Annotated in this window: 86 protein-coding genes, 1 tRNA gene and 8 pseudogenes (1 of these 95 cut by a window edge); 45 read left to right on the forward strand and 50 right to left on the reverse strand. The window is 73.6% G+C overall.

What is annotated here, in order from left to right:
- The 6 genes and pseudogenes from ACGFS9_RS10225 to ACGFS9_RS10250 form a co-directional block, all read left to right on the forward strand.
- On the forward strand, positions 1–1,062 hold the 3' portion of the coding sequence (locus ACGFS9_RS10225) for a dihydrolipoamide acetyltransferase family protein (protein WP_393251960.1). It extends 477 nt beyond the left edge of the window; 1,062 of the gene's 1,539 nt are visible here — the last part of the coding sequence; its start codon lies off the left edge, out of view; its stop codon occupies positions 1,060–1,062.
- Between the two features lie 82 nt (positions 1,063–1,144).
- A pseudogene (locus ACGFS9_RS10230) lies at positions 1,145–1,537 on the forward strand (NTP transferase domain-containing protein); the annotation flags it as partial.
- Entirely contained in the window at positions 1,532–2,527 is a 996-nt protein-coding gene (locus ACGFS9_RS10235; RefSeq protein ID WP_393252105.1) for a DUF6457 domain-containing protein, read from the forward strand. The pseudogene ACGFS9_RS10230 and the gene ACGFS9_RS10235, both read left to right, overlap by 6 nt.
- Complete coding sequence (locus ACGFS9_RS10240) at positions 2,524–3,978, forward strand: molybdopterin molybdotransferase MoeA (RefSeq protein WP_393251961.1); 1,455 nt, start codon at positions 2,524–2,526, stop codon at positions 3,976–3,978. The genes ACGFS9_RS10235 and ACGFS9_RS10240 overlap by 4 nt, the downstream gene beginning before the upstream one ends.
- 185 nt (positions 3,979–4,163) lie before the next feature.
- Positions 4,164–5,261 (forward strand): potassium channel family protein, encoded by a 1,098-nt coding sequence (locus ACGFS9_RS10245; RefSeq protein ID WP_393251962.1) that lies wholly within the window; start codon positions 4,164–4,166, stop codon positions 5,259–5,261.
- A gap of 31 nt (positions 5,262–5,292) precedes the next feature.
- On the forward strand, positions 5,293–6,279 hold the full coding sequence (locus ACGFS9_RS10250) for an NAD(P)H-quinone oxidoreductase (RefSeq protein ID WP_393251964.1): 987 nt from the start codon (positions 5,293–5,295) through the stop codon (positions 6,277–6,279).
- Between the two features lie 128 nt (positions 6,280–6,407).
- On the opposite strand, the gene ACGFS9_RS10255 is transcribed toward ACGFS9_RS10250, so the two are convergent.
- The gene (locus ACGFS9_RS10255) at positions 6,408–6,902 is read right to left on the reverse strand and encodes a hypothetical protein (RefSeq protein ID WP_393251965.1); all 495 of its coding nucleotides are present in this window, start codon (positions 6,900–6,902) and stop codon (positions 6,408–6,410) included.
- Between the two features lie 492 nt (positions 6,903–7,394).
- On the opposite strand from ACGFS9_RS10255, the gene ACGFS9_RS10260 reads away from it, so the two are divergent.
- Positions 7,395–7,937, forward strand: a complete 543-nt coding sequence (locus ACGFS9_RS10260) for a bacterial proteasome activator family protein (RefSeq protein ID WP_393251967.1) — start codon at positions 7,395–7,397, stop codon at positions 7,935–7,937.
- Positions 7,938–8,068: 131 nt separating this feature from the next.
- Here ACGFS9_RS10260 and ACGFS9_RS10265 read toward each other — a convergent pair whose 3' ends face one another.
- Complete coding sequence (locus ACGFS9_RS10265; protein WP_393251969.1) at positions 8,069–9,688, reverse strand: protein kinase; 1,620 nt, start codon at positions 9,686–9,688, stop codon at positions 8,069–8,071.
- Positions 9,689–9,990: 302 nt separating this feature from the next.
- Between ACGFS9_RS10265 and ACGFS9_RS10270 the strand changes: the two genes are divergently transcribed.
- The 4 genes from ACGFS9_RS10270 (at position 9,991) to ACGFS9_RS10285 (ending at position 15,888) form a co-directional block, all read left to right on the forward strand.
- Positions 9,991–11,568, forward strand: coding sequence for a protein kinase (locus tag ACGFS9_RS10270; RefSeq protein ID WP_393251970.1), 1,578 nt, complete (start codon positions 9,991–9,993; stop codon positions 11,566–11,568).
- Positions 11,569–12,223: 655 nt separating this feature from the next.
- Positions 12,224–13,429: a pyruvate dehydrogenase (acetyl-transferring) E1 component subunit alpha gene (gene pdhA / locus ACGFS9_RS10275; RefSeq protein WP_393251972.1), complete on the forward strand. Its 1,206-nt coding sequence runs from the start codon at positions 12,224–12,226 to the stop codon at positions 13,427–13,429.
- Between the two features lies 1 nt (position 13,430).
- The gene (locus tag ACGFS9_RS10280; RefSeq protein ID WP_393251974.1) at positions 13,431–14,435 is read left to right on the forward strand and encodes an alpha-ketoacid dehydrogenase subunit beta; all 1,005 of its coding nucleotides are present in this window, start codon (positions 13,431–13,433) and stop codon (positions 14,433–14,435) included.
- A gap of 10 nt (positions 14,436–14,445) precedes the next feature.
- A complete protein-coding gene (locus tag ACGFS9_RS10285) occupies positions 14,446–15,888 on the forward strand; it encodes a dihydrolipoamide acetyltransferase family protein (protein ID WP_393251975.1) in 1,443 nt (480 codons plus the stop codon).
- A 165-nt stretch (positions 15,889–16,053) separates the two neighbouring features.
- Here ACGFS9_RS10285 and ACGFS9_RS10290 read toward each other — a convergent pair whose 3' ends face one another.
- Entirely contained in the window at positions 16,054–16,950 is an 897-nt protein-coding gene (locus ACGFS9_RS10290; RefSeq protein WP_393251977.1) for a D-alanyl-D-alanine carboxypeptidase family protein, read from the reverse strand.
- Positions 16,951–17,148: 198 nt separating this feature from the next.
- Between ACGFS9_RS10290 and ACGFS9_RS10295 the strand changes: the two genes are divergently transcribed.
- Complete coding sequence (locus tag ACGFS9_RS10295; protein ID WP_393251978.1) at positions 17,149–17,823, forward strand: GntR family transcriptional regulator; 675 nt, start codon at positions 17,149–17,151, stop codon at positions 17,821–17,823.
- Positions 17,820–19,118, forward strand: coding sequence for a nitrate/nitrite transporter (locus tag ACGFS9_RS10300; protein WP_393251979.1), 1,299 nt, complete (start codon positions 17,820–17,822; stop codon positions 19,116–19,118). The genes ACGFS9_RS10295 and ACGFS9_RS10300 overlap by 4 nt, the downstream gene beginning before the upstream one ends.
- Before the next feature lie 181 nt (positions 19,119–19,299).
- Here ACGFS9_RS10300 and ACGFS9_RS10305 read toward each other — a convergent pair whose 3' ends face one another.
- Positions 19,300–20,124, reverse strand: a complete 825-nt coding sequence (locus ACGFS9_RS10305; protein WP_393251980.1) for a maleylpyruvate isomerase family mycothiol-dependent enzyme — start codon at positions 20,122–20,124, stop codon at positions 19,300–19,302.
- 154 nt (positions 20,125–20,278) lie between these two features.
- Here ACGFS9_RS10305 and ACGFS9_RS10310 point away from each other — a divergent pair, with 154 nt between their 5' ends.
- Positions 20,279–21,091: a carbon-nitrogen family hydrolase gene (locus ACGFS9_RS10310; RefSeq protein WP_393251981.1), complete on the forward strand. Its 813-nt coding sequence runs from the start codon at positions 20,279–20,281 to the stop codon at positions 21,089–21,091.
- 107 nt (positions 21,092–21,198) lie between these two features.
- On the opposite strand, the gene ACGFS9_RS10315 is transcribed toward ACGFS9_RS10310, so the two are convergent.
- The gene (locus tag ACGFS9_RS10315; RefSeq protein WP_393251983.1) at positions 21,199–21,693 is read right to left on the reverse strand and encodes an LURP-one-related/scramblase family protein; all 495 of its coding nucleotides are present in this window, start codon (positions 21,691–21,693) and stop codon (positions 21,199–21,201) included.
- Between the two features lie 310 nt (positions 21,694–22,003).
- On the opposite strand from ACGFS9_RS10315, the pseudogene ACGFS9_RS10320 reads away from it, so the two are divergent.
- From ACGFS9_RS10320 to ACGFS9_RS10340, 5 genes and pseudogenes are all read left to right on the forward strand, one after another.
- Positions 22,004–22,375: pseudogene (locus ACGFS9_RS10320) on the forward strand (recombinase family protein); the annotation flags it as partial.
- 10 nt (positions 22,376–22,385) lie between these two features.
- A pseudogene (locus tag ACGFS9_RS10325) lies at positions 22,386–22,661 on the forward strand (recombinase family protein); the annotation flags it as partial.
- A 15-nt stretch (positions 22,662–22,676) separates the two neighbouring features.
- On the forward strand, positions 22,677–23,672 hold the full coding sequence (locus ACGFS9_RS10330) for a zinc ribbon domain-containing protein (protein ID WP_393252107.1): 996 nt from the start codon (positions 22,677–22,679) through the stop codon (positions 23,670–23,672).
- Positions 23,673–23,764: 92 nt separating this feature from the next.
- Positions 23,765–24,442 (forward strand): class I SAM-dependent methyltransferase, encoded by a 678-nt coding sequence (locus tag ACGFS9_RS10335; RefSeq protein WP_393252109.1) that lies wholly within the window; start codon positions 23,765–23,767, stop codon positions 24,440–24,442.
- Between the two features lie 90 nt (positions 24,443–24,532).
- Positions 24,533–26,377: an NHL domain-containing thioredoxin family protein gene (locus ACGFS9_RS10340; RefSeq protein ID WP_393251985.1), complete on the forward strand. Its 1,845-nt coding sequence runs from the start codon at positions 24,533–24,535 to the stop codon at positions 26,375–26,377.
- 177 nt (positions 26,378–26,554) lie between these two features.
- Here ACGFS9_RS10340 and ACGFS9_RS10345 read toward each other — a convergent pair whose 3' ends face one another.
- The 3 genes from ACGFS9_RS10345 to ACGFS9_RS10355 all read right to left on the reverse strand — a co-directional run bounded on the left by ACGFS9_RS10345 (position 26,555) and on the right by ACGFS9_RS10355 (position 30,230).
- Entirely contained in the window at positions 26,555–26,800 is a 246-nt protein-coding gene (locus ACGFS9_RS10345; protein ID WP_393251987.1) for a DUF6458 family protein, read from the reverse strand.
- A gap of 161 nt (positions 26,801–26,961) precedes the next feature.
- Positions 26,962–28,257, reverse strand: a complete 1,296-nt coding sequence (locus ACGFS9_RS10350; protein WP_393251988.1) for a M18 family aminopeptidase — start codon at positions 28,255–28,257, stop codon at positions 26,962–26,964.
- A gap of 146 nt (positions 28,258–28,403) precedes the next feature.
- Positions 28,404–30,230 (reverse strand): acyl-CoA dehydrogenase, encoded by a 1,827-nt coding sequence (locus ACGFS9_RS10355; RefSeq protein WP_393251990.1) that lies wholly within the window; start codon positions 30,228–30,230, stop codon positions 28,404–28,406.
- A gap of 146 nt (positions 30,231–30,376) precedes the next feature.
- Between ACGFS9_RS10355 and ACGFS9_RS10360 the strand changes: the two genes are divergently transcribed.
- The 3 genes from ACGFS9_RS10360 to ACGFS9_RS10370 all read left to right on the forward strand — a co-directional run bounded on the left by ACGFS9_RS10360 (position 30,377) and on the right by ACGFS9_RS10370 (position 33,265).
- Entirely contained in the window at positions 30,377–30,868 is a 492-nt protein-coding gene (locus tag ACGFS9_RS10360) for an SseB family protein (protein ID WP_393251991.1), read from the forward strand.
- A gap of 177 nt (positions 30,869–31,045) precedes the next feature.
- Positions 31,046–32,017 (forward strand): pirin family protein, encoded by a 972-nt coding sequence (locus ACGFS9_RS10365; protein ID WP_393251992.1) that lies wholly within the window; start codon positions 31,046–31,048, stop codon positions 32,015–32,017.
- A 174-nt stretch (positions 32,018–32,191) separates the two neighbouring features.
- Positions 32,192–33,265 carry an AI-2E family transporter gene (locus ACGFS9_RS10370; RefSeq protein WP_393251993.1) on the forward strand — a complete coding sequence of 358 codons (1,074 nt, stop codon included), beginning with the start codon at positions 32,192–32,194 and terminating at the stop codon, positions 33,263–33,265.
- On the opposite strand, the gene ACGFS9_RS10375 is transcribed toward ACGFS9_RS10370, so the two are convergent.
- The gene (locus ACGFS9_RS10375; RefSeq protein WP_393251994.1) at positions 33,208–35,571 is read right to left on the reverse strand and encodes a SpoIIE family protein phosphatase; all 2,364 of its coding nucleotides are present in this window, start codon (positions 35,569–35,571) and stop codon (positions 33,208–33,210) included. The two genes, ACGFS9_RS10370 and ACGFS9_RS10375, sit on opposite strands and share 58 nt — an antisense overlap.
- Positions 35,572–35,875: 304 nt before the next feature.
- Between ACGFS9_RS10375 and aspS the strand changes: the two genes are divergently transcribed.
- Positions 35,876–37,639, forward strand: coding sequence for an aspartate--tRNA ligase (gene aspS / locus ACGFS9_RS10380; protein ID WP_393251995.1), 1,764 nt, complete (start codon positions 35,876–35,878; stop codon positions 37,637–37,639).
- A 272-nt stretch (positions 37,640–37,911) separates the two neighbouring features.
- On the opposite strand, the gene ACGFS9_RS10385 is transcribed toward aspS, so the two are convergent.
- The 5 genes from ACGFS9_RS10385 to ACGFS9_RS10405 form a co-directional block, all read right to left on the reverse strand.
- Positions 37,912–38,388, reverse strand: a complete 477-nt coding sequence (locus ACGFS9_RS10385; protein ID WP_393251996.1) for a hypothetical protein — start codon at positions 38,386–38,388, stop codon at positions 37,912–37,914.
- 120 nt (positions 38,389–38,508) lie between these two features.
- Positions 38,509–40,242 carry a methionine--tRNA ligase gene (gene metG, locus ACGFS9_RS10390; protein ID WP_393251997.1) on the reverse strand — a complete coding sequence of 578 codons (1,734 nt, stop codon included), beginning with the start codon at positions 40,240–40,242 and terminating at the stop codon, positions 38,509–38,511.
- A 172-nt stretch (positions 40,243–40,414) separates the two neighbouring features.
- A complete protein-coding gene (locus ACGFS9_RS10395; RefSeq protein ID WP_393251998.1) occupies positions 40,415–42,295 on the reverse strand; it encodes a VWA domain-containing protein in 1,881 nt (626 codons plus the stop codon).
- Positions 42,296–42,455: 160 nt separating this feature from the next.
- Positions 42,456–44,384, reverse strand: a complete 1,929-nt coding sequence (locus ACGFS9_RS10400; RefSeq protein WP_393251999.1) for an FUSC family protein — start codon at positions 44,382–44,384, stop codon at positions 42,456–42,458.
- 142 nt (positions 44,385–44,526) lie between these two features.
- The gene (locus ACGFS9_RS10405; RefSeq protein ID WP_393252001.1) at positions 44,527–45,426 is read right to left on the reverse strand and encodes a hypothetical protein; all 900 of its coding nucleotides are present in this window, start codon (positions 45,424–45,426) and stop codon (positions 44,527–44,529) included.
- A gap of 239 nt (positions 45,427–45,665) precedes the next feature.
- On the opposite strand from ACGFS9_RS10405, the gene ACGFS9_RS10410 reads away from it, so the two are divergent.
- Positions 45,666–46,217 (forward strand): SH3 domain-containing protein, encoded by a 552-nt coding sequence (locus ACGFS9_RS10410; protein ID WP_393252003.1) that lies wholly within the window; start codon positions 45,666–45,668, stop codon positions 46,215–46,217.
- Between the two features lie 202 nt (positions 46,218–46,419).
- Here ACGFS9_RS10410 and ACGFS9_RS10415 read toward each other — a convergent pair whose 3' ends face one another.
- Positions 46,420–46,854, reverse strand: a complete 435-nt coding sequence (locus ACGFS9_RS10415; protein ID WP_393252005.1) for a hypothetical protein — start codon at positions 46,852–46,854, stop codon at positions 46,420–46,422.
- Between the two features lie 414 nt (positions 46,855–47,268).
- On the opposite strand from ACGFS9_RS10415, the gene ACGFS9_RS10420 reads away from it, so the two are divergent.
- The 3 genes from ACGFS9_RS10420 (at position 47,269) to ACGFS9_RS10430 (ending at position 51,106) form a co-directional block, all read left to right on the forward strand.
- Positions 47,269–47,907, forward strand: coding sequence for an NAD(P)-dependent oxidoreductase (locus tag ACGFS9_RS10420; protein WP_393252007.1), 639 nt, complete (start codon positions 47,269–47,271; stop codon positions 47,905–47,907).
- Positions 47,908–47,981: 74 nt separating this feature from the next.
- A complete protein-coding gene (locus tag ACGFS9_RS10425; protein ID WP_393252008.1) occupies positions 47,982–49,175 on the forward strand; it encodes a PP2C family protein-serine/threonine phosphatase in 1,194 nt (397 codons plus the stop codon).
- 119 nt (positions 49,176–49,294) lie between these two features.
- A complete protein-coding gene (locus ACGFS9_RS10430; RefSeq protein WP_393252010.1) occupies positions 49,295–51,106 on the forward strand; it encodes a hypothetical protein in 1,812 nt (603 codons plus the stop codon).
- 224 nt (positions 51,107–51,330) lie between these two features.
- Here the strand turns inward: ACGFS9_RS10430 and ACGFS9_RS10435 are convergent, their stop codons facing one another.
- Together ACGFS9_RS10435 and ACGFS9_RS10440 are read right to left on the reverse strand one after the other, a co-directional pair.
- A complete protein-coding gene (locus tag ACGFS9_RS10435; RefSeq protein ID WP_393252012.1) occupies positions 51,331–52,572 on the reverse strand; it encodes an amidohydrolase in 1,242 nt (413 codons plus the stop codon).
- Positions 52,573–52,694: 122 nt separating this feature from the next.
- Positions 52,695–52,850 (reverse strand): hypothetical protein, encoded by a 156-nt coding sequence (locus ACGFS9_RS10440; RefSeq protein WP_393252014.1) that lies wholly within the window; start codon positions 52,848–52,850, stop codon positions 52,695–52,697.
- A gap of 151 nt (positions 52,851–53,001) precedes the next feature.
- Here ACGFS9_RS10440 and ACGFS9_RS10445 point away from each other — a divergent pair, with 151 nt between their 5' ends.
- On the forward strand, positions 53,002–54,345 hold the full coding sequence (locus ACGFS9_RS10445; protein WP_393252016.1) for a helix-turn-helix domain-containing protein: 1,344 nt from the start codon (positions 53,002–53,004) through the stop codon (positions 54,343–54,345).
- A 584-nt stretch (positions 54,346–54,929) separates the two neighbouring features.
- Here ACGFS9_RS10445 and ACGFS9_RS10450 read toward each other — a convergent pair.
- Both ACGFS9_RS10450 and ACGFS9_RS10455 read right to left on the reverse strand, forming a co-directional pair.
- Positions 54,930–55,205 carry a hypothetical protein gene (locus ACGFS9_RS10450; RefSeq protein ID WP_393252018.1) on the reverse strand — a complete coding sequence of 92 codons (276 nt, stop codon included), beginning with the start codon at positions 55,203–55,205 and terminating at the stop codon, positions 54,930–54,932.
- A gap of 11 nt (positions 55,206–55,216) precedes the next feature.
- Positions 55,217–55,684, reverse strand: a complete 468-nt coding sequence (locus tag ACGFS9_RS10455; RefSeq protein WP_393252019.1) for a MarR family winged helix-turn-helix transcriptional regulator — start codon at positions 55,682–55,684, stop codon at positions 55,217–55,219.
- A gap of 62 nt (positions 55,685–55,746) precedes the next feature.
- On the opposite strand from ACGFS9_RS10455, the gene ACGFS9_RS10460 reads away from it, so the two are divergent.
- Together ACGFS9_RS10460 and ACGFS9_RS10465 are read left to right on the forward strand one after the other, a co-directional pair.
- Positions 55,747–56,571 (forward strand): alpha/beta fold hydrolase, encoded by an 825-nt coding sequence (locus tag ACGFS9_RS10460; protein WP_393252020.1) that lies wholly within the window; start codon positions 55,747–55,749, stop codon positions 56,569–56,571.
- A 369-nt stretch (positions 56,572–56,940) separates the two neighbouring features.
- Complete coding sequence (locus ACGFS9_RS10465) at positions 56,941–57,162, forward strand: hypothetical protein (RefSeq protein WP_393252021.1); 222 nt, start codon at positions 56,941–56,943, stop codon at positions 57,160–57,162.
- 40 nt (positions 57,163–57,202) lie between these two features.
- On the opposite strand, the gene ACGFS9_RS10470 is transcribed toward ACGFS9_RS10465, so the two are convergent.
- Positions 57,203–59,209: a TerD family protein gene (locus tag ACGFS9_RS10470; RefSeq protein WP_393252110.1), complete on the reverse strand. Its 2,007-nt coding sequence runs from the start codon at positions 59,207–59,209 to the stop codon at positions 57,203–57,205.
- 229 nt (positions 59,210–59,438) lie between these two features.
- The gene (locus ACGFS9_RS10475) at positions 59,439–60,281 is read right to left on the reverse strand and encodes a hypothetical protein (RefSeq protein ID WP_393252022.1); all 843 of its coding nucleotides are present in this window, start codon (positions 60,279–60,281) and stop codon (positions 59,439–59,441) included.
- A gap of 258 nt (positions 60,282–60,539) precedes the next feature.
- Between ACGFS9_RS10475 and ACGFS9_RS10480 the strand changes: the two genes are divergently transcribed.
- Together ACGFS9_RS10480 and ACGFS9_RS10485 are read left to right on the forward strand one after the other, a co-directional pair.
- Positions 60,540–60,854: a MerR family transcriptional regulator gene (locus ACGFS9_RS10480; protein ID WP_393252024.1), complete on the forward strand. Its 315-nt coding sequence runs from the start codon at positions 60,540–60,542 to the stop codon at positions 60,852–60,854.
- Positions 60,855–61,170: 316 nt separating this feature from the next.
- Positions 61,171–61,374 (forward strand): cold-shock protein, encoded by a 204-nt coding sequence (locus tag ACGFS9_RS10485; RefSeq protein WP_020871138.1) that lies wholly within the window; start codon positions 61,171–61,173, stop codon positions 61,372–61,374.
- A gap of 261 nt (positions 61,375–61,635) precedes the next feature.
- On the opposite strand, the gene ACGFS9_RS10490 is transcribed toward ACGFS9_RS10485, so the two are convergent.
- The 7 genes from ACGFS9_RS10490 to ACGFS9_RS10520 form a co-directional block, all read right to left on the reverse strand.
- On the reverse strand, positions 61,636–62,055 hold the full coding sequence (locus ACGFS9_RS10490) for an ATP-binding protein (RefSeq protein WP_393252026.1): 420 nt from the start codon (positions 62,053–62,055) through the stop codon (positions 61,636–61,638).
- A 221-nt stretch (positions 62,056–62,276) separates the two neighbouring features.
- The gene (locus tag ACGFS9_RS10495) at positions 62,277–62,726 is read right to left on the reverse strand and encodes a cupin domain-containing protein (RefSeq protein WP_393252027.1); all 450 of its coding nucleotides are present in this window, start codon (positions 62,724–62,726) and stop codon (positions 62,277–62,279) included.
- A gap of 137 nt (positions 62,727–62,863) precedes the next feature.
- The gene (locus ACGFS9_RS10500; RefSeq protein WP_393252029.1) at positions 62,864–63,946 is read right to left on the reverse strand and encodes an ABC transporter ATP-binding protein; all 1,083 of its coding nucleotides are present in this window, start codon (positions 63,944–63,946) and stop codon (positions 62,864–62,866) included.
- A gap of 304 nt (positions 63,947–64,250) precedes the next feature.
- Positions 64,251–65,141, reverse strand: a complete 891-nt coding sequence (gene modB / locus ACGFS9_RS10505; protein WP_393252030.1) for a molybdate ABC transporter permease subunit — start codon at positions 65,139–65,141, stop codon at positions 64,251–64,253.
- Positions 65,142–65,236: 95 nt separating this feature from the next.
- Positions 65,237–66,076 carry a molybdate ABC transporter substrate-binding protein gene (gene modA / locus ACGFS9_RS10510; protein WP_393252032.1) on the reverse strand — a complete coding sequence of 280 codons (840 nt, stop codon included), beginning with the start codon at positions 66,074–66,076 and terminating at the stop codon, positions 65,237–65,239.
- Positions 66,077–66,671: 595 nt separating this feature from the next.
- On the reverse strand, positions 66,672–67,067 hold the full coding sequence (locus ACGFS9_RS10515; protein ID WP_393252033.1) for a molybdopterin-binding protein: 396 nt from the start codon (positions 67,065–67,067) through the stop codon (positions 66,672–66,674).
- Positions 67,068–67,175: 108 nt separating this feature from the next.
- Positions 67,176–68,669, reverse strand: a complete 1,494-nt coding sequence (locus ACGFS9_RS10520; protein ID WP_393252112.1) for a hypothetical protein — start codon at positions 68,667–68,669, stop codon at positions 67,176–67,178.
- A gap of 386 nt (positions 68,670–69,055) precedes the next feature.
- Between ACGFS9_RS10520 and ACGFS9_RS10525 the strand changes: the two are divergent.
- A pseudogene (locus ACGFS9_RS10525) lies at positions 69,056–69,616 on the forward strand (hypothetical protein); the annotation flags it as partial.
- A gap of 612 nt (positions 69,617–70,228) precedes the next feature.
- Positions 70,229–70,888 (forward strand): annotated as a pseudogene (locus tag ACGFS9_RS10530) (molybdopterin-dependent oxidoreductase); the annotation flags it as partial.
- A gap of 430 nt (positions 70,889–71,318) precedes the next feature.
- Here the strand turns inward: ACGFS9_RS10530 and ACGFS9_RS10535 are convergent.
- From ACGFS9_RS10535 to ACGFS9_RS10545, 3 genes and pseudogenes are all read right to left on the reverse strand, one after another.
- Positions 71,319–72,251, reverse strand: a complete 933-nt coding sequence (locus ACGFS9_RS10535) for a class I SAM-dependent methyltransferase (protein ID WP_393252035.1) — start codon at positions 72,249–72,251, stop codon at positions 71,319–71,321.
- 29 nt (positions 72,252–72,280) lie between these two features.
- A complete protein-coding gene (locus ACGFS9_RS10540) occupies positions 72,281–72,961 on the reverse strand; it encodes a DUF2064 domain-containing protein (RefSeq protein ID WP_393252113.1) in 681 nt (226 codons plus the stop codon).
- Between the two features lie 290 nt (positions 72,962–73,251).
- Positions 73,252–73,944: pseudogene (locus tag ACGFS9_RS10545) on the reverse strand (glycosyltransferase family 2 protein); the annotation flags it as partial.
- 180 nt (positions 73,945–74,124) lie between these two features.
- On the opposite strand from ACGFS9_RS10545, the gene ACGFS9_RS10550 reads away from it, so the two are divergent.
- Positions 74,125–75,066: a response regulator transcription factor gene (locus ACGFS9_RS10550; RefSeq protein ID WP_393252115.1), complete on the forward strand. Its 942-nt coding sequence runs from the start codon at positions 74,125–74,127 to the stop codon at positions 75,064–75,066.
- Positions 75,067–75,080: 14 nt separating this feature from the next.
- Complete coding sequence (locus tag ACGFS9_RS10555) at positions 75,081–76,178, forward strand: sensor histidine kinase (RefSeq protein WP_393252116.1); 1,098 nt, start codon at positions 75,081–75,083, stop codon at positions 76,176–76,178.
- A 155-nt stretch (positions 76,179–76,333) separates the two neighbouring features.
- On the opposite strand, the gene ACGFS9_RS10560 is transcribed toward ACGFS9_RS10555, so the two are convergent.
- From ACGFS9_RS10560 to ACGFS9_RS10570, 3 genes are all read right to left on the reverse strand, one after another.
- On the reverse strand, positions 76,334–77,329 hold the full coding sequence (locus ACGFS9_RS10560) for an NAD-dependent epimerase/dehydratase family protein (RefSeq protein WP_393252037.1): 996 nt from the start codon (positions 77,327–77,329) through the stop codon (positions 76,334–76,336).
- Positions 77,330–77,441: 112 nt separating this feature from the next.
- Entirely contained in the window at positions 77,442–77,786 is a 345-nt protein-coding gene (locus tag ACGFS9_RS10565; RefSeq protein ID WP_393252117.1) for a hypothetical protein, read from the reverse strand.
- Between the two features lie 277 nt (positions 77,787–78,063).
- Positions 78,064–78,393 (reverse strand): MerR family transcriptional regulator, encoded by a 330-nt coding sequence (locus ACGFS9_RS10570; protein ID WP_393252038.1) that lies wholly within the window; start codon positions 78,391–78,393, stop codon positions 78,064–78,066.
- Positions 78,394–78,834: 441 nt separating this feature from the next.
- Between ACGFS9_RS10570 and ACGFS9_RS10575 the strand changes: the two are divergent.
- Positions 78,835–79,196, forward strand: a pseudogene (locus ACGFS9_RS10575) (hypothetical protein); the annotation flags it as partial.
- A 161-nt stretch (positions 79,197–79,357) separates the two neighbouring features.
- Here ACGFS9_RS10575 and ACGFS9_RS10580 read toward each other — a convergent pair.
- From ACGFS9_RS10580 to ACGFS9_RS10640, 13 genes and pseudogenes are all read right to left on the reverse strand, one after another.
- Positions 79,358–79,672: an SCO5918 family protein gene (locus ACGFS9_RS10580; RefSeq protein ID WP_393252040.1), complete on the reverse strand. Its 315-nt coding sequence runs from the start codon at positions 79,670–79,672 to the stop codon at positions 79,358–79,360.
- Positions 79,673–79,934: 262 nt separating this feature from the next.
- Complete coding sequence (locus tag ACGFS9_RS10585; RefSeq protein ID WP_393252042.1) at positions 79,935–80,141, reverse strand: CBS domain-containing protein; 207 nt, start codon at positions 80,139–80,141, stop codon at positions 79,935–79,937.
- A gap of 338 nt (positions 80,142–80,479) precedes the next feature.
- Positions 80,480–82,048: a DEAD/DEAH box helicase gene (locus ACGFS9_RS10590; protein WP_393252044.1), complete on the reverse strand. Its 1,569-nt coding sequence runs from the start codon at positions 82,046–82,048 to the stop codon at positions 80,480–80,482.
- A gap of 529 nt (positions 82,049–82,577) precedes the next feature.
- Positions 82,578–82,781: a cold-shock protein gene (locus ACGFS9_RS10595; protein WP_393252045.1), complete on the reverse strand. Its 204-nt coding sequence runs from the start codon at positions 82,779–82,781 to the stop codon at positions 82,578–82,580.
- Between the two features lie 361 nt (positions 82,782–83,142).
- The gene (locus ACGFS9_RS10600) at positions 83,143–83,910 is read right to left on the reverse strand and encodes a polysaccharide deacetylase family protein (protein WP_393252047.1); all 768 of its coding nucleotides are present in this window, start codon (positions 83,908–83,910) and stop codon (positions 83,143–83,145) included.
- Positions 83,911–84,040: 130 nt separating this feature from the next.
- On the reverse strand, positions 84,041–84,433 hold the full coding sequence (locus ACGFS9_RS10605) for a hypothetical protein (RefSeq protein WP_393252048.1): 393 nt from the start codon (positions 84,431–84,433) through the stop codon (positions 84,041–84,043).
- Positions 84,434–84,680: 247 nt separating this feature from the next.
- Positions 84,681–85,058 carry a DUF1330 domain-containing protein gene (locus ACGFS9_RS10610; RefSeq protein ID WP_393252050.1) on the reverse strand — a complete coding sequence of 126 codons (378 nt, stop codon included), beginning with the start codon at positions 85,056–85,058 and terminating at the stop codon, positions 84,681–84,683.
- 195 nt (positions 85,059–85,253) lie between these two features.
- The gene (locus ACGFS9_RS10615) at positions 85,254–85,892 is read right to left on the reverse strand and encodes a hypothetical protein (RefSeq protein WP_393252051.1); all 639 of its coding nucleotides are present in this window, start codon (positions 85,890–85,892) and stop codon (positions 85,254–85,256) included.
- 27 nt (positions 85,893–85,919) lie between these two features.
- Positions 85,920–86,312, reverse strand: a complete 393-nt coding sequence (locus ACGFS9_RS10620) for a hypothetical protein (RefSeq protein ID WP_393252052.1) — start codon at positions 86,310–86,312, stop codon at positions 85,920–85,922.
- A 7-nt stretch (positions 86,313–86,319) separates the two neighbouring features.
- Entirely contained in the window at positions 86,320–86,622 is a 303-nt protein-coding gene (locus ACGFS9_RS10625) for a hypothetical protein (protein WP_393252118.1), read from the reverse strand.
- A 753-nt stretch (positions 86,623–87,375) separates the two neighbouring features.
- Positions 87,376–89,094, reverse strand: coding sequence for a SpoIIE family protein phosphatase (locus tag ACGFS9_RS10630; protein WP_393252054.1), 1,719 nt, complete (start codon positions 89,092–89,094; stop codon positions 87,376–87,378).
- Between the two features lie 572 nt (positions 89,095–89,666).
- Positions 89,667–89,788, reverse strand: a pseudogene (locus ACGFS9_RS10635) (serine hydrolase); the annotation flags it as partial.
- Positions 89,789–89,927: 139 nt separating this feature from the next.
- A tRNA-Gly gene (locus tag ACGFS9_RS10640) sits at positions 89,928–90,001 on the reverse strand.
- A 561-nt stretch (positions 90,002–90,562) separates the two neighbouring features.
- On the opposite strand from ACGFS9_RS10640, the gene dcd reads away from it, so the two are divergent.
- Together dcd and ACGFS9_RS10650 are read left to right on the forward strand one after the other, a co-directional pair.
- A complete protein-coding gene (gene dcd, locus ACGFS9_RS10645) occupies positions 90,563–91,138 on the forward strand; it encodes a dCTP deaminase (RefSeq protein WP_393252055.1) in 576 nt (191 codons plus the stop codon).
- Between the two features lie 10 nt (positions 91,139–91,148).
- The gene (locus ACGFS9_RS10650) at positions 91,149–91,658 is read left to right on the forward strand and encodes a phosphoribosyltransferase (protein ID WP_393252119.1); all 510 of its coding nucleotides are present in this window, start codon (positions 91,149–91,151) and stop codon (positions 91,656–91,658) included.
- 233 nt (positions 91,659–91,891) lie between these two features.
- Here ACGFS9_RS10650 and ACGFS9_RS10655 read toward each other — a convergent pair whose 3' ends face one another.
- The 3 genes from ACGFS9_RS10655 to ACGFS9_RS10665 form a co-directional block, all read right to left on the reverse strand.
- Positions 91,892–92,854 (reverse strand): Yip1 family protein, encoded by a 963-nt coding sequence (locus ACGFS9_RS10655; RefSeq protein ID WP_393252056.1) that lies wholly within the window; start codon positions 92,852–92,854, stop codon positions 91,892–91,894.
- 214 nt (positions 92,855–93,068) lie between these two features.
- Complete coding sequence (locus ACGFS9_RS10660; protein WP_393252057.1) at positions 93,069–94,562, reverse strand: FG-GAP and VCBS repeat-containing protein; 1,494 nt, start codon at positions 94,560–94,562, stop codon at positions 93,069–93,071.
- A 426-nt stretch (positions 94,563–94,988) separates the two neighbouring features.
- Complete coding sequence (locus ACGFS9_RS10665) at positions 94,989–97,295, reverse strand: (Fe-S)-binding protein (protein WP_393252058.1); 2,307 nt, start codon at positions 97,293–97,295, stop codon at positions 94,989–94,991.
- Positions 97,296–97,569: 274 nt separating this feature from the next.
- Here ACGFS9_RS10665 and ACGFS9_RS10670 point away from each other — a divergent pair, with 274 nt between their 5' ends.
- From ACGFS9_RS10670 to ACGFS9_RS10695, 6 genes are all read left to right on the forward strand, one after another.
- Entirely contained in the window at positions 97,570–98,715 is a 1,146-nt protein-coding gene (locus ACGFS9_RS10670; RefSeq protein ID WP_393252059.1) for an MraY family glycosyltransferase, read from the forward strand.
- A gap of 147 nt (positions 98,716–98,862) precedes the next feature.
- Positions 98,863–100,716 carry a molecular chaperone DnaK gene (gene dnaK / locus ACGFS9_RS10675; protein WP_393252060.1) on the forward strand — a complete coding sequence of 618 codons (1,854 nt, stop codon included), beginning with the start codon at positions 98,863–98,865 and terminating at the stop codon, positions 100,714–100,716.
- Positions 100,713–101,372: a nucleotide exchange factor GrpE gene (gene grpE, locus ACGFS9_RS10680; protein ID WP_393252061.1), complete on the forward strand. Its 660-nt coding sequence runs from the start codon at positions 100,713–100,715 to the stop codon at positions 101,370–101,372. Before dnaK ends, grpE begins: the two co-directional genes overlap by 4 nt.
- Positions 101,373–101,405: 33 nt before the next feature.
- Positions 101,406–102,593: a molecular chaperone DnaJ gene (gene dnaJ, locus ACGFS9_RS10685; protein ID WP_393252062.1), complete on the forward strand. Its 1,188-nt coding sequence runs from the start codon at positions 101,406–101,408 to the stop codon at positions 102,591–102,593.
- 7 nt (positions 102,594–102,600) lie between these two features.
- Complete coding sequence (locus tag ACGFS9_RS10690) at positions 102,601–103,056, forward strand: heat shock protein transcriptional repressor HspR (protein WP_393252064.1); 456 nt, start codon at positions 102,601–102,603, stop codon at positions 103,054–103,056.
- Between the two features lie 596 nt (positions 103,057–103,652).
- Positions 103,653–104,780 carry a sugar ABC transporter substrate-binding protein gene (locus ACGFS9_RS10695; RefSeq protein ID WP_393252065.1) on the forward strand — a complete coding sequence of 376 codons (1,128 nt, stop codon included), beginning with the start codon at positions 103,653–103,655 and terminating at the stop codon, positions 104,778–104,780.
- The last annotated feature ends 102 nt before the right edge of the window (positions 104,781–104,882 follow it).

Consider the following 104,882-nt stretch of genomic DNA (forward strand, 5'->3'; position numbering starts at 1 on the left):
GCCGAGGGCGCCCCGGCCGGTTCGCCCGCACCGGTCCGCGGCGAGCCGGGCGGGGCGGTCCGGGGCGACGGTCCCGTGCCCGTCATCTCACCCCTCGTGCGGCGTCTCGCCCGGCAGAACGGCCTGGATCTGCGTGCTCTGGAGGGCTCCGGGCCCGAGGGGCTGATCCTGCGCGCCGACGTCGAGGACGCCCTGCGCGGCGCGCCGGAAGGCCGGCCGGACGCCTCCGCCGCCGGAGCACCGCTCGGCGCGGCCGGTCCGGACGGGCGCACCGCGGCGACGCGCGACCGCTCGGCCGGTCCCGTGTCCTCGCCCGCGGACCTCACCGCGATCGTCCCCGGAGCGGCCGGCGTCTCCCGGGGCGCCACCCCGAGCGGTGTCCGCGTACCCCTGCGGGGCGTGCGCGGTGCGGTCGCCGACAAGCTCTCCCGCAGCCGGCGGGAGATCCCCGACGCGACCTGCTGGGTGGACGCCGACGCGACGGAGCTGATGCGGGCCCGCACCGCGATGAACGCCGCGGGCGGTCCCAAGGTCTCCCTCATCGCGCTGCTGGCCAGGATCTGCACGGCGGCACTGGCCCGGTTCCCCGAGCTGAACGCCACGGTCGACCAGGAGGCCCGCGAGATCGTCCGGCTCGACCGCGTGCACCTGGGCTTCGCGGCCCAGACCGAACGCGGGCTCGTGGTCCCGGTCGTGCGGGACGCGCACGAGCGGGACGCCGAGGGGCTCGGCGCCGAGTTCGCCCGGCTGACCGAGGCGGCTCGCACGGGGACGCTGACGCCCGGCGACCTCACCGGAGGCACCTTCACCCTGAACAACTACGGGGTGTTCGGCGTCGACGGTTCCACGCCGATCATCAACCACCCCGAGGCGGCCATGCTGGGCGTCGGCCGCATCATCCCCAAGCCGTGGGTGCACCAGGGCGAGTTGGCGGCACGCCAGGTCGTCCAGCTCTCGCTCACCTTCGACCACCGGGTCTGCGACGGCGGTACGGCGGGCGGCTTCCTGCGGTACGTGGCGGACTGTGTGGAGCAGCCGGCGGTGCTGCTGCGCACGCTGTAGCGGTTCGGGCCGGGGCGCCGCCGCTCCGCCGCCGGGCGGGGTGCGGGGTGGCGACGATCCTCCGGGCGCCCATACTCGGGGGATGACCGCGAACGTGCCGCAGGGCGCTCCCCGGCGACCCGCCGCCCCCCGGCGGGCCGGTGGTCCGGGCGGCGACGTCGTGTACGACGCCGTCGTGCTCGCCGGGGGCTCCGCGCGGCGGCTCGGCGGCGCGGACAAGCCGGGCGTGCGGGTGGGGGGCCGCGCCCTGCTGGACCGGGTGCTCGACGCCTGCGCCGGGGCTGCCGCGACCGTGGTCGTCGCCGAACCCCGGAGCACCGCACGGCCCGTGACGTGGGCCCGCGAGCACCCGCCGGGCGGCGGACCGCTCGCCGCGCTCGACGCCGGCCTGCGCCGGTGCACGGCTCCCGCCGTCGTCGTGCTGTCGGCCGACCTCCCGTTCCTGGACGACACGGCGGTGCGGCGGCTCCTGGACGCCCTCACCGGGACGACCGGCACTCCGGGGCCGGAGCGGTCACCGGGGCCGGACGGCGCTCCGGTCCCGGACGGTTCAGCGCGGACGACCGGGGGCACCGCCGCCTTCGGGGACTCCGGGACGGCCGACTCCGCCCTCCGGCCGGCCACGCCCGGCTCCGCCGTACCCGCATTCTCGGAGGCCGCCGGTGCGCGGGCCGCCTCCGGTTCTCCTGCCGCCGCCTCCGATCCTCCGGCCCCGCGGCCCGGCGCGGCGTCCCGGTGCGCAACGGCGCCGCAGGGCGATGCCGGAGCCCCGACCCCCCACGGCGGCCGCGCCGACCGCGGGGCCCGCTCCGGCCGGGGACCGCGCGCCGAAGGGGGCCCCGGCTCCTGCGGCGGGGAGCACGGCGCCCCGCGCGCCCCGGGCGTCCGTCCGGACGGCGTCCTCCTCGTCGACCCCGACGGGCGCGAGCAGCCCCTCGTGGCCGTCTACCGGGCGGACGTGCTGCGCCGCGAACTGGCGGCCCTGGAAGCCGCCCACGGCGGGCTCTCCGGTCTGCCGCTGCGACGCCTCGTCGCCGCCCTCGACCTTCTCCGCCTTTCCGACCCCGTCGCGTCCTTCGACTGCGACACCTGGGACGACATCGCCACCGCTCGGGCACGCATCAGGGAGCATGGGCACGTGTTGGATGAATGGATCTCCGCAGTCAAGGACGAGCTGGGCATCGACCTGGACGTCGACACCGGCCTGCTGCTCGACCTGGCCCGCGACGCCGCTCACGGGGTCGCCCGGCCCGCCGCGCCGCTGACCACGTTTCTCGTGGGGTACGCCGCGGCCCGGGCCGGCGGCGGCCCGGAAGCGGTCGCCGAGGCATCCGCGAAGGCCACGGCCCTCGCGCTGCGCTGGGCCGACGAGAGCGGCCCCGAGAGCGGTCCGGACCGGACCGCGGGAAGTGCGGCGAGCGCTCCCGGGGACGACGCGTCCCCCTCGCGGGCGGACGCCGGATGACCGCCGCCCGCTCCACCCGCGAGGGCCGGGACGCCGACGACTTCGACGTCGAGGAGGCCCTCGCCCTGGTCAACGGTCCCGGTCCGCGCGGGGCGCCGGAGCCGGTGAGCGGCTGTGGCACCCCCGCGGAGGAGGCGGGGGGCGGTGACCACCACGCCCCGGCTCCCGGCCGCGGAGCGCGGGACGACGCCGCGACCGAGTACGCGCCCCACCGGGCCACCCCCTGGCCCGAGGCGCGCGTCGTCGCCGAACGGGCCGCCCGGTCCGCGGCCGCCCGCTCCCCCGTCTCCGTCCCGCTCGACGGCGCCCTCGGCCTCGTCCTCGCCGCTCCGCTGACCGCGCTCACCGACCTCCCCTCCTTCGACACCTCGGCCATGGACGGCTGGGCGGTGGCCGGCCCCGGACCCTGGCAGGTGCGGGACGAGGGGGTGCTCGCCGGGAGCGCGGCGCCCGAGCGGCTCACCGACGGCGAGGCCGTCCGCATCGCCACCGGTGCCCGCGTCCCGCGCGACGCGACCGCCGTCCTGCGCAGCGAGCACGGCCGGACCGACGACAAGGGGCGGCTGCACGCCCGGCCGGCGCCGGGGCACGGGACGGCCGGGACGCCGGGTACCCCGGACGTGGCGCACGGCCAGGACATCCGCCCGCGCGGCCAGGAGTGCCGCAGCGGGGACCGGCTGCTGCCGCTCGGCACCCTGGTCACCCCCGCAGTGCTCGGCCTCGCCGCGGCGGCCGGCTACGACACCCTCACCGTGCTGCCCCGGCCGCGCGTGGAGGTGCTCGTCCTCGGCGACGAACTGCTCACCGAAGGGCTGCCGCGGGAGGGGCTCATCCGGGACGCGCTCGGTCCGATGCTGCCCTCGTGGCTCCGGGCGCTGGGAGCCGAGGTCGTCGCGGTGCGCCGGCTCGGTGACGACGCCGGCGCGCTCCGCACCGCGGTCACCGCGACGCGCGCCGACCTGGTGGTCACCACCGGCGGTACCGCGTCCGGTCCCGTCGACCACGTGCACCCGATCCTGCGCGGGCTCGGGGCCGAGTTGCTGGTGGACGGCGTGAAGGTGCGGCCGGGACACCCGATGCTGCTGGCCCGTGTCCCCGGGGGCCGGCTGCTCGTCGGTCTGCCCGGCAACCCGCTGGCCGCCGTGTCGGGCCTGCTGACGCTCGCCGAGCCGCTGCTGCGCGTGCTCGCCGGCCGGACCGCTCCGGAGCCGTTCGCGGTGCCGTGCGGGGAGGCCGTGCAGGGGCATCCGCACGACACCCGGCTCGTTCCGGTCTCGCTGCGTGAGGACCGGGCCGTGCCGCTGCACTACAACGGCCCCGCGATGCTGAGGGGGATCGCGGCCTCCGACGCCCTCGCCGTCGTGCCGCCGGGCGGCGCTCGGGCGGGCCGGGAACTGGAACTCATCGACCTGCCGTGGACGTCCGGGGGGATCGACGGGTGGCCCGGCTGAGCCACCGCCGCTGCGCTCCGGGCGGGCGGTGCACTCCGGACCCCCGCGTGCGTCCCGGTGCGCGCCGGGGCGGCGGCACCCGGTCGCGGCGCGGGGACCATGATGGATGCGGCATGACAGAGGGCGCGGCCACGTCGTGACGGGCGGGGTGGGAGCGGCATGATTCCGAACGGGGTGTGTTTCACGTGAAACTTCCGGGCCATGACGCGATCGCCCGGCAGGCGGACGAGCATCTCGTGACCCATCAGGTGAAGCTGCCGCGCAAGGTGGTCGAGCGTCCGATCCGGCAGGTCGCCAAGCGGCTGGCGATGGCTTTGCTGGTGCTGGTCGCCACCGCGCTGATCGTCTGGTTCGACCGCGACGGCTACACCGACAACTCGGACGGAAGCGTCGACCTGCTCGACTCGTTCTACTACGCGACGGTCACCCTCTCGACCACCGGCTACGGCGACGTCACCCCGACCAGTGACGGCGCCCGGCTCATCAACATCCTGCTCATCACGCCGCTGCGGGTGCTGTTCCTGATCATCCTGGTCGGCACCACGCTGGAGGTCCTCACGGAGCGCACCCGTGAGGAATGGCGCCTGAACCGCTGGAGGGCGGCCTTGAGGGATCACACCGTCGTTATCGGCTTCGGTACCAAGGGCCGGTCGGCCGTCGAGACCGTCTGCGCGACCGGGCTGAAGAAGGAACAGGTCGTGGTCGTCGACCCGAGTCCCGGGGTGGTGGACGCGGCGACCGCCGACGGATACGCCGGGGTGATCGGCGACGCCACGCGCAGCGACGTGCTGATGCGGGCCGAGATCCACCGGGCCCGGCAGGTCATCGTCGCCACCCAGCGCGACGACACCGCCGTGCTGGTGACCCTGACGGCCCGGCAGCTGAACCGCGGGGCGAAGATCGTCGCCGCGGTGCGCGAGGAGGAGAACGCGCCGCTCCTCAAGCAGTCCGGGGCGGACGCGGTCATCACGAGTGCCAGCGCGGCGGGCCGGCTGCTCGGGCTCTCCGTTCTCAGCCCCGCCGCGGGCATGGTGATGGAGGACCTGATCCATCAGGGCAGCGGACTCGACATGGTCGAACGGCCCGTCATAAAGGCCGAGGTGGGCCAGAGCGTCCGGGAGACCGCCGACCTGGTGGTCAGTGTCATCCGCGGACATCGCGTCCTCGGGTACGACGATCCGGACGTCGGGGCGCTCCAGTTGACCGACCGGCTCATCACCATCGCCCGGGTCACGCCGGGCACCCAGGTGACACCCGGCGTCCGGCTCCGCCCGCAGGAGTAGACCCGAGGCGTTCAGGAGTAGCGTCGCCTCCATGTACGCGATCACGATTCCTGAACCTGGTGGGCCCGAGGCGCTGGTGTGGGACGAGGTCCCCGACCCGGTACCCGGCGAGGGCGAAGTGCTGGTCGAGGTGGTGGCCAGCGCCGTCAACCGTGCCGACCTGCTCCAGCGCCAGGGCCTGTACAACCCGCCGCCCGGCGCCTCCGCCTACCCCGGCCTCGAATGTTCGGGCCGCATCGTCGAGGTCGGCAGCGGTGTCGCCGGCTGGGCGGTCGGCGACGAGGTGTGCGCGCTGCTCGGCGGCGGGGGTTACGCCCAGAAGGTCGCCGTTCCCGCCGGGCAACTGCTGCCCGTGCCCAAGGGACTGGACGTCCTCCGGGCGGCGGCGCTTCCCGAGGTGACCTGCACCGTGTGGTCGAACGTCTTCATGGTCGCCCAGCTGCGCCCCGGCGAGACGCTGCTCGTGCACGGAGGTTCCAGCGGTATCGGCACCATGGCCATCCAGCTGGCCAAGGCCGTCGGGGCGAAGGTCGCCGTCACCGCCGGCACGCAGGAGAAGCTCGACTTCTGCGCCGAGCTGGGCGCCGACATCCTGGTCAACTACCGCGAACAGGACTTCGTCGAGGAGGTCGAGCGGGCCACGGGCGGGGCGGGTGCCGACGTCATCCTCGACAACATGGGCGCCAAGTACCTCGAACGGAACGTGCGGTGTCTCGCCGTGAACGGGCGGCTCGCCATCATCGGCATGCAGGGCGGCGTCAAGGGCGAGCTGAACATCGCCACGCTCCTCAACAAGCGCGCTGCCGTCAGCGCGACCTCGTTGCGGGCCCGGCCGCTCAGCGAGAAGACGGCCATCGTGGCAGCCGTGCGCGAGCACGTGTGGCCGCTGATCGACGGCGGTCACGTCCGTCCCGTCGTCGACCGGGAGCTGCCGATGAGCGAGGCGGCCGCGGCGCACCGGGTGCTGGAGGAGAGCGGCCACATCGGCAAGGTCCTGCTGGTGGCACCGCAGGGCTGAGCGGGGCCCGGTCGCGGGTGTGCCGCCCTCGCCCGCGGCACGCCCCGGCCCGCACGGACGCGCGGCGAGGGAGGGGAGGGCCGACGCGGACGGACGCGCACCGTCGCGGCCCGGCCGGAGGTCCGTCCTCAGCCGCGGCGCAGACGCAGGCCCAGGAAGGCGAGTCCGAGTCCGAGGCCGAGCAGGATCAGCCCGCCGCCCAGCGGCAGGACCTGGAGGACCGGGCGGGTCTCCTGCTCCGGGCCCACGACGTTCTGCTGCACGGGTGCCGCGTCGTCCCGGGAGGTCCGGGGGGCGTCCCCCACCTGGGTGAGCCCCGCGCCGATGTCGGTGCCGATGTCCGTTCCGGGGTCCGCGCCGGGGTCCGATTCCGCCGGGTTCGAGGCGTCCTCGTCCGCGCGTCCCGGGCGCGTGCGGCCCTCGCCCGGGAGGCTGCCGGCGCGTGAGGCGTCGGGCGTCGGCACGGCCCGTTCGGGCTCGGGGACGGCGGGGCCGGCCCGACCGGCGAGACCGGTGAGGGTGCCGCGGGGCGGCGGGGCCGCGCCCGCGCCGGAGCAGGCGCCGCCGAGCAGCGCTGCGACGAGGAGCCCGGCCGTGGGCAGCGTACGGAGCCATGGAGTCACGCCGGTGACCCCCTCCCGGTGCGGTTCGCCAAGACGGGTGCCGTGATCGACGGAACCAGCCTCACACGCCGGGCCGGTCCCGGCATCCGGACGGGCGCGGCCTCTCCGCGCCCGCCGCGGACCGGGTGCGCGAGGCGTTCCCCGGCACCGTCCGCCACCGCGCCCACGCCATCGCGTCGGGCGCCCGCGGACCGCCGGGGCGCCCGTCGCGTCGGCGCCCCGCACCGCCCGCCGGCCGCCCCGCACCCGCGCCCGCACGCGCCGAGGCGACCCCGTGCGACGGGTCCCCGCGGCGCGTGCGGAGGACTCCGGTGTCCGGTGCGCGGGGCGGCCACCGGCCGACGGCGCGGAGCACGCGCGACGGTCCCGCGTCCGCCCCCGTCCGCGGGCCGCGCGCGCCTGCCGCCGCCCGCACCGGCCCGTACCTGGCGGATCTCCCGGGGGGAGGGGGCGCCACCGTGAGGGGGTGCGGGGGTGCGAGAGAATGGCCGTATGGAGATGCCGAGGAACGACAGGTCGCCGGAGAACCCTCAGATCCTGGTGGTCGGCCAGGACGGTATGGCGCTCGGTGGCACCGGGGACGAGGACTCCCGCGAGATCCCGGTCACGGAGATGGTGGAGCAGCCCGCCAAGGTGATGCGCATCGGCAGCATGATCAAGCAGCTGCTGGAGGAGGTGCGCGCGGCTCCTCTGGACGAGGCGAGCCGGGCCCGGCTCAAGGAGATCCACGCCAGCTCGGTGAAGGAGCTGGAGGACGGTCTGGCCCCGGAGCTCGTCGAGGAACTGGAGCGGCTCTCGCTGCCCTTCGCCGACGAGGCGACCCCCAGTGACGCGGAACTGCGGATCGCGCAGGCCCAGTTGGTGGGCTGGCTGGAGGGGCTCTTCCACGGGATCCAGACGACGCTGTTCGCCCAGCAGATGGCGGCGCGGGCGCAGCTGGAGCAGATGCGCCGCGCGCTCCCCCCGGGTGTCGGCGGCGCGGAGGGCGACGAGGACCCGCGCACCGGCGGTCGTTCGGGCGGGCCGTACCTGTGACCCCGGCGTACCCGTGACCACGAGGATCGCCGGGACGGGACACCGCTCGGCGATCCGCTCCACGTCGCCCCGGACGGGCCCGGCACCCGAGTGCCGGGCCCTTCAGCGTGGGGGAGCGGGCGGGACCGGGCTCAGGACGGGTCGCCCGAGGACACCTTGAGTTCGATCTCCGGCATCTTCTTGGGGTCCACGTCCGTGTTCGCGGAGGGGAACTGATCCATGATCGTGTCCTCGCCGTAGGTGTTCTCGTCGACGCGGGTCACCTTCATCTGCCAGCCCGCCGCCTGGAAGCAGGACTTCACCGAGGTGAGGTTCTTGAACTGGAAGTCCGGGACCTGGATCTTGTCCGGGTCGTTGTAGGACTCCTGCGGGTCCGTGCACTTGTCGGTGTCGATGGTCTTCGAGGTGTCCGGCCCCTTGTGGCCGCTCACCACGGACGGCGAGGCGCTGGTGGGGTCGCCGCCGCCCTTGGCGTCGTCGCCGCTTCCGCCGCCCAGGGTCAGGGCGGCGACCAGTCCGCCGATCGCGACGAGCGAGACGACGATCGCTCCGACCACCACCGCCCTGTTGCCCTTGCCGCCCCCGGAACCGCTCGGGACGGCGGTCGGATGCTGCGGCGCGAGGTTGTAGGGCGGCGGGGTCGAGGGGCCGGCCTGCGGACCGTAGGAGGCGGTCTGCTGCGCGGGCTGGTAGCCGCCCTGCTGCGGGTAGCCGTAGCCGGCGGCGGGGGTGCCGTACGGGCCGGGCTGGTACGGGGCCTGCACCGGGCCCGGCGCCGGGGTGCCCTGCTCGACGGGCGGGAAGACGGCGGACGCGACGCCCGCGCCGCTCGGCGTCTGGGCGCCGGGCACGATGCTCGGCGGGGCCGCCTGGAAGGACTGGGCGACCCGCAGGCACTCGTCGCGCATGGCCTCGGCGCTCGGGAAGCGCTCGTTCGGGTTCTTCTTCAGGGCGCGGGCGACCAGCGCGTCCACCCCCGGGGGCAGCGAGCGGTTCACCGAGGAGGGCGCGACCGGCTCCTCCTGGACGTGCGCGTAGGCGATCGCCAGCGGGGAGTCCGCCTCGAACGGCAGCCGCCCGGTGACGAGCTGGAACAGCATGATGCCGACCGAGTACAGGTCGGACCGGGCGTCCACGCCGCGGCCGAGGGCCTGCTCGGGGGAGAGGTACTGCGGGGTGCCGACGACCATGCCGGTCTGCGTCATGGAGGTGACGCCCGACTGCATGGCGCGGGCGATGCCGAAGTCCATGACCTTGACGACGTTGCGCTTGGTCATCATCACGTTGCCCGGCTTGATGTCCCGGTGGACCAGGCCCATCTCGTGGCTGATCTCCAGCGCCGCCAGCACGTCCGAGGTGATCTTCAGGGCCTTGTCGGCGGGCATCGCGCCGTGCCGGCGGATGTCCTCCTCCAGCACCGAGCCGAGCGGCTTGCCCTCGATGTACTCCATGACGATGTAGGGCGTCGTCATGCCGGACAGCTCGTCCTCGCCGGTGTCGAAGACCGAGACGATGTTCGTGTGGGTGAGCTTGGCCACCGACTGCGCCTCGCGGCGGAAGCGCTCGCGGAAGGCCTGCTCGCGGCCCAGTTCGGTGTGCAGCGTCTTGATCGCGACCTGCCGGTCGAGCACCGAGTCGTACGCGAGGTGCACCGAGGCCATGCCGCCCTCGCCGAGCAGATCGCGCAGCTGGTAGCGGCCACCGGCGACCGAGCGACCCGCGTACCGGCCCTGTGCGCCGTCCTGGCTCATTTTCTGCGTCCCCCGCGGCCGTGATCGATTGGCTTATTCCGGGCCAAGTCTGCCCGAGGGCAACGACACGTCAAGCGCGGTGCCCGTTCCGTGACCGTCTGCGAAAGAAGCGTCGCGGAAGCGTTACAGGTGCTGTGCGGCCGGTACACGGAACGTGCACGCCCGGACCCGGCGCGGATCGCACGGCCCGTCCGTCTCGCTTTCATCTCGGACCGGCGCCCTGCCCGGAGCCTGTAGCGTGGCCCGACGGAGACCGTAACAACCACCGCGCAGACCGCGGGCAGAAACGACGGCGAGGACCGATGGCACAGCAGCAGCGCGCTCAGGGCCCGTCCGACCCCGAGGCGACTGGCGGCGGTATGTCAGATGCGCCGGAGTTGTGGGGCAACGGCGGGCTGGTCGGCGACGGCCGGTACCGGCTGACACGCAGACTCGGCCGGGGCGGCATGGCCGAGGTGTTCGCGGCCGAGGACGTGCGGCTGGGGCGGACCGTCGCGGTCAAGCTGCTCCGGTCCGACCTGGCCGAGGACCCGGTGGCCAAGGTGCGCTTCACGCGCGAGGCCCAGTCGGTCGCCGGACTCAACCACCACGCGGTGGTCGCCGTGTACGACTCGGGCGAGGACGTGGTCGGCCACGGCGTCGTCCCGTACATCGTGATGGAGATCGTCGAAGGTCACACCATCCGCGACCTGCTGATCAACGCCGAGGCCCCGGGGCCCGAGCAGGCGCTGATCATCGTGTCCGGCGTCCTGGAGGCGCTGGCGTACTCGCACCAGCACGGCATCGTGCACCGCGACATCAAGCCGGCGAACGTCATCATCACCGAGACCGGCGCGGTCAAGGTGATGGACTTCGGCATCGCCCGCGCCCTGCACAGCGCGCAGTCGACGATGACGCAGACCGGCATGGTCATGGGCACCCCGCAGTACCTCTCCCCCGAGCAGGCGCTCGGCAAGGCCGTCGACCACCGTTCCGACCTGTACGCGACCGGCTGCCTGCTCTACGAGCTCCTCGCGCTGCGGCCCCCCTTCACCGGTGAGACGCCGCTCTCGGTGGTCTACCAGCACGTCCAGGACACCCCGGTGCCCCCGTCGCAGGTCTCGGACGCGGCGCCACCGGAGCTCGACGGCCTCGTCATGCGCGCCCTCGCCAAGGAGCCGGACGACCGCTTCCAGACCGCCGAGGAGATGCGCGGCCTCGTCCAGTACGGGCTCCAGATGCTGTACGACCAGGGCGGCCACACCGGCACCTGGAACACCGGCCCGGTCGCGCTGCACGACGGACCGGGCACCCCCGCGGCCGGGTTCGCCGGGACGGCCGCCATGCCGCACCCCGGTGACTCCGGAACCACGCAGATCCCGGCGCCGATGATCCCTCCGTACGGCGGCGGTGACGACGGCGGATTCGAGGGGCACGGCAACAAGGGCGGCGGTCGCGGCAGGCTGTGGATCCTCGCCGTGTTCGCGGTCATCGCGATCGCCGCGGGCGTCGCGCTGGCGCTCAACAACACCGGCGGCGGTGGCGGCGGCGGGACCGGCACGTCCGAGAAGCCGACCAGCACGCACTCCACCAAGGACGACGAGTCCGAGCAGACGCCCAGCGACGACACGACCGACCGGTCCACGAAGGACAGCTCGGGAGGCGACGCGACGGGCGGCACCGGGGACACCCCGGACTACACGCCGTCGTACACGCCCTCCGCGAGCGAGTCGGCCGACCAGCCGACGGACCAGCCGACCGACAAGCCGACCACGAAGCCGACGCCTTCGACGGAGGAGCCGACGGGCCAGCCGGATTCCCCCACGCCGACCCCGCCCGCCTCGCCCGATCCCACGGACGGCGGCGGCGCGACCGGGGACCTCGGGGACGCCCTCGGATAGCTCCCGGCCGGTCCCGTCACCTCCCCACGCGCGCGGGGAGCCCTTCCCGGGCTCCCCGCGCGCGTGCGTGTCCGGCCCGCGGACCCCGTACGCCGGGCCGGGCCGGGCGGCCGACGTCCTGGCCGGGCGCGTCGGCGCGCTCGTCGACCGGGGCGGACACCGGGGCGCGGACGTCGGCGAGGCGGCCTCGACACGGCCGTCGAATCGAGCGGAAAAGAGCCGATTCATCCGCTTTCCGGCACACTGACGGTGTCACGCACGATCATGGCCATTGCCCTCGGGTGAACTCTTCCCGAGCCCGGGGTGGCCGGGATAACGTGCCGGTGTTCCGGCCCCCTGCAAGGCTGTGACCAGTGCCGTGACCAGCGACTGTTCCCCACCGACTCGGTTTACTAGGAAATCCACGTTTCCAACTACTTGGATTTCCCAGCAAAATCGCAGGTCAGAAGGGTTTAACAGAAGGGTCGAGCACTGGGTAACGTGACTCGTGCAGGGCGCTCGCCGGGGCACCTGTCACGCCTGTTCCCGGCCGAGTGGCACCCACCCCGTGCACGGGTGCCGGAACAGGTGAGCCGCTCTCCCGAACCCGAAAAGCGGGCGAGGGAGATCCCAGCCTTCCGGCAATCCCGGGGGCCGGACCGACGGAGGAGCACACGTGACCGTGGAGAGCACTGCCGCGCGAAAGCCGCGACGCAGCGCCGGTACGAAGAGCGCCGCGAGCAAGAGCGCTGCGAGCAAGCGCGCCGGGGCCGCCGGGAAGTCCCCCGGGGCCAAGCCCGGCGAGCCGGAGCTCGTCCAGCTGCTGACCCCCGAGGGTGAGCGCGTGCCGGACGCCACGTACGACAAGTACGTCGCCGACATCACTCCCGAGGAGCTGCGCGGCCTGTACCGGGACATGGTCCTGAGCCGCCGCTTCGACGCGGAGGCCACCTCCCTGCAGCGTCAGGGCGAGCTGGGCCTGTGGGCCTCGATGCTCGGCCAGGAGGCCGCCCAGATCGGTTCGGGCCGCGCCACCCGCGACGACGACTACGTCTTCCCCACCTACCGCGAGCACGGCGTCGCCTGGTGCCGCGGGGTGGACCCGACGAACCTGCTCGGCATGTTCCGCGGCGTGAACAACGGCGGCTGGGACCCGAACGGCAACAACTTCCACCTCTACACGATCGTCATCGGCTCGCAGACCCTGCACGCCACCGGCTACGCCATGGGCGTCGCCAAGGACGGCGCGGACTCGGCCGTGATCGCGTACTTCGGCGACGGAGCCTCCAGCCAGGGCGACGTCCTGGAGGCGTTCAACTTCGGCGCCGTCTACAACGCGCCGGTCGTGTTCTTCTGCCAGAACAACCAGTGGGCGATCTCCGAGCCCACCGAGCGGCAGATGCGGGTGCCGCTGTACCAGCGCGCCCAGGGCTTCGGCTTCCCCGGCGTGCGCGTGGACGGCAACGACGTGCTCGCCAGTCTCGCCGTGACCCGCTGGGCGCTGGAGCGGGCCCGCTCGGGCGAGGGCCCCACCCTCGTCGAGGCGTTCACCTACCGCATGGGCGCGCACACCACCTCCGACGACCCGACGAAGTACCGGGCCGACGAGGAGCGCGAGGCGTGGGAGGCGAAGGACCCGATCCTGCGCCTGCGCACCTACCTGGAGGCCCAGAACCACGCGGACGAGGCGTTCTTCGCGGAACTGGAGACGGAGAGCGAGACGTTGGGCAAGCGGGTGCGCGACGCCGTACGGGCCATGCCCGACCCGGACAACCTCGCCATTTTCGAGAACGTGTACGCGGACGGGCACGCGCTCGTCGACGAGGAGCGAGCCCAGTTCGCCGCCTACCAGGCGTCGTTCGTGGACGAGGGGGGTAAGTGACATGGCCGCGGAAAAGGTTGCGCTCGCCAAGGCGATCAACGAGTCGTTGCGCCGGGCCATGGAGGCCGACCCCAAGGTCCTGATCATGGGCGAGGACGTCGGCAAGCTCGGCGGCGTCTTCCGTGTCACCGACGGACTCCAGAAGGACTTCGGCGAGGACCGGGTCATCGACACCCCGCTCGCCGAGTCGGGCATCGTCGGCACCGCGATCGGCCTGGCCCTGCGCGGGTACCGCCCGGTCGTGGAGATCCAGTTCGACGGCTTCGTCTTCCCGGCCTACGACCAGATCGTCACCCAGCTGGCGAAGATGCACGCCCGCGCGCTGGGCAAGATCAAGCTTCCCGTCGTCGTCCGCATCCCGTACGGCGGCGGCATCGGCGCCGTCGAGCACCACTCGGAGTCCCCCGAGGCGCTGTTCGCGCACGTCGCCGGCCTCAAGGTCGTCTCGCCGTCGAACGCGTCGGACGCCTTCTGGATGATGCAGCAGGCCATCCAGAGCGACGACCCGGTGATCTTCTTCGAGCCGAAGCGGCGCTACTGGGACAAGGGCGAGGTGACCTGGTCCACCGGGGGCTCCTCCGCCGCCGACGCCATCCCCGCCCCGCTGCACCGGGCACGCGTGGTGCGCGAGGGAGGGGACCTGACCCTCGTGGCGTACGGCCCGATGGTGAAGGTCTGCCTGGAGGCCGCCGCGGCGGCCCAGGAGGAGGGCCGGTCGATCGAGGTCGTGGACCTGCGGTCGATGTCCCCCATCGACTTCGATTCCGTCCAGGCCTCGGTCGAGAAGACCCGCCGCCTGGTCGTGGTGCACGAGGCCCCGGTGTTCCTCGGCACGGGCGCGGAGATCGCGGCCCGCATCACCGAGCGGTGCTTCTACCACCTGGAGGCGCCCGTCCTGCGGGTCGGCGGCTATCACGCCCCGTACCCGCCGGCCCGCCTGGAGGAGGAGTACCTTCCGGGCCTGGACCGGGTGCTCGACGCCGTCGACCGCTCGCTTGCGTACTGAGGAGAGGGTCGTGACGACGATGACCGAGAACGCGTCGGGACTCCGCGAGTTCAAGATGCCCGACGTGGGCGAAGGGCTCACCGAGGCGGAGATCCTCAAGTGGTACGTACAGCCCGGTGACACCGTCACCGACGGGCAGGCGGTCTGCGAGGTCGAGACCGCCAAGGCCGCGGTCGAGCTGCCGATCCCCTTCGACGGCGTGGTGCAGGCCCTGCACTTCCCCGAGGGCACGACGGTGGACGTCGGGCAGGTGATCATCGCGGTGGACGTCTCCGGCGGAGCCGCGAGTCCCGCGCCCGAGGCGCCCGCGGCCGAGCCCGTGGCCGCCCCGGCCGGGGAGCCCGCCGCCGAGGAGGCCAGGCCCGAGGGCCGCAAGCCGGTCCTCGTGGGCTACGGCGTGGCGGAGTCCTCCACCAAGCGCCGCGCCCGCAAGGGCGCCGAGGTGCCCGCCCAGCACGGTGAGGCGCGCCAGGCGGCGTCCGCGCTCCAGGCCGAGCTGAACGGCAGCCCGGCCGCGCCCGCGCCGCGCCCGCTCGCCAAGCCCCCGGTCCGCAAGCTGGCCAAGGACCTCGGGGTCGACCTGGCGACGGTCACCCCGTCGGGCCCGGACGGCATCATCACCCGGGAGGACGTGCACGCGGCGGTGGCCCCGGCGCAGGCACCGGCTCCGGCCGCCGCACCGGCGCCGCAGGCTCCCGAGGAGGCGCCGGCCCCTGTCCGGGCCGCGGCTCCGGCGACGTCGTACGACGGCGCGCGGGAGACCCGCGTCCCGGTCAAGGGCGTCCGCAGGGCGACGGCCGCCGCGATGGTCGGCTCCGCCTTCACCGCGCCGCACGTGACCGAGTTCGTGACGCTCGACGTGACCCGCACGATGCGGCTGGTCGAGGAGCTCAAGCAGGACAAGGAGATGCAGGGGCTGCGGGTGAACCCGCTGCTGATCATCGCCAAGGCCCTGCTGGTCGCCATCAAGCGCAACCCGGAGGTCAACGCGTCCTGGGACGAGGCGAACCAGGAGATCGTGCACAAGCACTACGTGAACCTGGGCATCGCCGCCGCCACACCCCGCGGTCTGATCGTGCCGAACATCAAGGACGCGCACGACAAGACCCTGCCGCAGCTGGCCGAGGAGCTGGGTGCCCTGGTGGCGACGGCGCGCGAGGGCAAGACCTCCCCCGCCGCGATGCAGGGCGGCACCGTGACCATCACGAACGTCGGCGTCTTCGGCGTCGACACGGGCACGCCGATCCTGAACCCGGGTGAGTCCGCGATCCTCGCGGTGGGCGCGATCAAGCTCCAGCCGTGGGTGCACAAGGGCAAGGTGAAGCCCCGTCAGGTCACCACGCTGGCCCTGTCCTTCGACCACCGCCTGGTCGACGGGGAGCTGGGGTCGAAGGTGCTGGCGGACACGGCGGCGATCCTGGAGCAGCCCAAGCGGCTGATCACCTGGGCCTGAGCCCGCCCCACCCGCGGCGCCGGCAGGAGCCGGGGCGCGGCCCGGAGACGGGGCGCGGCCCGGAGACGGGGCGCGCCCCTCGCGGGCCGGACTCGAGGGGCCTGCCGCGCCATCGCGCGGCAGGCCCCTCGTCCCGTGCGGGGCTCGTCCGCCCCACGCGCGCGACTACTTGGCGAAGGCGTAGCCCATGAGCTTCTTCGCGTCCGACTCGCGGGCCGGGATGGACGTCGAGGCGAGGACCGTGCCGATGACGGTCTTGCCGCTGCGGGTGGCGGCGAAGACGAGGCAGTACTTCGCCTCCGGGCCGGAGCCGGTCTTCACGCCGATGGTGCCGCTGTAGCTGCCGAGCAGGCCGTTGGTGTTGGTCCACGGCGCCATCGAGCGGGTGGTGCCGGTCTTCGTGACGGTCTTCGCCGCGTACGACTTGGTCTTGACGATCGACCGGAACATGGAGTTCTTCATCGCGCTGGAGGCGATCTTCGTCAGGTCGCGCGGCGTCGAGTAGTTGGAGCCCTTGCCGATGCCGTCGAACGAGTCGAAGTGCGTGTTCGTCAGGCGCAGGCTCGACGCGGCGGAGTTCATCTTGCCGATGAACGACTTCACGCGGGCGGAACGGGTGCTGCCCGAACCGAACTTGTCGGCCAGCGCGTACGCGGCATCGCACCCGGACGGCAGCATCAGCCCGTACAGGAGCTGGCGGACGGTGACCTTGTCGCCGACGATCAGGTGCGCCTGGGAGGCGTTGTTGGCGACCACGTAGTCGCTGTAGGCCTTCTGGATGGTGACCTTGGCGTCCAGGTTCAGGTTCGGCTGGGCCAGCACCACCTTGGCCGTCATGATCTTGGTCGTGGACCCGGTGGAACGCCGGGTGTCCGCGGCCTTGGTGTAGAGGGTGGAGCCGGTGCCGTTGTTCATCACGTAGCCGCCCTTGGCGGCGATCGTGGGGGTGGCGACGGCGCCGGCGGGTGCGGCGCCGAAGGCTCCGGCGGCCAGGACGGCGCCGGTGGTGACGGTCACAGCGGCGGCCCTGCGGAAACGCGTGCCCTTAATGCCGGTAATCAAAATGAACGCTCCGAATGCGCGAAATGCCCCTGGGAGAACGGCACATGACGGTGCCGTCTGGTGTCCGACTCCTCAGAACGCCAAAGGGATGTACGGCGAAACGGTGAACGACGTGTGATCTGCGTCACGCGACCCCGGCCGGAGTCCGCATGCCGGAACGACCCGCCCATGCGTACGTGTTGTATCTAAGATGTGCGCATGCCTTCAGCCCCACCGGCCCCGACGCGGCGGCCCGCGAAGCAGCCGCCCGCCGCCGACCGCGTCTACGCCCACGTCAAGCAAGGCGTCCTGGACCGCCGCTACGAGGGCGGAACCCTCCTCACCGAGGGCGAACTCGCCGACGCCGTGGGGGTCTCGCGCACCCCGGTCCGCGAGGCCCTGCTCCGCCTGGAGGCCGAGGGACTGATCCGGCTCTACCCGAAGAAGGGCGCACTCGTCCTGCCCGTCTCCGCCCAGGAGATCGCGGACGTGGTCGAGACCCGCCGGCTCGTCGAGGGGCACGCCGTCCGCAAGGCCGTACCGGCCTCACCGCGGCTCATCGCCCGCCTGGAGGACCTGCTCGCCCGGCAGAAGGAGCAGGCCGCCGCCGGAGACCTGGCCGCCGCCGCGGTCACCGACCGCTGCTTCCACGCCGAGATCGTCCGCAGCGGCGGCAACGAGATCCTCTCCCGGCTCTACGACCAGCTCCGCGACCGCCAGTTGAGGATGGGCGTCGCGGTGATGCACGCCCACCCCGACCGGATCACCAAGACCCTCACCGAGCACGAGCAGATCCTCGACGCGCTGCGTGCCGGAGACGCCGAGGCGGTCGTCGGCCTCATCCACGCCCACGTCAGCTGGTTCTCCGACCTGGCCCACGGCGAGGTCCGATGAGCGCCCCGGCCGCGCTCCCCGGCGATCCGCCCGGCGGCCGGCGCGCCGTCGCCGTCTGGGGCATCGGCGTCGCGGTCTACTTCGTCGCCGTCATCTTCCGCACCTCCCTCGGTGTGGCCGGACTGGACGCCGCCGACCGCTTCCACGTGGGCGCCTCCGCCCTGTCCACCTTCTCCATCCTCCAACTCCTCGTCTACGCGGGCATGCAGATACCGGTCGGGCTCCTCGTCGACCGGCTCGGCACCAAGCGGGTGCTGACCTTCGGCGTCCTGCTGTTCACGGCCGGGCAACTCGGCTTCGCCTTCTCCTCCTCGTACGGCGCGGCCCTCGCCTCGCGCGCGCTGCTCGGCTGCGGCGACGCGATGACGTTCATCAGCGTCCTGCGCCTGGGCAGCCGCTGGTTCCCCGCCCGGCGCGGGCCGCTGGTCGCCCAGCTCGCGGGCCTCGCCGGCATGGCGGGCAACCTCGTCTCCACCCTCGTGATCGCCCGCCTGCTGCACGGGCTCGGCTGGACCGCGGCCTTCGCCGGCAGCGCCGCCGCCGGCGTCGTCGTCCTCGTCCTGCTGCTGCTCTTCCTCAGGGACCACCCCGAAGGGCACGAGCCCGAGCCCTTCCCGCACCGCGGCGCCGCCTACGTGCGCCGGCAGATCGCCGCGTCCTGGCGGGAACCGGGCACCCGGCTCGGCATGTGGGTGCACTTCACCACGCAGTTCCCCGCGATGGTCTTCCTGCTGCTGTGGGGGCTGCCCTTCCTCGTCGAGGCGCAGGGCCTCGGCCGGGCCGCGGCCGGCGAACTGCTCACCCTCGTCGTCCTGTCCAACATGGTGGTCGGCCTGGTCTACGGGCAGATCGTCGCCCGGCACCACCAGGCACGGCTCCCGCTGGCCCTCGGCACCGTCGCCGCGACCGCGGCCGTCTGGGCGACCGTGCTGGCCTACCCGGGCGAGCACGCGCCGCGGTGGACGCTGGTCGTCCTGTGCGCCGTCCTCGGCGCCTGCGGACCGGCCTCGATGCTCGGCTTCGACTTCGCCCGTCCCGCGAACCCGCCGGAGCGTCAGGGCACCGCCTCCGGGATCACCAACATGGGCGGTTTCGTCGCGTCGATGACGACGCTGCTGGCCGTCGGCGTCCTGCTCGACGCCACCGGCGACAACTACCGCGTCGCCTTCTGCGCGGTGTTCGTCCTCCAGGCACTCGGCCTCGGCCAGATCCTGCGGCTGCGCGGGCAGGCGGCCCGCCGCGAGCGGGAACGGCTGGTGGCGAGCCGGGTGGAGACGGTGCACGTGCCCGTGTGACCGGCACACGCCGGCGGGCGCCGTGCCACCACCCGGTACGGGCCCGCCCGGCCACCGGCCCCGCCCGCTCCCCGGGAGGGCCCCGGCCGCGGCCACCCGCCCGGTCGGGCGGTCGCGCACCGTGCCGACGCGCCGCACGGCCCCGGCCGCCGGCCCCGCCCGCGGCGGCCCGCCGCGGCGGCTACGGCGTGACGGTGAAGTGGCGCAGGATGGCCGCCGTCAGCTCCGGGTCGCCCTCGGTCTTGATGCGGTCGGCCACGGCGTCGGCGCTCACCCGGCCGCAGGCCAGCCGGACGTAGGTCTCCCAGTCCAGCGACAGGCTGGCGGCGGGACCGAGGGAGGGCGCACCGTCTATCGAACCGCGCCCGTCGGCGTCGATCCGCACGGTGCGGAGGAACTCCACCGGCCCGTGCACGTCGAACACGACCGCGGAGTTCGCCGGGGCCCCCGCGTCCTTCGCGACGACCTTCGGCAGCGCGGCCAGCAGGTCGTCCCGCACGATCAGCGAACCCGGCGAGTCGAGGTTCCCCGGCCGCCCCAGGGTGAACCGCAGGTCCTGCTCGTGCACCCACACGTCGAACGCGCGGTTGCGCATGGCCTGTTCGAGGGTGATCTCGGTGCCGAGCGGACCGCGCACCTTGGCGTCGGGCTGCCGCGTCTCGTTGCGCAGCTGCCGGTTGCGGCGGATGACCGTGTACTCCAGCTCCGAGGTCATCTCCGGCGCCGTGTGGTGTCGGCGCACGTCGACCTGCATCTCCATGTACCGCTGGTGCTCGTTCGACACGTGGTACAGGTCGCGGGGGAGCGTGTGGATCGGCCGGGGATCGCCGAGCATCTCGCAGTCCAGCCCGATGACGTGCGAGACGACGTCGCGGACCGACCATCCCGGGCACGGGGTCCGCCGGTTCCACTCACTCTCCGCAAGCGGCTGCACCAGCTCGGATATCGCTTCGATCGAGTGGGTCCAGGCGTCGGCGTAGGACTGAAGGCTGGGATGCAGACTCACGGAACGGGACCCCTCGGGCGGTTGGACGCGGGCAGTGCACAGGCAGCGGGTGTCTTGGGACGCTAAGTTACGCTGCTGTGTGGCACCCCGGCAGTGCTTTCGTGTGACGATCGTAGGCCCGTATCGACGGCTCGAATGCCAGGACGGTGGTAGTGTGCGCGCCTCGCTCCTCCAGATCGACGTAAACGACGACGAATCGGTCGCCGCCCGACGGCACCGCGTCGCGGACCTGGTACGAGATCAGGCCGGAGTCGACCTCGTCGTCCTCCCCGAACTCTGGACCACCGGCGCCTTCGCCTACGAGGAGTTCACGAGCGCAGCCGAACCGCTCGACGGCCCCACCCACGAGGCGATGGCCAAGGCGGCGAGCGACGCCGGCGTCTGGCTGCACGCCGGCTCCATCCCCGAGCGGGCCCCCTCGGACGGCCCTTCCGCCGAGGCACCCCTCTACAACACCTCCCTCGTCTACGCCCCCTCCGGCGAACGCGTCGCCGCGTACCGCAAGATCCACCGCTTCGGCTTCGACCAGGGCGAGGCCACCCTCATGAGCGCCGGGCGCGACCTGGTGACGGCCCGGCTCCCGCAGACCGTCCTCGGTGTCGCGACCTGCTACGACCTGCGCTTCCCCGAACTCTTCCGCGGCCTGATCGACGCCGGGGCCGAGACCCTGGTCGTCCCCGCCGGCTGGCCCGAGCGCCGCCGCGCCCACTGGACCCTGCTCGCCCGGGCCCGCGCGGTCGAGAACCAGGCGTACGTCCTCGCCTGTGGAACGGCCGGTACGCACGCGGGCGTTCCCCAGGCCGGCCACTCCCTCGTCGTCGACCCCTGGGGCGAGGTGCTCGCCGAGGCGGGCCCGGGCGAGGAGGTCCTCACCGCGGAGTTCGACCCCGCCCGGGTCGCGACGGTCCGCGAGCAGTTCCCGGTCCTCAGGGACCGGGTGCCGGGCCTGTCGGGACCCCGCCGCTGACGGCGGCGCGGCGGACACCGGCGCCGGGGCGTCCGGCGCCCCGGCCCGCGCCGACGCCCCCGCGGGGGCCGGGTGGCACGGCATCCGCCGTCCGGGCCGCGGGGCGGTCAGTCGTCGCCCCGCTCCTTCTCCGCCAGGTGGATCACGCACACCGCCACCGCGATCAGCAGGGCCTGGTCGGCGTCCTCCCGGACGATGTCCACGCCGTAGGTGTCCCGCAGGTGCAGCCAGCGGCGCGAGATCTGGGCGAGCAGCTCGTCGCCGTAGTCGATGGCGAACTCGCGGTCGAGGATCTTGCCGCTGACGTCGAGCTCGGTGCCGTCCACCAGGGAGACCCGGTAGTGGTTGCGGAGCAGGGAGAGCCGCTTGCGCTTGATGGTCGCCAGCGGTTCGCCGTCCCGCTCGATGATCATCGTGTCGCGCAGCGCGAGCATCTTCTGGTGGATGTCGATCAGGACGCGCCCGCGGGTGTCCTTCAGCTCGAAGGTGTCCCGCAGCCGCATCGCCTTGCCGTCCACGAGGAAGACCTTGTTGCCGTGGTCGTCCTCGATCCAGTAGTCGTCACCGAAGCCGAGCAGCCGGTCCCGCACGAGGTATCTCATGCCCTCACCGGTTCCCCGCCGGCCGCCCGGCAACGCCGCCGGTAGGCCGACGGGCTGAGTCGGACGGGTGCGCGCGGGCGCGGGGAGGGCGGATGCCGGGGCCGCGGGCGGGCGGCGGGGCGCGCGGACGCCGGAGGGCGGGGGCCCGACCGGTTGCCGGCGCCGGGTGGCACCCTTGATCCATGAACGACTCCGCCCCGACGCCCCCGCCCCGCCGCCGTGCCCGTGTCCGTGCCCCCGAGCTGATCGGCAAGGGGGGCTGGCTGAACAACGGCGGCAAAGAGCTGACCCTCGCCGACCTGCGAGGTACTTGCGCCTTTCCCTGGACCGGGAGGGCAAGGCAGCGATCGACCGCCAGGAAGCCGACTGCCGCGCATGGGCGGAGCGCAACGGACTGACCGTCCGCAAGGTCCACATCGACCGTGGACGTTCCGGCTACAAGAACGTCAGCCGCAAGGGGTTCGATGCGGCGATCACAGCAGCCACGGCCGGCGTCGTGGGCGTTCTGATCGTCTGGAAGCTCGACCGTCTGTCCCGCAAGGGCATCGGCGAGGTCGGCAAGGCGCTGGACGACATAGGACGGGTCGGCGGACGGCTGGTCTCCGTCATGGACGGCCTCGACACGAGGAACGACAGCGCCCGGGTTACCATCGCGATGCTGGCGGAACTGGCGCGCAACGAGTCGCGCAACCTTGGGATGCGCGTCGGCAACGCCAAGCGGTACCTACGCCAGCGGGGCCAGGGGATCGGCGGACAGCCGCCTTACGGGCTGCTGCTGGTGGACCCGGAGGCGAAGAAGCTCGTCCACGAACCCCGAGACCGCCGTCTACGCCCGCCTGATCGCCGACGAGGCGCTGTCCGGGAAGGCCCTGGTCCACATCGCCCGGCTGCTGAACGAGCACGGGGTGGAGTCCGCTCGTGGAGGCGAGTGGAACTCGTCCAGCGTCATGCAACTCCTCCGCTCACCGGCCTTCGCCGGTCTCATGCCGCAGACCGAGTATGAGGAGCAGCCGGACGGGACGCGGAAGTACATGAACAGGGTCTCCCCCTACCGGGACCCGGAGACGCTGGAGACCGTGAGCATCGGCGAGGGCATCATCACGCTCGGGGAGCGCGAACTCATCCTCCGCCAGCTCGAAGCGCGCACGTTCCCCCTGGCGGGGAAGCGGCACGGTCACAAGCAGGGGAAGTCTCTGCTCACCGGGATAGCGCGTTGTGGGCTCTGCGGGGCCCGGATGAGCAAGGCCGGCACGTCGTACCAGTGCTCCAGCCACCGGATGGGGCGAGGATGCTCCGGCGTATCGGCTCGGGTGGAGAGTATCGACGACTACGTGACCCGGGCGTTTCTCTCCTGCCTGCCATCCCTGGAGCCCCAAAACCCGCTGCTCGCCGTGATCGCCGACCGCTGGGTGCAGAGGGAGGACCCGGAGGTCTTCGCGAAGAGGGACGCGATCGAGGCGGAGATCGCGGACGAGGGGGCCCGCCTGGCGGACCTGGAGGAGGCCAGGTACGTCCGCGGCGAGTTCACCGGCGCAGACGCGATCGACCGGTACAACCGGCTCGCAGGACGACTTCGTACCCGGATCGAGGGACTGCGCGCAGATCTACTGCGGATGCCGACTCCTTCCGTGGACATCTCTCCTCTCCTGGATGCGGGTCTGCTTCGTGAAGCTTGGGAAGCCGATGATGCGGCCGGAAGACGTGGACGCCTTGGCCTCGCAATCGATCGAGTGGAAGTCCGGCGAGGCAGGGTGGGCGTGAGGTTCGACGGTGACGAGCGCTGCCGGATCGTCTGGGCGACGAGAGACGACCGCAACAACGGCCACGACCCCGCCGAGGGCCGGGCCGCGATGCGTCGGACGGCCGAGGTGATCCGATCGGCCGGCTTCGACGTGGACCCGGAGTTCTGGCCGATCAACGGCGCAGCCGACTGCACCCAGAGCTACGCGGGCTGCTCCGACAGCCCCGTTGCCAAATAGCTCCGACTCAAGCGGAGCGACTGACCCACGAGAGCTTCAGCCGCCCGGTATCGTGCCGGGCGGCTGTCGCCGTGAACGAGAACGGACAGGTAGTGACTGACGCTCGCAGCACCGCATGGGACACCTACTCGCAGAGCAAGCCTCAGCGGCGGAAGACCAACGCCAAGGGCGAGACCACATGGTTCAACTGGACCCAGTACCCGGACCACGGCCCCAGGGCCTACGTGCTCAACCTCAACCCGGGAGACCGCGTGCTCGATCTCGGGTGCGGGTCTGGAGGGAACGCCGCTCATCTCGCAACGCTCGGCATGAAGTCCGTCGGGATCGACCTCTCCGCCAAGCAACTCGACAAGGCACGCGAGCGGTGGCCGGGCGTGGACGGGATGGAACTCCACCAGGCCGACGCGCTCACCTATCTCGGAGACACGTTCACGATCTTCGATGCGGTCTACAGCGTGTTCGGCGCTGCCTGGTTCACCGACCCCGGTCTTCTGCTGCCGATGGTTCATGCGAACCTCAAGCCGGGTGGCGTCTTCGCCTTCTCCCAGCGTCCCCCGGTTGAAGGGTGCTACGGCTGCCAGGCGTCATACATCCCGCGCGGGCCCGAAGAAGACCCCGCTGTCGTCAAGCGGTGGGACTACGAACCCGATGTGTGGGCGCTGATTCTCAAGGAACACGGCTTCGTGGACGTGTCAGCGTCCGTGCTTGCCCCACCCGCCGGGAGTCGGCGCACAGGAACCCTGTTCGTCCGGGGCGTCCAAGGAGGCTAGTCCGTGGTGGAGCGGATCCCGTAGCTGCGCAGGACAACGGCGTCGTACGGTCGTGATCCGGTGTTCATGGGCCAATGGCAAGCTTGAAGGATGAACGATGCTGCCCCGGCGCCCACCCCCGCGCCCGCACCCCGCAAGCGTGCCCGTGTCCGCGCCCCCGAGCTGATCGGCAAGGGCGGTTGGATCAACACCGGCGGGAAGGACCTGAAGCTCGCCGACTTCCGAGGTCGCACATTGATCCTCGATTTTTGGACCTTCTGCTGCATCAACTGCCTTCACGTCCTGGACGAGCTGCGGGAACTGGAGGAGAAGCACCGCGACACCGTGGTGATCGTCGGGGTGCACTCGCCGAAGTTCGTGCACGAGGCGGAGCACCAGGCCGTCGTCGACGCGGTGGAGCGGTACGGGGTGGAGCACCCGGTGCTCGACGACCCCGAGCTGGCGACCTGGAAGCAGTACGCCGTGCGCGCCTGGCCGACGCTGGTGGTCGTCGACCCCGAGGGATACGTCGTCGCGCAGCACGCCGGTGAGGGGCACGCCCACGCGATCGAGCGGCTGGTGGAGGAGCTGGAGGCGGAGCACGGGGCGAAGGGCACGCTGCGCCGGGGCGACGGGCCGTACGTGGCCCCCGAGCCCGAGCCGACCACGCTGCGCTTCCCCGGCAAGGCGCTGGCCCTGCCGAGCGGGAACCTGCTGGTCAGCGACACCACCCGGCATCAGCTGGTGGAGCTGGCCGAGGACGGCGAGACCGTCGTGCGGCGCATCGGGTCCGGCGTCCGGGGTTTCGTGGACGGGCCGGCACCGGCGGCCGGGTTCAGCGAACCGCAGGGGCTCGCGCTGCTCGACGAGGGCACGGTCGTCGTCGCGGACACGGTGAACCACGCGCTGCGCCGGGTCGATCTCGCCTCCGGCGAGGTCGGCACGCTAGCGGGCACCGGCCGCCAGTGGTGGCAGGGTTCGCCGACCGCCGGACCGGCCCGTGAGGTCGACCTGTCCTCACCGTGGGACGTCGCCGTCTTCGCCGGCCGGGTGTGGATCGCCATGGCGGGCGTGCACCAGTTGTGGACGTACGACCCGGCGGCGCGGACGGTCGAGGTCGCCGCCGGCACGACCAACGAGGGGCTGGTGGACGGGCCGGGGCCCGAGGCGTGGTTCGCGCAGCCCTCCGGGCTCGCCGCGGCCGGGGACCGCCTCTGGCTCGCGGACGCGGAGACGTCGGCGCTGCGCTGGGTCGATCCGGACGGCGCGGTGCACACCGCCGTGGGCACGGGGCTGTTCGACTTCGGGCACCGCGACGGTGCCGCGGAGCAGGCGCTGCTCCAGCATCCGCTGGGCGTGACCGCGCTGCCGGACGGTTCGGTGGCGGTCTGCGACACCTACAACCACGCGCTGCGCCGGTACGACCCGGCGACGGGTGAGGTGACGACGCTGGCGACGGATCTGCGGGAGCCGAGCGACGCCGTGCTCGTCGGCGGCGACATCGTGGTGGTGGAGTCCGCCCGGCACCGGCTGACCCGGCTGCGGCTCCCCGAGGAGGCGGTGCGGGTGGAGTCGGTCGCCCACCGCACGCGGCGTGCGGCGACCGAGGTCGCTCCGGGCGCCCTGCGGCTGGACGTCGTCTTCCAGGCTCCGGCCGGCCAGAAGCTGGACACCCGCTACGGGCCGTCCACCCGGCTGCTCGTCTCCGCGACGCCGCCGGAGCTGCTGCTCGCGGGGGAGGGCGCGGGCACGGACCTCGCGCGGTCGGTCGAGCTGAATCCGGCCGTCGAGGAGGGGGTGCTGCACGTCTCGGCGATGGCCGCGTCCTGTGACGACGACCCGGCGAACGAGTACCCGGCCTGCCATGTCCACCAGCAGGACTGGGGTGTGCCGGTCCGCCTCGTCGAGGGCGGAGCGGACCGGCTGCCCCTGGTGCTCGCGGGGATGGACGACTGAGGGGGACGGTCCGCGGGGCGTCGGGCCGCGGGTGCGCGGCCCGGGTGCGTCCGCCGGAGCTGCGGCGTCCGGGCCGGCTGCCTCCCGGCGCCCGGTGCCTCGCACCGCGCGTCGGGAATCGTCCGTCCCGGGCCGCCCGTCCCGAGCCGACCGCCCCGAACCCTCGGGACGGGCCGGTCAGACGCCGTAGCCGTCGTGGTAGCCGTCGCGGTGGTGGTGGCGCTCCTCCACCACGGTGGTGGTCGGTTCCATGACCACGCGGCGGCGACGGATGACGCTGCTGAAGGTCGCCACTCCGATCAAGCCGACGATCATGAGGATCACGCCGACGACGTGGAGGTCGACCCCCGCCATGTGCCAGTCGGTCGCGAACGTGAGGATCGCACCTGCGGCGATCAGGATGATGCATCCGCCCAAGCCCATGGGTGTCAGCTCCTTGAAGTAGCAACTCAAAGTGGTGAGGGGCGACTTCCGGGTACCCGGGACCCGACGAGCCATGCGGAGGGGAGCGCTCGTGTCACAGGCGGCCCACCCCGTACGCGGGGTGGGCCGCCTGTGACGGTTCGTCAGAGAGGCGCTGCGGCCTAGCCCTCCAGGAACGCCACCAGCGCGTTCGCCAGGAGGAACGGGTCGTCGGCGCCGCAGAGTTCGCGGACGCTGTGCATGGAGAGGATGGCCACGCCGATGTCGACCGTCCTGATGCCGTGCCGGGCGGCCGTGATGGGGCCGATCGTCGTGCCGCACGGCATGGCGTTGTTGGAGACGAAGGACTGGAAGGGGACGCCGGCCTTCTCGCAGGCGGCGGCGAAGACGGCGCGGCCCGAACCGTCGGTGGCGTAGCGGTTGTTGACGTTCACCTTGAGGATGGGGCCGCCGTTGGCGCGCGGGTGGTGCGTGGGGTCGTGCCGCTCGGCGTAGTTCGGGTGCACGGCGTGGCCGGTGTCGGAGGACAGGCAGACGGTTCCGGCGAAGGCGCGTGCGCGGTCCTCCCAGGAGCCGCCCCGGGCGAAGACCGAACGTTCCAGCACGCCGCCGAGCAGCGGGCCGTCGGCGCCGGTGTCGCTCTGCGAGCCGTTCTCCTCGTGGTCGAAGGCGGCGAGGACGGGGATGTACGACAGGTTCGTGTCGGCGGCGGCGACGGCGGCCAGCGCGGCGGTGCCGACGTGCACGGACAGCAGGTTGTCCATCCGGGGGCCGGCGAGGAGCTCCTCGTCACGGCCCAGGTAGGCGGGCGGCTCGACGGAGTGCGTCATCAGGTCCCAGCCGGAGACCTCGCCGGCGGTCAGTCCGGCCTCCTCCTCCAGGAAGGCGATCAGGTCGCCCTCGCGGGGGTCGCCGAGGCCCCAGACCGGCTGGAGGTGGCGCTGCTTGTCGAGCTTGAGGCCCTCGGTGCTCACCGACCGGTCGAGGTGGATGGCGAGCTGCGGCACGCGCAGCAGGGGGCGGTCGACGTTGATCAGGCGGGTGGAGCCGTCGCGCAGGGTGAGGCGCCCGGCGAGGCCCAGGTCGCGGTCGAGCCAGGAGTTGAGCAGCGGGCCGCCGTAGATCTCGACGGCCACCTGCCGCCAGCCCTGTGCGCCGGTGTCGGGCAGCGGCTTGACGCGCAGGTTGGGGGAGTCGGTGTGTGCGCCCACGATCCGGAACGGGGTGTGGGCCTCGGCGCCCTCCGGCACGTACCAGGCGACGATGGCGCCGCCGCGCAGCACGTACTTGCCGCCGCTGCCGGCGTCCCACGCGTCGGTCTCGGCGACCTGGCGGAAGCCGGCCTTCTCCAGCCGCTCGGCGGCGGTCGCCACGGCGTGGTACGGGGTCGGGCCGGCCGCGAGGAAGGACATGAGGTCGTCGGTGTGGCCGCGGTCGAAGCGGGAGGGTGCACTCATGGGGTTCACCTTAACGACGCACCAGGGCCCGCTCCCGGGGATGGGAGCGGGCCCTCGTAAGGGGGATGTGAAGGGCGGACACCGTGGGGCACCCGACCGGACGGACGGGGTCCGGTTCCGGGCCGCGGGCGCGGGACCCGGTCGGGTCAGAAGGCCGCCTCGTCCAGGTCCATCAGGTCCAGGTCGACGCCCTCGGCGAGCTTGCGCGCGCCGGTGACGCCCGGCAGGACGTTGGCGGCGAAGAACTTCGCCGCGGCGATCTTGCCGGTGTAGAAGGCCCGGTCCTTGGCGGCGGCCGTCTCCAGCTTCTCCGCGGCGACGGCGGCACCGCGCAGCAGCAGGTAGCCGACGACGACGTCGCCGGAGGCGAGCAGCAGGCGGGTGGTGTTGAGGCCCACCTTGTAGATGTTCTTGACGTCCTGCTCGGTGGCGGCGAGGTCGGTCAGCATCAGGCCGACGATGGCCTCCAGCTCGACGGCCGCCTTGGCGAGCTGCTCACGGGCGGCGGAGAGGTCCTCGCCGCCGGTGCCGAGGGCCAGGAACTTCTTGATGTCCTCGGCGAGGGAGTTCAGTGCGGCACCCTGGTTGCGGACGATCTTCCGGAAGAAGTAGTCCTGGCCCTGGATCGCGGTGGTGCCCTCGTAGAGAGTGTCGATCTTGGCGTCGCGGATGTACTGCTCGATCGGGTACTCCTGCAGGAAGCCGGAGCCGCCGAACGTCTGGAGCGACTGGGCGAGCTGCTCGTAGCCCTTCTCCGAGCCGTAGCCCTTCACGATCGGCAGGAGCAGGTCGTTGAGGGCCTCCAGGGCGGCGGTGTCCTCGCCGGCGGCCTCCTTGACCTGGATCTCGTCCTGGATCGCGGCGGTGTGCAGCACCAGGGCGCGCATGCCCTCGGCGTAGGCCTTCTGCGTCATGAGCGAGCGGCGCACGTCGGGGTGGTGCGTGATGGTGACCTTGGGCGCGGTCTTGTCCATGAAGTTCGCCAGGTCGGGGCCCTGGACGCGCTCCTTGGCGTACTCCAGCGCGTTCAGGTAGCCCGTCGACAGGGTGGAGATGGCCTTCGTGCCGACCATCATGCGGGCGAACTCGATGATGCGGAACATCTGGCGGATGCCGTCGTGCTTGTCGCCGATCAGCCAGCCCTTGGCGGGGTGTCGGTCGCCGAAGGTCATCTCGCAGGTGTTCGAGGCCTTGAGGCCCATCTTGTGCTCGACGTTCGTCGCGTACACGCCGTTGCGCTCGCCCAGCTCGCCGGTCTCGAAGTCGAACTCGTACTTCGGGACGAGGAACAGGGACAGGCCCTTGGTGCCGGGGCCGGCGCCCTCGGGGCGGGCGAGGACGTAGTGGAGGATGTTCTCCGACATGTCGTGCTCGCCCGAGGTGATGAAGCGCTTCACGCCCTCGATGTGCCAGGAGCCGTCGTCCTGCTGGACGGCCTTGGTGCGGCCGGCGCCGACGTCGGAGCCCGCGTCGGGCTCGGTGAGGACCATGGTGGAGCCCCACTGCTTGTCGACGGCGACCTTCGCGATGTGCTTCTGGACCGCGTTGCCCTCCTCGAAGAGGATGCCGGCGAACGCCGGGCCCGAGGAGTACATCCAGACGGCCGGGTTGGCGCCGAGCACCAGCTCCGCGTAGGCCCAGATCAGGGAGCGGGGGGCGGTGGTTCCGCCGATCTCCTCGGGCAGGCCCAGGCGCCAGTACTCGGACTCCATGAACGCCTGGTAGGACTTCCGGAAGGAGGCCGGGACCGGCGCGGTGTTGGTGTCGGGGTCGAAGACGGGAGGGTTGCGGTCGGCGTCCGCGAAGGACTCGGCCAGCTCGTTCTCCGAGAGGCGCGTCAGCTCCTCCAGGATGCTCTTGGCGGTGTCCGTGTCCATCTCCGCGAACGGGCCGGTGCCGTACAGCTTGTCGCGCCCGAGCACCTCGAAGAGGTTGAACTCGATGTCGCGGAGATTCGACTTGTAGTGCCCCATGGCGACGGCTCCGTTAAGGGATCGGCGAGGGGTCTGGACTCCTCGCGCAGAGATTCACGTACCAGCAAGTAGCTACGATGATGCTACCCGTCAGTAATAAGAAGCAACCCCGGATGGGCCATATGTGGCCCACTACTCTTTGACCCATGTACGGCTACGAGCAGAGCGCGGGCGCCCAGCAGGGCTACGTCCCGCCGCAGCAGCAGATGCCCGGGCAGATGCCGGGCGGGCAGATGCCCGGCGGGTACGGCCAGCAGCCGCCGCTCTACCCCGAGCCGTCGCCGCCGTCCCTCGCGGACGCGGTCCGCGCGTTCACCACGGGCTCCCTGGCCGCGGAGGACTTCCAGCAGGTCTTCGCGACCTCCAAGGTGTACTGCCCGCGCGGCGACAACCCCGGGTTCCTGGCCCTGCACAACACCCAGCAGCCGGTCATCCCGATGTTCACCTCGCTCAAGGAGCTGCGCCGCTACGCCGGCAAGGAGTCCAAGTACTTCGTGATCACCGGCGCCGAGGTCATCGACCTGCTCCCCACGGGCTACGGCTTCGTGATCGACATGGAGGGGGAGCACCGCATGGTCTTCGACGCGAAGGCCGTGGAGCAGATGGTCGACTTCGCGATGCGCCGCATGTACGGCTGACGCGCCGGCCCGCGCCGGGGGTCTCCCCCGGCGCCGGCCCGGCGGCCGGCGCCCCGCACGGCCGGCGCACCTCTCACCCAGGCGAACGCCCGGAGGGAATGCCCTCCGGGCGTTCGTCGTTACGGGTGGCAGAAAGTTCAACGCTCAACTAAACTCGAAGCACAAGGAGGTACCGACATGCCTGCAGTGACCGTCGAGAACCCGCTGGCCCTGCCCCGTGTGGCCGCGCCGGCCGACGCCGTGAACCGTCCCGTGCTGGCCGTGACGACCGCACCCAGCGGCTTCGAGGGCGAGGGATTCCCGGTCCGCCGCGCGTTCGCCGGGATCAACTACCGCCACCTCGACCCGTTCATCATGATGGACCAGATGGGCGAGGTGGAGTACGCGCCGGGCGAGCCCAAGGGGACCCCGTGGCACCCCCACCGCGGCTTCGAGACCGTGACCTACATCATCGACGGCGTCTTCGACCACCAGGACTCCAACGGCGGCGGCGGCACGATCACCAACGGCGACACCCAGTGGATGACGGCGGGCTCCGGCCTGCTGCACATCGAGGCGCCGCCGGAGTCGCTGGTCCTGTCCGGCGGGCTCTTCCACGGCCTCCAGCTGTGGGTGAACCTCCCGGCCAAGGACAAGATGATGGCGCCGCGCTACCAGGACATCCGCGGCGGGACGGTGCAGCTGCTCAGCACGCCGGACGGCGGCGCGCTGCTGCGGGTGATCGCGGGCGAGCTGGACGGCCACCAGGGTCCGGGCATCACGCACACGCCGATCACCATGGTCCACGCCACCGTCCGGCCGGGCGCCGAGCTCACCCTTCCGTGGCGCGAGGACTTCAACGGCCTCGCCTACGTCCTCGCCGGACGCGGCAGCGTGGGCGCGGACCGGCGGCCGGTCCACACCGGCCAGACCGCCGTCTTCGGCGCGGGCTCCGCGCTGACCGTCCGCGCGGACGAGCGGCAGGACTCCAACACTCCGGACCTGGAGGTCGTGCTGCTGGGCGGGCAGCCCATCCGGGAGCCGATGGCGCACTACGGCCCGTTCGTCATGAACACCCGCGCCGAGCTCCAGCAGGCCTTCGAGGACTTCCAGAAGGGCCGCCTCGGAACGGTCCCCGCGGTGCACGGTATGACGGAGGGCGGCCTCTGAGCCGGGCGGCCACCGCCCGCACGCGCGGCCCGTCGGGCCGGGCCGCGCGCCCGCCGCGACGCACGACGGCCGCGCCCCGCCCGCCCGGCGGACGGGGCGCGGCCCGGGTCCGGCTCCTCCCTCGTTCGGCCGTCCCGGGGCGCCGCGCGGGCTGACGCATGGTCAGGTGGAGGGGTGCAGCTACTCCCCGAAGGCGCCCGGCGGTTGGCGGCCTGGTGCGTCGTGATCCTGCTGGCGGCCGGGGTCGGCTGGGTCGGCGTCCTGCTGTGCGGGGAGTTCCGCACGGCGGTGGTGCCCGTGCTGCTCGCCCTGCTCGGGACCGCCCTGCTCGGACCGCTGTACCGGCGCCTGCTGAGGATGCGGGTCAACCCGTCGCTGGCCGCCGCGCTCACCTGCGTCGCGGTCGCCGTCGTGGTCGGGGGCGCCGTCTACATCGTCGTGGCGGCGCTGATCCACACCGGCGCCGACATCGTCGACTCGCTGCGCCAGGCGGCCCGGTCCGTCGCCGAGCACTTCGGCGCCGCGGGCACCTCGCTCGACGACCTCGCCGCCAACTCCAAGGACCTGCTGGCCAAGTTCGGCGGCACGGCCGCCGCCAACGTCATCAGCGGGGTCAGCGTCGTCGGCGAGACCCTCGCCATGGCCGTCCTCGCCCTGCTCCTCGTCTTCTTCTTCCTGCGCGACTCGGACCGGGTGGCGGGGACCCTGCGCACGCTGGCGCCCCGCGGAACGGCCGACGTGGTCGAGGCGATGGCCCGGCGCGCCTTCGGCGCCGTCGAGGGGTTCATGCGCGGCACGACCCTGATCGCGCTCATCGACGCCGTGTGCATCACGGTCGGGCTGCTCGTCCTGCGGGTCCCGGGCGCGGTGGGGCTCGGGGCGCTCGTCTTCGTCGGAGCCTTCCTGCCCTACCTCGGCGCCTTCATCTCCGGAGCGGTGGCGGTGCTGGTCGCGCTCGCGGACCGGGGCTTCGTCATCGCGCTGTGGGCGCTCGGGGTCGTGCTCGCCGTGCAGGTCCTGGAGGGACACGTCCTCCAGCCGATGATCCAGAGCCGGACGGTGCAGATGCATCCGGCGGTGGTGCTGCTGGCCATCACCGCGGGCGCGTCCGTCGCCGGCATCCTGGGCATGCTGCTCGCCGTGCCGCTGACGGCCGCCGTCTTCGGGGTCGTGCACGAACTCCGCTCGCTCTACGGGCCGCAGGCGCCGGGGGCACCCGGTGTACCGGGGCCCCCGGAGGAGCCCTGACCGGCGGGCGCGCCGGGCGGGCCGGCCTGCGCCCTCCCGGCGCCGGCCGGGTCCCCGGGGCCGGCGACGCCGTCTGCGTCGGCCGCGTCGCCGAACATCTCCAGGGCCTCCATCATGGCCGCGTCCCGGGACGCCTCGTCCGCGCCGGACGCGGGGGACGGCTCCTCCGAGAACTCGAACCAGATGCTCTTCCCCTCGCCCCGCGGATCCACCCCCCAGGCGTCCGCGAGCATCTCCATCAGGACCAGTCCGCGTCCGGAGGACGCCAGCTCGCCCGGGTCACGCCGGTGCGGCAGGTCGTCGCTGCCGTCGGTGACCGCGATCCGCAGCCGCCGCTTGCCCGGTTCGCCGGTCACCTCCGCGACGAGCAGCGCGTCGGCGTCGGTGTGCACGAGCACGTTGGTGAGCATCTCGGAGACGAGCAGCACCGCCGAGTCGAGCTGGTCCGCCGAGGCCCAGTCGTGCAGCAGCTCCCGCACCTGACGGCGGGCGTCGGCGATCCGCTCGGGTTCGGCCTGCGCCACGGTGAGCATCGTGCGGCGCACGGTCGGCCGCACGGCGGGTGCCGCGCCTCCGAACCCGCGCTCCGCCTCCCGCGACAGCAGCAGCACGGCGATGTCGTCCTCGCGGCGGTCGGCGAGCGGGCCGGTGGTGTGGTGCGACGAGGGGCCGTGGACGGCCTGAACGAGGGCGTCGGCGAGGGCTTCCATGTCCCCGTCGTGGGACTCCAGCGTCCCGCGTATCCGGCGCCAGCCCGTGTCCAGGTCGTGGCCGCCGGTCTCGATGAGCCCGTCGGTGCAGACCAGCATGGTCTCGCCCGGTTCCAGGACGAGCCGGGTGGTCGGGTAGTCGGCGTCGGGATCGATCCCGAGCGGCAGTCCTCCCGCGGTGGACCGCATCAGCACCGTTCCGTCCGCCATGCGTATGGCGGGCTCGGGGTGCCCGGCGCGGGCGATGTCGAGTGCTCCGGTCTCCGGGTCGACCTCCACGTACAGGCAGGTCGCGAAGCGCAGGTCGCCGGGGCCGCCCGAACCGTCGCGGTCCCCGGCCCCGCCGCTCGACCCGTAGGTGGCCGAGTCCGTGACCCCGGACAGGAACCGGGAGGCGCGGGACAGCACCGCGTCCGGGCGGTGCCCCTCGGACGCGTAGGCCCGCAGGGCGATGCGCAGCTGTCCCATCAGGCCGGCCGCGCGCACGTCGTGGCCCTGGACGTCGCCGATCACCAGCGCGAAGCGGCCGGTCGGCAACGGGATCACGTCGTACCAGTCGCCGCCGACCTGGAGGCCGCCACCGGTCGGCACGTAGCGCGCGGCGACGCTCATGCCCGGCATCCGCGGTCCCAGCGTCGGCATCATCGAGCGCTGGAGCCCGTCGGTCAGTTCCCGCTCGGTCTCGGCCGTGCCGGCCCGGGAGAGGGCCTGCGCGAGCATGCGGGCCACGGTGGTGAGGACCGAGCGTTCGTCGGGCGTGAAGGAGACCGGATACGTGAAGGCGGCCATCCAGGCGCCCATGGTGCTGCCCGCGACCGTGAGGGGCAGGAAGGCCCAGGACTGCCGCCCGAAGTGCTGCGCGAGGGGCCAGGAGGCCGGGTAGCGCTCCTTGTACGCCTCGGGGGAGGAGAGGTAGACGGCTCGGCCGTTGCGGACGACCTCGGCGGCGGGATAGTCCGTGGCCAGCGACATGTGCGAGAAGGGGCCCTCGTCGCCCGGCTGGTGCCCGTGGTGGCCGATGATCGTCAGCCGGTCGCCCTCGGCGCCGAACACGGCGAGCCCGTCCGGCGAGAAGCCGGGCATCGACAGCCCCGCCGCCACCCGCAGCACCTCGGAGGTCGAGCGGGCCTCGGCCAGCGCCCGCCCCGCGTCCAGCAGGAACGCCTCACGCGAGCGCCGCCAGTCCCCGGTGACCGGGGTGCGCGCGGCGGCGCCCGGCGGCTGCTCGCTGACCTCCTGGAGCGTGCCGATCAGCTCGTAGTGCCCCGTCTCGGGGTCGACCGTGGGCCGGGAGCGGCTGCGCACGGTGCGCACCACCCGTCCGCGCCCGTCCATGATGCGCATGCGGGCCTCGGCGAGCGTGCCCTCGGCCACCGCGAGCTGGACCACGCCGTCCATCTCGTTCCAGTCGACGGGGTGCACGTGGGAGCGGACGCCCGCTTCGGTGAGGGTCGTCCGCTCCGCGGGCAGTCCCATGAGCCGGGCTGCCTCCGCGTCGAAGGTGACGAGGCCCGCGGCGTTGTCCCAGCGCCACAGGCCGGTCGCCAGAGAGGCCAGGACGTCCCCCACGGCGGGCAGGGGCTCACCAGTGCGCATGGGCCCACTGTAGGAACAGGTGATCGGTGCCTGCCACCGAAGGCGCCCGGGGCCGGGAGGTGCGGGGGCCGGACGCCCGGCGCTCGGGGCGGTCCCGGGCGCCCGCGGGAACGGTCCGCGAAGGAGCGCGGGCGGCGCCGAGGAACTGCCGTCGACGGGTACGGCCGCCGTCCGCCGGCGATCACGGGCGGGGCCGGGAGCGCGGGGCGGCAAAAGGATGGGGAGGCGACCGTGGGCTGCCCGGTACCCTGGGGGTGTTTCACGTGAAACGAGCCCCCAATCCGCGAAGACTGGATGATCGACGATGCATCGGTACAGGTCCCACACCTGCGGCGAGCTCCGCGCCTCTGACGTCGGCAGCGACGTCCGGCTGAGCGGCTGGCTGCACAATCGCCGAGACCTGGGTGGCATCCTCTTCGTCGATCTGCGCGACCACTACGGCATCACGCAGCTCGTGGCCCGCCCCGGCACCCCCGCCTACGAGGCCCTCGACACGGTCTCCAAGGAGTCGACCGTCCGGATCGACGGCACGGTCGTCTCGCGCGGCACGGAGAACGTGAACCCGGAGCTGCCCACCGGCGAGATCGAGGTCGAGGTCGGCGAGGTGGAGCTGCTCGGCGCCGCCCAGCCGCTGCCCTTCACGATCAACGCCGAGGACGGCGTGAACGAGGAGCGGCGCCTGGAGTACCGCTTCCTCGACCTGCGCCGTGAGCGGATGCACCGCAACATCCTGCTGCGGACGGCCGTGATCTCCGCCATCCGCCACAAGATGACGGCGCTGGGCTTCAACGAGATGGCGACGCCGATCCTCAGCGCCACCTCTCCCGAGGGCGCGCGCGACTTCGTGGTCCCCTCCCGGCTGAACCCGGGCCGGTTCTACGCGCTCCCGCAGGCGCCGCAGCAGTTCAAGCAGCTGCTGATGATCTCCGGCTTCGACCGGTACTTCCAGATCGCGCCCTGCTTCCGCGACGAGGACGCCCGCGCGGACCGCTCGCCGGGCGAGTTCTACCAGCTCGACGTCGAGATGTCCTTCGTCGAGCAGGAGGACGTCTTCCAGCCCATCGAGAAGCTCATGACGGAGCTGTTCGAGGAGTTCGGCGGTGGCCGTCACGTCACCTCGCCGTTCCCGCGCATCCCGTTCCGCGAGGCGATGCTGAAGTACGGCTCCGACAAGCCGGACCTGCGCGCCCGTCTGGAGCTGGTGGACATCACCGACGTCTTCGAGGGCTCCGAGTTCAAGGCGTTCGCCGGCAAGCACGTGCGGGCCCTGCCGGTGCCGGACGTCGCCGGTCAGACCCGGAAGTTCTTCGACGGCCTCGGCGACTACGCGGTCGAGCAGGGCGCGAAGGGCCTGGCCTGGGTGCGGGTCGGCGAGGACGGTGCGCTGTCCGGCCCGATCGCCAAGTTCCTCACCGAGGCGAACGTCGCCGAGCTGACCAAGCGACTGTCGCTGGCGCCCGGTCACGCGGTGTTCTTCGGCGCGGGCGAGTTCGACGAGGTCTCGAAGATCATGGGTGCGGTGCGGGTCGAGGCCGCCAAGCGCTCCGGCGCCTTCGAGGAGAACGTCTTCCGGTTCTGCTGGATCGTCGACTTCCCGATGTACGAGAAGGACGAGGACACCGGGAAGATCGACTTCTCGCACAACCCGTTCTCGATGCCGCAGGGCGGTCTGGAGGCCCTGGAGACGCAGGACCCGCTGGACATCCTCGGCTGGCAGTACGACATCGTCTGCAACGGCGTCGAGCTGTCCTCCGGCGCGATCCGGAACCACGAGCCCGACATCATGCTGAAGGCCTTCGAGATCGCGGGCTACGACCGCGACACCGTCGAGGAGCAGTTCGCCGGCATGCTGCGCGCCTTCCGCTTCGGCGCCCCGCCGCACGGCGGGATCGCCCCGGGCGTCGACCGCATCGTGATGCTGCTGGCGGACGAGCCGAACATCCGCGAGACGATCGCCTTCCCGCTGAACGGCAACGCCCAGGACCTGATGATGGGCGCCCCGACCGAGCTGGACGAGACCCGTCTGCGCGAACTGCACCTCACCGTGCGCAAGCCGCAGCCCAAGTAGGCCCAGCACAGCGGGAGCACGGCCCCCCGGCCGGACCCGCACGCCGAAGTGGCCCGGAACCGACGACGGTTCCGGGCCACTTTCGCGCGCCGCGGAGGACCGCCGCCCGCACCCGTGCCGCAGCCGGGCGGCCGCGGGGACGGCGCCCGGAGACCCGCGGCGCCCCCCGCGGCGACGGGGACACCGGCCCGGCATCGGCCCCGTCCGACACGGACGGTCCCCGGACCCGGCACGCGGGACGCGGCGGCACGGCGTCCCGGCCTCGGGCCGGCTCAGGTGTCGTACGTGCCGTTCCACGGCGCGGAGAAGCCGAGGCGGTCGGGGTAGAGCTCCGCCCAGGGTTCGCCCTCGTCGACGCCGGTCAGGAGGCCGAACAGCACGCCGTCGGCGGTGAGGCTGAAGGGGCGGATCGCGATGTCCGTGTACGAGCGCCGGGGCAGGCTGCGCAGCAGCTTGGCCAGATGGACGCGGGCGCGGGAGAGCACGGAGGTCTCGCCGTCCGGGTTGCTCTGCTGCTCGGCCCAGGTGCCGGCGCACCAGATCTCCGAGTCGCGGTAGCGGCCCTCGGCGTCGAACGTGTGGAGCACGGTGTAGAGCCGTTTGTGCACTTCCCAGCCGTCGTCGGGACGGAACCCTTCGGGGAAGGCGTACGTGATCGACGCCAGGAACTGACCCTCCGCGTACCGCCCGATGGTCTCGGTGCGGTGCTTCGGTTCGTAGGCGATCGGAATGACCTCGGGGACTGCCATGGCGGAAACCATACGTGTGATCGGGGTCATGCCAGAAGTCAGGGCCGCCCCGTGGACCGCGGGCACCCGAAGGGCCCGGAACCGCCGTGCGGTGCCGGGCCCGTGGCCTGATCGTCGTGCCTAGGCGGGGCCGCCGCCGAAGCGCTCCCGGTACGCCTCCAGGTCCTCGTCCGTGATCTTCGCGAAGAGCACCGGGGGGACCGTGAAGGGGGTGCCGGCGGGCACCGAGGACAGGGCGCGGGCCTCGTCCGGCGTCACCCACGTCGCCGTGTCGTCGGCCAGGTCGAAGGCGGCGCGCAGAGCGCGGGCGGACGCGGGGATGAACGGCTCGGAGACCACCGCGTACAGGTGGATCAGGTTCATCGCCGTGCGCAGCGTCAGGGCCGCGCCCTCCGGGTCGGTCTTGATCTCCAGCCAGGGCGCCTTCTCCTCCAGGTAGGAGTTGCCCGCCGACCACAGCGCGCGCAGCGCGGCGGCGGCCTTGCGGAACTGGAGGGCCTCCATCTGGGTCTCGTACTCGGCCAGCAGGCCGGCGATCTCCTCGCCCAGCCTCACCTCGGCGTCACCGGCCGGCGCGCCCGCCGGGACCTCGTCGCCGAACCGCTTCCTGGAGAAGGACAGCACGCGGTTGACGAAGTTGCCGAGGGTGTCGGCCAGGTCCTTGTTCACGGTGGCCGTGAAGTGCTCCCAGGTGAACGACGCGTCGTCCGACTCGGGGGCGTTGGCGATGAGGAAGTAGCGCCAGTAGTCGGCCGGCAGGATCTCCAGGGCGTGGTCGGTGAAGACGCCGCGCTTCTGCGACGTGGAGAACTTCCCGCCGTAGTAGGTCAGCCAGTTGAACGCCTTGACGTAGTCGACCTTCTTCCACGGCTCCCGCACGCCCAGTTCGGTGGCCGGGAACATGACGGTGTGGAAGGGCACGTTGTCCTTCGCCATGAACTGCGTGTACCGGACCGGGTTCTCGCCGGTGTCCGCCTCGAACCACCAGGACTTCCAGTCGCGGTCCCCGGCGTCCTGCCCGGGCTGCTCGGCCCACTCCTTCGTCGCGCCGATGTACTCGACCGGGGCGTCGAACCAGACGTAGAAGACCTTGCCCTCGGCGGCCAGCTCGGGCCAGGTGTCGGCCGGGACGGGGACGCCCCAGTCCAGGTCGCGGGTGATCGCCCGGTCGTGCAGGCCCTCGGTCAGCCACTTGCGGGCGATGGAGGAGGCGAGCTGCGGCCACTCCGCCTCGTGCCGGGCCACCCACTCCTCGACCTCGTGCTGGAGCTTCGACTGGAGCAGGAAGAGGTGCTTGGTCTCGCGGACCTCCAGGTCCGTCGAGCCGGAGATCGCCGACCGCGGTTCGATCAGGTCCGTGGGGTCGAGGACGCGGGTGCAGTTCTCGCACTGGTCGCCGCGGGCCTTGTCGTAGCCGCAGTGCGGGCAGGTGCCCTCCACGTAGCGGTCAGGCAGGAAGCGGCCGTCGGTCGGCGAGTACACCTGGCGGATCGCGCGCTCCTCGATGAAGCCGTTCTCGTTCAGGCGGCGGGCGAAGTGCTGGGTGATCTCGCGGTTCTGCGGGCTGGAGCTGCGGCCGAAGTAGTCGAAGGCCAGCTCGAAGCCGTCGTACACCGCCTTCTGCGCGTCGTGCGCCTGCGCGCAGAACACGTCGACGGCCAGCCCCCGCTCCTTGGCCGCCAGTTCGGCGGGGGTGCCGTGCTCGTCCGTCGCGCAGATGTAGAGGACCTCGTGACCGCGCTGGCGCAGGTACCGGGCGTACACGTCCGCCGGGAGCATGGACCCCACCATGTTGCCCAGGTGCTTGATCCCGTTGATGTACGGAAGGGCGCTGGTGATGAGGTGTCGAGCCATCGCGGGCTGCTCCCAGGTCGCTGCGTGGGGTGACGGCCGCCTCGGTTCCCAGGTCGGCGTGTCGTCATCGGTGAACCTTGAAATCGTAGCCGACACGCAGGGGCCGCCCGCTTCCCGTTCTGCAGGGTGGGAAGGGGCGGCCGGTGACGCGGTGCCGGGGCGGCGGTGTGCGCTAGGGGCGCCAGTTCTCCAGCACGCCCTCGTAGACCTCGGCGTCGGTCAGTTCGCGCGGGGCCGGGCCTGCGTGGAAGAAGGCCGTGTTCCCGGACTTCAGCCGGCGGAGGTAGTCGAACGTCCTGTTCTCCGGCTCGCCGAAGGCGATGAAGGAGAAGAACACGTCCGGGTGGTCCTTGGCCGCGCTCGCGAGGGCCTGGGTGGCCGGGGTCTTGGCGTCGGGCGCCCCGTCCACCTGGAAAAGCACCAGGGCCGGGACCTCGGTGTCCGCCTTCCGGTGGTGCGCGACGACCTCCTCGACCGCCACGTGGTAGCTCGTGCGGCCCATCCGGCCGAGGCCGGCGTGCAGGTCGTCGACCGTGTTCTCGAACGCCCCGAGCGTGAGGGTGCCGGTGCCGTCCAGTTCGGTGGAGAAGAAGACGACGTGGACGGACGCCGCCGGGTCCAGGTGGGCGGCGAGGGCGAGGGCCTGCTCGCCGAGCGCCTGGGCGGAGCCGTCCTTGTAGTAGGCGCGCATCGACGAGGAGCGGTCGAGCACGAGGTAGACGCGGGCGCGGGTGCCGGTCAGGCCCCGCTTCTTCAAGACCGCGCCCGCCTCCTTGTACGCCGTCACCAGCGCCGGGGCCTTCGACCGCACCGTGGCCGGGGAGACCGCGGGGGTCGCCGCGGGGGCTGCCGCGGCGTCCGGCGCGGCCTCGGCGGCGGTGACCGCGGTCTCCGCCTCCGCCGGCTCCGTCACGGGAGCGGGCTCGGGCTCGACCACGGTGGCCGGTTCGACGGCGGCCCGGGGCTCGGTCACCGCGACCGGCTCGGCGTCCTCCTCCGGCCCGGCGGCGAGGCCGGGCTCGACCACCGCGACGGGGCCCGCCTCCGCCACGACGATGTTCTCGGCCTCGACCACCGTGGCGACCTCGGCGACGGGCCCGGCCTCGTCGGCGGTCTCCGCACCGGCCTCGGCGGCCTCAGCGGACGCGGTGTGCGTCGCGGCTCCGGGAGCGGCGGACTCCGCCCGCGCCCCCTCGGGCTCGGCTGCCGCCTCGGCGGGCTCCGTCTCCGGGGTGGGGGCCGTCTCGGGCTCGGCCGGTTCGACGGCCTGCTCCGTGTCGGTGGCGGGGGCCATCTCGGGCTCGGCGGCGGGGGCGGCGGCCGTCTCGGGCTCGGTCGGTTCCACTGCCCGCTCCGTGTCGGTGGCGGGAGCCGCGGCGAGCTGGTCCCCGGCAGCGGGGCTCGCCTCGGGCTCGGCTGCCGCCTCGGCGGGCTCCGTCTCCGGGGTGGGGGCCGTCTCGGGCTCGGCCGGTTCGACGGCCTGCTCCGTGCCGGCGGCGGGGGCCACCTCGGCCTCGGCCTCGGTCGGTTCGACGGCCTGCTCCGTGTCGGCGGAGGGGGCCACCTCGGCCTCGGCCTCGGCAGCGGGGACCGTCTCGGGCTCGGCGGGGGCGGGGGTCCCCTCGGGCTCGGCCGCCGGCTCCGCTGCGGGCTCGGCCTCGGCGGGCTCTGCCGCCGCGGGTTCCGCCGCCGCGGTGGGCTCCGTCGTCCGTTCGGCGGTCGGGGCCTTCGGTGTGGCCGGTTCCGGGGTTGACGAGGACTCCGCCTCGGGGGAGGGCGTCTGCTGGGGGACGGTCACGTTGTCGAAGGCCGCCGACACCAGGTCGTCGACGACGGAGGGCTCCGGCTCGCCGGCCGGGGCCGGGATCCTCGGCTCGGCGTCGGGACGGCGGGTGGCGTCCGGTTCGGCCCGCGGTGCGTCGGCCGGAGCCGGTTCGGCCTCCTGAGCAGGAGCCGGAACCGTCGGCGTCGCCTCTCGCGAGGTCTCCGCGTCGGCGTCACGCCCCTTGCGTGAGCGGCCGAACGCATTCCGCAGGAGAGTGAGAATGCCCATGTGCGCAACCCTTCGCGTGAGTTGGTGCCCGTCGAACCCTGGCCAGGACGGACACGTAAGGTTAGCGGCCACGGAAGGTGATCTTCGGCAGGGGCGGCACCCTGGTCAGGGGGCCCGTCAACACCCTTATCGGACGACCCCGTTCACCGTGCGCCGGTCCTCAGTGAGGCGAGGCGATGGTGCGGGCCGCCGCGACCTCCTGGCGCACCGGTTCGAGGACGCTGCCCGCCGGGCCGGTCAGTTCCGTGCGGACGGCGACCAGTACGTCCGTTTCGCGCAGTCGGTCCGACAGGTCCCGCAACTGGCGCGCGACGGCGCCGATCTCCGCGGCGGACGGCTCGGCCGCTCCCCCGCGGACCCGGACGCGGGCCGCGGTCGTCGCGTCCACGATCCGCTCGACGGCGACCACGAGCGGCATCCAGGCCGCGGCCCGGCGGCCGTTGGGCGGCGGTTCGGTCAGGGCCCGCTGGAACTCCGTGCGGATGGACGACAGGTCGCGGTACAGCCGGCGCCGGAGGCGGGCGCGGGCCGCCGGGTCGGCGCGGTCGCCGAAGGCCAGCTCGACGTAGGCGGACGTGTCGGCGACCGCGTCCGCGAGCCGGTCGCCGACCCGGGCGTGCCAGCTCTCCGGCCACAGCAGGTACCCCGCCACCAGGGCGATCGCGCAGCCGACGAGGGAGTCGACGAGGCGGGGGACGACGAGGCCGGCGCCCTGGTGGTTCAGGACGTCGGACAGCAGGAGGATCACCGGGGTGATGGCGGCCGTCTGGTAGCCGTAGCCGCGCGGGGTCAGCGCCGGGATGAGCGGCGCGAGCAGCAGGATCACGGCGACGTCCGCCCAGCCGCGCGGCACCGCGGTCAGGACCGCCGCGGCGACGACGAGCCCGGCGACGGTGCCGAGTGCGCGCAGCAGCGCCCGGGAGAACACCGAGCCGAAGTCGGGCTTCATGACGAAGGTGATGGTGAGCGCGACCCAGTAGGAGCGCGGCACGGTGACGGTGGAGACCAGCACCTGGGCGAGACCGATGCACAGGGCGAGCCGGATGCCGTAGCGCCAGGAGGCGGCCGACAGCAGGACGCCCCGGGTGGCGCGCGCGGTGCGGACCCGCAGGGAGGCGGGCCGGCCGAGCCGGTCGTCGAGGGGGGCCGGGGAGCGGTCGGCGACGACGCCGGCCGCGTGCCGCACGGCGTGGTCGACGGCGCGTGAGGTCTCGTCGACGGGAACGGGAAGCCGCAGGTCGACGGGGGTGGCGGAGCCGCTCTCGACGGCCTCGGCGAGCCGGTGCACGGCTGCCGGGACCGCCGCGGGCAGCGGTCTGCCCCGCTGGTGGGCGGCGGGGGCGCACTCGACGACGGGGGTCACGGCGTTGAGCTGGGCGAGCAGTCGGACCAGGTCGGGGCTGCGGCCGTGGTGGAAGACGCGCCGGGCGAGGACCGCGTCGTAGGACGCGTTGAGCGACCGGGTGACGGTCAGCCGGAGGTCCTCGTAGGCGCCGGTGCCGCTCGCGGCGAGCAGGTCGCCGACCGTGCGGTAGGTGTCGGCGACGGCGGCCCGCTCCGGCACCCCCGACCGCAGCGGCCAGGCCAGCAGCGCCAGCAGGAGGACCAGGAGCCCGCCGCCGGACATCAGGACGGGGGCGAGCCACCACGGGCCGGGCAGCGGGAGACCCGCCCCGATCACGCAGTTGAGCAGAAGCAGCAGCCCGCCCACGGAGGCGACGGCCCCGATCGAGGACATCATCCCGGAGACGAGGGCGACCCCGGTCACGGCGGCCACGGCGACCCAGCCCCGGCCGAAGACCAGGGCCCCGATCGTGACGCCGACCGCGCCGAACAGCTGCGGCACGGCGATGTTGAAGATCCGCATGCGGTACGCGTCGGCCGTGTCGCCGATGACCCCGGAGAGCGCCCCCATGGAGGCGAGGGCGCCGTACGCGGGCCGTCCGCAGGCGAGGCCGACGGCGAGCGGCAGCGCCATGGCGACGGCGGCCCGGACGACGGCGGCCCGGTTGACGGGCGAGCGCTGCGGGGTGAGGTTCCTGACCAGCCAGTCGGGCGGGGTGAGGCCGATGGGGAACACGCGGGACATGTCCCAAGTATGAAGGTCGGCGCGGCTCGCCCGGATCGTCCGGTGCCGCTCGTGCGGACCGGTCACGGCGGTGGCGGCGCCGCGGCCCCGGCCGGTGCGCCGGGCGCCGATCGTGACGCCGGCCCCGCCGGGCGGTTCCGGGTCAGGCGCCGACCCGGGTGGACCGGTCCGCAGCGGCCTGACCGGGAGCGTCGGCCGCTCGCCGGTGGCGGGTGTAGGCGCCGGCGAGCGCGGCGGTCAGAGCCACCGTCAGACCGGCGGCCAGGAGCAGCCAGGAGACGAACCGCAGGGTCTCGGTGAGGGCGTCGTACACCGCGCCCGCGGCCGTGCGGGACACCCCGTCCGGCAGGCCGGCGAGCGTCAGCCCGCGGCCCACGGCGACCGCCGCGGCGAGCAGCGCGGCGCCCAGCGCGGTGCCGATGCCCGTCGCGAGGACCGCCCTGCGGCGGCGGACGGCGAGGACGACGCCGACGGCCGCGAAGGCGACCGCCGCCACGGGCAGCCAGAATCCGGCGACTTCGAGCACGTGGAACCCCTTCCGGAGCCGGGCCAGGTCCGCGGCGCCCAGCACGGTGACCTCGGTGTGCTCGACGGGGATGCGGTCGGCGAGCGGCATGTGGTCGGCGGCGAGCCGGCGTTTGACCCGCTCGGTGACGGGCGCGAGGTCCACCGTCACCGCACCGGCGCGGTCGTCGCGCAGCGCCCGCATCACCGCGTCGTGGGCGGCCATGTTGGCGGTCTCCCAGGCGGTCCGGTACGCCTCGGTCTCGGTGAACGACAGGACGGCGTCCCGGACGTAGTGGTTCACCGGGCCCTGGAGCCTCGGACGGACGTGCACCTCGCGCAGGATGCCGTCGCTGACCCCGGCGGCCACCGCGTCCCGGACGTCGGCGTCCGCGGCGAGCGGGGCGACGGTGGCCTCGTACCGGTCGGAGTCGCCGAGTCCGTACGTCGCCCACGTCGACAGCGCGCCGAGGGGCGCGAGGAGGCAGGCGAGGGCGATCAGCACCGCCGACAGGACGCTCCGGACACGAGGGGACACCCCTCCAGGCAATGCCGCGGCGGCCCCGCGGGCGAGTGGGATGACTGCAAATGGACGCGGACGACAAGCCGAACGGGGGCGGGGAGCGCCCCGCGTCCCACGGGGGCCGCCGGCGGGGCGCCCGCGGCACCGCTCGGCCCAGGGGCCCCATGGCCTCCGTCCGTTCGGGTGGAGGGCTCACTCGAACGGGTGTTACCTGGGTCTGGGGGATCTCGGGTTCCGGGCAGAAGGAGGCCGATATGCGCACCACCCCGGCCCTGCGGACGGCCGTCGCGGCCCTGATCGGCGGCGGTGTCCTCACCGTCGCCGCCGCCGGCACCTCTCTCGCGGCGGCGCCGTCGTCGCCCTCCCACGGCTCGGACCGGCCCGTCCTGGGCACCGTCGTCTCGCGCGGTGAACTGAACGTCCGGCTCCAGCCCAGCACGGCCTCGCCGGTCGTCGGGGCGCTCGCTCCGGGCAGCTCGGACCGCGTCCGGTGCGAGGTGAGCGGTCAGCGCGTCCTCGGCGACGCGCGGTGGTACTGGCTGACCGGCGCGCACGCCTGGGCCAGCGCCGCCTTCGTCGACACCGGCGGGCACCCGGTGCCGAGCTGCGCGGACCCGTGCCCCGGTGAGAAGGACGGCGTGTGGCACAACGCCCACTGGGACCACGACGGCCGGGACCCCGGCCAGGACCCCGGCTGGAGCCGGGACGACTCGGGTTCCTGGACGTTCAGCGTCTCCGCTTCGTGGACCTGGACGGTGTCCGTCTCCTCCGCGGATTCCTGGGACTGGGTCCCGGGCGGCGGCTGACGGCGGGCGCGGACCGGACGCCGGGCGGTGACCGGCGGACGAGGTGGGTGAGGGAGCACGGGCAGGCCCCGGCCGCCGGCCGGGGCCTCCCCGTCATTTCGCCGCCGTGCCTCCCTGGCGGGTGCGCTCGCCGTACCTCGATCGGGGTGCGCTCGCCGTGCCGAGTGAGGGGGGAGGGGCGCACCGCCGTGTCTCCGGTCCGTCAGCGCGGCCGTCCCTGCGCGTCCTCGTGCGTGTAGTAGTGGTAGAAGGTCCCGACGAACACGCCCGCGAAGACCCCCAGCGACATGAACACGCACAGCAGGACGGACGCGCCGCTCTGGCTGACGAGGAAGCCGAGGGCGCAGCCCGCGAACGCGGCCCAGGCCAGTGCGTGCAGCGCGGGGTGCGTCTTCCTCGTCAGCGTGAGCACCGCGAAGAAGGCGGCGGCGAAGACGATCGCGGACACGAAGCCGAACAGCACGTTCCAGCCCGTGATCGGGCCGGCGTCCCGGTTGGTGTTGGCGGCCCAGAAGCCGTACACGAGACCGGTGGCGACGGGCACCGCCCACCTGCCGACGGCGTGCGCGCGGGGCCCGAAGACCTCGATCGGTTCGGAGGTGCGCGGTGTCCCTGACACGGGTGCTGCGTGCGCCATGGGAGGACTCCTCTCTGCTGGCCCCCGCCTTCCAGGGCACACCCCGCCCGTGCCCCCGGCAACTCGGGGCGCGCGGCCCGTCGGGCGGGCGTCGCCCGGGCGCTTCCGCGCGCCCCGGGAGCCCCGCACGGCGCCCCACGCGAGGTGCCCCGCGGGCCGTACCGGGAAGCCGCTCGCGGCCCCCGTCCACGGCCCCGTCCACGGCCCCGTCCACGGCCCCGTCCACGGCCCCGTCGCCGGACCCCCGGCGGGGAGCGCCGCGCGGGGTCCGGCGACGGGTCCGCGGGACGCCGACCGGAGTACCGAGGGTGGTGCCGGCCCGTCCCGCGCGCCCGGGTCCCGTGGAACGCGCCGTGCTCCTTCCGGGCGCACGCCGACATGCGGTGATCATGGCCGCGTGCTTCGCTGAGGTCCATGAAGCTCGTACTCTTCGGCGCCACCGGCATGGTCGGCAGCCGTATCGCCACGGAGGCGTCGGCACGCGGACACCAGGTCGTCGCGGTGAGCCGGTCCGGCCAGTCGCCGGTGCCCGGCATCGCCTCGACGGCGGCCGACGCCGCGGACCCGGCGAAGGTCGCCGAGCTGGTGGCCGGCGCGGACGCGGTCGCGTCGGCGTGCGTGCCGCCGCGGGACGGCTCCGACCCGCGCGAACCCTTCCTCACCCTCAACCGGTCCCTCGTGGACGGGGTCCGGGCGGCCGGGGTGCGGCGGCTGGTGATCGTCGGCGGCGCCGGCACGCTGGAGGTCGCGCCGGGCCAGGCGGCGTGCGAGCAGGCCGACTTCCCCGACGCCTACCTGCCCGAGGCACTCGCCCACCGCGACACCCTCGCCTTCTACCGGAGCGACGTCGACGACCTCGACTGGACCTATGTCTCGCCCGCGGCGGAGATCGCCCCCGGCGAGCGCACCGGTGAGTTCCGGATCGGCGGCGACCGCATGCTGTTCGACGCCGAGGGCAACAGCCGGATCAGCGCCGAGGACTACGCGATGGCGTTCGTCGACCAGCTGGAGATGCCCGTCCACCCGCACGCCCGGATGTCGGTGGCGTACTGAGCGAGCCGGGAGGCGGCGTCCGGAGGAGTCCGGGGCGGCGCCTTTCGTCCCGGACGAAAGGGCGGTGGCGCACCATGGCCGCCCGCACAGCGCTGCTCGACCGGCTCCCGCGCGCCGGCCGCGGGGACGTCGTCCGACGGCAGACGCCGCTGCTGCTGTTCGGGCGCAGCGTCGCCTGGATGCCGCCGCTGCTGCTGCTCATCGGCATCGCCCTGCTCGACGCGAACACCTCCGGGCGGTTCCGGATCATCTCCTGGGTCGCCCTGGTGCCCGCGATCGCCGCCGCGCTCTGCGGGGTCGGGGGCACGGCGGCGCTGGCCGTGCTGTCGCTGCTCACCTACGTCGCCATCGACCGCTCGTGGCCGCACCAGTACCGCACGGGCCTGCCCGACTTCATCCTCGTGCTGGCGGGCGGCCTGCTCGCGGTCCTCGCCTGCACGGTGCGGGTCCGCGGCGAGCGGCGCATGCTGCACATGCGGGACGTCGCCGAGACGACCCGGCGCACGGTGCTGCGGCCCCTGGTCCCGGGATGGGGCGGCCTGGACCACGCGGCCGTCTATCTCACCGCCGACAGCGAGGCACGGGTCGGCGGGGACTTCTACGACATCCAGCCGGGACCGCACGGCACCCGGCTGCTGCTCGGCGACGTGCAGGGCAAGGGACTCGGCGCGGTGGAGGCGGCCGCCGCGCTGCTCGGCACGTTCCGGGAGACGGGCTACCACGATCCGCTCCTGGGGACGGTCGCCGGGCGGCTGGAGGTCCGGATGCTGCGGCACGTCCGCTACCGCGCGGCGCTCGGCGGTGACGAGGGCGACCGGTTCGCGACCGGTGTCCTCGTCGGCTTCCCCGTCGACGCGCTGCCCACCGTCGAGGTCGTCAACTTCGGTCACGACCCGCCTCTGGTGGTCGGCCCCGCGGGCGTGCGGAGCCTGCCGCCGGGCGGCGGGCTGCCCCTCGGCATGGGCGAGTTGGCGGCAGGCCCGCCGCCGGTGCTGCGGGTCCCGCTCGCCGTCGGCGAGACGCTGCTGCTGGTCACCGACGGGGTGACCGAGGCCCGCGACCCGGCCGGCGCGTTCTTCCCGCTGCGCGACGCCGTCGCCGAGGCGCTGGCCCGGGACGCGGCTCTCGCCGATCCGGCGGTCCTCGTCCGTTTCGTCCGCGACGCGACATTGCGCCACGCGGCGGGCCGTCTCACCGACGACACGACGATCTTCGCCGTGCGGCGAAGGCCGGGCGGTGCCGCGGCGGGCCCCGACGCCGTCGTTTGAGACCGGCGCGGGCGTCCGGTACGGGCCGCAGGAGGGCGGGAGTTCGGGGTCGGCGCGTCCCTTCCGCGCAGGCGCAGCGGTTACGGTGCTGACGTACGTGATCGATGGGGAGGAAACCGATGCCCGGAACCGTGCTGCTCCTCGCGGCCTCGCCGGTGGGCAAGGGATGCCTGGTGGACGCCGCGTCCGTGCTCCCCGTCCTCGCGGCCGTCGCCCCGGCGGTGCTGTCGGGCACCGAGACCGCGAACGTGGTGGAACTGGCCGACCCGCTGGATCCGCAGGCGGTGCTGACCCGGCTGCGGGCGGCGGCGACGGCGCCGGGGCCGCTCACGATGTTCGTGACCGGGCAGCTCCACCTGGACCGGCGGCAGCGGCTCCCGCATCTCGCCCTGGCCCGCACGACCCCGGCGACGGTCCGCTACACCGCCTTCCCCTGGCACTGGATCACCGAGGAACTCCGGTTGCGCCCACCGGGTCTGACCAGTGTCGTCGTCGATCTGCACGCGGACGCCGAGGCGTGGGACCTGCTGTCGGGCCGCCCCCTCGGCGCCGGCCCGGCGACCGCCCTGTACGGCAGGGTGGCTCCCCCGCCCCCGCGCCGCACGCTGGCCCGGCCCTCGTACATGAAGGCCGTCGCCACGCTGCTGCGCAGCGGGTACCGGCCGCCGCCGGCCGCACTGCACGCGCAGGCCCTCGCGCGCACCGAGGCCGAGGAGGCGGGCCGTCCGGGACCGGCGGACCTGGTCTACGGGTCCGGGCCGTACGGCCCGGCGGGAGCGGCCGGTCCGGGTGCGGGGACGACTGTCCCCGCACCCGGACCGGAGCCCCGCACGGCGTCCGGACCGGCGTCGGTCCCCGGTGGCGACCCCGCTCCCGCGGGGGCCGCCACCCCCGCGTCGGCGGCGGTCGCGGAGGCCGGGCCGCCCGCGTTCCCGCCCACCCCCGGCGGGACCTGGGCCGGCCGGCCCTGGCCTCCCGCACCGGAGTTCGCCCCTGCGGAGAGCGCCGGCACGGCCGGCTCTCCGCCCGTGCCCCCGTACGCCACGGGCCGGCCCGCGGCGAGCGCCGCCGGGCAGGGCGACGCGGCGCCCGGGCCGACACGGCCCGCCCCGCCGGAGGAGGGCCGTCCCGACCCGGCCGCCCCGCTCACCGCGGGGGAGCCCGCTGGGGACCCGCTCACCGCGGGGGAGCCCGCTGGGGACCCGCTCACCGCGGGGGAGCCCGCTGGGGACCCGCTCACCGCGGGGGAGCCCGCCGGGGACCCGCTCACCGCGGGGGACAGTCCGACCGCCGCGGGCCCGCTCGTCGCCGGGCCGCCGTCGCACGGGGAAGGTTCTGCGGCGCCCCCGGACCAACCGCCCGTCGCGGAGGGGCCGGTGCCTCTCGGCGCCGAGCCGCCCGTGACCGCGCCGCCGCCGCGCGCTGTGCCACCCGGTGGACCCGTCACCGCCGCGGAGCCTTCGGGCCGTGTCCCCGCTCCGGCGCCCGCACTGCGGGGTTCGGCCCGCCTCGATCCGCACGAGACGATCACCACGGCCGTGCGGGCGGGCCGGCACGGCGAGGCGCTGGCGCTGGCCGGGGCCCGGGAGGAGGAGGCGGCCAGGGTCCACGGGCCGGCGTCCGAGCAGGTGCTGCACTGGATGGAGGTGCGGGCCGACCTCGCGATGTTCGCGGGCGACCCGGAGCGCAGCTGCCGTACCTGGCTGGCCGTCGCGGCGGCCCGGCTGGACGCGGGCCAGAGTCCGGACGCGCCGGAGGTGGAGTCGGCCGTGGACCGCGCCCACCACCAGTGGGGCAGGGTCGACGCGCCGGCGCCGGCGCGCGAACTCGGCGCGGAGCTGGCCGCCTTGAGGCTCAGGGTCCCCGGACGCCGGGAGGGCGCGCTGGACCATGTCCGGCGACAGCTGCGGCAGTTGCAGACGCAGAGCTGACCCGGCGCGGGCCCCGGAAGGAGCCGGCCCGGTACGGTCCCCCCGGTGCTGCCCGGTGCTGCCCGGTGCTGCCCGGTGCTGCCCGGTGCTGCCCGGTGCTGCCCGGTGCTGCCCGGTGCTGCCCGGTGCTGCCCGGTGCTGCTCGGTGCTGCTCGGTGCTGCCCGTCCGCGGGGGCCGCCGGGGCGGGCCGGGCCGCGCGGTGATCGGTGCGCCGCCGCCGGGCTCAGGTGGTCAGGGCGGTGAGGGCTCCCGAGACCAGGGTCCGGACGCCCGGCGCGACCGTGGAGAGGTCGGGGGCGAAGTGCGGACTGTGGTTGCCGGGCACGGACTCCAGCCGGGTCATCAGGTCGTCGCCGCCGGGGGCCGCGTTCCACACGTCCAGCGGGGTGCCGGTCACGAACCAGTAGGAGTAGGGGAGTCCGCCCGCCGCGAGCCGGGAGAAGTCCTCGCTGCCCATCGCCGGGCCCGGGTCGAGGACGGTTCCGGCGCCGAAGACCTCGCCGTGCACGGCGGCGATCCGCCGGTCGGTCTCGATGTCGTTCACCGTGACCGGGAAGTCGTTCCCGACGGTGACCTCGGGCTCGCGCGGGCAGCCGGCCGCCGCGCACTCGCCCGCCGCCACACGGCGTACGGCGGCGATCATCCGCCGGCGCACCTCCGGTGACTGGGTCCGCAGGTTGAGGGCGATCCGGGCCTCGGACGGGATGATGTTGTGCCGGGTGCCCGCCTCGATCCGCCCGACCGTCAGCACGGCGGACTCGCGGGCCGCGACCTCCCGGCTGACGACGGTCTGGAGCCGGGTCACCAGGTAGGCGGCCGTCACCACCGGGTCGACGGTCGACTCGGGACGCGAGCCGTGGCCGCCCCGCCCGTGCACCACGATGTCGATGTCGGTCGAGGCGGACATGACCAGCCCCGGGGAGTGCGCGTAGAGGCCGACGGGGCCCGGCGCCACGTGCTGGCCCAGCAGCACGTCCGGCCGCGGGAAGCGCTCGTGGAGTCCGTCCGCGACCATGCGGGCCGCGCCCTCGCCGGTCTCCTCGGCGGGCTGTCCGACCAGGACGAGCGTGCCGGACCAGGCGACGCGGCCGGCGGCGAGCGCCGCGGCGGCCCCGGTCAGCCAGGTGACGTGCAGGTCGTGCCCGCAGGCGTGCATGACCCCCTCGGTCGCGGAGGAGTACGGCAGTCCGGTCGCCTCGGCCACGGGCAGCGCGTCCATGTCGGCGCGCAGCAGGACGGTGGGCCCGTCCCCGTTGCGCAGCACGCCCACCACGCCCGTGCCGCCCACGCCCTCGGTCGTCTCGTACCCGCCGGCCCGCAGCCGCTGCGCGAGGGCGGCGGCCGTACGGTGCTCGTGCAGCGAGAGTTCGGGATGCCGGTGCAGGTCCCGGTAGAAGTCCTCCAGGTCCGGGACCGGGAGGTCGGAGGTGAGATCCAGAGCGGTACGGGCTGCGGCTGAGGTCACCGGGCCAGCGTAGGCCGCGGAGGGCGGCGTCGGCAGGGTGCGGCGGGCGCGGTCCGCGCGGGAGAGGGCGCGCGGACCGCGGGCCGGCGGGCGCACCGTCCGGCGGGGCCGGCGCGGGCCGGTCAGCGCCCGGCGGCCGGTGCCTCCTGTCCGGCGGGGTGCGCCCCGGGAACGGCGGCCCTGGCCGGGCCGACGTTCGCCACCGTCACCAGCGCGGCGACCGCGAGGAGCGCGGCGAGAAAACCTCTGGAGTAGCGCGCGGAAATACGTCGGAGCACGGCGACCTCGCAACAACAGCGGCGTATTAAGCAGGCTTAATCCGTCGCTTAACGTAGAGGCTCCCGACCTCACCTCGCAAGGGGGCCAAGGGAGTTGGACGATAGTCAAAAGCCGGACCGACGTAACTCGGCTTAATGGCATGCTTAAGTCATGGCGGAGCGGGACGGCCCGGAGATCATCGGGCGCAGGGTGCATCAGCTGCGGAACGAACGCGGTCTGACGCAGAGACAGCTGGCCGAGCCCGCCTACACCCCCGCGTACATCTCGACGCTGGAGGCGGGTCGCGTGCGGGCCTCCGAGCCGGCGTTGCGGCACATCGCCGACCGGCTGGGGATCGCCTACGAGGAGCTGGCCACGGGGCGCCCCGCCCACCTCGCCACCGACCTGCGGCTGCGGCTGACCGACGCCCAGCGCACGCTCGCGACCGGCGATGCCGAGGCCGCGGCCGACGCGTACGCCGCACTGCTGGCGGAGGCGGTCGCGCACGGCCTGGCGGCCGAGGAGGCGGCGGCGCTGCTCGGGCTCGGCGAATGCGCCCTGGACACCGGGGACCTGGAGACCGCGCGGCTGCGCTTCGAGGAGTCGGAGCGGCGGATCGGCGACGCCCCGCTGCCGCAGCGGGTGCCGGCCGTGCGCGGCCGGGCGACCTCCCACTACCTCGCCGGCGAACTCCGCTACGCCTGCTACCTGTTCGAGTCCACCCTCGACGAGCTGAACCGGACGGGCCTGCACGATCCGGAGGCCCTGCTCCTGCTCTACACGGGCGTCATCGCGCCCTACATGGACATGGGCGCGCACGCGCGGGCCGCGCAGGCGGCGGAGTTCGCGCTCGCGCTCGCGCCGCAGGTCGGCGACCCGGCGCTGGTGGCCCGCATGCACCGGTCGGTGGCGCGGACGATGATCGCCGAGGGGCGGATCGCCGAGGCGGACGTGTCCCTCGGCAAGGCCGCCGAACTCTACCGGCAGCTCCAGATCCGCACCGAACTCGCCAACTGCCACTGGATGCGCGGCTACCTCTACGCGCAGAACGGCGAACTGGAGCGCGCGGAAGCCGAGTTGCGCGAGGCGCAGGCGATGCTCTCGGCCAGGCGTGCCGCGCTCTACACCAGTCAGGTCGCGGTGGAACTGGCGGACGTGCTGCACCGCTCGGGTAAGTCCGAGGAGGCGGCCCGGCTGCTGCACCAGGTGCTCGGCGACCTGAGCTCCGAGCGGGGCGCCATCCACTCGGCCGCGGCGCACCGGCTGCTCGGCATCATCGCTGAGGACGCCCGGGACACCGACGCGGCGGAGGAACACTACGTCCGGGCGATGAGTCTGCTGGAACGCGCCGGCGCCGCGGGTGACCTCGCCGACCTGTGCCGGCTCCTGGGCGACCTGCTGCGCCGCACCGGCCGGGTGGAGGCGGCCCTGGACGCCTACCGGACGGGCCTGGGCCACCGGACCGCCCCCGGCACGACGACCCTGGGCCCGGCCCCGGCCCAGCCGCCGCTCTGAGACCCACGAGCCGCGGCCGTCCGACCTCGGTGGCCAGGTCCGGCGTCCCCCGCCCGACGTGCAGCGTCCGGCGTTCCGCGTCCGGCGTTCGGCGTGCGGTGCCGAGGTCCGTGGACCCGCGCGGTGGGCTGACGCCGAGGGTCACGCGAGCGGCGTCCGGCGTTCCGCCTGTCGGGCCGAGCCGTGCGGAGCCGCCGTGGTCCGCCGTTGCGGGTCAGGTGGGCGGCGTCCGTCGGGCCGTGTCCGATGGCCCGCGTGTTGAGCCGAGTTCGTGGGCACGCGCGGTGGGCTGACTGTGTCGGTCGCGCGGGCGGCGTGCGACGTGCCGTGTCCGATTGTCCCGCGTGTGGAGCCGAGTTCGTGGGCACGCGCGGTGGGCTGACTGTGTCGGTCGCGCGGGCGGCGTGCGACGTGCCGTGTCCGATTGTCCCGCGTGTGGAGCCGAGTTCGTGGGCACGCGCGGTGGGCTGACTGTGTCGGTCGCGCGGGCGGCGTTCGACGTGCCGCGTCCGAATGGCCCGCGCGTCGAGCCGAGTTCGGTGGGGGCGCGCCGAGGCCGCGTGCAGGTGGGGCGACGCCGCGGGTCACTCCATCCGTTCCACGGCCTCCTTCGCCTCCAGCAGGCTCGCTCCCGTGACCTGCCGGTACACCTTGATCGCCTCGATCTTCCTGCCCTCGCGCAGCAGCGCGCCGACCTGCGGCTGCCAGGACTGCTCCTCCTGGATGCCGAGGTGGCCGAGCACCAGGTCGAGTTGCCGCTCCACGCGGGCGATCTTCCGCTGGGTGCGTTCGATCCGGACCTGGAGTCCGGAGAGGCACGCGAGCAGCAGGGCGGCGGCGAAAAGAACCCATATCTCCATGGTCACGGATCTTAGGGCGCGTCGTCCGGTGAGCCCACACGGCGCAACAGGGCCAGCAGCACGGCCCGTTCGGATGCGGTCAGCGGACCGAACGACGCGTCGAGGACCTCGCGGGTGACGGTGCGGCCCGCGGCCAGCACGCGTTCGCCGGCCTCCGTCAACCGGTGTTCGATCCGCCTGCCGCGGCCGGGGCGGCGCTCCACGAGGTGCCGGGCGGCGAGCCGGGACGCCAGGGTGCCGAACGACTGGTCGCCCTGGAAGGTGGCCGTCGCCAACTCGTGCGCCGAGGCGCCCGGGGCCCGGGAGATCGCCCGCAGCGCGTCCCACTGCGCGAGCGTCGTGCCGACCTCGGCGAGCCGGGTGTCGAGCGCGCGGTGGTGCCGGTACTGCGCCTCCTTCACGGCGCGGCCCAGTTCTTCGACGTCGGCGGAGGGGGGCGCGGCGCCCGCGGCTTCCTCCCGCTCGTGGTTCGCGGTCATGACCGCATTCTAGGGCGCATCTATGCTTGCGTATATACGAATACGTAGATAGCGTGCGGGGTATGACGTCACCCGAGATCCCCGCCCTCACCCGCACCGTCCGGCAGCACCCCGACCTCGCGCTGACCCTCACCGAGACCGGCCCGGCCGGGGGCCCGCTCGCGCTCGTCCTGCACGGCGGCGGCGGACCCGGAACTGTCCAGGGCGTCGCCGCGCACCTGGCCGTCCGGCACGGCATGCGCGCCGTCGTTCCCACCCACCCCGGCTGGAGCGGGACCCCGCGTCCCGACCGGTTCACCCGCATCGACGACCTGGCCCTCGCCTACCTGCGGCTGCTCGGCGAGGAGGAGGGCCGCGAGGTCCTCGTCGTCGGTTCCTCGCTCGGCGGCTGGATCGGCGCGGAGATGGCCGTCCGCGACGACGGCGCCCGCATCCGCTCCCTGGTGCTGATCGACGCCGTCGGCGTGGCCGTCCCGGGCGAGCCGGTACGCGACGTCCTGGGCCTCCGGCCGGACGAACTCGCCGCCTACTCGTTCCACGACCCGGCCCGCTTCGCGGTGGACCCCGGCACACTCACCGAGGACCGGATCGCCGCCCGGCGGGCCGACATGGCGACGATGCGCGTCCTCGCCGGCGAGCCGTACATGCACGACCCGACGCTGCTCGACCGACTCGACCGCGTGTCGATCCCGACGCTCGTGCTGTGGGGCGAGAGCGATCGCGTCGTGACACCGGCGTACGGGAGGGCCTATGCCGCCGCCTTCGCGCGGGCCCGGTTCGAGACGATCCCCGAGGCCGGCCACCTGCCGCAGATCGAGCGGCCGGCCGAGACGTTCGCCGCGCTCGACACCCATCTCGCCTCGCTCACCCCCACGCCCACACCCTGACCTTGACCTACGGCTCTGTGACCCCCCTCACCCGTGACTCCTCTCGGGCCCGTGACCCCTCTCGGGCTCACGCCCCGCCCCCTCGGGCCCGGTGCCGTCGGCCGGGTCCCGCCGCCCCGGACGCGCGGCCGGAAATCCGCGGTCCGGGCGGGAGGGGGCCCCGCCGGGTGGCCGCGCCGCCCGCCGGGGAGATCACGCGACCGCGCTCCGGCGGCTGACCTCCGGTAACGCGGAGCCGCACCCGCCGCGCCGACCCCACGGCCGCCCCGGCCGGCGTCCTCGCCGAGTGGGCGGCGACACCGAGTCGGAGCGGGATCGAGACCATCAAGCCCTACCGCGCGGCGGAATAGGGCCCATACTGGCAACACGATGACGAAACCCTCCGCGCCCCGGCGCCACCTGCCCACCAGCCCCTTCGCCGCCCCGGTCGTGCCCGTGGCCAAGGAGTTCAGCCTCGGAGACCGTGTTTCCCACGACCAGTACGGCCTGGGCACGATCGTCGGCGTCGAAGAGGGCATCGCGATGCTCGTCGACTTCGGCTCCCGCCAGGTCCGCGTCCTGAGCCCCTACACCCGGATGGACCGGCTCTGACGCCCGCCCGCTGACACCACCGCGTCCCGGCCCCGCCGGTTCAGCCCGCGGCGGCCCGCACCTCCGGCTGCCGGGGGCGCGGTGCGCGGCGGTCGAGATGGACGACGACGTGCGTGTGGAAGCGGTCGACGGAGTCGTCGACACTCCGGATGAACCCGGACTCGGCGTTGCCACGGGTGTTCCCCATGCCCCGGAAGAGTGACAGCCGGAAACCGGTGATCTGCGCGCCGTTCCTCGGCAGGATGTCCGCCGGCTCGGGCCGCAGGCGCTCCAGCGTCCCACGCGGCCCGCCCTGTTCTCCGGCCACCAGGGTCTCCACATGGAGATCGGCCGGAGCCTCGTCGAGCTGCCGCACGAGCCGCTTGGCCCAGGTGAGGGGATAACCCTGCTCCGGTGCCGGGATCTCGACGGACGTCCGCAGCTTGCCCGTCCGCAGGTCGGCGCAGAGGGCGAGGACACCCGGTGTTCCCTCGATGCGCAGTTCGGCGTCGAGTCGGCCGTCGAGGCACAGCCGGTCCGCGAGCGCGGCACGCCGGGCCCGCGGATCCGATCCGCGTCGGGCCCGCTGGACGGGAAGCACCTTCTGGCCGAGTTCACCGCCGAGCCGCAGACACACCTGGCGCACGAGCCGTTCCCAGCTCTCCACGACGTCCACGGCGCGCGAGTCGCCCTGGCACAGCGTCTCCTCGTCGATCCCCTTGCGTACCGGCACCCAGGCCGGGCCCATGTTCTGGAAGCCGTGGCACCCGGAGTTCTCGTGCTGGAGGTAGTGCAGCAGTTCGTGCAGCAGCCAGGCGTGCGCGGCGTTGGCGACGCCCTCGTGACGGATCAGCATCTGCGCCTGGTGGGCCACCTCGGCCCAGGACAGGTGCCAGATCGCCACCTTGTTCTTGCGCCGTCCGTCGGTCTTGACGTCCACGAGCGGGCTGCCTTCGAGCTCCACGTCGTTGGTGAGCGTGATCACGGCCTCGTACCCGCGCCGGGCCGCGATGTCGACGTACGCCTGTACCTGATCCCGCTTCAGCGGATTGCCGTTCGTCTTCGTCTCCACGAGGGCGGTCCACAGCTTTCCCGCCCGCTCGACACGGATGACGCCGTCCGGCCGTCGCGGGGAGTCGCCGTGGGGGAGCGTGACTTCGGTGAAGGTCTCCATACGGCCGGCCGGTGCCCCGAAACCGGCCGTGAGTCGTCGACCGAACTCCGGTACCTGAGCCATCACGGAGAGCAGGACCGACGTCGCCCGGGTCTCCCGCTCGCGGTCGCTCTTCAGGGCCGCGGCGGGGAAGAGCCTGGCCGTGCGCCACGCGTCGTTCTCGGCCAGGGACTTCTTCGCCACCTTGGGCAGGGTGACCTTCTTCTTCGCCGTCCGCGGACGGGGTTCGGCCGGGGGCGGGACGGGTGCCGGGCGCTCCGCCGCGGCCCCGACCATCGCGGCCCCGACCACCGCCTCCTCGACCACCGCCTCCTCGACCGACGCCGTCTCGGCGGGGGCCTCCGGTTCGCCGTCCGCGGCGTCGTCGATGTCGACGCCGAAATCGGTGGCCAGTCCGGCGAGACCGGTCCCGTACCCCTGGCCGATCGCGCGGAACTTCCAGTCGCCGGACCGGCGGTAGAACTCTCCGAAGAGCAACGCGCCGACCGGTCCGGCGTCCGCGATGGCGAAGCGCAGCAGTCCGTCGCCTGAAGCGTCCGCGACGTGCACGCGCAGATCGTCGAGCTCCCCGAATCCGGCACCCTCGTCGCGGCTGGCGGCGACGACGATCCGCTCGACGTCCGCCGGGATGGCGGTCAGGTCGAAGGTGATGCGGTCCTCGTTCCCGTCGGCCGTCGGCGCCTTGCCGAGCAGTTGCACGCTGCCGTCGGGGGCGACGGGGTGGTTGTAGAAGTAGAAGTCCGCGTCGCTGCGTACCTTGCCGTCGGCGGCGAGCAGCAGCACGGACACGTCCGCGTCCCCCTCGCCCGTCGGACTGCTCCAGCCCAGGCTCACCATCACCGAGCCGACGTCCGTGCCCAACGACGTCAGACCGATGTTGGCACCCTTGATCATCTCGTGCACGAGGCCCCCCAGATGCACGGCCGCGCGGGCGTGCCGCGGCGGCCCGTTTCCTTGCCATGTGTGACGCGCCCCACACCCTGCGCATCGCTGGGCACCCTATCCCCCGACGTCGGGGAGGGGCACGCGATCGACTCGATTGCCCCTCGTCCGCCGGGACACACCGTCACGGCACGCGGAGGGCGCCGCGCACGCACACCTCCCCCCGCCACAGCTCCCCGCCTCACCCCTGCGTGGGCTGGGGGGACTTTCCGTTCAGGACGTCCTTCAGGCGGTCGGCGCCCGCCTCCGCGGCCTGGGTGGTGGAGTCGTGCTCGGTGCCGGAGAGGCCGCCGTTGGTGAGGGAGAGGGCGCTGTCGCCGACGCGGACCGCGGCGAAGTCGAGCGTCAAGGTGTCGGGGTTGCCGTCGAGCTCGCCGGTCATCTTGATCTGGAGGCCCTTCCTGGCGTCACCCGCGTCGTCCAGGTCCGTGTGGATGACCTGGACCGTCTGCCGGCCGCCCTTGGTGCTGACGGCGGTGAACTGGTCGCACTTGTCGGGCAGCGAGTCGAGCCACGTGAACCGCTCGTCCAACGCCTGCTTGCCGTAGGCGGCGACCTGGTAGCGCATCTGCGCCTCGTTGTCGCTGTCGTCGAAGCCGGTGACGGCGCTCTCGCCCTGCGGCTTGCCCAGCAGGTCCTCGGCGTACAGGCCGTCCAGCAGCTTCTGGCAGTCGGCCGCGTCGTCCTTGTGGGTGACGAACTGGGAGGCGTCGACCGTGCTCTTCAGCAGCGCGTCCCGCCAGGTCGCCGCTCCCTCGGAGTCGGTCCACTGCGATGGCAGGTCCTCGTTGGTGATCAGGGCGGTGCGGGCCTCGTCCTTGGTCAGCTCGCGGACGGCCGGGGAGGAGGACGCGGCGCGCGGCTCGTCCGCCACGGGCGACGCGGAGACGGGGGAGGCCGAGGACGCGGGGGACGCCGAGCGGTCCGCGCGGGCCGGATCGTCGCCGCCGCCGGCGCAGGCTGCCGTCGACAGCAGCATCCCCGCGGCGAGGGCGGACGCGAGGACACAGGACGGACGGTTCATGCGGAGCCTCCCGAGGACGGTCCCGAGATCGGGCGTGTGTCCTCCCACGCCACCACCGGCTCCGGTCCCCCACCAGCGCACCGGGCCGTCCGGGTGAGCGGACCCCCGGGGGGCCGTCCCCGCCCGCCGGCGATCCCCGCCGGACCGCTTCCGTCCTCCTCGGGCCCCGCCGGCCGTGCCCGGACCCCGGCGGATGCCGGTCGCCGGCGGCCCGGATCTGCCAGAGTGGACGTGATGCACGCGCTCCAGGGAAGCACCATGGACCCTTCCGACCGGTTCGACGACGACGAGTACCCCGCCTACACGATGGGTCGTGCCGCCGAGCTGATCGGCGCCACCCCGGCCTTCCTGCGGGCCGTCGGGGAGGCCGGGCTGATCACCCCGCTGCGGTCCGACGGCGGGCACCGGCGGTACTCCCGCACCCAGCTGCGCGTCGCGGCACGCGCCCGCGACCTCGTGGACCAGGGCACGCCGGTCGAGGCCGCCTGCCGCATCGTCTCGCTGGAGGACAGCCTCGACGAGGCCCTGCGGATCAACGCGGAACTGCGGGGCGCCGGGCGGTTCGGCCCGTAGGGCGTCCGGGGAGTCGGGGCCGGGCCGGTGGGCGCCGGGCGGCGGCCGGGGCGGTTTCGGGACCGATTGCACCCGCGCCGCGAATATCTGTATCGGCCGGTGCAGAATTTGGTCGGCGACCCCGCGAGGTTTTGATATTCCCCCCGTGGGGGTGAGATAGTGCGCGCCCTTCGCCGCTCGTACCGTGCTAGTGTCGATTTCAGTTGCAGTTGTGGTTCCCAGAGTTTTTCCGGTGCATTCCGGTTGGGGCAATCATTGCGGCGACGCAGGTCCACACAGTGTGGGCCTTCGAGCTTTGCCCCGAAGGAGATTTGACATGGCTACTGGCACCGTGAAGTGGTTCAACGCGGAAAAGGGCTTCGGCTTCATCGAGCAGGACGGCGGCGGCGCCGACGTCTTCGCCCACTACTCGAACATCGCCACCTCCGGCTTCCGTGAGCTCCAGGAAGGCCAGAAGGTGACCTTCGACGTCACGCAGGGCCAGAAGGGCCCGCAGGCGGAGAACATCGTCCCCGCCTAGTCGAGGACGCCGGATGGCCGGTTCCGCACCTCCGGGTGCGGAACCGGCCATCCGTTTTTTTGCGCCCCGGCGATCCCGCGCGCCGTTCGCGTCGCCCCGGCGCTCCGGTCCGCCTCTCCCGTTCGGCACGTGAAATTCGGGTGTCTTTTCCGGGAACCGTGCGCGGAATCCCGCTGCGTTTTTCCGGTGGGCCCGAGGGCGCCGCGACGGCGGGTCGGGCCGGCGCCGGTCGGTGCCTCCCCGCCGGTTCCGCCCCGGGCGTCACACGGCGAGGACCGCCCGGACGGTCTTTCCGCCGAGACCGGTGGCGACGACCTCCAGGCTGTGGGCGAGCTGCTCGACCATGGCCAGCCCCCGGCCGCTCTCCGACTCGGTGTCCAGGACGCCGACCCTCGGCTGTCCGGGGCTGTCGTCGTGGACCTCGACCGTCAGCAGCCCGTGCCCGAGCTGGAGCCGCAGCCGGCAGCCGCTCCGTGCGTGCCGCACGGCGTTCGCGACGAGTTCGGAGGCGATCAGGGTCGCGTCGTCCACCTGGTCGGCGGTCGGCGACGCGAGCGACGGTCGTGGCCGGGTCAGGAACGCCGTCGTCAGCTTGCGGGCCCTGCCCGCCGAGACGGCCGTACGCGGCAGGGCGTACTCGACATGGGCGGTCGGCCTGACGGTGCGCGGCTGCGCACGCATGACTGACACCTCTCTTCCCCCTCCCAGGACATCCGGCGCCCGTCCGACGACTCCTTCCGTCGGCCGAGTCCCCGCGCCGAACGGTGCGCGGCCGGTCCTGCCCCCGGGTGATGCCCCTCCGGAACGCTCCGCAACCAGGGACGTACGTCACAAAGGCGTCCCCGGCGGTCCGCGCCGTCCGGCGACAGGTGCCCGCCTCCCCGGGTCCCGCACCCCGGCGCTCAGGTCAGGAGCCGGAAGTCCTCGTAGGCGAAGCCCGGTGCCACCACGCAGCTGACCAGCACCTCCTCGTCGCCGGCGGGGCGGGCCGACTGCCAGACCCCGCCGGGGACGAGGAGTTGGGGATGCTCGCCCGCCTCGACGCGGGGACCGAGTCGGTGGACCGCCGCGGCCGGTTCCGGGGTGCGGCCGTCGCCGCCGAGCAGCAGGTCGAGGGGGCCGCCCCGGTGCCAGAACCACAGTTCGTCGGAGCGGACGGTGTGCCAGGCGGAGGTGTCCGCCGGGGTGAGGAGGAAGAGGATCGCCGAGGCCGCGGCGCGCGGCCCGGGGTACCCCTCGGGTCGGAACGACCGCGGCGCGCGCCACGTCTCGACGAACCAGCCGCCCTCCGGGTGCGGGCGCATGTCCAGGGCGGCGGCCAGGTCGGGGATTTCCGGTTCGGTAGACGTCACCCCCTGCGTGTATCACGGGCGCCCAGGGGGTTCAACGACTCCCCGGTGGGGCGGGGGTGGAGTCGCGGGCGGCGGGGTCCCTCCGGCGCCGCCGCCCCGGAGGCACCGGGTCCCGCCGCCCGGTCCCGTCGCGGTGCTCAGGCGGGATAGGCGTGGGTCTGGGTCGCCTTGACGGTGGCCCAGGCGGATGCGCCCGGCCGCAGGTCGAGTTCGGCCGCGGCGACCGTCGTCAGGTCGGCGGCGAGCGGGAGTTCACCGGCGAGGTCCACCCGGATCTGGTCCCCGTGGGTCTCCAGTCCGCGGACCTCGCACCGCCACACGTTGCGCGCGCTGGAGCCGGTGGGCCGGTCGCGGTGGAGGGTGACGGCGCCCGGCGGGAAGGCGACGAAGACCGGACCCCGCAGGTCCTCGGTCGTGGTGATCTCCGGGCCGGTGTCCAGGCGCACGGTGTGTCCGTCGGCGCGGCCCCGGTAGAGGTTGAGGCCGACGAGCTGGGCGATGTAGTCGGTCCGCGGCCGGCGGGCGATCTCCGCGGGGCCGCCCTGCTGCACGACCTGCCCGTCCTCGACGACGACGAGCCGGTCGGCCAGCACCATCGCGTCCAGCGGATCGTGCGTCACGAGCACCGCCACGGCCTCGAACTCGGACAGGTGCCGGCGCAGTTGGGCGCGCACCTCCAGACGGGTGCGGGCGTCCAGCGCGGCGAGCGGCTCGTCCAGCAGCAGCAGCCGGGGCCGGGTGGCGAGTGCCCGCGCGACGGCGACGCGCTGGGCCTGGCCGCCGGACAGCCGGCCCGGCTTCGTCCCCGCGTGACCGGCCAGGCCCATGCGGTCCAGCCAGGCACCGGCCACGGCGCGCGCCTCCGCCTTCGCCACGCCCCGGCAGCGCGGCCCGAAGGCGACGTTGTCGAGGGCGGTGAGGTGCGGGAAGAGCAGGTAGTCCTGGAAGACGACGCCGACCGGGCGGTGCTCGGGGGCCGTGCGGTCCAGCAGCGCGCCGTCGAGCCGCAGCCTTCCTCCCTCGTCGAGCGGGGTGAGTCCGGCGAGGGCGCGCAGGGCCGTGGTCTTGCCCGCACCGTTCGGGCCGAGGAGGGCGACGACCTCGCCGGGGGCCGCGCTCAGCTCGACGTCGAGGCGGAACGCGCCGCGCCGGACGATCAGACGGGCGTCCAGCCCGGCGTCGGGCGCCGCGGCCGGAGCGGCAGCGGAGGTCTCGGTCATCGCACGGTCCTCCTCGTCCCCTTCGCGCCGGTCTCGCCGGTCTCGCCGGTCTCGCCGATCTCGCCGAACACGTCGATCACGTCCGTCCGCTGTCTCGTCCGGCTTGCCCGCCTGGTCCGCCTCGTCCGCCTCGCCTGACGGGTCCTTCGCGCCGGTGCCGCGCCGGACGTCCGTCCGCCGCCGGTCGCGAGGCCCCGATCCCCGCGCCGTGCCCGCGACCGCCCGCGACCGCCCGCGGCGGCCCGCAGGCGCCGCACGGCCGCCGCCCCGGTCGCGGTGACCGCCCGGACCACGAGCACGCCGCTCACGAGGCCGTCAGCCAGCGGTCGCGCAGTCCGGCGAGCACGGCGATCGACACGGCCAGCAGGACCAGGCTCAGCGCGATCGCCGCGTCCGGGTCGCTCTGCAGGGCCAGGTACACGGCCAGCGGCATGGTCTGCGTGCGGCCCGGAAAGTTCCCCGCGAAGGTGATCGTCGCCCCGAACTCGCCGAGCGCCCGGGCCCACGCGAGGACGGCGCCGGCGGCGATGCCCGGGGCGATCAACGGCAGGGTGACCCGGCGGAACGCGGTGAAGCGGGACGCGCCGAGGGTCGTGGCCGCCTCCTCGTAGCGGGGGTCGGCGGCGCGCAGGGTGCCCTCCACGCTGATCACGAGGAAGGGCATCGCCACGAACGCCTCGGCCACGACGACGCCGGCCGTGGTGAAGGGCAGCGTGACGCCGAACCAGGAGTCGAGGTACCGGCCCACGACGCCGTTGCGTCCGAGGGCCATCAGCAGGGCCACCCCGCCCACCACCGGGGGCAGCACGAGCGGCAGGGTGACCAGCGCCCGGACGAGGCCGCGTCCGCGGAAGCGGGTGCGGGCCAGCAGCCAGGCGAGCGGCACACCGAGCAGCAGGCTCACCGCGGTCGCCGCCGTCGCCGAGACCAGGGACAGCCGGAGCGCCTGCCACACCTCGGGTTTGGCGAGCTGCTCCGGGAGGCTGCGCCAGGGCGCCCGGACGACCAGCGCGAGCAGCGGCAGCAGCAGGAACGCGAGCCCGGCCAGGGCGGGCAGCAGCAGGGGCAGCGGTGCCCCGTTCCGGAGTCGGCCGCCCGCCCCGGTCCGCCGCCGCACCCGTCCGCGCCGCGGCCCCCCGGTCAGGGGGTCGGCCGGCGCGGCGGAGGGGTCGGGCGTGGGCACGGGATCACTCATGTCCTCAGGAGAAGGGCTGGGGGTCACGGCGGCAAGGCGCCGTGCCGGGGGCTCCCGGGTTGCGGCCGGGAGCCGGGGCGGGCGGAGCCCGCGGGTCAGGACGCGGGCTCCAGGAATCCGGCCGCCGTCAGCACCTTCTGGCCGGCCGGGGACCGCACCAGGGCGATGAACGCCTTGGCGGCCGCCGTGTTGGGCGCGTCCTTGAGCAGGGCGATCGGGTAGTCGTTGACGGCGCCCGCGGCCTCGGGGAACTCCACGCCCTCCACCTTGTCGCCCGCGGCCTTCACGTCGGTCTGGTAGACGACCGCCGCGTCGGCCTCCTTCAGCTCGACCTTGGTCAGGGCGCTCTTGACGTCCTGCTCGTAGGAGACGGGGGTCAGCTTCAGGTGGCTCGCGTCCAGCGCCTTCCGGGCCGCGGAGCCGCACGGCACCGTCTCGTCGCAGAGCACGACCTTCAGGTCCGGCGCGGTGAGGTCCTTCAGGGAGGCGACCTTGCCGGGGTTGCCGGGCAGCGTGGCGATCTCCAGCCGGTTGCGCACGAAGGTGGTGGGGGCGGTCGCCGTCTCGTTCCTGCCGGTCACGACGTCCATCGTCGTGGGGCTGGCCGCCGCGAACACGTCCGCCGGCGCGCCGCCCGTGATGCTCGCGGCGAGGGTGTCGCTGCCGCCGAAGTTGAACGTGACCTTCGTGCCCGGGTGCTCCCGCTCGAACTCCTTGCCGAGGGCCGTGAAGCTCTCCGTCAGCGAGGCCGCGGCGAACACGGTCACCGTGCCGCCGAGCTTCGCCGAGGAATCGCCCGAGGACGCGCCAGGCGCGGAGGGGGAGTCGCCGGAGGACGAGCAGGCGGTGAGGGCCAGCAGGGCGGCGGCACCGATGCCGGCCGCCTGAAGGGCCGGGCCGGTGCGGCGGGTCCGGCGCGCGGGTCGGGTCGTCACGGTCTGCTCCCTCGGAGGACGGAACGCTGAGGCTCGCCTGAAGTCTCCGTCGGGATCTTCAGGCCGGAGTCGTGTTCGGCACACGCCGATCATACTGGCGCAGATGCCAGGGAAAAGTCTGTTGTCGCATTGCATAAGCAGTCGACAGGGATTCGGGTGTGCGCATGTGCGTTTCCACGAGGCGGGCGTGGGTGGGTGGGAGAGCGCGACGGCGAGGACACCGCCGCGGTGCGGGCGGCGGTGGGTGACGGGAGCGGTCCCGAGGAGGTGAGGGCCGTCGTCCGCCGCGCCCGGTCGCCCGGAGACCCCCGGGAACGGCGGACGCACGGGCGTGGAGTCCAGGGAACGGCCGGACGCACGTGCAGGGAGGCGGGAGCGTGCGGGAGCGGCGGGACGCCCGGACGTGGAGGCGCGGGAGGGTGGGGCGTGCGGACACGGAGCCTCGGGAACGGGGCGGGACGCACCGGCACCGAACGGCTCGACCGCACGGCCCGCGGGGGTGGTCCCGCAGGACCTGACGGGCGACCGCCGGGGCACCCGACTGCCGTCAGGGTGCTGCCCCGTACCGGCTCCCGCCCGGGGCAGGGGGGCGGGGTCAGGTCCGGTCGATGTGCACGTTCGTCGACTTGACGCGGGCGGTGGCCTCCACGCCGACCTCCAGGCCCAGCTCCTCGACGGCCTCGCGGGTCAGCAGGGACACCATCCGGTGCGGTCCCGCCTGGATCTCCACCTGGGCCGCGACGTCGCCGAGTTTCACGGCGGTGACGATGCCGGGGAAGGCGTTGCGCACGGACGTGTGGGAGGGGACGCCGTCCTCGCCGCCGGTCCTGGCGAGCTCCACCGAGAAGGCGGCCAGGTCGCGGCCGTCGATGAGCCGCCGGCCGCCCTCGTCGCGGTGGGTGGGCACCCGCCCGGCATCCGCCCAGCGCCGGGCCGTGTCGGGGCTCACCCCGAGGAGCCGGGCGGCCTGGCCGATGGTGTACGACTGCATACGCGCGACCATAGGCAGCCGGTCGACACCGCCGCAAGCCGGTCGGGACCGGCCCCGCGGCCCGCCCCGCCGGGGCCCCCGCCGCCTTCGGGCCGGGGCCCCGCGAGGTCACCAGCCGGTCAGCAGCAGGTGGTTGAGGAGCAGGGCCAGGGTCGCCTGGACGACCAGCCAGGCGCGGGGCCGGGGGAGGAACGCGCACGCGGGGAGCATCCACAGGACGAACGGCAGCCAGATGCGTTCGGTCTCCGCCTTGCTCATGCCGGAGAGGTCGGCGACGAGGAGCGCGATCAGCGCGGCGACGACCAGGACGGCGAGCCGCGGGGCGCCGCCCGTGTCCGCTCCGGGGCCGCCGTCGCCGTCGGTTCCGGTTCCGCCGGCCGGCGCGGGGCCGTCGGGGGCCGCCGGAGCCGGGGTGGTGGTGGCCTCGGCGGAGCGGCCGGTGCCGGACCGGCGGGGGGCGGGTTCGGAGGGCCGGGCGGCCGCCGCGGTCAGGCGCAGGGTGGTCAGTCCCGCCCGGCGCAGGCCCGCGACGGTGGCCGGGCCCGCGATCAGCACCGTGCAGGCGAGGTTCGCCCACACCCAGTAGCCGTAGGGGCGGATGCCGCCCGCCCCTTCGTAGTAACGGGTGACCAGCAGGTTGTACGCCTCCCACCAGTTGAAGCCGACCAGGGAGAACACCAGCGGCACGACGGTGAGTCCGGCCAGGACGAACGGCATCGGGCGCAGCCGGGGACGCGTCCCGAGCAGCACCGCCGCCGCCGCGATCACCGCGAACAGCGTCAGCCCGTACGAGAGGTAGGCGGTCAGCCCGAAGAGGAGCCCGGAGGCGAGGCCGGCCGTCCGCGGGCGGTGCCCGGTGACGGCGAGGGCGAGCAGGGCGATCGCCCAGGCGGCGACCGCGGCGAAGTAGCCGTCGGCGGACGTGCCCATCCAGACGGCCGCCGGGGCGAGCACCAGGAAGGGCGCCGCCCGCCGGGCGAGCGCCTCGCCCGCCAGCGCGCGGACCGCGACGAGTACCGCCAGCGCGCCGGTGGCGCCCACGGTCACGCACCAGACGCCCGCCCACGCCCCGCCGCTCAGACCGATGCGGTCGAGGAACACGAAGGTGAGCGTGGCGGCCGGCGGGTGGCCGGCGATGTGCGCGGGCCAGTGGTCCGGCGAGTGGATCAGGATGTGGTGGGTGAAGTCCCGCAGGGCCGCGGGGATGTCGTGGAAGCGGTTCACCGGCGAGATGACCTGGAGGTACTCGTAGCGGGCGGTGAGGCGGCCGGCCACGCCGCGCTGCCAGCCGTCGATCAGCGCGAGCGAGAACGTCCACGCCGTCGCCGTGCCCCACGCGGCGGGCAGCAGCCACCGCCAGGGGAGCCGTGCGGCGAGCGGCGGTCCGTAGGCGACGACGGCGACGGCCAGGGCGATCGCCGCGGCGGTTCCCGGTCCGAGATGGGGCCCCCACCGCCCGTAGAGCGGAGCCGCGCTGACGAACAGCGTGCCGTCGCTGTGCTCGATGACGTAGCCGACGACCGCCGCGGTCGCGACGAGCAGGGCCGCGCCGACGGCGACGGCGAGATCGCCGCGGAGCCCGCCCGTCCGCTCGCCGAGCAGCGCGTCGGTCAGTTCCCCGGAGCGGGCGCGGGCCCGGACCCGGGAGGCGACCGCGGCCTGCAGCCGTGAGGGGCCGCGGGAACGGCCGGGGCCGGGGGGCGCGGGTGGCGGTCCGGCGGCGTCCGGGGCGGCGCGGTCCTCGCCGGGAGCCGCGGACGCGGGCGGGGCGGGGGAGGGCGCCGGGGGCGGGACGCGGGAGGCGGCCTGGGGGCGGTCGTCGAGCAGATCGCGGGGAGGATCGCCGGGCAGGTCGCGGGAGAGATCGCGGTTCACCCTGGCACGCTAGGCCGGTCGGCCCCCGACAGGACCGCGACAGGGGTGGACGTCAGAGTTTCGTCATGGTTTGAGTACCCGTTCGGGGGGTCGTCGCGGCCTACGGTCGGGACATGCCACGGTCTCCCTCCTCACCCGCGTTCTGGCGCAGCCCGCTGCGTGGTCCCTGGTTCACCTCCGTCCTCGGCGTGGTGCTGCTCGTCGGCATCACGGTGATGTTCGTGACCGGACTGCTCTCGTACGCGGCGTACAACCCGAACCTCGCGCCGGTGAACGACAAGACCCCCGACAAGGGGATCCTCGGCTTCTACCTGTTCTCCTGGCCGACCCACCCGGTGTGGCTGTACCGCCTCACCCAAGGGGTGCACGTCACGCTCGGCATCACGCTGATCCCGGTGCTGCTGGCGAAGCTGTGGTCGGTCGTCCCCAAGCTGTTCGCGCTGCCCCCGGCCCGCTCGCTCGCGCACGCCCTGGAGCGGCTCTCGCTGCTCCTGCTCGTCGGCGGCGCCCTCTTCGAGTTCGTCACCGGCGTCCTCAACATCCAGCTCGACTACATCTTCCCCGGCTCCTTCTACACGCTGCACTTCTACGGCGCCTGGGTGTTCATCGCGGCCTTCGTGACCCACGCGGTGCTGCGCGTGCCGACGGCTCTGCGCAACCTGCGGGGGATGCGGGGGCGCGGCCCGTGGCCGGGGAGCCCGGACGCGCCGGACGGGCCGGACGCCCGGGACGCGCAGGCCGTGCCGGACCCCTCCGGCGCCGCGGCGGGCCGCCCCGGCCCGGCGCCGGGCGGACCCGGTGGCTCCGCGGCTCCGGGCGGCTCCGGGGTCCGGGGCGAGCCCGGTGCGGGGGACGCCGGGGGAGGCCGGGACACCGACGGCCCGGGTGCCGTCCCGGGCCGTCCGGCGCCGGCCGCCGGGCCGGGCCCGGAGGCCGCCCGGCCCGGCCCGGCGGCCGGCGCCCCCGGTGGATCAGCACCCCCGGACGCCGGCGCACCGGGGCGTGCGGCTCCCGCGCCCGGACCGCAGCGGGCCGAGCCCGGCGGCGCGGGTGAGGAGTCCGGTGCCGCGGCGGCCGGGTCCGGGCCCGGGGACGCCGAGTCCGGTGCCGCGGCGGCCGGGTCCCGCGCCGGTGTCCGGGACGGTGGGACCGCGGACGGTGCCGACGGGAGCGGTGCCGCCACGGGGCCGGCGCACGGGCCGGCCCGCCCGTCCGGCGGCCGGGACCGGGCACCGGACGGCACGGACGCGCCGCGGCTGCCCGCCGGCGGCGCACCCGCCCGTCCCGAGGACGAGCTGATCTCCCCCGACCCGCTGCCCCCCACCGTCTCCCGGCGGGGCGCCCTCGCGTTCGTCGGCGGCGGGTCCCTGCTGCTGGCCGCCACCACGGTGGGCCACAGCTTCGACGCCCCGGTGCGCGAGACCGCCCTGCTCGCCCCGCACGGCGGCCCGGAACCGGGCACGGGGCCCGGTGCCTTCCAGATCAACAAGACGGCCGCGTCGCGGGGCATCCGGCCCGCCGAGACCACCGAGGAGGCGTGGCGCCTGGTCGTCACCGGCAACGGCCGGACCGTCCGGCTGAGCCGCGCCCGGCTGCTGCAACTGCCGCAGCACGGGGCCGAGCTGCCCATCGCCTGCGTCGAGGGCTGGTCGACCTCCGACCAGGCGTGGCGGGGCGTGCGGCTGCGGGATCTCGCCGGGCTCGTCGGCTACGAGGGCGACGCCGCGCCGGACGTGATGGTGGAGTCGTTGCAGCGGGCCGGGGCCTTCCGCGTGGCGGCGCTGCGCCGCAACCAGGTCCGCGACCCGCTCTCGCTGCTCGCCCTCACCGTCAACGGCGCGGACCTGACCCCCGACCACGGCTTCCCGGCGCGGATCATCGTCCCCGCCGCGCCCGGGGTGCTGAACACCAAGTGGGTCACCCGGCTGACGTTCGGGGCCCTGTGATGACACGAGGGAGGCCCGACGTGGGAGACGAGGACGACAAGCGCGGCGGCGCGGTGCGACGGCGCGCGGGCGCCTTGCGGGAGCGCGTCGGGGGGCTGGGCCCGCGCGGCCGTCCGGCCTCCGTCGGGGAGCTGGTCGGCAGTCCCTTCCAGCTCCTGATGCTGGCCTTCACCTTCGCGCTCGCCGCCTACGCCGCGGTGCGGCTGCTCCAGGGCGACTGGTTCAAGGTGGCGCTGTGGTTCGTCGGCGCGGCCGTGCTGCACGACGTGGTCTTCGTGCCGCTGTACGCGGGCGCGGACCGGGCCGCGTCGGAGACCCTGAAGGCGACGGGCCACCGGAACCGGACGATGTACGTCCGCGTTCCGGCGGCCTTCTCCGGGCTGCTGCTGCTGATCTGGTACCCGCTCATCAGCGGCCAGGTGGCCGACCACTACCGGTCGGCCACCGCCCTGCCCGGCGACAGCTTCCTGGCCCACTGGCTGCTGATCACCGCGGCGCTGTTCGCCGGGTCCGCGCTGCTGCTCCTCCTGCGCACCGTCCGGCCGTCCCGGCCGGGACCGTTGCGCAGCACCACGAAGGAGCGCCCGCCGGCCTCCCACTGAGCGTCGGTGAGCCACCCGGCGCGTGCCGCGTGGCGCAGCAGGGCGGGGGTGCCGACACGGGCCCAGGGGAAGGCGGCCCGGTCGGCGGACGGGCCGCCGTCCCGCGGGTCGGCGCCCCCGCCCGCGGCGGACTCCGCCGCACCGCCCGCGCCGTGCGCCCCCGCGTCGGGGTGCGCGGCGCTGACGATGCTGACGTCCACGCGCTCGTCGACGTCGGCGCCGGCCACCGTCTCGGCGATCAGCAGCCCGCCCGGGGCGAGCAGTTCGGCGGTGCGCCGCAGCAGGGCGGCCGGGTCGCCGCCGATGCCGATGTTGCCGTCGACGAGCAGGGCGGTGCCCCACCGCCCCTCGGCGGGCAGCGGCTCGAAGACCGACCGGTGCAGGGCCTGGCCGCCGAGCCGCAGGGTCCGGGCGACGGCGGCCTCGCTGACGTCGATGCCGAGTGCCGGCCGTCCGCGCGCGGCCAGTTCCGCGACGAGCCGGCCCGGTCCGCAGCCCACGTCGAGCACGGTGCCCTCGCAGTACGCCAGCAGCTGGAGGTCCACGGCGTCGGCGCGGGCGCACCAGCGCTCCACCTCCAGCGGCAGCAGCCATCCGTCGGTGCGGCGCAGGAACAGCGGCCCGCGTTCGGCGCCGAGCGCGTCGGCGTAGGGGTCGGCGGCCCAGGACCGGGCGGCCCGCCCGCCGCTCCCGGCGGACCGGGGCGGCTCCGGGGCCGGGCTCGGCTCCGGGGCGGGGCGCGGCCCGAGGGTGTCGGTCACGCCGGGCGGGGTCGTCCCGCGGGCGGCGCTCACCGGGCGGCGCCCTGTGCGGCGGCCGCCGGTACCGGGCTCTCGGCCTGCGCCGGCACCGGTTGGGTGGCGGGCGCCCGCAGCGGGCCGCGCAGCCGGGCCAGTTCCGCGGCGAAGAGGCCGTCCGGCGCCGCCGCCGCGGCGGCGCTCGCGTCGGGCGCGGTGTCCACGTCGCGCAGCCGGGGCAGCTCCCGTACCCGCAGCCCGGCCTCGACCAGCCGGGCCCGCTGCACGGCACCGGTGGTGTCCGTGGACATCGGCACGCCCAGCAGCAGGCCGGGATCGGGGTCGGCCAGTCCGAGCGCCCAGAAGCCGCCGTCGTCGGCCGGCCCGAAGTACGCGTCACAGTCCGCGAAGTCGACGGTGAGCAGCGCGGGTGTCACCTGCGGGGTGTCCATGCCGACCAGCAGCGCGGGCCCGTCGCATCCGGCGAAGGCCGCCGCGAGCCGCTCGTCCAGGGTGCCGGCGCACTGCGGTACGACGTCGAAGCCGTCCGGCAGCCAGTCGCCGGGCGTGCCGTCGAGGACCAGCACCCGCCGCCGTGCGGGCGTCGCCGCCACGGCGCGCAGGGTGTCCGCGAGGGCCGCCTCGGCGAGGGCCGCCGCCTCTTGGGGGGAGAACGCCGGGGTGAGCCGGGTCTTCACCCGGCCGGGCCGCGGCTCCTTGGCGATGACGAGCAGGGTGACGGCCTCGGGACCCTCCGGGCCCTCGGGGCGCGCGGGGCCGGTGCGGCCTGCGGTGGATGCGGGGCTCACTGGACGGATCCTCCTCGGGGTGTCGCGGACGCCGGCGCGGACGGGCGGGCGGGCGCCGGTGGGGGAGCGGTGGCCGATGCGTGGGCCGGGGCCGGGTCCGGGGCCTCGGCGTCGGGCACGGCCTGGGAGGGCACCCCGGCGGACCGCGCGGGGGCGCCGCACGTCGTCCCGGGCGCCGCGCCGGCCTGTGCGGCGACGGGGGACGCGGGGAGTTCGGCCGGGACGGGCACCGGGGGCTCGGCCAGCACGCGGCTCATGTCCCGGACCGCCTGCCAGGTGCCGCGCCAGGTCCCGGTGACCTTGGAGGCGCCGGTGCGCGGCAGGTAGGGCACGTCGTGCTCGGTGACGCGCCAGCCGGCGTCGGAGGCGCGGACGACCATCTGGAGCGGGTAGCCGCTGCGCCGGTCGGTGAGCCCGAGGCCGAGCAGCGCCTCGCGCCGGGCGGCGCGCAGCGGCCCGAGGTCGTGCAGCCGCAGTCCGGTGCGGCGCCGGAGCATCCGCGCCAGCGCGATGTTGCCGGCGCGCGCGTGCGGGGGCCAGGCGCCGCGTTCCCGGGGCCGCCGTCTGCCGAGCACCAGGTCGGCGTCGCCGGCCAGGACCTCGGCGACGAAGGGCTGGAGCAGGGCGGGGTCGAGCGAGCCGTCGCAGTCGCAGAAGCAGACGATGTCCGCGGTGGCCGCGGTCAGGCCGGCGTGGCAGGCGGCGCCGAATCCGCGGCGCTCCTCCCGCACGACGGTCGCGCCCAGGTCGCGGGCCAGCTCGGCGGAGCCGTCCGTGGAGCCGTTGTCCACCACCAGCGCCCGCCAGCCGGGCGGAATGCGGGACAGCACCCAGGGCAGGGCGCCGGCCTCGTCGAGGCACGGCAGAACCACGTCGACGTCCGGGTTCGGTACGGAGAAGGTCGTCACGGCCTCACCCTACGAACGCGAAAGGGATATACCGGACTTCGGGACCTTACGAAACACGGACGTCGGCTGCGGGGAGCCACGCCGGGCCCGCCCGGGTGGGACGCTGGAGACATGCATCAGCCGCACGAATCCCCAGGTACCGGCGCCGGAGAGGGTCAGGACCCCGGCGCCGGTCCGGACCTGCGCGCGACCTCGGGAGCCGCCGCGAGGAAGGACTCCGCTCCCGGCGTGGCGCCCCCGCGTGTCCTGGTCGTCGACGACGATCCGACCGTGTCCGAGGTCGTCTCCGGCTACCTCGACCGTGCCGGCTACGTCGTGGACCGGGCGGCGGACGGTCCCGCCGCACTGGCCCGCGCCGCCGCGCACCGGCCCGACCTGGTGGTGCTCGACCTGATGCTTCCCGGCATGGACGGCCTGGAGGTGTGCCGCCGGCTGCGCGCACAGGGGCCCGTGCCGGTCATCATGCTCACCGCGCGCGGCGACGAGGACGACCGCATCCTCGGTCTGGAGGTCGGCGCCGACGACTACGTGACCAAGCCCTTCAGCCCCCGCGAACTCGTCCTGCGCGTCGAGTCGGTGCTGCGCAGGGCCCGCCCCGCCGCCGCCGCGCTCCCGCTGCACGCCGCCGGGCTGACCATCGACCCGACGGCCCGCCGCGCCGCGAAGAACGGAGTCGAACTCTCCCTCACCCTGCGGGAGTTCGACCTCCTGGCCTTCTTCCTCAAGCACCCCGGCCGGGCGTACGCGCGCGAGGACCTGATGCGGGAGGTGTGGGGGTGGGACTTCGGCGACCTGTCGACGGTCACCGTCCACGTCCGCCGGCTGCGCGGCAAGGTCGAGGACGACCCGGCGCGCCCCCGGCTGATCCAGACGGTCTGGGGAGTCGGCTACCGCTTCGACGAGACCGGGGGCGACGCGCCCGCGCTCGCCGACCGCGCCGGGGCGAGCGGCCCCGCACACCCGGAGCGGGCGGATCGCGCGCACCCCGAGGACCGGGCGCCCGGCAGCGGCTCCGGGACCGGCCGGCCGACCCCGGGGCCGGGCGACGGGCGGGGCGGTCCGCCGGCCCCGCCCGGCGGCGCCGGCTCCTCCACCGCACACCGGGAAGGGGCCCGCTCGTGACCGCGATACTCGCCATGGCCCTGTACGCCTTCCTGGGCGCCGCCGCGGCCGGTCTGGCCGGCGCGGGCGTCCTCTGGCTGATCCGGCGCCGCTCGCTGACCGCCTCGCTCGCGGTGGTGGCCGCGGTGGCCGTCTGCGCGATGCTCGCGGGCACGCTGGTCGTGGCGTGGGCGATGTTCCTGTCCTCGCACGACCTGTACGTGGTCACCACGGTCGTCGCGATGGCGGCCGTGGTCTCCCTCGCCACCGCCCTGCTGCTCGGCCGCTGGGTCGTGGCGCGCAGCAGGGCGCTGACGCTGGCCGCCCGTTCCTTCGGCGAGGGCGGCGACTTCGCCGCGCCCGCCGGTCCGGCGACCGCCGAACTGTCCGCTCTCAGCCGGGAACTGGCCGCGACCAGCCGCAAACTGGCGGAGTCCCGGGACCGTGAGCGGGCGCTGGAGACCTCGCGGCGCGAGCTCGTGGCCTGGATCTCGCACGACCTGCGCACCCCGCTGGCGGGGCTGCGGGCGATGTCGGAGGCGCTGGAGGACGGGGTGGCGGCGGACCCGGACCGCTATCTGCGCCAGATGCGCACGGAGGTCGAGCGCCTCAACGCCATGGTCGGCGACCTCTTCGAGCTGTCCCGTATCCACGCGGGCGCCCTCGCCCTGTCGCCCTCCCGCGTCTCCGTGTACGACCTGGTCGGCGACGCCCTCGCGGGCGCGGACCCGCTGGCCCGCGAGCACGGCGTCCGGCTGGTCGGCGACCGCGTCGACCAGGTGCCGATCGAGGTGGACGGCAAGGAGATGAGCCGTGTCCTCGGCAACCTCCTGGTCAACGCGATCCGCCGGACACCCGCGGACGGCACCGTCGCGGTCACCGCGGAACGCTCCGACACGGGCGTCGTGCTGTCCGTCACCGACGGCTGCGGCGGCATCCCGGAGGAGGATCTGCCGCGCGTCTTCGACACCGGCTGGCGCGGCACCCACGCCCGCACGCCCCCCGCGGGGGCGGGACTCGGACTCGCCATCGTCCGCGGCATCGTCGAGGCCCACAGCGGGCGGGCCGCCGTCCACAACGTCCCCGGCGGCTGCCGCTTCGAGGTCACCCTCCCCATGGCGGCCGGACTCTGACCCGCCTCCGCCCGGTCCGCCACCATCGGCTGGGCTGGGCTGGGCTGGGCTGGGCTGGGCAGAGCAGGAGCGGGGCGGGGGAGAGGCAGGAGCCCGGACCGGAGGGAGGGCGGACCGCCGGTCCGCCCTCCCTCCGCCTGCCGGTGCCCGTGCGGTCACTCCCCCCGCAGCCTCGCCCCGGCGAACTCCCGCATCCCCTCGGTGAATCCGACCTCGGCCTTCCAGCCGAGCTCGGCGCGCAGCCGGGCCGAGTCGGCGGTGATGTGGCGGACGTCGCCGAGCCGGTACTCGCCGGTCACCACCGGCTCGGGGCCCCCGTAGGCGGCGGCCAGGGCCTCGGCCATCTCGCCGACGGTGCGCGGCTCGCCGCTGCCGGTGTTGTAGACGGCGAGCGCGCCGGGGGCCGAACCCGCCTCCAGGGCGGCCACGTTGGCGGCGGCCACATCGCCCACGTGGACGAAGTCCCGCCGCTGCCCGCCGTCCTCGAAGACGCGGGGCGCCTCGCCGCGGGCGAGCGCGGACCGGAAGAAGGAGGCGACACCGGCGTACGGGGTGTCGCGGGGCATGCCGGGTCCGTACACGTTGTGGTAGCGCAACGACACCGCGGAACCGTCCGTCGAACGCGCCCACGCGGAGGCCAGGTGCTCCTGCGCCAGCTTGGTCGTCGCGTACACGTTGCGCGGGTCGGCGGGCGCGTCCTCCCCCACCAGGCCCGGTGACAACTCCTCGCCGCAGCGCGGGCAGCGCGGCTCGAACCGCCCGGCGTCCAGATCGGCGACGGCCCGCGGCCCCGGGCGCACCACGCCGTGCCACTCGCACGCGTACCGTCCCTCGCCGTACACGACCATCGATCCGGCGAGCACCAGGCGCCGCACGCCCGCGTCCGCCATCGCGGCGAGCAGCACGGCCGTGCCGAGGTCGTTGCGCGACACGTACTCCACCGCGTCGCCGAACCCCTTGCCGAGGCCCACCATCGCGGCCTGGTGGCAGACCGCGTCGACGCCCGCGAGAGCGCCCGCGACCGCGTCGGCGTCCCGTACGTCGCGCCCGTCCAGCAGGTCGAACACGACGGGCTCGTGCCCGCGCGCCCGCAGCGCCTCGACGACATGACCTCCGATGAACCCGGCTCCGCCGGTTACCAGTACACGCATGTCCTGAACGCTAGGACCGCCACCCCCTTCCGCGGTGGCACCGCGCCCGACACGTCACCGCTCCGTAAGTTCTCCGGGTGAGGCGGGCGCCCGGGCCGCGGCCCGGGCGGGCTCACATGCGCAGCAACCGCTGGGTGATCTCCCGGTACTCGCGCAGCGCCTGGCGCAGTTCGTCGCCCTGGGTCCGCGGATCACGGTCGCGCCAGTGGGCGTGCAGGGCGGCGCGGCGTTCCGTGAGGGCGGCCATGAGGTGGGCCGCCGCCTCGTCGAACGCCGTCTCGGCCTCCGCGAGCGCCTCGCGCGGGGTGTGCGGGAAGGTGTTGAGGGCGTGGTTGAGCCGCTGGGCGAGTGCGTCCCGCTCGTCGGGCCCGAGCAGCGGCTCGGGTCCCGCCGTGCGGCGCCCGGCCGACCCGGGCCGGCGGTCCGGGGGCTGCTGGGCGCGGGTCTGGTCGTACATCATCGTGGGCCACTTCCTGGACGTCGTACCGGCCGGGCGCGTGGGCGCGGTCGGTGGGTACGGTCGAGGGCCCGCCCGTGCGGGCGGCCGTCGCGACGACGGGCACCGGAGGCGTCACTTCGCGACCGCCGCGGCGGTCGCGGCGGTGACCACGGCTGTCACGGTCGTCGGAGCGGCATGGGCCGGCTGTGCACCGGGCTCACAGTCAACGCCGGGTGCCCGCCGCTGTCAACGCGGCGTCCGGGCGGCGCGTTCGGTCCTGGCGGGACCCGATCAGTCAGTCCGTGGCGGCCTCGGCCGCGCGCCGGTACTCGGCGTTGATGCGCTGGGCCTCCTCCAACTGGTCCTCCAGGATGACGATGCGGCAGGCGGCCTCGATCGGGGTCCCCTTGTCGACCAGTTCCCGCGCGCGGGCGGCGATCCGCAGCTGGTACCGGGAGTAGCGCCGGTGGCCGCCCTCGGAGCGGAGCGGGGTGATCAGGCGGGCCTCGCCGATCGCCCGCAGGAAGCCCGGCGTGGTGCCGAGCATCTCGGCGGCCCTGCCCATCGTGTATGCGGGGTAGTCGTCGTCGTCGAGACGACCACCCAGTGGAGTGTCCGCTGTCATTTCACCTCGTCGTGGCACGCGTCGAGGGGCCCCGATGCCGTACGGCACCAGGGCCCCGAAGGAAATTGAACACCATCTGCCGGCTCTACTGCGGAGCCGACCGTCTGTTTCCGCTACCGGGCCCTCGCGTCGGGCGGGTGAGCGGGGATCGCGATTGCGTGACCGGGGACCACCTTCCAATCCTGGTCTTGCGGTACCCGCGCCCTCGTCGTGCTCGGGCGGGGCGATCCTGATGGCGTCTGCTTGCGCAGTCCTTCCTCTGGACGGTTCGGGTGCCGAGCCCGCCACCGGCGTGGCCCGACGTTGTCTGAGACAAACCCTAATCACGCCATGCGGTGATGTCTACCATTGCCACGACAGATTTTTGTCGGCGGGAAAGGGAGAAAGGGTGGCGCGCGCGGGGGTGGGGCGCGGGCGGGGCGCTGCATGGAATCGGTTCCCCTGGCGAAACCCGACGCGCTTCTCGTTGACCTCTCCGCTTCGGTGGAGTCCGAGGGAGCACGCACAGGTCGTTGACGGTGGTCGTCGGCGGCGCCGTCAACACCGGCCGGCCGGCCCCGGAGGGGGTGTGGCGGGAGCGGGTGCCGGAGGTTCTCGGGGCCTCGGGCCGCCTCGCCCCGTTCGCCGCGGTCGTCGCGACCGGCCGGACGGCGGACGGCCCCGCGGCGGCCCCCACCCATCCGCACGTCCACCTTGCCCGCATCCTTCAGGGCAGGGTGGGCATCCCCGACACCGGAGGCATGTACCGCGTCGCGATCGAGGACGTGAGCGCCTGGACGGCTGGCGACTTCAGCTCCTCCGACCAGGGAGCGTCCCGCGGACTCCGGCCGCGCCGGGGTGATCGGTCCGCCCGTGCCCGGCGTGCCGCGAGGCCCCGCCGACGTCTGTCCGCGGGGCCTCGGGAAGTGCCGTGCGTCGAGCCGGCCGCTTCCCCGAGGGGGCCGGCCGGCGGTGTGGAGCGGGCTCAGGGCGCGAGCGGAACCGGGCTCCCGAGGAGGGCGGACGCGGCCTGCAACGGGCTGAGGGGCCGCGGCGCGGCGGCGGGCTCCGGGGTGCGGCAGGTGAAGCCGAGACGGGTCATCGCGCGGGTGACCTCACCGCTGGTGAAGTCGCGGCGGTCCTGCCGCGTGATGACCTCGCCCACCTGCTTGACGGGGTAGTGGCAGCGGCCGATGATCACGGATTCACCCGTGACGGGTTCGGGCTTGACGCCCTTCATCGAGTCGAGCACGCCGCTCTTGCTGAGGTCGAACGGGAAGCGGGCGATGACACAGCGCATGGTGCCTCACAGAGGTCTGAGGGGAGAGGTACGGAGGACGCGGAGGGACGAGCGGGGACCGGAGCCGCCCCCGGCCGGCCGGGGCAGGTGTGGACCCGGTGGCGCGCGGAGGCCCGTCCCCGGAAACGGCTCGGCGCCGGCCCCCCGGTCGCCGGGGACCGGAGCCGCCCGGGCCTCGCGAGGGCATTGCCCCGGGGGCGCCGGGAGAGCGGACGGCCACGGGCGCGTGCGGGCCCGTGGCCGGAGCCGGCGTGCGGCATGCTCAGCCGGAGAGGGCGAGGGAGCCCGGCGCGGAGCGGCGGTCGAGGACGTCCCGCACACGGAGGCGGTCGCTGTAGCGGGAGCCGCCCCGGACGAGTGCGAGCTGCGCCGCGGTGACCTCACCGACGCACTCGTCGTCCTCGTCGCAGATCGGCAGGCGCGTGACACCGGCCCCCGCCATGACGGACAACGCCACCTCCACGGTCATGTCCGTTCCGACCCGCGGCCCGCGGGAGTCCGCCTCCCGGCCGGCGAGCGCGACGCGACCGGCGGATACGGCACGTTCCGCGCTGCCGGAACGGGACGTGAAGAGACCGGAGCCCGCGGGACACGACGGCGACCGCCGGTCCGGGTGCCGGGAAGGAAGCGGAACGATCGTCGAAGCTGTCAAAGGTGCCTCCTGCGGCGGGAACGCGGCGTGGTCGCGGCGGGGTGAGCGAGGAGTGGAGGAGGGTGACGACGCGCGGCCCGGCGGCATCGCGGCGGGGAGGGCGGCGGCCCCGGACACACGGCGCCGGGCGCGCCGGGCCCGGCCCGGACCCGGCCTCAGTGCTCGGCCGCGAGAGGGGTACCGCGCTCGGCGCGGGCGGGCGCGCCCGCCCCGGCCGGGCGGCGGGCGCCGGCACCGGCGGGCCTGCCACCACCCTGCCCCGGGCGCCCGCGGCGCCCGCGGGCGGAGCCGACGGACCCGCGCCGGGGGCGCTCGGACACCGGTGCGCGAATGACGACCGGCACGCCCGAAGGCGTCTGGGCCCCGGTGATCCGGGTCAACTCCGCGTCGCCGGAACGGACCTGGCTGGTCTGCGGCGAGATGCCGGCGGCGGCCATCAGGCGGCTCATCTCGCGGCGCTGGTTCGGGGTCACCAGCGTCACCACGCTGCCCGACTCCCCGGCGCGGGCGGTGCGGCCGCCGCGGTGCAGGTAGTCCTTGGGGTCGCTCGGCGGGTCGACGTTGACCACCAGGTCGAGCCGGTCGACGTGGATGCCGCGCGCGGCCACGTTGGTCGCCACGAGCACCGTCACGTGTCCGGTCTTGAACTGCGCGAGAGTCCGGGTCCGCTGCGGCTGCGACTTGCCGCCGTGCAGGGCGGCGGCGCGGACGCCGCTGCTCAGCAGGTGCTCGGTCAACCGGTCCACCGCGTGCTTGGTGTCCAGGAACATCAGCACCCGGCCGTCCCGCGCCGCGATCTCCGTGGTCGTACGGTGCTTGTCGGCGCCCTGGACGTGCAGAACGTGGTGCTCCATCGTCGTGACGGCGCCCGCGGAGGGGTCGACCGAGTGCACCACCGGGTCGCTCAGGTAGCGGCGGACCAGCAGGTCGACGTTGCGGTCCAGGGTCGCGGAGAAGAGCATCCGCTGCCCGCCCGGGCGTACGTGGTCGAGCAGTTCGGTGACCTGCGGCATGAAGCCCATGTCGGCCATCTGGTCGGCCTCGTCGAGGACGGTGATGTCGACCTGGCCGAGTCCGCAGTCACCGCGCTCCACGAGGTCCTTCAGGCGGCCGGGTGTGGCGACGACCACCTCGGCGCCGCCCCGCAGCGCACCGGCCTGCCGGCCGATCGACATGCCGCCGACCACGGTGGTCAGCCGCAGTCGCAGCGAACGGGCGTACGGGGTGAGCGCGTCGGTGACCTGCTGGGCCAGTTCGCGGGTCGGGACCAGGACCAGGGCGAGCGGCTGTCGGGGCTCGGCGCGCCGGCCGGCGGTTCGGCTCAGCAGCGCGAGTCCGAAGGCCAGCGTCTTGCCCGAGCCGGTGCGGCCCCGGCCGAGGACGTCCCGCCCGGCGAGGGAGTTGGGCAGCGTCGCGCCCTGGATCGGGAAGGGGACGCTGACTCCCTCGTGGCCGAGCGCCTTGAGCAGCGGTGCCGGGAGGTCGAGGTCGGCGAACGCCTCCACCGCGGGCAGGGCGGGGGTCACCGTCACCGGCGGGGCGAACTCGCCCTGCGGGGAGGACTTCCTGCGTCCGTACCCCGCCGACCGGCCCGAGCCGGCGTAACCGCCCGAGCCGGAGCGGCCCGAGGGCGCGGATGCGAAACGGCTGCCGCCGGTCCTCCTGGGACCGCCGCCTTCGGAGCGGGTGCGGGCGGAGCGGTCGTTCGTGCGCGTGCGGTTCATGCGGAACCTTCCTTGAACGGGCGCGTTTCAAGGAATTCCCGCAGCGAGGAAACAGCGCAGAGAATCGCGAGAACGAGCCGAATGAAATACGGGGCCGTTGGAAATCGGACCGGTCGGGGTCCGCGGCGGTGGAGGAAAACGGTGGAGCGTGGGACCGGAATGGTGATCCGGCAGCCGGAGTCGGGGTTCCCGAGCGGCTGAGGCCCGAGTGGTCCAAACCCGCGGAGCGGCCGGTGAGAACGAGACCGGAGCCGGGGTCGAGAAGGGAAGAAGCGGATCGGTGGGGAAGCGGCGACGGGCGTCGGCTCTCCGGGGGACGAGTCGGTCCCGATCACGCCCCTCCTGCCGGGCCCGCGGGCCGCGTCGTCGTGCCGGTGCCGGCCGACCGCCCCCGGTGGGAGGCTCGCGGACCTCTCGGTCCGCCCGCGGGCCGCGGCGGTGCCGGAACCCGCGGCGCGTCCCCGGGAAAGCGGCGAGCCGGGGCCCGCACCCCAAGGTGCGGGCCCCGGCTGCGCTGTGCGCGAGGGTGTCAGGCGGGAACGATGTTCTCCGCCGTCGGGCCCTTCTGGCCCTGAGCGATGTCGAAGGAGACCTTCTGGCCCTCCTGCAGCTCACGGAAGCCCTGGGCGGCGATGTTGGAGTAGTGGGCGAAGACGTCGGCGCCGCCGCCGTCCTGCTCGATGAAGCCGAAGCCCTTTTCCGCGTTGAACCACTTCACGGTGCCATTGGTCATGTCAATTCTCCTTCGGGACGGTGCTCGGATTCCGCGGTGCGCGGAGTCCGCGTCGCCGTGATGATTACCCCGCCGGAAAAGACCGGAGACACAGAAGAAATTCACCTCGAAACGAGGGTGAACGCTCACAAGTTTTGGGAACCACAACTGCAACTGTTGTCGACAGTAGCACGGTGCGATCGCGACCGTGCCGCGAAATATTCTGATCCGTGCGGCGATCGAGGAATACTGGCCGCGCCCGCCGTCGATTTCTCACGCGGCGGTCACAGATATGGGCGGACTGGGGTCGCAGCATTTCTCCGGCCGCGGTCGGGCGGCGGGCCGGACGGGCCGGACGGGCCGGCACCCGACCCCGCCGGGTTCAGCGCACGGGGAACCCGAAGGAGCGGCCCTCTTCCTTCAGCCAGGGCAGGACGCGGCGCAGCGCCGCGACGGTCTGGGAGCGGTCGCCGCCCGCGTCGTGGAAGAGGAGTGTCGGCCCGTTGGGCAGCTCGCGCCGGACGGTGGCGACGATGGCGTCCGTGCCCGGCCGCTCGAAGTCCTTGGTGTCCACGTTCCAGCCGAGCGGGCGCATCCCCCGCGAGGCGGCGAGTTCGCGGCTGTCGGGGGTGAACGCGCCGCCGGGGGCCCGGTAGTAGAGCGGTCGGACGCCCCCGGACGCCTTGGTGATCATGCGCTCGGCGTCGAGGATCTGCCGGGACCGGTAGGCCGGGGACTTCCGGTCCATGGTCGTGTCGTGCGACACCGTGTGGTCGCAGAGCCGGTGCCCGGCCGCCACCACCTTCTTCACGAGGTCCGGGTGGGCCTCGGCCTGCGTTCCCACCATGCAGAAGGTCGCCTTCACCCCGTACTCCCGCAGGACGTCGAGTACTTGGGGGGTCCAGACGGGGTCGGGACCGTCGTCGATGGTGATGTTCACTCCGCGCGCCCCCTGGTCCGAGGCGTGCGCGATGGACACCGCGACGGCCTCGACCGCACCGCCGGGCCGGGCGGACGCAGCGGCCGGCCGGCCGCCCGCGGAGTCCGCCTGCGCGGTCCACACCGAGGCCCCGACGGCGAGCACCGTCACCCCGAGGGCCGCCCCGACGACCTTGCCGTACCAGCCCCGCGCCCCGCCGTGCCGCGCCATGTCCGCCCCGCCCTCGCCCGATGTCCCGTCGTTCCCCGGCCACTTGGCAGGACGACGGATGCGCGGCCGGGGCTCCGCCCGTTACCGAGCACGGACGATTCCGGGGGAGTTCGCGGACACTTCGCTTCGGTCAGGTGCAGCTCTCGCCCACCCGCACCACGTCGAGGACCACGGGGAAATCGGTGATCTGCCGGTTCGGGCCCGGCCGGGAGGCGCAGATCTTCCACGACGCCGGGTCGTCCACCGGACGCTTCTGCCCGCTCGCGTCGCGGTAGGACACCTCGATGGCGGAGCCCATCTGCTCGGCCGCGCGTCCCGCGTTGCCGCCGATGAGGTCGGGCATGGTGGCGGCCACCGGCAGGGCGTCGGCCGGACTGCTCGCCCCGGCGGAGTCCGGCCCGGCCGGCGAGGAGCTCGGCGCGGTGCCCGGCGAGGCGTCCGCTCCCGACGAGGCCGAGCAGGCGGTGGCCGCGGCCAGGAACACCGCGGCGAGGACGGCTCGGAGAGGACGCCCGACGGTCATGCGCTTTCCCCCGGATGTGACGACGGATGACGGCTGTTCCCCCAGTGAACCCGATGATCGTCTCCGCCGACAGCACGGTCGGGGAACGGTCGGGACACCCGCCCGTGACGCGCACCCGCCGGCCCGCCACCGCACGGCTCACAGGCGCGACGCCCGCCCGAACCGCCTGCCCGAACGGCCCGTCGGGACCGCCGTCCGGACCGCCCGCCCGGACCGTCCGTTCGCTCACCGCCGTTCGGCCTCCCGGTCAGGCCCCGCCGTGCCGTGCCCAGGGGGCGGTCGGCTGGAGGACCGCCTCGGACAGGGCCTTGCTCCGCAGCGCCGTGATGCTCTGGTACTCGGGATCGGCGACCATGCGGCCGAACGCCTCCCGGCTGGGATAGCGGACCAGCAGTACCGCGTCCCACGCCTGCCCGTCCTCGGCGACGAGCGGTGTGCCGCCGTCACCGGCGTACAGCAACTCGCCCCCGTACCGCTGGAGGAAGGGCGCGGCCCGCCGGGAGTACTCCTGGTAGACGGCGCGGCCCTCGGGCGCGAACCGCAGCAGGTTGAGCATCACGACGGGCTCGTCCGGTGCGTGCACGCGCAGCGCCGCGAGCGCGGCCCCGGTGGGATCGACGGCCATGGAGGTCTCCCGCCTTTCGAGGGTCCGGCACGAGCGGCGGAACCGGTCGGACCGCCGTGCGCCGGTGGACGAGAGCAGGCTAGGCGAACGGGCCGCCCGTGCATACCATCTGGTCGGTACGAGGTGTGGAGGTGTCCGGCGGGGCCGCCCGGCCGACCGGTGGGCGGTGCGCGAGGTCCCGACCGGTCGCGGCCGTCACGCGTCGCGCCGGGCGGCCCAGCTCTTGAGAGGTCTGGCCGCTGTGCCGTTGTTGCCGAGATGGTAGACGCTGATGCCCCGCCCCGAGAAGGTGAGCGCCTCGAACGGCTCGGCTTCGATGGAGGCCAGGTCGGCCAGAGTGGCCAGGCCCACGGTGACATGAGCGAGGTAGTTCCCCCCGCTGTGATCGGGGACGCAGGTCTCGATGTAGGCGAGCGTGGCGGCATTGATGTCCGGCTCGGCGTCGGTGCGCACGGAGGCGTCGGCGGTGCCGCCGCTGCCCACGTAGGGCTTCAGGCCGTCGATGAGGCGGCCCTGGAAGTCGAGGACCTCCGGGCCCGGTTGGACGACGACCGCTGCCAGTCCGATCGAGGGCTGCACCTCCATGTGGGCGATGCCGCGGGCGGTCAATTTCAGGGTCGACAGGTCCACGGAGGCGATCAGGTCCTCGATCAGGTCGTCGGTGCGGGGCCACCAGGCGCCGCAGAGGGGGCCGGGCGGGAAGGTCGGCGGCGCAGGGCGAGCAGGGCAGGGCGCGGTGGCGTGCGTACCGGGCGTCTGGGGGCGCGGTCGCCGGCCCTCGGCGGTGGGCCGTGCGGGTTCATGGTCGCGTTCCTGTCCTTGGGCGGCAGTCACACGACTGCCGGTGCTGCTGGGCCGGCGTCAGCCAGGCTCGTCGGTGTGGGCGCGTCGCGCCTGGGTGTGGCTGGTGGCCAGCCAGGGCGCCTGGGCGAAGGGCTCTTCGCCGACATGCCCGGTGTCGACGGTGAGATGGAGCAGGGTGCCCTGCCCGTCGGGGCCCGCGGGGTAGCTGCGGGGCTCGTCGCAGCGGAGGTACCGGCGCAGCAGCAGCGCCACTCGTTGGGCGATGTCGGGGCTGGCGGCGATGATGCGGACCTCCGCGAGGTCGCCCAAGGAGAGATCACCATCGGCGGTCTCGTACGCCGGCGGATCTTCGCTTGTGTCGTGGATGCTGCCGGTGCCGGCACCGGTGCCTTGGCTGCGGCCACGGCGGAGCGGCGCGGGCATGGACGTGACCTCTGTTCTGTCGGTCATTTCGGCCTCAACGTCCCGCGGTGTTCCGCTGGTTGTTCGTCGTCCGCTCCCGGTGGTGGCGCGGCCGGAAGTGCCCCCGCCCGCCGTCGCGATGGTCGCGACGCTCGTGACCGGCGGAGGGGGTGGAGTGCGATGCCAGCGGCGCGGTGGTGCCGGCGGCTCGCTCGGCGGCGGCTGGAGGACCGGGCAGGAAGCGGCTGTAGGAACGCAAGGCGATCCTTTCGCTGTGTGCGGAGTTGAGCCGGTGGATCACGTACGCTCCCGCGGCGATGAGCACGAGGAGCGCGGCGATGGTCAGGGGGATGTCCATGGCGGTCACGACCTGACGATCGGTCGAACGCGAGAAGAGCTTGGGGGAAGCGGGCCCCCGTCCCTCGGGCGCGTGGTGGCGCATGGGTGCCGGCGGTGCCGTTCGTGCTCGTGGTGCCGGTGGTGAAGAGCTGCACTACGGCCCTGCGCGGGTCGGGCTCCGGCCACGCGTGGGCGGTGGAGAAGGAATCGAAGGCCGGGGCCATCGTGCTGACCTGTCTCCGGAAGCTCCTGCGCTGCGCGATGCTTCCGGCGAAGTGTCTCGCCGAAGACGAGACCAGCGCGGAAGCCGGTGTGCGACATGCCCTCGGTACCTCCACCGTACTCCCGTGTGTCCTCAGCTGTCGGGAAGCGGAAGGAACCGCCGTACCCGCCGCGGCGTTCTCGTCCACCGCCGGTCCCGAAGGGGAGCGGCCGCGGGAGTACGGTTGAAGACACCGTGGGCGTCGCGCGCCGACTTCGACACCGGTGCCGCTCTCGGCGACCGACGAAGCCGGGCAGGGTCCGTCCGTGCCCGAGCAGGGCTTGCCTCATGACCAGGACCATGCCTGGAACCTCGCCCGGCGCCTGCAGAAACGGCTGCTCACCGACCACGGTGCCGCCGTCGCCGTCACGCTGGTGAAGCGCTCCGACCACATGACTGTCGAGGCGCTGCGGTCCTGGGGATGGCGGTACATCGAAGGCGACACACCTCGGACGGCCCCTCGGCCCGTTCCGCATCCTGGTCCTCGAGACCTGAGCACCACGCCAGCGGTCACGGCAACGGCAGGCGCAGGGCCAGGAGGGCGACGTCGTCGGTGCTGCCGGGCGGCATGAGGGCGGGCAGCTGGTCGCACAGCGTGTCCAGCGGTTCGTGGGCGAGCGCGAGGGCGTGGTGGCGCAGATGGGCGAGGCCGGTGTCCAGGTCGCTGCCGGGGATCTCGATCAGGCCGTCGGTGTAGAGCAGGAGAGTGGAACCCGGTGGAAGGGACTGCGCGGCGCTCGGCCTGCTGTCGCCGGTGCCCGGAGGGGTGCCGAGGAGGAGTCCCTGTCCCGCTTCGAGGTACTTCGCCTGCCCGTCCCGGGTCAGCAGGAGGGGCGGCGGGTGCCCCGCGCTGGTCCACCGCAGCGTCCACGGACCGGTGTGCGGGTCGCCTTCGAGCAGGGCGAGGACGAGGGTGGCCAGGGGGACGGTGGTGATGGCGGGCATGGCGTCGTCGAGGCGATCGACGACGGCGTCGGGCGGGCCGCTGTGGTCCCAGACCAGCGAGCGCAGGATGCCGTGCAGTTGCGCCATGCCGGCCGCCGCGGTCAGGTCGTGGCCCACGACGTCGCCGATGACCAGCGCGAGCGTGCCGTCCTTCCGCTCGAACGCGTCATACCAGTCGCCACCGACCTGGGAGCCGGCCGGAGCGGGCTGGTAGCGGGCGGCCAGCCGCAGGCGGCCGGGCTGGGGGAGTGGGGCGAGCAGGTTGCGCTGCATGGCCTCGGCGACGGCGCGCTGGCGGCCGAAGCGGCGGGCGTTGTCGACGACCAGCCCGACCCGGCGGCCGATGTCGCTCACGACGGTCAGATCGTCGGGGTCGAAGGGGTGTGCCGGGTCCGTGCGCACCAGTGTCAGGGCGCCGGTGACCTGCCGCCCGGAGCCCAGCGGCACCGTGACGGCGGACGCCGCGCCCACGGCCCGCAGGAAGCCGCTGTGGACGCCGGCCAGGGCAGAGGAGACCGGTGCGGCCACGTCCGCCTCGCGCTGCAGAACGGGGTCAGCGCCGTTCAGCACCTGGACCAGAGGGGAGCTGGACTCGTCCCCGGCCTCCGGAAGGCGCTCGCGCCAGTCCTCCTGCGCGGCGTCCCGGCCCTCGGGGCCCGTCACCGCCACGCGGTGGACCTGACCGGAACCGACCCGGAGGTCCACCGCCGCCCAGTCGGCGAGGCGGGGAACCAGCAGGCGGCCCAGCCGGGCGAGAGCCTCATCGGTCTCCAGAGTCTGACCGAGTACGTCGGTGATCTCCGCGACCAGAGTCAGCCGCTCGGTGAGGTCCTCCAGAGCACGTGTGTACGCCGCACGCTCCCGACGCGCGCTGCGGTCGCCGGCGGCGTCGGTCAACAGCACGGCCATGCCCATGAAGGCGCCGTCGTCCCGCAGGGGAGAAGCGGACCAGGAGATCGCGATCAGGCGACCGTCCCCGCGCAGACAGATGTGGCCCTCCCCGCGTGCCTCGGCCTTCTCCGCCACGGCCCGCAGCAGCGAGCACCGCTCCCGCGGGACCCTGCCGCCGTCCGCCTCCCGGTGCAGCAGGTCGTGTGCGTCCTCCCCGAGCATCGCCGCAGCGGAGCGGCCCAGCAGCCGCTCGGCGGCCGGGTTGACCGCCAGAAACCGTCCAGCGGGGTCCACCACGATCAGGGCCGTGCCCAGCTGCCCGACGACCTGCCGCCAGAAACCCGGCTCGGCCGCCGACCACCGCCGCCCCTCATCTCCGACACCCTCCACCACGCCGCCTCTCCAGTCATGGAAACCCTCCGCGGGCGCGTCGGCAGACCGAGACACCGGTCGATCGACGGTTCCCCGACTTGGCTCGATCAACGCCGCGACCTTGCCTCAGACCCATGGTGTACGACGCGTACGGATAGTGGTCGTCGCCGAGCCGGTCGACGGCGTACGGCTGTCTTCGGCGCACGCCCCGCTCCGGAGTGGGCGGTACCGGTCCGCGCGGCACGCGCGCCGGTGTGGGGCCGGCGCGGCGGCGCCCGGCCCTGTCATAGGAAGGTTGTGGGTTGCCTACCGGTGGGCCTTCGACCCCTGCCTTGCAAGTCCTCGGCGGTGCGGCTCCCGCACGGTCACCAGTAGTGACGTCGTCCGGCCACAGAGCTCCAGAAGTCGCCGAGTCTGCCCACCGTTTCGCCGCCCGCCCGGGGCTCCCCGGATCACGCGTGTCACGTGGGCTGCGACGGTTGTAGAGGCCGCCGGACAAAACAATGACGGGCCTGACCAATGATCGGCCGGGCCCGTCAAGCATTCACTGAAAGCTGTCGGGGCTCCCTCAGTGGATTTCGCCGACGGTCGCGTCAGGCGAAGGCGAGAGTGCGAAAGGCGTTGCGGACGTCGGTCAGGGCTGGCGGTCGCGGGTGGAGTAGGGCTTGTTGGTCAGCAGTACCGCCCAGCGCCCCTGCTGCGGGGAGATCCACATTTCGGGGCACCGCGGGCTAGTGCCGGATCCGTCGGACGAGGTCAGCTCTGCGTCTCCCCAAGGGCCGCGAAGGGCACGTCACCCTCAAATCGGACGAGACAACAAACAACCCCCGGGTCAATGACCTGGGGGTTCACAGTGGAGCGGGTGACGAGAATCGAACTCGCACTCTCAGCTTGGGAAGCTGATGTTCTACCACTAAACTACACCCGCGCGCGGCGCCGGTTGAACCGGTGCCGAATGCTCGCTCACTCTACCCCATGCCCGGCCCCCGGCGTCGAAGCCGCGGGGGGCGTCCGTGTCGGCCGGGGTGGACGGGGCTGCGGGCGGCCGGAGTTGGGGCGTACGGTGGGGGCCGTGGAGAGGGTCCGGGGCGGACCGGAGTGCCGCCTGGAGGGCCGTCCCTTTGATCCCGTAACGTGGCATTCGTTGCCAGGGCATCAGCCTGGCACAGCTCTTGGGGAAGGGACTCTGGGACTTGATGGAGCGCACCGTCGTCCGTTGTGCCGAGGGGCACGTGTTCAGTACCGCTTCGTTCCCGATGCAGCAGGCCGAGCGGCTCGGCCCCGGGCGGCTGGTCCGGTGTCCGCGCTGCGCCCGGCTCCGCAGCGTCGTGCCGGTGGCCTTGGAGAAGCATTGACGCGGTGAGCGTGTGACGCGGCCGGCCCGGTGTCGTGACGATCCGGGACCGGGGCGTCACGGGACCGGTGTCGCGGGGTGCGGAGGACCGTCCACGATTGTGGTGGCTCCGTACCCCTTGCGTATCCTCGGGGCGTGCTTCTCTCAGACAAGGACATCCGGGCCGAGATCGACGCCGGGCGGGTCCGGATCGATCCCTATGACGCCTCCATGGTGCAGCCGTCGAGCATCGACGTGCGCCTCGACCGCTACTTCCGGGTGTTCGAGAACCACCGCTACCCCCACATCGACCCGTCGGTCGAGCAGACGGACCTCACGCGGCTCGTCGAGCCGGAGGGGGACGAGCCGTTCATCCTGCATCCCGGGGAGTTCGTCCTCGCCAGCACCTACGAGGTCATCACGCTCCCCGACGACCTCGCCTCGCGCCTCGAGGGCAAGAGCTCGCTCGGCCGGCTGGGGCTGGTCACCCACTCCACCGCCGGGTTCATCGACCCCGGGTTCTCCGGGCACGTCACCCTGGAGCTGTCGAACCTCGCGACGCTGCCGATCAAGCTCTGGCCGGGCATGAAGATCGGGCAGCTGTGCATGTTCCGGCTCAGCTCGCCGGCCGAGTTCCCCTACGGCAGCGACCGCTACGGGTCGCGCTACCAGGGCCAGCGCGGACCGACGGCCTCCCGCTCCTTCCTCAACTTCCACCGGACGCGGGTGTGAGCCGGTGACCCTGTCCCCGGAGCGCGAGAACCTCTCCTACGAGGCGTTCGGCGTCGCCGTGCGCGAACTCGCGCAGACCATCGCGGACGACGGGTACGAGCCCGACGTCGTGCTGTCGATCGCCCGCGGCGGCGTCTTCGTCGCGGGCGGGCTCGCCTACGCCCTCGACTGCAAGAACATCCACCTGGTGAACGTCGAGTTCTACACGGGGGTGGGGACGACCCTGGAGATGCCGGTGATGCTCGCCCCGGTCCCCGACGCGATCGACTTCTCCGACAAGAAGGTCCTGATCACCGACGACGTCGCCGACACCGGCAAGACGCTCGAGCTCGTGCGCGACTTCTGCCTCGACACCGTCGCGGAGGTCCGCAGCGCCGTGATCTACGAGAAGCCCCAGTCGCTCGTGAAGTGCGAGTACGTCTGGAAGCGGACCGACCGGTGGATCAACTTCCCGTGGAGCGTCCTGCCCGTGGTGCGCCCGTCGGGCGAGCCGGCCGTGCCGTCCCCCGAGGCGCTGTAGCGGGTCGCCGCCGGGAAGCGGCGGTTCGGCTCGTCGGCGTCGGCGGTCACACCGGCGCGGGCGGCGGACGGCGAGGTCGCGGTCGTGCGGCGCGCCGTGGCGAACGGCCGGACCGGTGGCGAGGGCCGCGGGCCCGCACCCGGGCCGTCCGGTCCGGGCCCGGGTACCGGTGAGGGCTCACGGCCGTGTGGCCGTGAGCCCCTTCCGTGGTCCCGCCGGGGTGGGCTCCCGCGTCAGAACGTGCCCAGCTTGATGATCGACAGGATCGCGACGAGCTGGATGGACGACGCGGCCAGCGCCTTCGGCCAGGGCAGGTCGTGGGACCTGGCGACCATCAGGGTCAGCAGCGCGCCCGCCGCGACCCAGGTCGCCCAGCCGAGCAGCTGCACGAACGAGGCGTCGCCGCCGAGGAACATGGCCACCAGCAGGCGCGGCGTGTCCGTGACGGACATGATCAGCATGGAGAGGCCGACGGTGGGCTGCCAGGCGCCGTCGCCGCCGAGCTGGCGGGCCAGGGTGTGGGTGACCACGCCCAGCACGAACGTGCTCAGCACGATGGCGACGGCGGTCGTCAGGACGATCGGGATGGCGTTCGAGAGGGTCGCGCTGATGGCGTCCTCGCGGGCGCCGTCGAAGCCGAAGACCGCCAGCAGGCCGTAGACGAACGTCACGATCAGGGCCGGGCCCCACATCGCGTGGTCGCGCATCTGGAAGAAGGTCCGGTTCGGGGCGGTCACGATGCCCCGGAGCAGGTCCTTCCAGTGCAGCCGGGGACCGGCCGGCGGAGCCGACGCCTGCCCGGCGCGGTAGGTCCCGCCCTGGTTGTAGGGGTCCTCGTCGATGGAGAACGCCTGCGTGTGTCCCGGGCTGTTCGCCGCGTACGGGTCCGGGCCCTGCTGCGGGTGGCCGTCACCGAAGTACTCCGGTTCGCCGTGTCCGCCGCCCGCCCCGGGCCAGCCGCCCTGGGCGTTGCCGCCGTACTGCTGACCGCCGTACCGGGGACCGCCCTGCCCGCCGTCGTACGGCGGCTGCGCGGGCTGCCCCCCGTACTGCGGCTGCGTCGGCGCGTTCGGATGGCCGTACGGCGGCCGGCCGCCTCCCTGGGGGCCCTGCTGTCCGTACGACGGTCGTTGTTGCGGTCGCGTCTGCGCGGCACGGTTGTCCCGGCCGCCGCGTCCGATCCTGAATCCAGCCACGTTATCGAACGTACCTGGTCCCGGAGAGTGACGTGCGGGCCCGGCGTATCGGGCGGGGCTTTGCTGCCGAGCTGTGACATCCCCTAGGGGGCCGCCCGGCCGCCTCTCGGGGGCGGGGAGAAGGGGCTCCGGGTGCTGCCGTGGCGGCGGGTGCCCGCGCGGGGCCCCGCCGCCGGGACCGGGGCCCGCCGGCCCCGGTCCCGGCGGAACCGGGTCAGTCGGCGAACACGGCGCCGAACTGCGGGGAGCCCGTCGTGGAGACACCCGAGGTGCTCGGGGAGACGGTGCGGGCGCCGCTGGTGGTGATCTTCGTGCCGTTGGAGGGCAGGAAGACGACCGAGCCGTTGCCGCCGTTCTCGTACGTGCCGACGAGCAGGTCGGCCTTGCCGTCGCCGGTGACGTCGTCGAGCTTGACCTCGGCGCCGAACGCGTCGTTCGTCTCGTCGCTGCCGGGGACGCCCGCGCTGCTCTGGGCGAAGGACTGCACGCCGGAGCTGACCCGCACGCCGGCGGCCGAGCCGTAGAGCACGGTGACCATGCCGGTGCTCTTGACGCCGCCGATGTCCTCGTTCGGGGCGGAGACGACGAGGTCCTGGAACCCGTCGCCGTTGACGTCGCCCATGTCGAGGTCCCAGCCGAAGCTGTCCCCCGGCTCCGACTTTCCGGGCACGGCGCCGCTGTCCTGGGTGATCGAGGTGGTGGCGGACGGACCGGAGGCCGAGCCGTAGGTGATGTTCGCCCGGCCGCCGTCGGAGGAGTCCGGGATGGTCCGGCCGTCGTCCGTGTGGTGGTCCCAGCCGGCTCCGCTGACGATGTCGCCGTAGCCGTCGCCGTTGATGTCGCCGATGGCGGTGATGATGCCGGGCCTGAGGGCCTGCGCGGACGCCGCGCTCAGGCCGCTCGCGGTGCCGGGCACGTAGTAGTTCCTGTTCCAGCCGTCCGCGCTGTCGGTCTCGTAGCCGTCGACGACGAGGTCGGTGCGGCCGTCGCCGTTCACGTCGCCGGCCGTGAGGCTCAGCGGGCCGTAGGGGTAGTCGTTGGTCCCCGACCGGATCGGCGGCTTGAGGGTCGTCCGGCCGCCGGGCGTACCGGAGGTGCTGAAGCCGCCCTTGTACACGTAGATCGTGCTCTTGGAGCTGCCGACGGCGAGGTCGGCCCGGCCGTCGCCGTCGAAGTCGCCGGCGGCGAGGTCCTTGCCCCAGTAGTCGTGCGAGGAGGGGGCCGGGTCGGCGATGGTGACGCCCTTGCCGGTGAGGCCCGCGGCGGAGCCCCACAGGATGGCGACCGTGCCGCCGTTGACGTCGGTGCCGACCTTCTCCCACGGGGTGCCGACGACGAGGTCGTCGTAGCCGTCGTCGTTGAAGTCGGCGTAGGCCGTCTCGGCGCCGAAGCCGTCGCCGGCCTCGGCGGTGCCCGGGACGCCGGCGGTGTTCTGGCTGATCGTGGAGCGCTTGGCGGACGAGACGCCGGAGGCGCTGCCGTAGAGGGCGACGACCTGGCCGGCGCCCTTGTGTCCGCTGACGTAGGCGGCGTGCGCCGAGGCCGCGACGTCGCCTATGCCGTCGCCGTTGAAGTCGGCCTGCGGGACGTGCACGGAGTCCGCCGCGACGGCGGTGGGGGCGGAGAAGGTGAGCAGGCCGCCCGTCAGCGCGGCAGCGGTGGCCGTCGCGAGGGCGAGTCGCACGGAGTGCGGGTGACGCTTGTGCATGCGGGATTCTCCTGCGGCATGCGGGGATGTCCGCCGGACATCCCCTGTCGATGGGTTTCGACCGCCTGTGTTCGCCTGGCGTTGTCCGGCGGTTCACTGGCTGGTCGGCGAACAGGAGACCGCCGGCGGGGGGTGAGGGTTGTACGTGAGTTCGGATTATTTTCGAGACGGAGGGGGCGGGTGGGAGAGGCCCCGCCCGGCGGCCCCCTCCGTCGGCCGTCACGGGCCGTGCGCGGCCCCCTCGGCCGTCCGGCGGGCCGACCGGGAGGGCTCGGGCCGGGCGGGCGCCGAGCGGCTTCCGCGGGCGTCGTGCGGGGTCGCGGCGGGCCGTCGGACGGGTGCGGGCGGTTCCGTCGGCGGGTGCGGACACGGCGACGCCCCCGTCCCGGGGACGGGGGCGTCGCCGTGCGTGCGGCCTGCGGCCGGTTACTTCACCGGCTCCGGCTCCGGCGCGTTCTCCGAGTCCGCGGTGCCGGCCGGGGGTTCGTCGTCCCCGCCGTCGCCGTCGACCGGTGCCTTGACCGAGTCGAGGAGGAGCTGGGCGACGTCGACGACCTGGACCGACTCCTTGGCCTTGCCGTCGTTCTTCTTGCCGTTGACCGAGTCGGTCAGCATGACCAGGCAGAACGGGCAGGCGGTCGAGACGATGTCCGGGTCGAGCGACAGGGCCTCGTCGACGCGCTCGTTGTTGATGCGCTTGCCGATCCGCTCCTCCATCCACATCCGCGCGCCGCCGGCGCCGCAGCAGAAGCCGCGCTCCTTGTGGCGGTGCATCTCCTGCTGGCGCAGGCCCGGGACGGCGGACATGATCTCGCGCGGCGGCGTGTAGACCTTGTTGTGGCGGCCCAGGTAGCACGGGTCGTGGTAGGTGATGAGGCCCTCGACCGGGGTGACCGGCAGCAGCTTGCCCTCGTCGATGAGGTGCTGGAGCAGCTGGGTGTGGTGGATGACCTCGTAGTCGCCGCCGAGCTGCGGGTACTCGTTGCCGAGGGTGTTGAGGCAGTGCGGGCAGGTGGCGACGATCTTCTTGGCCGACGCGGGCTTCCTGGACTCCGCCGTGACCTTGCCGTCGTCGTCCATCTCCTCGCCGAAGGCGGCGTTGAGGGACATGACGTTCTCCATGCCGAGCTCCTGGAACAGGGGCTCGTTGCCGAGGCGGCGGGCGGAGTCGCCGGTGCACTTCTCGTCGCCGCCCATGATCGCGAACGTGACGCCCGCCATGTGCAGCAGCTCCGCGAAGGCCTTGGTGGTCTTCTTGGCGCGGTCCTCCAGGGCGCCGGCGCAGCCGACCCAGTAGAGGTACTCGACCTCGGTGAGGTCCTCGATGTCGCGGCCGACGACCGGGATCTCGAAGTCGACCTCCTTGGTCCACTCCAGGCGCTGCTTCTTCGCCAGGCCCCAGGGGTTGCCCTTCTTCTCCAGGTTCTTGAGCATCGTGCCCGCCTCGGACGGGAACGCGCTCTCGATCATCACCTGGTAGCGGCGCATGTCGACGATGTGGTCGATGTGCTCGATGTCGACCGGGCACTGCTCGACGCAGGCGCCGCAGGTGGTGCAGGACCACAGGACGTCCGGGTCGATGACGCCGTTCTCCTCGGCGGTGCCGATCAGCGGGCGCTCGGCCTCGGCGAGAGCGGCCGCGGGGACGTCCTTGAGCTGCTCCTCGGAGGCCTTCTCCTCGCCCTCCATGGTCTTGCCGCCGCCGGCCAGCAGGTAGGGCGCCTTGGCGTGCGCGTGGTCGCGCAGCGACATGATCAGCAGCTTCGGGGAGAGCGGCTTGCCGGTGTTCCAGGCGGGGCACTGCGACTGGCAGCGGCCGCACTCGGTGCAGGTGGAGAAGTCGAGCAGGCCCTTCCAGGAGAACTGCTCGACCTGGGAGACGCCGAAGACGTCGTCCTCGCCGGGGTCGGTGAAGTCGATGGGCTCGCCGCCGCTGGTCATCGGGAGCAGCTCGCCTAGGGCGGTCGCGCCCTTGGCGTCGCGCTTGAACCAGATGTTGGGGAAGGCGAGGAAGCGGTGCCAGGCGACACCCATGTTGGTGTTCAGGCCGACGGTGATGGCCCAGCCCATGGTGACGCCGAGCTTGATCATGGCGGTCAGGTAGACCAGGGTCTGCAGGGTGCCGAGGCTCAGCCCGTGGAAGGCGGCGACCAGGGGGTACGAGGCCCAGTAGGCGGCCTCGTAGTGGTCGACGCCGTGCAGGGCGCCCTCCAGGCCGCGCAGCGTCATGATGGCGAGGCCGATGACGAGGATGACGCCCTCGACGAAGTACGCCTGGCCGGTCTTGGAGCCCGCGAAGCGGGACTTGCGGCCCGGCCTGGTGGGCCGGTTCAGCTGCCGGATCACGATCAGCACGAGGATGCCGAGGGTCGTGAACAGCGCGATGAACTCGGTGTAGAACTCGTAGGGCAGCCAGCCGCCGAGGACCGGGAGGGTCCAGTCGGCCTGGAACAGCTGACCGTAGGCGTTGACGATGGTCAGGCCCAGGGTCAGGAAGCCGACGGCGACGAACCAGTGCGCGACGCCGATGATCCCCCACCGGTTCATCCGGGTGTGGCCGACGAACTCCTTGGCCAGCGTGGCGGTGCGGGCCTTCCAGTCGTCGGTGCGGCTGCCGGCGGGGACGGGCTGGCCGAGCTTGATGAACCGGTAGATCTGCGCGACGGCCCGCGCGATCAGCGCGACGCCGACCACGGTCAGGACCAGCGACACGACGATCGCGGCGAGTTGCATTCGGGGGCTCCTCGGGCCTGCGAGGTGTTCTTCGAGGGTCGCCTCGAAGTGATTACTAAGCGGTAACTTATGCAGTCCGTCTGAGACTACCCACTTCTTCCGCCGCACTGTAGTCAGGGGCGCGGTGATCTGCGTCGCTGAGGCAGACCTGAGTGGACGCGTCGCGGGCGGCCGGGCGATGTGCCCCGGCCGTCGCGCGGCTCCGGCGCGGGGACGAGTAAACCCGATCGTGTTATTCAGACAATACTGTGACAAGTACCCCTAAATTAGCGATGTGCTGTACGGAATCGCGGCCGCCACGGCCGCCCTGCTCCTGACCGCCGCGCTCTCGGCGCTGCTGCGGTCGCTCGCGCTGCGCCCGGGTGCGGCCGGCGGGCCGGGGCTCCTCGCCGGCCGCACCCGGCCCCGACCGCCCGGCCGGGAGCGGCGGGTGCCGCCGCTCGGCGGGCTCGCCGTGGCGGGCGCGACGGCGCTCGTCGGCTGCGCCGGGGACTGGACCGGTGCCGCCCCGCTCGGCGCCCAGACGAGCCGGCTGCTGGTCGCCGCCCTGGTCGTCGCCCTGGCCGGCCTCGCCGCCGACCTGCTGCCCGTGCCGCCCCCGCTGCGGCTGACCGCCGTCGCCGGCGCCGCCGTCCTGGCCGTGCCCTACGACGCGCTGGGCGTGCCCGGCGGTGTGCTCGCCGCCGGCTGGATCGTGTGCGTCACCCGGGCCTTCCGCTCGCTGGACCAGTCCGACGGGGTGCTCGGGACCGTCGGGGTGATCACCGCCTTCGCGCTCGGCGGATGCGCCACGGCCGAGGTCATGGACGGGCTCGCGGCGCTGCTCAGCGTGCTGGCCGCCGCGCTCGCCGGGTTCCTGATGCACGGCTGGCCGCCGGCCCGGATCGCGGCGGGCCGCTGCGGGTCCCAGTTCGCCGGGTTCGTGCTGGCCTCGGCGGCCGTGCTCGTGCACGCGGAGCGGCCCGCCGGGTCCGGTCTCGCCGCCGGGTTCGCGCTGACGGCGCTGGTCACCGTCGATGCCGCCTTCGTCCTGGTCTCCCGGCGGCGCGCCGGGCGGCCGGTGCTGCGGTCCGCGCCCGACCATCTCGCGCACCGGCTGCGCCGGGCCGGGCTCACCCGGCAGGGCGTCGTCGTCGTCACCGGGCTCGCCGCGTTCGCGGGTGCGCTCGTCGGGCTGTTCATCGATCTCGGCTGGCTCGGGGCCGCGGCGGCCTGGTGGCCGGCCGGCGCCGTCCTGGCCGCCGCGGTGGCGGGTGCCGTCCGGCCGGGTCCCCGGGCGCGCCGCGCCGGCCCGGGACCCCGATCCCGTACGCATGCGATTCCGCAGCCCGGGGGACCCGTCGCGGGAGGCGTGCGCCGTCCCGCCGACCCCCCCGGCGCCGTGCGGGAGGCCGCGGACGGGCCGGTGAAAATCCCCTAGCTCGCTGTGAGACGTGCAGGTCGGGGGCATCCTGCGCGTAAGGAGCGGATAAGAGTTGAGCCTCCACGACTCATGTCTGTTGACCGAGCGGCGGACGTCGTGCACACTTGAGCCTGTTCCACTCAAGTCATTGTTGGAGGAATCGAAATGGCACGTGCGGTCGGCATCGACCTGGGCACGACTAACTCCGTCGTCAGCGTTCTGGAGGGCGGCGAGCCCACCGTCATCACCAACGCCGAGGGCGCCAGGACCACGCCGTCCGTCGTCGCCTTCGCGAAGAACGGTGAGGTGCTCGTCGGCGAGGTCGCCAAGCGCCAGGCGGTCACGAACGTGGACCGGACCATCCGTTCCGTGAAGCGTCACATGGGCACGGACTGGACGATCGAGCTCGACGGCAAGAGCTTCAACCCGCAGCAGATGAGCGCCTTCATCCTGCAGAAGCTGAAGCGCGACGCCGAGGCGTACCTGGGCGAGAAGGTGGCCGACGCGGTCATCACCGTCCCGGCGTACTTCAACGACTCCGAGCGCCAGGCGACGAAGGAGGCCGGTGAGATCGCGGGCCTGAACGTCCTGCGCATCGTGAACGAGCCGACCGCCGCCGCCCTGGCGTACGGCCTCGACAAGGACGACCAGACCATCCTCGTCTTCGACCTCGGCGGCGGCACGTTCGACGTGTCCCTGCTGGAGATCGGTGACGGCGTCGTCGAGGTGAAGGCGACCAACGGCGACAACCACCTCGGTGGTGACGACTGGGACCAGCGCGTCATGGACTACCTGGTCAAGCAGTTCCAGGCCGGTCACGGCGTGGACCTGTCCAAGGACAAGATGGCCCTCCAGCGCCTCCGCGAGGCCGCGGAGAAGGCCAAGATCGAGCTGTCCTCGTCCACCGAGACCACGATCAACCTGCCCTACATCACGGCGTCCGCCGAGGGCCCGCTGCACCTGGACGAGAAGCTCACGCGCGCCCAGTTCCAGCAGCTGACGGCCGACCTGCTGGAGCGCTGCAAGACGCCGTTCCACAACGTCATCAAGGACGCGGGCATCCAGCTGTCCGAGATCGACCACGTCGTCCTCGTCGGCGGCTCCACCCGCATGCCGGCCGTCGCCGAGCTCGTCAAGGAGCTGACCGGCGGCAACGAGGCCAACAAGGGCGTGAACCCGGACGAGGTCGTCGCCATCGGCGCCGCCCTGCAGGCCGGTGTCCTCAAGGGCGAGGTCAAGGACGTCCTGCTCCTCGACGTCACCCCGCTGTCCCTCGGCATCGAGACCAAGGGAGGGATCATGACCAAGCTCATCGAGCGCAACACCACGATCCCGACCAAGCGGTCCGAGATCTTCACGACGGCCGAGGACAACCAGCCGTCCGTGCAGATCCAGGTCTACCAGGGCGAGCGCGAGATCGCGGCGTACAACAAGAAGCTCGGCATGTTCGAGCTGACCGGTCTGCCGCCGGCCCCCCGGGGCGTCCCGCAGATCGAGGTCGCCTTCGACATCGACGCCAACGGCATCATGCACGTGACCGCGAAGGACCTCGGCACGGGCAAGGAGCAGAAGATGACCGTCACCGGCGGCTCCTCGCTGCCGAAGGACGAGGTCGACCGGATGCGCCAGGAGGCCGAGAAGTACGCGGAGGAGGACCACGCCCGCCGCGAGGCCGCCGAGAGCCGCAACCAGGGCGAGCAGCTCGTCTACCAGACGGAGAAGTTCCTCAAGGACAACGAGGACAAGGTCCCCGGCGAGGTCAAGACCGAGGTCGAGGCGTCCGTCGAGGAGCTGAAGACCGCGCTCAAGGGCGAGGACACCGCCGAGATCCGCACCGCCACCGAGAAGGTCGCCGCCGTCTCGCAGAAGCTGGGCCAGGCCATGTACGCCGACGCCCAGGCCGCGCAGGCCGCGGGCGGCGACGCCCCGGGCGCCGAGGCCCCGAAGGCCGACGGCGGTGACGAGGACGTCGTCGACGCCGAGATCGTCGACGAGGACCGCAAGGACGGTGCCGCGTGACGGAGGAGACCCCGGGCTTCGACGAGCAGCCCGACGTCCCCTCCGGCGCCACCTCCGACGACGCCGATCCGCAGTCCGCCACCCCCTCTGCGGAGGGGGCGGCGGCCCCGGACGGGGACGACAGCGCACAGTTGACCGCCCTGACGGCGCAGCTGGACCAGGCACGCACCGGTCTCACCGAGCGGACCGCCGACCTCCAGCGGCTCCAGGCCGAGTTCCAGAACTACCGCCGCCGCGTCGAGCGTGACCGGATCGCGGTCAAGGAGATCGCCGTGGCGAACCTCCTGACCGAGCTGCTGCCGGTGCTCGACGACATCGGCCGCGCGCGGGACCACGGCGAACTCGTCGGCGGATTCAAGTCCGTCGGGGAGTCCCTGGAGACCGTCGCGGCCAAGATGGGGCTCCAGCAGTTCGGCAAGGAGGGCGAGCCCTTCGACCCGACGATCCACGAGGCCCTGATGCACTCGTACGCGCCGGACGTCACCGAGACGACGTGCGTGGCGATTCTGCAGCCGGGGTATCGCTTCGGCGAGCGCACCATCCGCCCCGCGCGGGTGGCCGTCGCCGAGCCGCAGCCCGGGGCGCAGACGGTCAAGGCCGAGGAGTCGGCCGAGACGGTCGAGGACAAGGAGAGCGGTGGCCCGGACGAGGGCTGAGCTTGACAGCGGAAGGAAGGAGGGACGTCGGGGATGAGCACCAAGGACTTCATCGAGAAGGACTTCTACAAGGTCCTCGGCGTCCCCAAGGACGCCACCGAGGCCGAGATCAAGAAGGCGTACCGGAAGCTCGCCCGCGAGAACCATCCGGACGCCAACAAGGGCAACGTCAAGGCCGAGGAGCGCTTCAAGGAGATCTCCGAGGCGAACGACGTCCTCGGTGACCCCAAGAAGCGCAAGGAGTACGACGAGGCCCGCGCCCTCTTCGGCAACGGCGGCTTCCGCCCGGGGCCCGGCGCGGGCGGCGGCAACTTCAACTTCGACCTGGGCGACCTCTTCGGAGGCGCCCCCCAGGGCGGACAGGGCGGCCAGGCCGGCGGCTTCGGCGGCGGCATCGGCGACGTCTTCGGCGGCCTGTTCAACCGCGGCGGCGCCGGTACGGGCACCCGTACCCAGCCCCGGCGCGGCCAGGACATCGACACCGAGGTCACGCTGAGCTTCACCGAGGCGGTGGACGGCGCGACCGTTCCGCTGCGCATGACCTCGCAGGCACCCTGCAAGGCGTGCTCGGGCACCGGCGACGCCAACGGCACACCGCGCGTGTGCCCGACCTGCGTCGGCACCGGGCAGGTGGCCCGGGGCTCGGGCGGTGGCTTCTCGCTCACCGACCCGTGCCCGGACTGCAAGGGCCGCGGCCTGATCTCGGAGAACCCCTGCGAGGTCTGCAAGGGCAGCGGCCGTGCCAAGTCGTCCCGGACCATGCAGGTCCGGATTCCGGCGGGCGTCAGCGACGGCCAGCGGATCCGGCTGCGGGGCAAGGGCGCTCCCGGCGAGCGCGGCGGACCCTCCGGCGACCTGTACGTCACCGTCCACGTCGACACCCACCCGGTCTTCGGCCGCAAGGGCGACAACCTGACCGTCACGGTGCCCGTCACCTTCACGGAGGCGGCGCTCGGCGGGGAGGTGAAGGTACCCACCCTGGGCGGGCCCGCGGTGACCCTGAAGCTGCCGCCGGGCACACCCAACGGACGCACCATGCGGGCCCGCGGCAAGGGCGCGGTCCGCAAGGACGGCACCCGGGGCGACCTCCTCGTCACCGTCGAGGTGGCGGTGCCCCAGGACGTGTCGGGCAAGGCTCGCGACGCGCTGGAGGCGTATCGCGAGGCGACCGCGGGTGAGGACCCGCGGGCGGAGCTGTTCCAGGCCGCGAAGGGAGCATGACGGAGCCATGGACACCACCGGTCGGCGGCGCAATCCGTACGAACTGACCGAGGAGACGCCGGTCTACGTCATCTCGGTGGCCGCCCAGCTCTCCGGACTGCATCCGCAGACCCTGCGTCAGTACGACCGGCTCGGCCTGGTCTCCCCCGACCGCACCCCCGGCCGGGGCCGCCGCTACTCGGCTCGCGACATCGAACTGCTGCGCACCGTCCAGCAGTTGTCGCAGGACGAGGGCATCAACCTGGCCGGCATCAAGCGCATCATCGAGCTGGAGAACCAGGTGGCGGCGCTCCAGTCCCGGGTCGCCGAGCTCCAGTCGGCCCTGGAGGGCGCCGCGGTGGCCATGCAGCAGCGCGAGGCCGCGGTGCACGCCTCCTACCGGCGGGACCTGGTCCCGTACCAGGAGGTCCAGCAGACGAGCGCCCTGGTGGTCTGGCGTCCCAAGCGGTCGCCGGACCAGTGACCGTGACACCCGGGAGGGGCCCGGAGGCAACGGCCTCCGGGCCCCTCCCGCGTGTGCGCGCCCCGGGGCCCCGGCTCTCCCGTCTCCGGCGTCCGCCGCTCTCGTGTCCCCCTCCCGGCTGCCGGCTCCCGGCTCTCCCGAGGTCTCGGGGCCCGGTGTGCGCGGACTCACTCCGTGACCGTTTCCGATCGATGACGGACCGGATGGCTTGATCCTGACGTTCCGGACGGAATCGGTGGTTTGGTCGCTTTCGCGGTGCCGGATCGGGCCGCGGTGCCGAGGGGCGTTTCCGCCGGGGAAACGGGTGCGGGGCGGCCCGTCCTCCGGGCTCCCGTGCACCTCAACGGCGGTCGGCGCGGCGGCGGGTGGACCGTCGCGGGACGCGCCGCCACCGCGTCGGTGTGGATGACGGAAGGTGAAGCTGAGGGGATTGCCGGAACGTTGGGCGTAACCTCTTCCCACAGTGTTCACTTGTGGAACACGGAACGCTGTTGCCATCTCGTTAAGTGGCTACTCCTTGACGCTGAGGTGATCGCCGCGTTGGCTTTCAGCCACCTGGGTCGCAATGCTGCAACCTCGCCCGGAAGGCACCTGATGTGAACACTCGTAACACCGGTCTCCGCCGTACCGTCATAGCCCTGACCTCGTCCGCCGTCGCCCTCTCCCTCGCGGGCTGCGGTGTCGTGGACGGGATCGGTGGGAGCGACGCCAAGGCCAGCCCCACGAAGGGCGACGACATCACGGTCGGGCTGCTCCTTCCGGAGAAGGAGAACACCCGTTACGAGAAGTTCGACTATCCGATCATCAAGGAACAGGTCGAGAAGCTCACCGAGGGCAAGGGCGAGGTCGAGTACGCCAACGCCGACCAGGACGCGGCCAAGCAGCTCACCCAGTTGCAGGGGATGATCGACGACAAGGTCGACGTCATCCTCGTGGACGCGGTCGACTCGAAGTCGATCGCCAAGGGCGTCGAGAAGGCCAAGGCGGCGGGCATTCCCGTCATCGCCTACGACCGGCTGGCGCAGGGCCCGATCGACGCGTACATCTCCTTCGACAACGAACTGGTCGGCGAGGTCCAGGGCAAGGCCCTGGTCGGCGCGCTCGGCAGCAACTCCGCGTCGAAGAAGATCATCATGATGAACGGCGCGACGACCGACCCGAACGCCGCGCAGTTCAAGGCCGGAGCCATCTCCGAGCTGAAGGACAAGGTGATCGTCGCGGCCACGTACGACACCAAGGAGTGGAAGCCGGCCAACGCCGCGGCCAACATGGAGGAGGCCATCCAGAAGGTCGGCCTCGACAACATCGCCGGCGTGTACTCCGCCAACGACGGCATCGCCGGCGCGGTCATCGACACCCTCAAGAGCGCGGGCGCCTCCAAGGTCCCGCCGGTCACCGGCCAGGACGCCGAACTCGTCGCCGTCCAGCGCATCATCAAGGGCGACCAGTTCATGAGCGTGTACAAGTCGTACCCGCAGGAGGCCAGCGCGGCGGCGGAGATGGCGGTCGCCCGCGTCCAGGGCCGCTCCATCGAGTTCGACGCGCTGACCCGCGACAAGGTCAGCAGCCCGACGAACAAGGACATCCCGGCGCAGCTCGTGCCCGTGGTCGACCTCACCGCGGACAACATCCAGGACACCGTGCTCCAGGACGACATCTACACCGTGAAGCAGATCTGCACCGCCCCGTACAAGGCGGCCTGCGACGCTCTCGACCTCAAGTAGGACGGGGCCGGCCCCCGACGGCCGCCCCGCGTCGGGGGGGGGGGGGGCGCGCGCGGCCCCCGCCCCCCCCCGGCGGGGGCGCCGCTGAGCGCCGCCGCCGCG

The sequence above is a fragment of the Streptomyces sp. NPDC048566 genome, from assembly GCF_043199735.1.
Lineage (GTDB): Bacteria > Actinomycetota > Actinomycetes > Streptomycetales > Streptomycetaceae > Streptomyces.

What these genes read in the sequence shown, in the direction of transcription:
- modB (WP_393252030.1), bottom strand. Translation starts at nt 65,141, where the DNA reads ATGAGTGATCCCGTGCCCACGCCCGACCCCTCCGCCGCGCCGGCCGAC.
- ACGFS9_RS10340 (WP_393251985.1), top strand. Translation starts at nt 24,533, where the DNA reads ATGAACGATGCTGCCCCGGCGCCCACCCCCGCGCCCGCACCCCGCAAG.
- ACGFS9_RS10605 (WP_393252048.1), bottom strand. Translation starts at nt 84,433, where the DNA reads ATGACCGTCGGGCGTCCTCTCCGAGCCGTCCTCGCCGCGGTGTTCCTG.
- ACGFS9_RS10345 (WP_393251987.1), bottom strand. Translation starts at nt 26,800, where the DNA reads ATGGGCTTGGGCGGATGCATCATCCTGATCGCCGCAGGTGCGATCCTC.
- ACGFS9_RS10660 (WP_393252057.1), bottom strand. Translation starts at nt 94,562, where the DNA reads ATGCACAAGCGTCACCCGCACTCCGTGCGACTCGCCCTCGCGACGGCC.
- ACGFS9_RS10580 (WP_393252040.1), bottom strand. Translation starts at nt 79,672, where the DNA reads ATGCGCTGTGTCATCGCCCGCTTCCCGTTCGACCTCAGCAAGAGCGGC.
- ACGFS9_RS10375 (WP_393251994.1), bottom strand. Translation starts at nt 35,571, where the DNA reads ATGCGCACTGGTGAGCCCCTGCCCGCCGTGGGGGACGTCCTGGCCTCT.
- ACGFS9_RS10365 (WP_393251992.1), top strand. Translation starts at nt 31,046, where the DNA reads ATGCCTGCAGTGACCGTCGAGAACCCGCTGGCCCTGCCCCGTGTGGCC.
- dnaJ (WP_393252062.1), top strand. Translation starts at nt 101,406, where the DNA reads ATGAGCACCAAGGACTTCATCGAGAAGGACTTCTACAAGGTCCTCGGC.
- ACGFS9_RS10690 (WP_393252064.1), top strand. Translation starts at nt 102,601, where the DNA reads ATGGACACCACCGGTCGGCGGCGCAATCCGTACGAACTGACCGAGGAG.
- ACGFS9_RS10600 (WP_393252047.1), bottom strand. Translation starts at nt 83,910, where the DNA reads ATGGCGCGGCACGGCGGGGCGCGGGGCTGGTACGGCAAGGTCGTCGGG.
- ACGFS9_RS10410 (WP_393252003.1), top strand. Translation starts at nt 45,666, where the DNA reads ATGCGCACCACCCCGGCCCTGCGGACGGCCGTCGCGGCCCTGATCGGC.
- ACGFS9_RS10555 (WP_393252116.1), top strand. Translation starts at nt 75,081, where the DNA reads ATGGCCCTGTACGCCTTCCTGGGCGCCGCCGCGGCCGGTCTGGCCGGC.
- ACGFS9_RS10270 (WP_393251970.1), top strand. Translation starts at nt 9,991, where the DNA reads ATGGCACAGCAGCAGCGCGCTCAGGGCCCGTCCGACCCCGAGGCGACT.
- dnaK (WP_393252060.1), top strand. Translation starts at nt 98,863, where the DNA reads ATGGCACGTGCGGTCGGCATCGACCTGGGCACGACTAACTCCGTCGTC.
- ACGFS9_RS10460 (WP_393252020.1), top strand. Translation starts at nt 55,747, where the DNA reads ATGACGTCACCCGAGATCCCCGCCCTCACCCGCACCGTCCGGCAGCAC.
- ACGFS9_RS10355 (WP_393251990.1), bottom strand. Translation starts at nt 30,230, where the DNA reads ATGGGGCACTACAAGTCGAATCTCCGCGACATCGAGTTCAACCTCTTC.
- ACGFS9_RS10475 (WP_393252022.1), bottom strand. Translation starts at nt 60,281, where the DNA reads ATGAACCGTCCGTCCTGTGTCCTCGCGTCCGCCCTCGCCGCGGGGATG.
- ACGFS9_RS10565 (WP_393252117.1), bottom strand. Translation starts at nt 77,786, where the DNA reads ATGTACGACCAGACCCGCGCCCAGCAGCCCCCGGACCGCCGGCCCGGG.
- ACGFS9_RS10590 (WP_393252044.1), bottom strand. Translation starts at nt 82,048, where the DNA reads ATGAACCGCACGCGCACGAACGACCGCTCCGCCCGCACCCGCTCCGAA.
- ACGFS9_RS10315 (WP_393251983.1), bottom strand. Translation starts at nt 21,693, where the DNA reads ATGAGATACCTCGTGCGGGACCGGCTGCTCGGCTTCGGTGACGACTAC.
- ACGFS9_RS10465 (WP_393252021.1), top strand. Translation starts at nt 56,941, where the DNA reads ATGACGAAACCCTCCGCGCCCCGGCGCCACCTGCCCACCAGCCCCTTC.
- ACGFS9_RS10385 (WP_393251996.1), bottom strand. Translation starts at nt 38,388, where the DNA reads ATGGCAGTCCCCGAGGTCATTCCGATCGCCTACGAACCGAAGCACCGC.
- ACGFS9_RS10665 (WP_393252058.1), bottom strand. Translation starts at nt 97,295, where the DNA reads ATGCAACTCGCCGCGATCGTCGTGTCGCTGGTCCTGACCGTGGTCGGC.
- ACGFS9_RS10425 (WP_393252008.1), top strand. Translation starts at nt 47,982, where the DNA reads ATGGCCGCCCGCACAGCGCTGCTCGACCGGCTCCCGCGCGCCGGCCGC.
- ACGFS9_RS10560 (WP_393252037.1), bottom strand. Translation starts at nt 77,329, where the DNA reads ATGCGTGTACTGGTAACCGGCGGAGCCGGGTTCATCGGAGGTCATGTC.
- ACGFS9_RS10330 (WP_393252107.1), top strand. Translation starts at nt 22,677, where the DNA reads ATGCCGCAGACCGAGTATGAGGAGCAGCCGGACGGGACGCGGAAGTAC.
- ACGFS9_RS10515 (WP_393252033.1), bottom strand. Translation starts at nt 67,067, where the DNA reads ATGCAGTCGTACACCATCGGCCAGGCCGCCCGGCTCCTCGGGGTGAGC.
- ACGFS9_RS10295 (WP_393251978.1), top strand. Translation starts at nt 17,149, where the DNA reads ATGCCTTCAGCCCCACCGGCCCCGACGCGGCGGCCCGCGAAGCAGCCG.
- ACGFS9_RS10240 (WP_393251961.1), top strand. Translation starts at nt 2,524, where the DNA reads ATGACCGCCGCCCGCTCCACCCGCGAGGGCCGGGACGCCGACGACTTC.
- ACGFS9_RS10585 (WP_393252042.1), bottom strand. Translation starts at nt 80,141, where the DNA reads ATGACCGTGGAGGTGGCGTTGTCCGTCATGGCGGGGGCCGGTGTCACG.
- ACGFS9_RS10625 (WP_393252118.1), bottom strand. Translation starts at nt 86,622, where the DNA reads ATGGACATCCCCCTGACCATCGCCGCGCTCCTCGTGCTCATCGCCGCG.
- ACGFS9_RS10480 (WP_393252024.1), top strand. Translation starts at nt 60,540, where the DNA reads ATGGACCCTTCCGACCGGTTCGACGACGACGAGTACCCCGCCTACACG.
- aspS (WP_393251995.1), top strand. Translation starts at nt 35,876, where the DNA reads ATGCATCGGTACAGGTCCCACACCTGCGGCGAGCTCCGCGCCTCTGAC.
- ACGFS9_RS10260 (WP_393251967.1), top strand. Translation starts at nt 7,395, where the DNA reads ATGGAGATGCCGAGGAACGACAGGTCGCCGGAGAACCCTCAGATCCTG.
- ACGFS9_RS10430 (WP_393252010.1), top strand. Translation starts at nt 49,295, where the DNA reads ATGCCCGGAACCGTGCTGCTCCTCGCGGCCTCGCCGGTGGGCAAGGGA.
- ACGFS9_RS10610 (WP_393252050.1), bottom strand. Translation starts at nt 85,058, where the DNA reads ATGGCCGTCGATCCCACCGGGGCCGCGCTCGCGGCGCTGCGCGTGCAC.
- ACGFS9_RS10500 (WP_393252029.1), bottom strand. Translation starts at nt 63,946, where the DNA reads ATGACCGAGACCTCCGCTGCCGCTCCGGCCGCGGCGCCCGACGCCGGG.
- ACGFS9_RS10490 (WP_393252026.1), bottom strand. Translation starts at nt 62,055, where the DNA reads ATGCGTGCGCAGCCGCGCACCGTCAGGCCGACCGCCCATGTCGAGTAC.
- ACGFS9_RS10595 (WP_393252045.1), bottom strand. Translation starts at nt 82,781, where the DNA reads ATGACCAATGGCACCGTGAAGTGGTTCAACGCGGAAAAGGGCTTCGGC.
- ACGFS9_RS10420 (WP_393252007.1), top strand. Translation starts at nt 47,269, where the DNA reads ATGAAGCTCGTACTCTTCGGCGCCACCGGCATGGTCGGCAGCCGTATC.
- ACGFS9_RS10265 (WP_393251969.1), bottom strand. Translation starts at nt 9,688, where the DNA reads ATGAGCCAGGACGGCGCACAGGGCCGGTACGCGGGTCGCTCGGTCGCC.
- ACGFS9_RS10470 (WP_393252110.1), bottom strand. Translation starts at nt 59,209, where the DNA reads ATGATCAAGGGTGCCAACATCGGTCTGACGTCGTTGGGCACGGACGTC.
- ACGFS9_RS10485 (WP_020871138.1), top strand. Translation starts at nt 61,171, where the DNA reads ATGGCTACTGGCACCGTGAAGTGGTTCAACGCGGAAAAGGGCTTCGGC.
- metG (WP_393251997.1), bottom strand. Translation starts at nt 40,242, where the DNA reads ATGGCTCGACACCTCATCACCAGCGCCCTTCCGTACATCAACGGGATC.
- ACGFS9_RS10620 (WP_393252052.1), bottom strand. Translation starts at nt 86,312, where the DNA reads ATGACCGACAGAACAGAGGTCACGTCCATGCCCGCGCCGCTCCGCCGT.
- ACGFS9_RS10445 (WP_393252016.1), top strand. Translation starts at nt 53,002, where the DNA reads ATGGCGGAGCGGGACGGCCCGGAGATCATCGGGCGCAGGGTGCATCAG.
- ACGFS9_RS10400 (WP_393251999.1), bottom strand. Translation starts at nt 44,384, where the DNA reads ATGTCCCGCGTGTTCCCCATCGGCCTCACCCCGCCCGACTGGCTGGTC.
- ACGFS9_RS10395 (WP_393251998.1), bottom strand. Translation starts at nt 42,295, where the DNA reads ATGGGCATTCTCACTCTCCTGCGGAATGCGTTCGGCCGCTCACGCAAG.
- ACGFS9_RS10250 (WP_393251964.1), top strand. Translation starts at nt 5,293, where the DNA reads ATGTACGCGATCACGATTCCTGAACCTGGTGGGCCCGAGGCGCTGGTG.
- ACGFS9_RS10570 (WP_393252038.1), bottom strand. Translation starts at nt 78,393, where the DNA reads ATGACAGCGGACACTCCACTGGGTGGTCGTCTCGACGACGACGACTAC.
- ACGFS9_RS10455 (WP_393252019.1), bottom strand. Translation starts at nt 55,684, where the DNA reads ATGACCGCGAACCACGAGCGGGAGGAAGCCGCGGGCGCCGCGCCCCCC.
- ACGFS9_RS10300 (WP_393251979.1), top strand. Translation starts at nt 17,820, where the DNA reads ATGAGCGCCCCGGCCGCGCTCCCCGGCGATCCGCCCGGCGGCCGGCGC.
- ACGFS9_RS10450 (WP_393252018.1), bottom strand. Translation starts at nt 55,205, where the DNA reads ATGGAGATATGGGTTCTTTTCGCCGCCGCCCTGCTGCTCGCGTGCCTC.
- ACGFS9_RS10350 (WP_393251988.1), bottom strand. Translation starts at nt 28,257, where the DNA reads ATGAGTGCACCCTCCCGCTTCGACCGCGGCCACACCGACGACCTCATG.
- ACGFS9_RS10280 (WP_393251974.1), top strand. Translation starts at nt 13,431, where the DNA reads ATGGCCGCGGAAAAGGTTGCGCTCGCCAAGGCGATCAACGAGTCGTTG.
- ACGFS9_RS10360 (WP_393251991.1), top strand. Translation starts at nt 30,377, where the DNA reads ATGTACGGCTACGAGCAGAGCGCGGGCGCCCAGCAGGGCTACGTCCCG.
- ACGFS9_RS10415 (WP_393252005.1), bottom strand. Translation starts at nt 46,854, where the DNA reads ATGGCGCACGCAGCACCCGTGTCAGGGACACCGCGCACCTCCGAACCG.